Annotated in this window: 74 protein-coding genes, 3 tRNA genes, 2 rRNA genes and 4 pseudogenes (1 of these 83 cut by a window edge); 28 read left to right on the top strand and 55 right to left on the bottom strand. The window is 42.2% G+C overall.

Annotated features, from left to right (window positions below):
- The 4 genes from ACR5KR_RS26965 to ACR5KR_RS26950 all read right to left on the bottom strand — a co-directional run.
- A 23S ribosomal RNA gene (locus ACR5KR_RS26965) occupies positions 1-228 on the bottom strand (it extends 2669 nt beyond the left edge of the window).
- A gap of 255 nt (positions 229-483) precedes the next feature.
- Positions 484-556 (bottom strand) — tRNA-Ala (locus ACR5KR_RS26960).
- Between the two features lie 83 nt (positions 557-639).
- A tRNA-Ile gene (locus ACR5KR_RS26955) sits at positions 640-713 on the bottom strand.
- Between the two features lie 130 nt (positions 714-843).
- Positions 844-2334 (bottom strand): 16S ribosomal RNA (locus ACR5KR_RS26950).
- Together the 16S and 23S rRNA genes with 2 tRNA genes alongside form the textbook arrangement of a ribosomal RNA operon.
- A gap of 314 nt (positions 2335-2648) precedes the next feature.
- Here ACR5KR_RS26950 and glyQ point away from each other — a divergent pair.
- The 4 genes from glyQ (at position 2649) to ACR5KR_RS26930 (ending at position 8288) form a co-directional block, all read left to right on the top strand.
- Positions 2649-3548, top strand: coding sequence for a glycine--tRNA ligase subunit alpha (gene glyQ, locus ACR5KR_RS26945; RefSeq protein ID WP_445629723.1), 900 nt, complete (start codon positions 2649-2651; stop codon positions 3546-3548).
- Between the two features lie 504 nt (positions 3549-4052).
- On the top strand, positions 4053-6407 hold the full coding sequence (locus ACR5KR_RS26940) for a ComEC/Rec2 family competence protein (RefSeq protein ID WP_445629724.1): 2355 nt from the start codon (positions 4053-4055) through the stop codon (positions 6405-6407).
- A 45-nt stretch (positions 6408-6452) separates the two neighbouring features.
- On the top strand, positions 6453-6923 hold the full coding sequence (locus tag ACR5KR_RS26935; protein ID WP_445629725.1) for an NADAR family protein: 471 nt from the start codon (positions 6453-6455) through the stop codon (positions 6921-6923).
- 339 nt (positions 6924-7262) lie between these two features.
- The gene (locus tag ACR5KR_RS26930; protein ID WP_445629726.1) at positions 7263-8288 is read left to right on the top strand and encodes a tetratricopeptide repeat protein; all 1026 of its coding nucleotides are present in this window, start codon (positions 7263-7265) and stop codon (positions 8286-8288) included.
- Between the two features lie 27 nt (positions 8289-8315).
- Here the strand turns inward: ACR5KR_RS26930 and ACR5KR_RS26925 are convergent.
- A pseudogene (locus ACR5KR_RS26925) lies at positions 8316-9016 on the bottom strand (phosphoribosyltransferase).
- A gap of 191 nt (positions 9017-9207) precedes the next feature.
- On the opposite strand from ACR5KR_RS26925, the gene ACR5KR_RS26920 reads away from it, so the two are divergent.
- Entirely contained in the window at positions 9208-9888 is a 681-nt protein-coding gene (locus ACR5KR_RS26920) for a uracil-DNA glycosylase (protein WP_445629728.1), read from the top strand.
- A gap of 268 nt (positions 9889-10156) precedes the next feature.
- Here the strand turns inward: ACR5KR_RS26920 and ACR5KR_RS26915 are convergent, their stop codons facing one another.
- The 5 genes from ACR5KR_RS26915 to rpsT form a co-directional block, all read right to left on the bottom strand.
- The gene (locus ACR5KR_RS26915; RefSeq protein WP_445629729.1) at positions 10157-14203 is read right to left on the bottom strand and encodes a DNA-directed RNA polymerase subunit beta''; all 4047 of its coding nucleotides are present in this window, start codon (positions 14201-14203) and stop codon (positions 10157-10159) included.
- 110 nt (positions 14204-14313) lie between these two features.
- Entirely contained in the window at positions 14314-16191 is a 1878-nt protein-coding gene (locus tag ACR5KR_RS26910) for a DNA-directed RNA polymerase subunit gamma (RefSeq protein ID WP_322693495.1), read from the bottom strand.
- A gap of 90 nt (positions 16192-16281) precedes the next feature.
- Positions 16282-19581 (bottom strand): DNA-directed RNA polymerase subunit beta, encoded by a 3300-nt coding sequence (gene rpoB, locus ACR5KR_RS26905; RefSeq protein ID WP_445629730.1) that lies wholly within the window; start codon positions 19579-19581, stop codon positions 16282-16284.
- 903 nt (positions 19582-20484) lie between these two features.
- Positions 20485-21270 (bottom strand): TatD family hydrolase, encoded by a 786-nt coding sequence (locus ACR5KR_RS26900; protein ID WP_448268610.1) that lies wholly within the window; start codon positions 21268-21270, stop codon positions 20485-20487.
- 196 nt (positions 21271-21466) lie between these two features.
- On the bottom strand, positions 21467-21763 hold the full coding sequence (gene rpsT / locus ACR5KR_RS26895) for a 30S ribosomal protein S20 (RefSeq protein WP_445629732.1): 297 nt from the start codon (positions 21761-21763) through the stop codon (positions 21467-21469).
- 733 nt (positions 21764-22496) lie between these two features.
- Here rpsT and hisD point away from each other — a divergent pair.
- Both hisD and ACR5KR_RS26885 read left to right on the top strand, forming a co-directional pair.
- A complete protein-coding gene (gene hisD / locus ACR5KR_RS26890) occupies positions 22497-23795 on the top strand; it encodes a histidinol dehydrogenase (protein WP_445629733.1) in 1299 nt (432 codons plus the stop codon).
- A gap of 362 nt (positions 23796-24157) precedes the next feature.
- Positions 24158-24583 (top strand): universal stress protein, encoded by a 426-nt coding sequence (locus tag ACR5KR_RS26885; RefSeq protein ID WP_445629734.1) that lies wholly within the window; start codon positions 24158-24160, stop codon positions 24581-24583.
- Positions 24584-24950: 367 nt separating this feature from the next.
- Here the strand turns inward: ACR5KR_RS26885 and ACR5KR_RS26880 are convergent, their stop codons facing one another.
- Positions 24951-25346, bottom strand: a complete 396-nt coding sequence (locus ACR5KR_RS26880) for a hypothetical protein (RefSeq protein ID WP_445632012.1) — start codon at positions 25344-25346, stop codon at positions 24951-24953.
- Positions 25347-25726: 380 nt separating this feature from the next.
- Here ACR5KR_RS26880 and hslO point away from each other — a divergent pair, with 380 nt between their 5' ends.
- The gene (gene hslO / locus ACR5KR_RS26875; protein ID WP_445629735.1) at positions 25727-26626 is read left to right on the top strand and encodes an Hsp33 family molecular chaperone HslO; all 900 of its coding nucleotides are present in this window, start codon (positions 25727-25729) and stop codon (positions 26624-26626) included.
- 160 nt (positions 26627-26786) lie between these two features.
- On the top strand, positions 26787-28847 hold the full coding sequence (locus ACR5KR_RS26870) for a chromosome segregation ATPase (protein WP_445629736.1): 2061 nt from the start codon (positions 26787-26789) through the stop codon (positions 28845-28847).
- Between the two features lie 412 nt (positions 28848-29259).
- Here ACR5KR_RS26870 and ACR5KR_RS26865 read toward each other — a convergent pair whose 3' ends face one another.
- The 13 genes from ACR5KR_RS26865 to psbO all read right to left on the bottom strand — a co-directional run bounded on the left by ACR5KR_RS26865 (position 29260) and on the right by psbO (position 44831).
- Positions 29260-30138, bottom strand: a complete 879-nt coding sequence (locus ACR5KR_RS26865; protein ID WP_445629737.1) for an NAD(P)-dependent oxidoreductase — start codon at positions 30136-30138, stop codon at positions 29260-29262.
- Positions 30139-30562: 424 nt separating this feature from the next.
- Entirely contained in the window at positions 30563-31741 is a 1179-nt protein-coding gene (locus ACR5KR_RS26860) for a class I SAM-dependent methyltransferase (protein WP_448268609.1), read from the bottom strand.
- A 317-nt stretch (positions 31742-32058) separates the two neighbouring features.
- A complete protein-coding gene (locus ACR5KR_RS26855) occupies positions 32059-32448 on the bottom strand; it encodes a VOC family protein (RefSeq protein WP_445629739.1) in 390 nt (129 codons plus the stop codon).
- Between the two features lie 82 nt (positions 32449-32530).
- The gene (locus ACR5KR_RS26850; RefSeq protein ID WP_448268608.1) at positions 32531-33067 is read right to left on the bottom strand and encodes a GAF domain-containing protein; all 537 of its coding nucleotides are present in this window, start codon (positions 33065-33067) and stop codon (positions 32531-32533) included.
- A gap of 430 nt (positions 33068-33497) precedes the next feature.
- A complete protein-coding gene (locus ACR5KR_RS26845) occupies positions 33498-33656 on the bottom strand; it encodes a hypothetical protein (RefSeq protein ID WP_445629741.1) in 159 nt (52 codons plus the stop codon).
- Positions 33657-34536: 880 nt separating this feature from the next.
- Positions 34537-36444: a 1-deoxy-D-xylulose-5-phosphate synthase gene (dxs, locus tag ACR5KR_RS26840; protein ID WP_445629742.1), complete on the bottom strand. Its 1908-nt coding sequence runs from the start codon at positions 36442-36444 to the stop codon at positions 34537-34539.
- Between the two features lie 764 nt (positions 36445-37208).
- Positions 37209-37652 (bottom strand): hypothetical protein, encoded by a 444-nt coding sequence (locus tag ACR5KR_RS26835; RefSeq protein WP_448268607.1) that lies wholly within the window; start codon positions 37650-37652, stop codon positions 37209-37211.
- Between the two features lie 478 nt (positions 37653-38130).
- The gene (locus tag ACR5KR_RS26830; protein ID WP_448268606.1) at positions 38131-39381 is read right to left on the bottom strand and encodes a competence/damage-inducible protein A; all 1251 of its coding nucleotides are present in this window, start codon (positions 39379-39381) and stop codon (positions 38131-38133) included.
- A gap of 110 nt (positions 39382-39491) precedes the next feature.
- Positions 39492-40775 (bottom strand): serine hydroxymethyltransferase, encoded by a 1284-nt coding sequence (gene glyA / locus ACR5KR_RS26825; protein ID WP_448268605.1) that lies wholly within the window; start codon positions 40773-40775, stop codon positions 39492-39494.
- Positions 40776-41171: 396 nt separating this feature from the next.
- Positions 41172-41423, bottom strand: coding sequence for a hypothetical protein (locus ACR5KR_RS26820; RefSeq protein WP_445629746.1), 252 nt, complete (start codon positions 41421-41423; stop codon positions 41172-41174).
- 2 nt (positions 41424-41425) lie between these two features.
- Positions 41426-42289 (bottom strand): hypothetical protein, encoded by an 864-nt coding sequence (locus tag ACR5KR_RS26815; protein ID WP_445629747.1) that lies wholly within the window; start codon positions 42287-42289, stop codon positions 41426-41428.
- 162 nt (positions 42290-42451) lie between these two features.
- Positions 42452-43228, bottom strand: coding sequence for an RNA polymerase sigma factor SigF (locus tag ACR5KR_RS26810; protein ID WP_322713663.1), 777 nt, complete (start codon positions 43226-43228; stop codon positions 42452-42454).
- 766 nt (positions 43229-43994) lie between these two features.
- Positions 43995-44831 (bottom strand): photosystem II manganese-stabilizing polypeptide, encoded by an 837-nt coding sequence (psbO, locus tag ACR5KR_RS26805; RefSeq protein ID WP_448268604.1) that lies wholly within the window; start codon positions 44829-44831, stop codon positions 43995-43997.
- A 787-nt stretch (positions 44832-45618) separates the two neighbouring features.
- On the opposite strand from psbO, the gene ACR5KR_RS26800 reads away from it, so the two are divergent.
- On the top strand, positions 45619-45966 hold the full coding sequence (locus ACR5KR_RS26800; RefSeq protein WP_448268603.1) for a hypothetical protein: 348 nt from the start codon (positions 45619-45621) through the stop codon (positions 45964-45966).
- Between the two features lie 110 nt (positions 45967-46076).
- Here ACR5KR_RS26800 and ACR5KR_RS26795 read toward each other — a convergent pair whose 3' ends face one another.
- The gene (locus ACR5KR_RS26795) at positions 46077-51125 is read right to left on the bottom strand and encodes a WD40 domain-containing protein (protein ID WP_448268602.1); all 5049 of its coding nucleotides are present in this window, start codon (positions 51123-51125) and stop codon (positions 46077-46079) included.
- A gap of 103 nt (positions 51126-51228) precedes the next feature.
- Positions 51229-52560: a P-loop NTPase fold protein gene (locus tag ACR5KR_RS26790; protein WP_445629751.1), complete on the bottom strand. Its 1332-nt coding sequence runs from the start codon at positions 52558-52560 to the stop codon at positions 51229-51231.
- Positions 52561-53457: 897 nt separating this feature from the next.
- Between ACR5KR_RS26790 and ACR5KR_RS26785 the strand changes: the two genes are divergently transcribed.
- From ACR5KR_RS26785 to ftsZ, 3 genes are all read left to right on the top strand, one after another.
- On the top strand, positions 53458-54291 hold the full coding sequence (locus tag ACR5KR_RS26785) for a cell division protein FtsQ/DivIB (RefSeq protein WP_445629752.1): 834 nt from the start codon (positions 53458-53460) through the stop codon (positions 54289-54291).
- A gap of 782 nt (positions 54292-55073) precedes the next feature.
- Positions 55074-55307 (top strand): hypothetical protein, encoded by a 234-nt coding sequence (locus ACR5KR_RS26780; RefSeq protein ID WP_448268601.1) that lies wholly within the window; start codon positions 55074-55076, stop codon positions 55305-55307.
- A 60-nt stretch (positions 55308-55367) separates the two neighbouring features.
- On the top strand, positions 55368-56684 hold the full coding sequence (gene ftsZ, locus ACR5KR_RS26775) for a cell division protein FtsZ (protein ID WP_448268600.1): 1317 nt from the start codon (positions 55368-55370) through the stop codon (positions 56682-56684).
- 512 nt (positions 56685-57196) lie between these two features.
- On the opposite strand, the gene gshB is transcribed toward ftsZ, so the two are convergent.
- From gshB to ACR5KR_RS26760, 3 genes and pseudogenes are all read right to left on the bottom strand, one after another.
- Positions 57197-58165, bottom strand: coding sequence for a glutathione synthase (gene gshB, locus ACR5KR_RS26770; RefSeq protein ID WP_448268599.1), 969 nt, complete (start codon positions 58163-58165; stop codon positions 57197-57199).
- 231 nt (positions 58166-58396) lie between these two features.
- Positions 58397-58669, bottom strand: coding sequence for a glutaredoxin 3 (gene grxC, locus ACR5KR_RS26765; RefSeq protein WP_190893995.1), 273 nt, complete (start codon positions 58667-58669; stop codon positions 58397-58399).
- Positions 58670-59189: 520 nt separating this feature from the next.
- A pseudogene (locus ACR5KR_RS26760) lies at positions 59190-59279 on the bottom strand (PEP-CTERM sorting domain-containing protein); the annotation flags it as partial.
- 137 nt (positions 59280-59416) lie between these two features.
- On the opposite strand from ACR5KR_RS26760, the gene ACR5KR_RS26755 reads away from it, so the two are divergent.
- A complete protein-coding gene (locus ACR5KR_RS26755; RefSeq protein ID WP_448270440.1) occupies positions 59417-59806 on the top strand; it encodes a hypothetical protein in 390 nt (129 codons plus the stop codon).
- A 61-nt stretch (positions 59807-59867) separates the two neighbouring features.
- Here the strand turns inward: ACR5KR_RS26755 and ACR5KR_RS26750 are convergent.
- Positions 59868-60377: pseudogene (locus tag ACR5KR_RS26750) on the bottom strand (XDD4 family exosortase-dependent surface protein); the annotation flags it as partial.
- Between ACR5KR_RS26750 and ACR5KR_RS26745 the strand changes: the two are divergent.
- Positions 60343-60732: a hypothetical protein gene (locus ACR5KR_RS26745; protein ID WP_448270438.1), complete on the top strand. Its 390-nt coding sequence runs from the start codon at positions 60343-60345 to the stop codon at positions 60730-60732. The pseudogene ACR5KR_RS26750 and the gene ACR5KR_RS26745 overlap by 35 nt on opposite strands.
- A gap of 477 nt (positions 60733-61209) precedes the next feature.
- On the opposite strand, the gene ACR5KR_RS26740 is transcribed toward ACR5KR_RS26745, so the two are convergent.
- Together ACR5KR_RS26740 and hflX are read right to left on the bottom strand one after the other, a co-directional pair.
- Positions 61210-62091, bottom strand: coding sequence for a 2OG-Fe(II) oxygenase (locus ACR5KR_RS26740; RefSeq protein ID WP_445629758.1), 882 nt, complete (start codon positions 62089-62091; stop codon positions 61210-61212).
- Between the two features lie 435 nt (positions 62092-62526).
- Positions 62527-64272: a GTPase HflX gene (gene hflX, locus ACR5KR_RS26735; protein WP_448270347.1), complete on the bottom strand. Its 1746-nt coding sequence runs from the start codon at positions 64270-64272 to the stop codon at positions 62527-62529.
- An 89-nt stretch (positions 64273-64361) separates the two neighbouring features.
- Here hflX and ACR5KR_RS26730 point away from each other — a divergent pair, with 89 nt between their 5' ends.
- Complete coding sequence (locus tag ACR5KR_RS26730; protein WP_448268598.1) at positions 64362-64514, top strand: hypothetical protein; 153 nt, start codon at positions 64362-64364, stop codon at positions 64512-64514.
- Positions 64515-65084: 570 nt separating this feature from the next.
- On the opposite strand, the gene cofG is transcribed toward ACR5KR_RS26730, so the two are convergent.
- From cofG to ACR5KR_RS26660, 14 genes and pseudogenes are all read right to left on the bottom strand, one after another.
- Positions 65085-66056, bottom strand: coding sequence for a 7,8-didemethyl-8-hydroxy-5-deazariboflavin synthase subunit CofG (gene cofG / locus ACR5KR_RS26725; RefSeq protein ID WP_448268597.1), 972 nt, complete (start codon positions 66054-66056; stop codon positions 65085-65087).
- 113 nt (positions 66057-66169) lie between these two features.
- Entirely contained in the window at positions 66170-66931 is a 762-nt protein-coding gene (gene crtW / locus ACR5KR_RS26720; protein WP_448268596.1) for a beta-carotene ketolase CrtW, read from the bottom strand.
- A 326-nt stretch (positions 66932-67257) separates the two neighbouring features.
- A pseudogene (locus ACR5KR_RS26715) lies at positions 67258-67449 on the bottom strand (chlorophyll a/b-binding protein).
- Positions 67450-67505: 56 nt separating this feature from the next.
- Positions 67506-68417, bottom strand: coding sequence for an IS982 family transposase (locus ACR5KR_RS26710; protein ID WP_448265662.1), 912 nt, complete (start codon positions 68415-68417; stop codon positions 67506-67508).
- A gap of 597 nt (positions 68418-69014) precedes the next feature.
- Complete coding sequence (locus ACR5KR_RS26705; RefSeq protein ID WP_448268595.1) at positions 69015-69464, bottom strand: SRPBCC family protein; 450 nt, start codon at positions 69462-69464, stop codon at positions 69015-69017.
- A 19-nt stretch (positions 69465-69483) separates the two neighbouring features.
- Complete coding sequence (locus tag ACR5KR_RS26700; RefSeq protein WP_012411100.1) at positions 69484-69672, bottom strand: CPXCG motif-containing cysteine-rich protein; 189 nt, start codon at positions 69670-69672, stop codon at positions 69484-69486.
- Positions 69673-69683: 11 nt separating this feature from the next.
- On the bottom strand, positions 69684-71330 hold the full coding sequence (locus ACR5KR_RS26695) for a B12-binding domain-containing radical SAM protein (RefSeq protein ID WP_448268594.1): 1647 nt from the start codon (positions 71328-71330) through the stop codon (positions 69684-69686).
- 21 nt (positions 71331-71351) lie between these two features.
- Entirely contained in the window at positions 71352-71606 is a 255-nt protein-coding gene (locus tag ACR5KR_RS26690) for a SemiSWEET transporter (protein ID WP_448268593.1), read from the bottom strand.
- Positions 71607-71675: 69 nt separating this feature from the next.
- The gene (locus ACR5KR_RS26685; protein WP_448268592.1) at positions 71676-73562 is read right to left on the bottom strand and encodes a hypothetical protein; all 1887 of its coding nucleotides are present in this window, start codon (positions 73560-73562) and stop codon (positions 71676-71678) included.
- Positions 73563-73690: 128 nt separating this feature from the next.
- Positions 73691-74779, bottom strand: a complete 1089-nt coding sequence (gene aroC / locus ACR5KR_RS26680; protein ID WP_448268591.1) for a chorismate synthase — start codon at positions 74777-74779, stop codon at positions 73691-73693.
- Between the two features lie 174 nt (positions 74780-74953).
- The gene (gene psbA / locus ACR5KR_RS26675; RefSeq protein WP_448268590.1) at positions 74954-76036 is read right to left on the bottom strand and encodes a photosystem II q(b) protein; all 1083 of its coding nucleotides are present in this window, start codon (positions 76034-76036) and stop codon (positions 74954-74956) included.
- A gap of 254 nt (positions 76037-76290) precedes the next feature.
- Complete coding sequence (locus ACR5KR_RS26670) at positions 76291-76965, bottom strand: DUF2834 domain-containing protein (RefSeq protein ID WP_448268589.1); 675 nt, start codon at positions 76963-76965, stop codon at positions 76291-76293.
- A gap of 119 nt (positions 76966-77084) precedes the next feature.
- A complete protein-coding gene (gene hrcA / locus ACR5KR_RS26665) occupies positions 77085-78215 on the bottom strand; it encodes a heat-inducible transcriptional repressor HrcA (protein WP_448268588.1) in 1131 nt (376 codons plus the stop codon).
- A gap of 470 nt (positions 78216-78685) precedes the next feature.
- Positions 78686-79018 carry a rhodanese-like domain-containing protein gene (locus ACR5KR_RS26660; RefSeq protein ID WP_322697507.1) on the bottom strand — a complete coding sequence of 111 codons (333 nt, stop codon included), beginning with the start codon at positions 79016-79018 and terminating at the stop codon, positions 78686-78688.
- A gap of 140 nt (positions 79019-79158) precedes the next feature.
- On the opposite strand from ACR5KR_RS26660, the gene ACR5KR_RS26655 reads away from it, so the two are divergent.
- The 3 genes from ACR5KR_RS26655 to cysE all read left to right on the top strand — a co-directional run bounded on the left by ACR5KR_RS26655 (position 79159) and on the right by cysE (position 82602).
- The gene (locus tag ACR5KR_RS26655) at positions 79159-80820 is read left to right on the top strand and encodes a DUF3352 domain-containing protein (RefSeq protein WP_448268587.1); all 1662 of its coding nucleotides are present in this window, start codon (positions 79159-79161) and stop codon (positions 80818-80820) included.
- A 317-nt stretch (positions 80821-81137) separates the two neighbouring features.
- The gene (locus ACR5KR_RS26650; RefSeq protein ID WP_448268586.1) at positions 81138-81629 is read left to right on the top strand and encodes a hypothetical protein; all 492 of its coding nucleotides are present in this window, start codon (positions 81138-81140) and stop codon (positions 81627-81629) included.
- 208 nt (positions 81630-81837) lie between these two features.
- Complete coding sequence (gene cysE, locus ACR5KR_RS26645; protein ID WP_322697504.1) at positions 81838-82602, top strand: serine O-acetyltransferase; 765 nt, start codon at positions 81838-81840, stop codon at positions 82600-82602.
- 114 nt (positions 82603-82716) lie between these two features.
- Here cysE and ACR5KR_RS26640 read toward each other — a convergent pair whose 3' ends face one another.
- Positions 82717-83301, bottom strand: coding sequence for an Npun_F5749 family FMN-dependent PPOX-type flavoprotein (locus ACR5KR_RS26640; RefSeq protein ID WP_445629777.1), 585 nt, complete (start codon positions 83299-83301; stop codon positions 82717-82719).
- A gap of 162 nt (positions 83302-83463) precedes the next feature.
- Here ACR5KR_RS26640 and ACR5KR_RS26635 point away from each other — a divergent pair, with 162 nt between their 5' ends.
- Positions 83464-84816, top strand: coding sequence for an ATP-binding protein (locus tag ACR5KR_RS26635; protein WP_448268585.1), 1353 nt, complete (start codon positions 83464-83466; stop codon positions 84814-84816).
- Positions 84773-86935 carry a tetratricopeptide repeat protein gene (locus ACR5KR_RS26630; protein WP_448268584.1) on the top strand — a complete coding sequence of 721 codons (2163 nt, stop codon included), beginning with the start codon at positions 84773-84775 and terminating at the stop codon, positions 86933-86935. Before ACR5KR_RS26635 ends, ACR5KR_RS26630 begins: the two co-directional genes overlap by 44 nt.
- Before the next feature lie 428 nt (positions 86936-87363).
- Here ACR5KR_RS26630 and ACR5KR_RS26625 read toward each other — a convergent pair whose 3' ends face one another.
- Entirely contained in the window at positions 87364-88128 is a 765-nt protein-coding gene (locus ACR5KR_RS26625; RefSeq protein ID WP_448268582.1) for a Uma2 family endonuclease, read from the bottom strand.
- 204 nt (positions 88129-88332) lie between these two features.
- On the opposite strand from ACR5KR_RS26625, the gene ACR5KR_RS26620 reads away from it, so the two are divergent.
- Both ACR5KR_RS26620 and ACR5KR_RS26615 read left to right on the top strand, forming a co-directional pair.
- Positions 88333-88512 carry a hypothetical protein gene (locus tag ACR5KR_RS26620; RefSeq protein ID WP_448268580.1) on the top strand — a complete coding sequence of 60 codons (180 nt, stop codon included), beginning with the start codon at positions 88333-88335 and terminating at the stop codon, positions 88510-88512.
- 20 nt (positions 88513-88532) lie between these two features.
- Complete coding sequence (locus tag ACR5KR_RS26615; RefSeq protein WP_448268579.1) at positions 88533-89876, top strand: TMEM143 family protein; 1344 nt, start codon at positions 88533-88535, stop codon at positions 89874-89876.
- Between the two features lie 85 nt (positions 89877-89961).
- On the opposite strand, the gene ACR5KR_RS26610 is transcribed toward ACR5KR_RS26615, so the two are convergent.
- The 5 genes from ACR5KR_RS26610 to ACR5KR_RS26590 form a co-directional block, all read right to left on the bottom strand.
- Positions 89962-90270 (bottom strand): KGK domain-containing protein, encoded by a 309-nt coding sequence (locus ACR5KR_RS26610; RefSeq protein WP_322697496.1) that lies wholly within the window; start codon positions 90268-90270, stop codon positions 89962-89964.
- A 272-nt stretch (positions 90271-90542) separates the two neighbouring features.
- Positions 90543-91604 (bottom strand): c-type cytochrome biogenesis protein CcsB, encoded by a 1062-nt coding sequence (gene ccsB / locus ACR5KR_RS26605; RefSeq protein WP_448268578.1) that lies wholly within the window; start codon positions 91602-91604, stop codon positions 90543-90545.
- Between the two features lie 257 nt (positions 91605-91861).
- Positions 91862-93631: a DUF3352 domain-containing protein gene (locus ACR5KR_RS26600; protein WP_445629784.1), complete on the bottom strand. Its 1770-nt coding sequence runs from the start codon at positions 93629-93631 to the stop codon at positions 91862-91864.
- Positions 93632-94110: 479 nt separating this feature from the next.
- The gene (locus tag ACR5KR_RS26595; protein ID WP_448268577.1) at positions 94111-94740 is read right to left on the bottom strand and encodes a chorismate lyase; all 630 of its coding nucleotides are present in this window, start codon (positions 94738-94740) and stop codon (positions 94111-94113) included.
- 182 nt (positions 94741-94922) lie between these two features.
- Positions 94923-95003, bottom strand: a tRNA-Leu gene (locus ACR5KR_RS26590).
- A 474-nt stretch (positions 95004-95477) separates the two neighbouring features.
- On the opposite strand from ACR5KR_RS26590, the gene accC reads away from it, so the two are divergent.
- The gene (accC, locus tag ACR5KR_RS26585) at positions 95478-96821 is read left to right on the top strand and encodes an acetyl-CoA carboxylase biotin carboxylase subunit (RefSeq protein WP_445629786.1); all 1344 of its coding nucleotides are present in this window, start codon (positions 95478-95480) and stop codon (positions 96819-96821) included.
- 78 nt (positions 96822-96899) lie between these two features.
- Here accC and ACR5KR_RS26580 read toward each other — a convergent pair whose 3' ends face one another.
- A complete protein-coding gene (locus ACR5KR_RS26580; protein ID WP_094350101.1) occupies positions 96900-97193 on the bottom strand; it encodes a YggT family protein in 294 nt (97 codons plus the stop codon).
- A 289-nt stretch (positions 97194-97482) separates the two neighbouring features.
- Here ACR5KR_RS26580 and psbX point away from each other — a divergent pair, with 289 nt between their 5' ends.
- From psbX to ACR5KR_RS26560, 4 genes are all read left to right on the top strand, one after another.
- Positions 97483-97602 carry a photosystem II reaction center X protein gene (gene psbX / locus ACR5KR_RS26575; RefSeq protein ID WP_013189728.1) on the top strand — a complete coding sequence of 40 codons (120 nt, stop codon included), beginning with the start codon at positions 97483-97485 and terminating at the stop codon, positions 97600-97602.
- Between the two features lie 248 nt (positions 97603-97850).
- Positions 97851-98768, top strand: coding sequence for a Ycf66 family protein (locus ACR5KR_RS26570; RefSeq protein WP_445629787.1), 918 nt, complete (start codon positions 97851-97853; stop codon positions 98766-98768).
- Between the two features lie 47 nt (positions 98769-98815).
- The gene (locus ACR5KR_RS26565) at positions 98816-99376 is read left to right on the top strand and encodes a TolB family protein (RefSeq protein WP_445629788.1); all 561 of its coding nucleotides are present in this window, start codon (positions 98816-98818) and stop codon (positions 99374-99376) included.
- Between the two features lie 75 nt (positions 99377-99451).
- The gene (locus tag ACR5KR_RS26560; protein ID WP_445629789.1) at positions 99452-99976 is read left to right on the top strand and encodes a TolB family protein; all 525 of its coding nucleotides are present in this window, start codon (positions 99452-99454) and stop codon (positions 99974-99976) included.
- A gap of 79 nt (positions 99977-100055) precedes the next feature.
- On the opposite strand, the gene ACR5KR_RS26555 is transcribed toward ACR5KR_RS26560, so the two are convergent.
- Positions 100056-101060 (bottom strand): succinate dehydrogenase/fumarate reductase iron-sulfur subunit, encoded by a 1005-nt coding sequence (locus ACR5KR_RS26555; protein WP_448270345.1) that lies wholly within the window; start codon positions 101058-101060, stop codon positions 100056-100058.
- Positions 101061-102224: the final 1164 nt, after the last annotated feature.

Below are 102224 nucleotides of genomic sequence, written 5' to 3'. Positions count from 1 at the left end.
AGGGAATCTCTGTTTTGATTTCTCTTCCTCCAGCTAGTAAGATGTTTCAATTCGCTGGGTTGGCTCTTGACTGCCTATATATTCAGCAGCTAGTATCTAGGGTTGCCCCATTCGGAAATCTCCGGCTCAATGTTTGCTTCCAACTCCCCGGAGCATATCGTCGGTAACCACGTCCTTCGTCGCCTCTGTGTGCCTAGGTATCCACCGTTAGCCCTTATTCGCTTGACCACTCAAATTTTTTGGTCTTTTAACTATTGCATTCACAATCACTTATAGTTAGTTCTGCTTACTTCGTCACTTCACACTGATTTTACTCAGCACTCTAAGCCGAAGCACTCAGCACTCGATAATGTCTGTGTCTGCCTGCTAATTTGCGTTCCTATGCAGTTTTCATGGTTCTGGCTGAGAATTTACTCAGCAGTCTGACAAATGTCATGTTGCTGATTTCTCACTCACTTTTGTGTTCTGGCAATCGCCATCAGGTGGAGGTTAGCGGACTCGAACCGCTGACATCCTGCTTGCAAAGCAGGCGCTCTACCAACTGAGCTAAACCCCCAGATACAATTAAAAATTGATAATTAAAAATTAAAAGTGAAATAAATTTTTAATTTTGCATTTTACATTTTTAATTGATTCAGGTGGGCCATCCTGGACTCGAACCAGGGACCTCACCCTTATCAGGGGTGCGCTCTAACCACCTGAGCTAATAGCCCATATCGAACCTTCATCATAGTTTGAAAGCTTTCTACATTTGCAAATGTCTGCGACTGACCTAAGGAATGACCAACTTAGTATCTATATAGCTGTTTGCTTTTCGATCTCTAAGGGGTGTAGGTCTCCTTTAAAGGAGGTGATCCAGCCACACCTTCCGGTACGGCTACCTTGTTACGACTTCACCCCAGTCACCAGTTCTGCCTTAGGCATCCTCCTCCACGAATGGTTGGAGTAATGACTTCGGGCACTACCAGCTTCCATGGTGTGACGGGCGGTGTGTACAAGGCCCGGGAACGAATTCACTGCAGTATGCTGACCTGCAATTACTAGCGATTCCTCCTTCACGCAGGCGAGTTGCAGCCTGCGATCTGAACTGAGCTTTGGTTTGCGGGATTTGCTTGCGATCGCTCGCTTGCTGCCCTCTGTCCAAAGCATTGTAGTACGTGTGTAGCCCAAGGCGTAAGGGGCATGCTGACTTGACGTCATCCCCACCTTCCTCCGGTTTGTCACCGGCAGTCTCTCTAGAGTGCCCAACTTAATGCTGGCAACTAAAAACGAGGGTTGCGCTCGTTGCGGGACTTAACCCAACATCTCACGACACGAGCTGACGACAGCCATGCACCACCTGTGTTCGCGCTCCCGAAGGCACTCTCAACTTTCATCAAGATTCGCGACATGTCAAGCCTTGGTAAGGTTCTTCGCGTTGCATCGAATTAAACCACATACTCCACCGCTTGTGCGGGCCCCCGTCAATTCCTTTGAGTTTCACCGTTGCCGGCGTACTCCCCAGGCGGGATACTTAACGCGTTAGCTACGGCACGGCTCGGGTCGATACAAGCCACGCCTAGTATCCATCGTTTACGGCTAGGACTACTGGGGTATCTAATCCCATTCGCTCCCCTAGCTTTCGTCCCTCAGTGTCAGTTACGGCCTAGCAGAGCGCCTTCGCCACTGGTGTTCTTCCTGATCTCTACGCATTTCACCGCTACACCAGGAATTCCCTCTGCCCCGAACGTACTCTAGCTATGTAGTTTCCACTGCTTCTATCTAGTTGAGCTAGACTCTTTAACAGCAGACTTTCATTGCCACCTGCGGACGCTTTACGCCCAATCATTCCGGATAACGCTTGCATCCTCCGTATTACCGCGGCTGCTGGCACGGAGTTAGCCGATGCTTATTCCTCAGGTACCGTCATTGTGTTCTTCCCTAAGAAAAGAGGTTTACGACCCAAGAGCCTTCCTCCCTCACGCGGTATTGCTCCGTCAGGCTTTCGCCCATTGCGGAAAATTCCCCACTGCTGCCTCCCGTAGGAGTCTGGGCCGTGTCTCAGTCCCAGTGTGGCTGATCGTCCTCTCAGACCAGCTACTGATCGTCGCCTTGGGAGTCCATTACACTTCCAACTAGCTAATCAGACGCGAGCTCATCTCTAGGCAGCAAGCCTTTCACCCCACAGGGCACATCCGGTATTAGCCACCGTTTCCAGTGGTTGTCCCAGACCTAAAGCCAGATTCTCACGCGTTACTCACCCGTCCGCCACTGTGTCCGAAGACACCGTTCGACTTGCATGTGTTAAGCATACCGCCAGCGTTCATCCTGAGCCAGGATCAAACTCTCCGTTTTGAATTGGAAAGCTCTTTAGCTCAATAGCTGCTCTTTTTTAACTTCAGCTTAGTTATTTTTATTTGCTTTACGCAATACACTTGCTGTATAATCGCTTTCAAACTATAATATTTTCAAGGTTCGGTGTCCTTTAAGCGTTGCTCTTTCTCGCTCCGCTTCAAGCACTTATTCAATATAGCGAACCCAATTCCTCGTGTCAACTACTTTTTCCCAAATTGATTTTAGATAATTTTTGATTCTCCTGAAACTGCCCACAGTGCCGGGTTGTAGGCAACAATGGTTTATGCACTGTGTTGACTAAGGATAGAACAAGAGTGAATTTTCAATCGGTAATAAGTTTATTGCATCATTTCTGGGGCACGCGCGGTTGTCTTATTGCCCAGCCCTACGATATTGAAAAAGGGGCTGGAACTAAGAATCCCCAGACTTTTTTAAGAGCATTGGGACCGGAACCTTGGGCTGTTGCTTATGTTGAGCCTTGTCGTCGCCCTACAGATGGACGGTACGGTGAAAACCCTAACCGTTTTCAACACTATTATCAGTACCAAGTTCTAATTAAGCCTTCGCCAGATAATATTCAGGAGATTTATCTTGATTCTTTAAGGGCTTTAGGTATCTGTCCTGAAGACCACGATATTCGGTTTGTAGAAGATAACTGGGAAGATGCAACTGTGGGAGCTTGGGGCACTGGGTGGGAAGTATGGTTAGATGGTATGGAAGTTACTCAATTTACTTACTTTCAACAGTGTGGAGGAATTGATTGCCGTCCGGTGTCGATTGAGATAACTTATGGGTTAGAGCGATTAACAATGTATCTCCAGCAAGTAGAAGCATTTACCAAGATACAATGGACAGACAACATTACTTATGGAGATGTTTTCCTGCAAAGTGAGATTGAGCAGTGTACATACAACTTTGAAGCATCAAATCCTGAGTTGCTATTGACATTATTTAATTTGTATGAGCAAGAAGCCACACAATTGACGGAGCGAGCATTGGTATTGCCTAGCTTAGATTATGTAATGAAGTGTTCGCACACATTCAATCTGCTGGATGCTAGAGGTGTGATTTCGGTGACGGAGAGAACTCGCTATATTGCTAGGATTCGGCATTTGGCTAGGAAGGTAGCTCATTTATATGTTGAGCAAAGGGAGAAGTTAGGTTTTCCTTTGCTCAAAGATACTGTAGGTTCAACAGGAAGTTTAATATCCTAAAAGGTGCGGCTACACACGAACTAAGTACTAGTTTTGTGTAAAATGATAGCGTTTTTAAAGCCAGTAACGGAAAATAAAGGCAAAGTACGCAGAGTTATGGCAAATTTAATTCACTACAATTTTGTGTTTTGTTTATATTTGTGCCGCTGAGGTTTAAGCTAGGTATATTTTTTTGATGTGGCTTTTGCTAAAGGACACAAAGACGGTTAAATATTGAATCTAAAACATTAAAGCTACAAGGATAAGGCCCGCCTGTGCGGGCTTTGTTTGTATAAACTTGATGGACTATACTCACTACAAGTATAAAAACTTTTCGCTGTTGCTGATTTAAAGAAATAAAAAGCTCACGTAGAGGTGCTGCAAGCACTGATAATAAGAGTTTGGAATATTTGATTTTTGAATTTCATAACCAAATTCAGCAACGCCGATTTTTCTTGATTGCTGCCCTATCTATATTTAAACTATCTGCAAATTCGGATTGCCAGGTGCTTTTACAAAAATCTTATGATTCAAACCAGTGGTGTAATTATTTGTCTTAGCTACATTTTTGGCTTGCTGCTTACAGCAGTTCCTTGGGGTGGTATAGGGATTTTGGTTCTGGGGATAGTGGGAGCAATTATTTTTAGAAGACGCACCAGATTACAGCAATTTACTCAGAAACCAGAAAATGCTGGAAGCAAAAATAAGACAGTGCCTAATACTTGGCAAACGATTCCCCATCCTCGAATATGGTTAGCTGCTGGCTTGGTGGGATTATTGGCAACTCTATATTTTCAATGGCGAATACCACAACCGGGTGCAAAAGATATTAGTCAGTTTGTCCCGCCTGGAAATAACAGCAATCAAGAACAACTTGTGATTGTACGCGGCGAAGTGGCGAGTAATCCTCGCTTAACTCGCAGTCAACGAGGACAATTTTGGCTGGAAACGACTCAGTTAGATGAAGTTAAAAATGATAAAGGTGCAGCAGGTGTCCCACAAGGCGTTACAGGCAAATTGTATGTGACAGTTCCTATACTTCAGGCTACTGGGTTATACCCTAGTCAACAAATTGCTGTGACTGGGATTTTGTACAAACCAAAGGCGGCTTCCAATCCTGGTGGTTTCGATTTTCAGAAGTTTCTCAAGCAGGAAGGAACGTTTGCTGGTTTGATTGGGCGACAAATAAATGTTTTGGAGCCGGAACGTAAATGGGGATGGTGGCAAATTCGAGAGCGAATTGTGCGATCGCAAGTTCGTTGGTTGGGTATTCCTGAAGGGCCTCTTGTCAGCGCAATGGTTTTAGGTAGCAAAGCTGTTGATTTACCCTACGATATCCGCGACTTATTTGTACAAGCTGGATTAGCTCATGCTTTAGCAGCTTCTGGGTTCCAAACTTCTTTGATCTTGAGTGTGATCTTACAGTTAACGAAGCGGGCAAAAAAAGCAACACAATTTACCCTTGGGTTTTTGGCTTTAATTATTTTTCTGAGTTTAACAGGTTTTCAACCTGCGGTTCTCAGAGCCGTAATTATGGGTTTTGCGGCATTAGTTGGTCTGCTATTAAAAAGGAAGGTAAAACAGTTCGGGTCATTGCTATTAGCAGCAACTCTGTTATTAGTGTTTAATCCTCTATGGATTTGGGATTTAGGTTTTCAATTGAGTTTTTTAGCAACGTTGGGCTTAATCGTAACAGTACCGGCATTAATCAATCGCCTAGCATGGCTACCACCTGCGATCGCTGCTTTGATTGCTGTTCCCCTCGCTGCCACTATTTGGACTTTACCTGTGCAACTTTTTGTTTTTGGAGTTGTACCATCTTATAGTCTGTTGCTGAATGCGATCAGTACTCCATTAATTTCGATCATTAGTATAGGTGGAATCATCAGTGCGTTAGTAGGTTTAATTTGGATTGACGCAGGAAGCTTCCTGGCAGGGATATTACATTACCCTACTGATTGGTTAATTAAACTAGTAGATTTTTTTAACAATTTGCCTGGAAATTCTGTGGCGGTGGGCAGTATATCTACTTGGCAGCTTTTGGCGATTTATATACTAATTATATTGGTCTGGCTAGTGCGGTGGTGGCAAAAGCGGTGGTGGTTTGCTAATATGATTGCGATTGGTTTGGTATTCATTCCACTTTGGCATTCTAAAAATACATTGTTTAGGATAACAGTCTTAGAATCGGGGACAGAACCAATTATAGTCGTTCAAGACCGAGGTACTGTAACTGTCATTAACAGTGGCGATGAAGGTACAGGACGTTTTACAATTTTACCGTTTTTACAACAGCAGGGTGTAAATCAAATAAATTGGGCGATCGCAACTGATTTTCAAGGTAACGAAAGTAATGCTTGGTTTGAATTAATGCAACGTTTACCAATTAATAATTTTTATGAATATTCACCTCAAACAGATAATTCTATTACAACTGAGGCGATTCAACAGGAACTACAAAAACATCAAGGAATTTATCAACCTTTGGGAGTTGGTCAATCTGTGAAAGCTGGTTCGATAGTAGCACAATTAATCAACGACCAATTACCAATTTTACAATTGCAAATTTTAGATCAAAATTGGCTATTAGTAGGTAATGTTAAATCTAAAGAGGTACAGCAACTAGTTAAAAATGGAAGTTTGCCTCGCCCGCAAGTGCTTTGGTGTGCCCCTGAGTCATTAAAAGATTTAGTGATTGCTTTGCAACCACAAGTAGCGATCGCTTCTTCTGCCAACTTTGATACAAAAGCTTTATCTGAACTGAATCAAACCAAAACTAAACTGTTCTTTACAGGACGAGATGGGGCTATTCAGTGGACTCCTAATGGTCAGTTTGAGGCATTTATTGAATCAACAGAAAATAAATCATCTGTTTTATAAAAAACTTACAAATTCAGTAAATTAAAAAAAATTGGATCAAAATTTATGACAATTTATTTTTATAGTACTCGTGAAAAGTATGGCTGTTTCTCTAACTTTTCGTCTCACGGCTTTGAATTAGATGGATTGTATTGGTCAACTAGCGAACACTACTTTCAGGCGCAAAAGTTTGTGGGTACACCTCATGTAGAACAAATCCGCCTAGTTAAAACACCTAAAGATGCAGCAAGAATGGGGCGTGAGAGAACGCGCCCCTTACGCCAAGATTGGGAACAGGTTAAAGATGACATCATGCGGCAAGCTGTGCTGCGTAAATTTCAAACTCATACAGATATTAGAGATATTTTACTTTCTACAAACGATGTAGAAATTGTTGAAAACTCGCCTATCGATTTCTACTGGGGTTGCGGAGCCGATGGAAGTGGTAAAAATATGCTAGGAAAAATTTTAATGGAGGTGCGGGATATTCTACACCATACATACAGTAAAGATATTGAGAATAAAACTCTTAAATAAACTTGTCAAAAATAGTTTTTTCATCAAACTACTCCAGACGTAGAGAACACGAATAGATAACAAATAGAGACGATCGCAAACGCTCTAAGATTGCTATAGAGTTATTACTCTTCATGAGCAGAAACCTGAAAGCCTCAATTAACGATCGCTATACATAACTCTTACCTGTCCTAAACTTATGCTGTGGTAAAGCGAACTGATGAAAGATGCGCCCTGGTTTTGGGAATACTAAATTTAGCACCAGACTTCATAGGAAGAAGTTGATGTCTAAAAGCGAATGGAATAACCAGATCGAAAAATACAGTTCCCTTGCAATTACCCATAACATACCTAAAACCAGTGAAGCGTAATACAATTACTCATGAATTTGACTCTGGTTCACAAGCAGAAATAATACCTCTACAAGAAAGTGATGACCATTTGTCAGAAGCGTCCAAGCTACTAAGGCAAGGAATTCAACAGCAGCAAGGTGGCGAATTAATAACGGCTATGAAGTCTTTACAACAATCCTTGGGGCTGTTTCAGGCTGTTGGCGATTTAGAAAAACAGGCACAGGTACTTTCTTTTTTAGGATTGGTAACTTACAGTGCTGGAGACTACAAAGGTGCTATCTCTTACTCCCAACAGTGTCTGTCTTTGCTTAATAACACCTCAGATTTAGCATTGCAGATGCAAGCACTTTCCCATTTAGGCAATGCATACCGTCATTTGAACGATCATAAAAAGGCTATTGAGTTTCTAGAAAAATGTTTGAAAATAACGCAACAGTTGCAAGACAAACGCAGTCAAGTCGCGGCACTCAATAATTTGGGATTGGTGTATAAAGCTTTAAGTAATTTTACACAGGCTATTGAGTATCAACAGCAAAGTCTAGAGATTGTGCGGGAACTCAAAGATCATTGGGGCGAAGAACAGGTACTTAAGAATTTGGGTAATGCTTGGTATGCATTGAACAATTACCCAAAAGCGATCGCCTATTATGAGCAATGTGTAGTACTATCACGCTCCTTAAAAAATGTTCGCAGTGCTTCTCAGGTGCTAAAGAATCTGGGCAATGCTTGTTATGCTTTAGGTGATTATACCAAAGCGATTAAGTATTATGAAGATCGGTTGCAATTAGCCAAAGAAATTCAAGACAAGCGTAGTGAGGAACAGTCTTTAAGTAGTTTAGGAGTTGCTTGTGAAGCTTTGGGTGACTATAACAAAGCAATTACGTATTATGAAGAACGTTTGCTGTTAGCTAGAAATATCAAAGATCGTCGCAGTGAAGAACAAGCTCTTGCCAGTCTGAAAGTTGCTTGTTACGCTTTGGGTGATTATGCCAAAGCTATGCAATATCAGCAGGGAACATCTTCAAATAGTTAAAAAGTAAGACTGGAAAGCAATTCAAAATTACTCGCACAGATCAATTCCCCCAATTGTTTTTTGTTGTTGGAGATATACGAGAACTTCTAATGTATCTACTTGGGGAAATTCTGCATAAAAATTACTCACACTCCAGAAAGGTTCGGGTGTTTCCAAAATTATTGTGCGATATCGCCCCACTGTTCTAACCAAGGTAGCAATTTTTGTGGCGCTACTGGAGTACATAGCCAAACTGCTGCTGGAGAAAGCGCTCTCATCGCAGTTGCTGCTACCGCTATTGTCATACCTGTAGCAATACCATCATCAATTAAGATCAACGTTGCATTTTCTGCATTTACTTGCGGACAAGCAGGAATTAATTGAGCCTCAAGAGATTTAGCAAGGTTTATCGCTTTATTTAAAGCTATTTCTCGCCATCGCACATCATGTTTAGAGCGGAATAGCTTTTGATCGGCCCAAAGAACATTTCCAGAAGTAGTGACTGCACCAATTGCTAACTCTGGGTTTTCTGGATGGCTAATCTTTTTTGCCACAACAATTGTCAACGGACAATCTAAAAGACGTGCTATTGGTGCTGCTACTGGTACACCTCCTCTTGGCAAAGCATAAACAATTGGTACAGGCTTTACCCCAGAATCAATAGTTTGCTGAGTCAAAACATCATGAATTACTCGCGCTAATAACTCACCTGCATGGATACGATCGGCGAAAAGTGGGGTATGTGACATGGTTTCCCCCAGCATCTGAAGACGGCACTGCTTTTATCATGACTGAATTTTGTCTCAAATTAACTGATACAATAAGATTTGTATAATTAATTAAGTATTCAGCAAAAGTTTATTGTTCTGATAAATATGCAACCAAAAGGCTATTTAACTCAGATATAACAGCTGGCGCTGATGCCAAAATCCTGATTTTCATGAGCAGCGAAACCCAACTCAGCCTCTTCGACGACTCAACTTTTAATCAACGAGAACTGATTCCTACGGACGCGAAAATTCCGATCGCTCCCGGAACTTATTCTGATATGACGGAGTTGACACAGCATTGCGATCGCTGCCACCGTTGTGCTTTGGGAGACACTCGCACTCATGCTGTTGTCGGACGTGGCAATCTCAAAGCACCAATTATGGTTGTGGGAGAAGCGCCAGGTCAAAATGAAGATGAAACGGGTTTACCATTTGTAGGCAGATCGGGACAATTGCTGGAGAAAATTTTGGCATCGGTGAATCTGACTACTGAGCATGATGTATATATTGCCAATATTAACAAATGTCGCCCACCAGATAATAGAGTTCCCACTCCTGTAGAAGTGGCGGCTTGTCTACCCTACCTACTAGAACAAATTCGCTTAGTTGACCCCAAAATAATTCTGTTAACGGGTGCAACTGCTGTCAAAGGAATCACTGGTGATAAGCGGGGGATTACGAAAATTCGCGGCCAGTGGTTGGAGTGGGAAGGGCGTTTATGTATGCCAATTTTTCATCCTTCTTACTTGCTGCGTAATCCTTCTAAAGAAAGAGGTGCGCCAAAATGGTTGATGTGGCAGGATATTCAAGCAGTACGTGCCAAGTTAGATGAAATTCAAAATAACAGCTAATGCTTAATCCCCTCTTTTTCTAGGAGCAACGAGAAATTAAGATTTTGGCTCCCCTCTCCGTGTCCAAGAGGGGTTGGGGGAGAGGTGAAAAAAGGGCTTGTCGAACTCACGTTATTTTAATTGAATATGACGACTTGCTCGTTAGGGGTAAAACTGGAACTAGCGCGCCCCTTGGCAAGGGGTGCGCTAGCATAGGTGAGGTATGGTTATTGGTAATTGGGCAGACTCGATATTACCTTTTACCTTTTAGACGCGAAATTTCAAGTCTCTATTCATCGTCGAAATCATCTTCGTCGTCTTCCTCTTCTTCCTCGTAATCGTCGTCGTCTACTACTTCGTCAGCAATTAATTCATCTTCTTCATCTAGAATTGACCTTTCTGCACGTCTGCTGCCAAAGCCAGATTCTCCAAGAGTAGGAGAATCTAAATTATAGGTGCGAGCTGTGCGATCGTCTAAGACCATATCTAGGGGATCGTCAACTTCATCTAACACACTACTGGTAATTTCAGCAGCATAGTCATCGATCGCTCCTGGTTCTTCATAGGTATTGTATCCAGTACCAGCCGGAATCAATCGCCCGATAATCACGTTTTCCTTTAATCCGCGCAGCCAGTCAGATTTACCTTCGATAGCTGCTTCGGTGAGTACCCGTGTTGTCTCTTGGAAGGACGCGGCGGAAATAAAGCTGTCGGTGTTCAACGATGCTTTGGTGATCCCCAATAATACTGGAGTGTACTGTGCTCTAGCACCGCCTGTAATTGCCATAGCTTCGTTCACCTGCTCGACTTGGCGCAGTTCCACCAATTCGCCGGGAAGCATTGTGGTGTCACCACCATCATCAATCCTGACTTTGTTGGTCATCTGGCGAACAATTACTTCAATATGCTTATCGGAAATATCAATCCCTTGAGATTGGTACACCATTTGCACTTCATTCACTAAGAAGGTTTGTACCTTCTGTAAAGCAAGGCTAGCACAAGCATAGATTCCATCTTCAGAACCCAAGCTAAAGAAGATTTCCAAAATTTCATGGGGATTGGATGGCCCATCGGTCAACGGTTGTCCTGCTAATACTGTCGAGCCATCTGGCACAATCAAATTTTGTCCGGGTCCCAGAGGATAATCTGTCACCACGCCATTTGATTCTACAACCTTGATGGCGATCGCTTCATCACCATCACCGTAAACCACCTTAACTTCTCCGCCCCGCCGACATAAGATGCACGCTTCTTTGGGTTTACGAGCTTCAAGTAGTTCCTCAATCCGAGGCAAACCTTGAATGATATCTCCGGTTTTGGCGCGTTCAAACACCAGCAATACTAAGTTATCACCCCGTTGTACCAAATCGCCGTCTTCTATCTGCAACACAGCGCCAGGGCTGACTCGATAAGGGCGACCGATACGGGTAGTAATAACGTAGTTTTTAGTACTTAAAGCTGATTCCCCACCAGATGCAGCAGCGACACTTTTAACGTCGACGACTTGCCCTGATTCTGGGGCAAAAACTCCAGGAGCAACTTCTGTACCTTCTACTAGCAAATCACCCACTTTTACCTTTGGCTGAGTACTAGTATTAATGGGAAGTCTGTCAGCGTCGCGCAACACCAAACAGCGACGCACGTTTTCGGTTCCTTTTTGAACACCTCGTACTTCCCCGCCTTCTTTACACAAAATTTGGGTACGTGCGACTACAGAACCTGGGGCGATGGTTAACCCATCGTGTACCTCAAGTGTGGTCTGGGTACTACCTTGGGTGGCATCGGCAGTAATGTCTCGACGAATTACCAAGGATTCCAAAATCACTAGTTGTAAACGTTGAACTTCTGGATCTTCAGTATCCTCTACTAATTCAATATCTGCTGCTAGGGGTGAAGCATTATGGTCTTGTTCCCCTTCTTGCTCAATTTCTAAAACTAGCTGGGTTCGCAGCAGTTCTACACCTTCAACAGATTTGACACGTTCTGAATCTTTGTAAGGTAGTCGCTGCACCGCTCTTAATTGAATCGATCGCCCGGTTTGTTGACTTACCGATGTCGTTGATGGCACATCTGGATTATCAGGGACGGCAAACTCGACTACTGGACGACTCAACAGGGCGGGTCCTTCTGGTGTCTCTACATACTGGATGTAACGCAATTCCGTAGCGACATTGCCTTGGAATTCCTCACCTGGTTGGATGAAGGTGTTATCTCGCCCGATAACTGATTCGGGATCGTCCACCATCAGTAGTTCCCCTGGTTTCACCACCACTTCTCGCAGGATGTCGTTTTTCTGGGTCACTTCTATCACACCACTGTTTTGGCAGAAGATATCCTTCACCACTTCGGTGCCAGCTTCGACAAACTGACCATCTTCCACCAACAGTAAAGAGATGTCTTTATTAACTTCGTGGCTTTCTTCGGGAATCCACAACAGTGTACCGCCCTGCACGACTTCATAACCCAGCTTGGCTTTGCCTTTTTTCTGGACTTCGACACCTGCAAATTTCAGGAATCCACCAGTGGTTGTGCGATAGCGATCGTCGATTAACTCAGCTACCACTTGACCATTTTGCACTTTTGTGCCTGGCGTAGCACGGAGGTTAAATACTTGGTTGTTGCCAGTAGAAACTAAGTAGTTATTGCGACCTTGGGAACTTTGGACTGTCACCGTTGCTTGGTCTAAGACCACAGAAGCGGTGATAATTTCAATTTCCCTAGTACTCTTACCTGGGGTAGCTTCTGGCAAGCGCACGACACCGCCATGCAAACTGGTTAACTTGGTTTCTGCTAAAACTCCATTAGAAGCGATCGCATCACCATTTTTCACTACCAATTCTGCACCAGGCGGCAAGTTGTAAACTTCCCCAGACAAAATCCAAATCAAGCCACCGCGTGCGGCTGTGGTTGTAGTATTACCTTGACGGTCAGTTTTTTGTTCTGGAACAACTTCAGCAAATTGCACTTCCCCCGCTAAGTCAGAGGCTACATCTTTAACTGCTTTTTCTGTATTAGTCCGAGTTGTGCGTCCACCAAGGGCAACCTCTGCCAACAACTGACCTTGTTTTACCTTATTTCCATCAAATACATACAGTGTTGAACCTTGGGTAAGGTGAACCTCTTGGTTCTCTGGGGTAACATCACCTACTTTTGTTGGCTCCAAAAGCATGATGCCATTAGCTTCAATATAAAGGGCATCTTCCCCGTGGCGGGTACGATATGTTCTGGTCTTCAGTTTGCGGGGAAGCTTAACAGTCCCATCGATTTTAGAACGAACTTGTTGCGCTACTTCTCCAGTAAACACCCCACCAGTGTGAAATGTCCGCATGGTTAACTGAGTACCAGGTTCGCCAATACTTTGGGCGGCAATAATTCCCACAGCTTCGCCCAAATCTACCATCTTGGCGTGTGCCAAACTCCAGCCGTAGCAGTGTTGACAGACGGAACGTGCGGCTTCACAAGTTAGGGGCGATCGCACCACAACTTCTCTCACCCCAGATTTTTCAATTTTCTTGGCCAAATCCTCAGAAATTGGGGTATTACGTGCTGCAATCACTTCTTTTGTTACCGGATGCACCACATCTTCACCAATTACCCGTCCCATCAAGCGGGTTGCTAGAGGAATCAAAGTTTTGGCCCCTTCTGTCATTGGTTGAATCGCAAGACCTCTAGTGGTGCCGCAGTCAAATTCCCGAATAATTACATCCTGGGATACGTCCACCAATCGGCGCGTTAAATAACCAGAGTCAGCCGTCCGCAAGGCTGTATCCACCAGTCCTTTTCTGGCACCGTAAGACGAAATAATGTATTCCGTCACAGTGAGTCCTTCACGGAAGTTGGTTTTAATCGGCAAATCGATAATTTCCCCTTGGGGATCTGCCATCAATCCCCGCATTCCCACCAACTGCCGCACTTGAGAGATGTTACCCCGTGCCCCGGAGAATGCCATCATGTATACGGAGTTTAAGGGATTAGTCTTCTTGAAGTGAACTACTACTTCATCTTTCAAAGCTTCACTAGTACCATTCCAAGTATCGATTACCTTTTGGAAACGTTCTACTTCCGTGATTTCTCCCCGTTGGTAACGGGTTTCAGTGGCGCGAATTTCTTCTTCGGCTGCTTCTAACAGTAATCGCTTAGTTGGTGGCACCATCAAGTCATCTACACTGATGGAAACCCCTGCTTTGGTAGCGTAGCGAAATCCTAAATCTTTTAGTTTGTCCGCCATTACTGCGGTTCGCGCCGTACCATAATATGTAAAGGCCCAAGAAATTAAATTTCTCAGTTGACCTTTATCAACCACCCGATTGCGAAAAATCATTTTTTCGTTAGTCATTAGTCATTAGTCCTGAGTCATTAGTCATTAGTCATTGGGCATTGGGCATTGGGCATTGGGCATTGGGCATTGGTAATTTTCCCTATGCGCTATGCCCCATGCCCTATTCCCTAACTTGCTAGTGCTTCCTGAATAGCATTATTGTAAATAACGCGACCGGGAGTGGTATATATATACTGAGAAATTACATTGCCTTTAGCGTCTTGTCTGACTCGACGGAACTTATAGAGTAATGTGCGGGTACCATCTTCGTTTTCCGTCACTTTCACGGGTTCTGTATCCGGTTGGTCTGATTCTATTTCACCGTCAAACCGCACATATATATAGGCGTGCAAGTCAACTTGCTCCTGCTGGAAAGCCATAATTACATCCTCTAGTGAAGAAAAGTACTTTCCTGCGCCTTTTGTTGCACCGGGATTTTCTGCTGTTAAGTAATACGCCCCTAACACCATGTCTTGGCTAGGCGTGATGATCGGTTTACCTGTGGCTGGTGACAAAATATTATTAGAAGCCAACATCAACAACCGCGCTTCAGCCTGACTTTCTAACGATAGTGGGACGTGTACCGCCATTTGGTCGCCGTCAAAGTCGGCGTTAAAGGCTGGACATACGAGAGGATGCAGTTGAATCGCTCTACCTTCTACTAAAATTGGTTCAAAAGACTGAATACCCAAGCGGTGCAACGTTGGTGCCCGATTTAGCATTACAGGGTGTCCTTCAATCACCTCTTCCAACACATCCCAAACACTAGGATCGTTGCGGGATATCAGCTTTTTCGCAGCTTTGATGTTATTTACCATCCCGCTACGAATCAGGCGGTTAATCACAAATGGTTGAAATAGCTCAATTGCCATTTCTCTAGGCAAACCGCACTGGTGAATTTTCAGCTTTGGTCCGACCACAATAACCGAACGTCCAGAGTAGTCAACTCGTTTACCTAACAAGTTTTGTCGGAAACGTCCTTGCTTACCCTCAATAATGTCAGACAAAGATTTTAGAGGTCGGTTATTTGCCCCTACCACAGTGCGTCCCCGACGACCATTGTCAATCAAAGCATCCACCGCTTCTTGCAGCATCCGCTTTTCGTTCCGCACAATAATCTCAGGTGCTAAAATTTCTTGCAAGCGTGCCAAACGATTATTACGGTTAATTACCCGCCGATATAAATCATTTAAATCACTGGTGGCAAACCGTCCGCCATCTAGTTGCACCATTGGGCGCAAGTCGGGGGGAATCACGGGAATAACTGCCATTACCATCCACTCTGGTTTTGAACCAGTAGCGATGAAGTTGTCAATTACCCGGAGTCGCTTAATTAACTTGGCTCTTTTTTGTCCTTTGGCGTTGCCAATTTCTTCGCGTAGGCTTTCAGCTTCTTGTTCCAAATTGATATCGGCAAGCAAACGCAACAGCGCTTCAGCACCAATACCTACCTCTACGCCCTGCAGTACAGAATCTTCGCTATAAATTTGGTCTTCTATTTCCAACCACTGGTCTTCACTCAGTAGCTGTTTGTAAGTTAAAGTTTCGGCATTACCTGGACTCAGGACAACATAAGAGTTGAAATAAACAATCTGCTCGACATCCCGTAAGGGCATATCTAACAGGATGGAAATATAGCTAGGAATGCCTTTGAGATACCACACGTGAGCTACTGGGGCCGCGAGTTTAATATAGCCCATACGGTGGCGACGCACCCGTGACTCGGTGACTTCTACCCCACAGCGCTCACAGACAATACCTCTATGACGGACTCTTTTATACTTGCCACAATGGCATTCCCAATCTTTTGCAGGACCAAATATCCGTTCACAAAATAAGCCATCCATCTCTGGCTTGAGAGTTCGGTAGTTAATCGTCTCTGGTTTGGTAACTTCACCGACTACCTGACCATTAGGCAATGTTCTCTCGCCCCACTGACGAATGCGTTCAGGGGAAGCCAAGCCGATTTTTACGTAGTCAAACTGATTAGTTTGGGCAGGTCTCATATTTAGTCATTAGTCATTAGTCATTGGTCATTGGTCATTAGTCCTTAGTCTTTTGCTAATGACAAAGAACTAAGGACTAATGACTATTGATTATTCGTCGTCTTCCAGCGATTCGCGAGAAAGAGATTCATAAGTTGGTCGAGGAGGTGTGCGACGGGCTGATTGGTCTGCCATCAAATCGACTTCCACATCTAGGGAACTGCCGTCTGCTTGGGTTTCTACCTTGTGTACGGCAATATCTAACCCCAATGATTGCAACTCTCGCATTAGCACCTTAAAGGATTCTGGAGTTCCAGGTCGAGGAATTGCCTTACCTTTAACGATCGCATTTAACGCTTCATTCCGTCCTTGCATATCGTCAGATTTTACTGTGAGCAATTCCTGTAAAGTGTAAGCTGCCCCAAAGGCTTCCAATGCCCACACTTCCATTTCTCCAAACCTCTGACCACCTTGTTGTGCTTTACCACCCAAGGGTTGCTGAGTCACCAGTGAGTATGGACCTGTGGAACGGGCGTGGATCTTATCATCCACTAAATGCACCAGTTTCAGCATATAAGCCACACCGATGGTAATTGCTCGGTCAAAAGGTTCGCCTGTACGACCGTCATACACCATGATTTTGCCTGGATTATCTGGGTTATATACCCAGTCTTTGCCTGTTTCGTCTCGTGCTTCTTGTAATTTGCCATGCACGATTCGGCGAGATGACTCTTCACCGTACATTTCGTCAAAGGGAGTAATCTTAAATCGCACTCCCAAGGTTTGACCAGCCCAACCCAAGAGGCATTCAAACACTTGTCCGACGTTCATCCGACTCGGTACGCCCAAGGGGTTAAGTACAATGTCCACAGGTGTTCCATCGGGCAAATAAGGCATATCTTCCGCCGGTAATATCCGAGAAATAATCCCTTTATTACCGTGGCGTCCTGCCATTTTGTCGCCAACTTGGATTTTGCGTTTTTGAGCAACATACACCCGAACTACCATATTGGCTCCTGGTGGCAGTTCATCACCTTGTTCGCGAGTAAACAACCGCACATCAACTACGCGGCCTTTTTCACCGTTTGGTACTCGCAGAGAATTGTCTCGCACATCCCGCGCTTTCTCACCAAAGATGGCACGTAAGAGTTTTTCTTCTGGCGGTTGGTCAGATTCACCTTTTGGTGTTACCTTACCCACCAAGATATCACCAGCTTCTACCCACGCCCCAATGCGAATGATTCCCTGTTCATCTAACTGACGCAAGGCATCTTCCCCGACGTTGGGAATTTCTCTAGTGATTTCTTCTGGCCCTAGTTTGGTTTGTCTAGCTTCAATTTCATATTTTTCAATGTGAATTGAGGTGTAGACATCATCCTGCACTAATCTTTCTGAAATTAAAATTGCATCTTCGTAGTTGTACCCTTCCCAAGGCATATAGGCAACGACGATATTTTGTCCTAGCGCCAATTCACCACCTTCAGTGGAGGAGCCATCAGCCAATACCTGACCAGCAACAACCTTTTCACCAATGCGGACCAGAGGTTTTTGATTTAAACAGGTGTCTTGGTTGGAACGTTGGTACTTGGAAAGGATGTATTTAATTTCGGGGGTGTTAGGTTTAGGACGGACGCGAATTTCTGTAGCATCTACGTAAGTGACATCGCCATCGGTGCGCGATACAATCACCATCCCAGAGTCTCTTGCTCCTTGGGCTTCCAAACCAGTACCCACCAAAGGACGCTCTGGTTTGAGTAGGGGGACTGCTTGCCGTTGCATGTTCGATCCCATCAGCGCTCGGTTAGCGTCATCATGCTCCAAGAAAGGAATCATGCTGGTTGCTACCGACACAATCTGTACGGGAGAGACTGCTACGTAATCCACCTGTTCTGGTGTTGTGGTGGAAAATTCTTGGCGATACCGGACTGGCACTTGTGGACCAATAATGTGCCCAGTTTCGTCTACAGGAATGTCTCCAGGAGCAACCCGTAGGTCGTCTTCTTCATCGGCTGTCATGTAGACTGGAGGTAGATCGAATCTAACTCGCCCATTTTCTACTGGTCTAAATGGTGTTTCGAGGAAGCCGTACAGGTTAACCCGCGCATGGGTTGCCAAGGAGCCAATCAATCCGGCGTTTGGACCTTCTGGTGTCTCAATGGGGCAAATGCGTCCGTAGTGACTAGGGTGAATATCCCGCACTGCAAATCCAGCGCGTTCGCGGGTTAAACCACCAGGACCAAGGGCACTTAAACGGCGTTTGTGGGTCAGCTCCGCCAGAGGATTGGTTTGATCCATGAACTGACTTAACTGACTCGAACCAAAGAATTCTTTAATTGCTGCTACCAATGGTTTGGGGTTCACCAAGGAAGCGGGAGTTAGCACTTCAGCATCGGATACAGTCATCCGCTCCCGAATGATTCTCTCTAGGCGATTTAAGCCAACTCTTACTTGGTTTTGCAGCAATTCACCGACGCTTCTCACCCGCCGATTCCCTAAGTGATCGATGTCGTCAATGTTACCAATATCATATTCCAAGTTGATCAGGTAATCTACAGCCGCCAAAATATCGCCAGGAGTCAGCACACGCATGGTATCTGGGACAGAAAGGCGCAATTTTTTGTTCAGCTTATATCGTCCAACGCGACCAAGGTCATAACGTTTCGGGTCAAAGAAACGGGAGTCTAAAAGTTGTTGTCCACCTAAGACTGTGGGTGGTTCGCCAGGACGGAGTTTGCGATATAACTCCATTAGGGCTTCTTCTTCAGAAAATTGCCCTTCTTTTTCAATGGTCTTTTGGAAATATTCGGGGTGACGTAAGGCATCAAAGATTTCGTTGTCTGATAAACCTAAAGCTTTTAGGAGTACCTGCGCGCTCAATTTGCGGGTTTTATCAATGCGTACCCATACCAAATCGTTACGGTCTGTTTCAAATTTCAGCCATGCTCCTCGGTTGGGAATTAAGCTAGCTGAATAAGTGCGTCGACCGTTTTTGTCTATTTCTGATTTGTAATAGACACCTGGCGATCGCACTATTTGGTTGACAATTACCCGCTCGGCTCCGTTAATAATAAACGTGCCGCGATCGGTCATTAAAGGCAAATCACCAATGAATACCTCTTGCTCTTTGATTTCCCCGGTTTCTTTATTAATTAGACGTGTGGGAACATACATTTGGACAGCATAAGTGCTATCCCGCCGTTTGGCTTCTTCGACGCTGTACTTTGGCTCCTTGAGTTTGTAGTTATGACCCAAAAAGTGCAGTTCTAATTTACCCGTATAATCTGTAATAGGACTAAAGGAGTTCAGTTCTTCTATCAGCCCTTCTTCTAAAAACCAGCGAAAGCTTGACCGCTGGATTTCAATCAAGTCGGGCAACAGAAAGGCGGGTTCCATATATGTTTCTTTAGTCATGCCTCTTCCTTTGTCAACCTGGTACAATTTTCCCTTGGACACTGCTTTTAGACGCTTCCCACTGCTAGCTAGTGTCCTTAGCTGTTTGGGAACTCTTTCTTAGACACTTGTAATTTATGGGTGTAGACTCCAGCGATTATATCTAGCTGCAATGAGCAATTTTGACAACAAGGAAGCAATCACCCCTAATAGGGACTAAGTAATGGGTACTTGATGCTATGGGATCGGGGGAAAACTTGCTGAAAGTTTTTTCTCCTTGCATTTCATGCCCAATAACGCTAGTTGCTTCTCTTGTCGCAGACGCTATGCGTAGCTTACTTCCTCGAAGCGGTACAAGTCGGCAAAGCTGCTCAACGGACTGGCCCCCCAATGCCCATTTCAAAAAGAATATCCAGTTAAAATATTCCTGAATTTGATTTACTTTTTTCACTTCCCCTCCAAAAAGCGCGTTAATTCGCTGACGCAGCTCTACACAGTGTGTTTTAAATCCACCCCGCTGTTGATACTCTTAGTGATATCTTACATATCCTAAGATTGAGGCAACGATCCGCACCTTGTCGATTTGGAATCAGAATCACTTTATTTTGCTGGATTATACTCACAAGGCAATTTTTGTTTAACGATTTTGAATAGGTTCAATAGACACTAAACCGATGTTGTGCAAAAGTCTAGCTCAATTTAGGTTGGTACGGTTAGTCATGCGTGGAGAGCATCCGCTTGTAGAGATTTTGAGGATGGGCAAGCCATAACAGTATGGAAAATTAAGATGAGAAGTTTTGTGCTTCTTCCTTTATTATTATGGCGCAAGCAAAATGTTTTTGAGGGAATAATATTAGCATATTTTTGTCCCCCTATAGTTTTATTTTTTTTAACACAACTTAACAAAAGATACTAGGACACACTTTATATTGACAGACCAAATAATTTACAAGCATTTTGGGTGGTTTGATGGGCGATCGCCTCTACGGTTTCCTGACGCAGTTTAGCTACTTGCTCGGCTACATAAAGTACGTAGGCAGGCTCGTTGCGCCTCTCGCCCCGTTTCGGAACTGGAGCGAGAAATGGGCAGTCTGTTTCAATCAGGAGGCGATCGCTACTTACCATTGCAGCAGAGGATTGGATTGCTTTGGCATTTTTAAACGTTACCGTACCGCTAAAGCTGATATAAAAGCCTAAATCGAGAAACCATTGAGTTTCTTCAGGTGTTCCTCCCCAGCAATGCATTACACCCCGCACTCTTTCTCCTTTGAGTTGCCGCCATTTTTGTAACACTTCTTTGGTTGCCACGGCAGCATCACGGCAGTGGATAATCACTGGTAAGTTTAGTTCAGATGCGATCGCCAACTGGGACTCAAACACCAGATACTGTTGCTCATAGTTATCAGCTTTGTAAAAATCCAGCCCCATTTCTCCAATTGCTACCACATTTGAGTCAGAACTCGCTAAAGTTTTGATTTTCTCAGTTGTCTCGCTATTCCATTTATCAGCATCTAAAGGATGTAATCCCACAGCAAAACTAATTTCGGGAAACTCTTGGGCTATGGATTGAATACTGGAAAACTCCTCCGGGTGAACACAGGAATGCACTAAACGCACCACACCTGCTTCTTGCCACCGCGATCGCACTATTGCTAAATCTGACTGAAAACTATCAAAGTTAAGATGTACGTGCGTGTCTATCAGTTGCATCTTTTGTCTTACCCTGTGGGAAGCCCTTCGGGTTCAGCAGTCGCTCATGGGGGAAACCCCCATCGCCCTTGGCGTCTCCCCTTGGGAGAAGACCGCGCTACTTCACCGCTGGCGCGTCGTCTATGTTGTTTGTCCTTCGTCATTTGTCGTTTGTTTTGTTATCAATGACTAATGACTAAGGACAAATTACCAATGACTACTCAGCTGTTTGTGTGATGGGTTTTAGTTTGTGAGCCAATCTTGATTTTTTCCTTGCCCCATTGTTTGGGTGAAGAACACCTCGTTTGATCGCCTTATCAATTTTCCCATAAGCCTCGGATAACCTAGCCTGCGCTTCTTGTTTTAATTCTGGGGTAGGATTAGCTGTATAAGCAGCTACAGCATTGAGGTATTTCTTCATCAGCGTCTTCACTGCTGATTTGTAAGATTTATTACGCAGTCGGTTGCGTTCTGCGATTTGGGCACGCTTGAGAGCAGACTTTGTATTCGCCACAGTCAATTCCAAAAATATGATTATTAATTATGTACACACACTACTAGACTTACTAATATAGCATCCAAATTGCCAATGTTATAATTTCCTAAAAAAATTATGGAATTAGGTATTGAGCATGAATGAAGATCGTCAATATTATTAGTTCTATAGTCTCTACTCGCCAATTCAGTATTTCCTCAATTGAGGAAATGCGTTAAACTAAAATACATCTAAATAAATTTCACCCTAACTCATCACAACCTGACTAAGCAATGTGATTGCCAATAAATATAATTTGTCTGTAAACCAAATGTATTATTTAGAAGCAGGAACTGTAAAGAGCTAAATCTCAGGGTTTGTCAAGTATAGAATCGATATATCGTGCCTGTACACACATTAAACTAGTAAAAGTTAGGGAAATAAGTAAAAATTATACTCAAACCAGAACCCCTATAAATTCAAGGGGATTGGATGTAACATACCATATACATCCCCCAAGGATTGAGGGAAAGGGTGTAAGGGGAGTGGGAAATGGCACACCTGCTTCCTACCGCTAGCCAGTCAAGGCTTGTCGGATTGAGCAATTAAGTCGCCTTCTCAAGCAAACTATACGCTGGTAGCCTTGAGAGTATCAAAAAAATCCAGGTTAAGCTAGAGAAGAGAATTAGAGTCAGCTTGCACACCCCAGTGGGTCAAGAGCAATACTAAATCTCAGGTGGCAATATTATAATTTTGGCATTGTCCTTACTCCATGCTGCGAATTATTACTCAGCAGGCAGACGTTAGAGCAGAACTACAACGGATCTGCGATCGCACCCATGACGAACAGGTACTTCACAAAGAAGCAACGGTGCGGGAAATTTTGCAAGCAGTGAAGCGCCAAGGCGATAAAGCTGTATTGCATTACACGGACGAATTTGACAAACAAACCCTCAAAGCAGAAGAACTCCGAGTTACAGGTTCGGAATTGGATGCAGCCTATCAACAGGTATCAAAAGAGTTGTTGAGTGCAGTTCGGCTAGCTTGCCGCCAAATTGAAGCGTTTCATCGTCAGCGAGTACCAAAAAGCTGGGTACACTTTGGTGACGATGAAGTAGTACTGGGCAAACGCTACACCCCTGTAGACCGAGCTGGGTTGTATGTGCCTGGTGGCCGTGCCGCCTATCCCAGTACAGTGCTAATGAATGCAATTCCGGCTCATGTTGCTGCTGTACCGCACGTGGTGATGGTAACACCACCAGGCCCAGGGGGTGCTATTAACCCAGCAGTCTTGGTAGCTGCCCAAGAAGCAGGGGTGCAAGAAATTTATCGTATTGGGGGCGCACAAGCGATCGCCGCTTTAGCTTATGGTACAGAAACAATTCCGAAAGTGAATGTGATTACTGGACCTGGTAACATTTATGTCACCCTAGCGAAAAAACTAGTCTATGGCACCGTCGGTATTGATTCTTTGGCGGGTCCTAGTGAAGTGCTGGTAATTGCTGATGAAACCGCAAATCCAGTACATGTAGCTGCTGACTTGCTAGCCCAAGCCGAACACGATCCAATGGCAGCAGCAATTTTGCTGACGACAGATGCGGCTTTGGCGAAAAATGTGCAATTAGCTTTGGAAAGACAGTTAGTCGATCATCCACGGCGAATAGACACAGAAAAAGCGATCGCTCACTACGGCTTGATTATCGTTGTGGAATCGCTCCAAGCCGCAGCAGAACTCTCAAATGAATTTGCCCCCGAACACCTGGAATTAGAAGTCAAAGACCCTTGGGCACTTTTACCACAGATTCGCCACGCTGGGGCGATCTTTTTGGGTTACTCAACGCCAGAAGCTGTAGGAGACTATTTGGCAGGTCCTAATCATACCTTGCCAACTTCTGGTGCTGCCCGCTTTGCTTCGGCATTGGGTGTTGAAACTTTCCTTAAACACTCTAGTATTATTCAATACTCTCAAACCGCACTGCAAAATGTGGCTGGTGCCATAGATGTGCTAGCAACAGCAGAAGGTTTACCTTCCCATGCTGATTCAGTACGACGCCGAATTCAGCAAGAATAGTGATTTGGAATGCTTAATTTTTTTTAATAACTGGAAGTTTGGATAACGATACCGACGGTAAGCTACGCTAAAGCACACCATTTGCTATCCTACCTTCAGCTATCTTTTAAGCACGAGTCGGGCATTGCTGACAGTAGTTTCTGGGAGAGGGTTTTCCTCTCTCAAAAACTCGTGAAAAGCTTCTCCAGAAAAGTTGCTACAACCTGTTCGCATGAAAGTGGCGTAAAACTAGCTGACCTATGGCGTAGCCTCAAATATCTAAACTTAAGTTGTCAGATAAAAAATTAGTTTAGTGTCACTGCCGACTAATTTTGCTAGATACTTATGTATGTAAGGGGTCTACTCTTTAGGAGACGAGAGCAGTGCTAAATAGTGTTTTGGTAGCTCTGGATGGTTCGGATATTTCAGAACGAGTAATTCAAGCTTTAGATAGTTTGGTGTTTTCAAAAGACGCCAAGGTTATTCTCTGTCATGTGTTTCTCACACCAGAGTCAGAAATGGAACTACCTGCCGATCGCCCTCAGCCAGAATCCCCAACGTTTTCTTATTTTCATATTGAAAAGCAACTGCAATTATATCAGGAAAAGTTATCAGCCAGAAGTGAGTTAGAGTTAGTAACTGGCGATCCCGCTGAAGAAATTATTCGTCTTGCCAATATTTATAAAACTGACTTGATCGTAATTGGCAGTCGGGGCTTGATGGGGATGAAACGAATTGTTCAGGGTTCAGTTAGCAGTCAAGTTGTAGAAGAGGCTAATTGTTCAGTGTTTGTCGTCAAACCGAGGTAACAATTTAAAAGGGAAAGCGATTGCGATAACTACCCAAAAACTAGCCTTTGAAGAATACCTGATATCTGATAATCGCACTGATAGTCGGTATAAATTGGTCAAGGAAAAACTAATTACCATGAGTTTAGAAAGTGGACAACATGGTGCACAAGGAGTTTAAGAATTTTAATCTATGCAATTCTGTGTTCTCTGGGTCTAGAGTCCTTAAATAAATTAGTTTTAAACAACAGAGCCACAGAAGAGGACACTTGCATGAGCGGGTTTCCCTACTTGAGCAACGTGTCCGTGGCACAGAAAGAAAAAAGAGATTTTTGGAGTCACCTTGAAAAGGCTAGCCATAGAGACAAAGAAAATCCCTTTTCTACGTTCAGTCAGTTAAATGTTCTTGAGTTGCTAAAAACTGACGCAAGCTCAACAAGCTGAGTGTTTGACCCAAATTCAAGGGCAAAATTGAAACTCCTTCCAAGCGGGACTGTACCCAACCTTCTCCCCAGTACCATTCGTGGAACCCGTCAATGCCTCCGCTGAGTAGTAAGCGAAGGCAGTTGGATTTGACAACCTTTACTTGATGATGAATCGCGATTGGCCCAGTCCAGGTTGTAAACTGGAATCCGGGAAGCAGTTCTTCTGGCATTCCTGGCGCAAAACGTTGCCCTAAAAGCCATTTTTTTAGTTGCACGGGATGCAGCAGACTGTCACGAATTGCATCTGTTGATGCTTCGATTTCAATCCGTAGTTGGCTTTGTTGAAAATTACCCAGCATTTTTCTCGGATTACCTAAAGATAAGACATCGCTATTTCTAATATTGCAAATAGTTTTTGTCATTAGTCATCAGTCCTACCCTGCGGGAAGCCCTTCGGGTGACGCTCCTGCGTCGCTAGCGCTGCGCTAACAGCAGTCGCTCATGGGGGAAACCACGCCAGATGCTCCACTTGGGGAAACCCCTGCGTACCCGTCACTGGCTCCCCAAGACCGCGCTACTTCACCGCTGGCGCGTCTATGTCCTTTGCAAATAACTAATAACTAATGACCAATGACCAATGACAGCCGTTTATTTACGTAACACCCGACTACGTTACTTTTCTTGCAGCAGAGAACTTAGAATAGAAAAAGTGAACTTGTTAAGAAATGTAAGGTTATTCATGGCGGATCAGTTAATTCGTGCAACAGCAGCCGAAGGTGGAATTCGTGCCGTAGGTGCGATCGCCACACGTTTAACAGAAGAAGCACGGCAGCGCCACAAGCTTTCTTATGTGGCAACGGCAGCACTGGGTCGGACTATGACGGCGGGCTTGTTAATGGCCTCTAGTATGAAGCGGACTGGATCGAGGGTGAATGTCCGCGTTAAGGGCGATGGCCCTTTGGGTGGCATATTAGTAGACGCAGGCTTAGATGGTACAGTACGCGGATATGTCGGCAATCCATCTGTAGAATTGCCTCCTAATGCCAAAGGTAAATTAGATGTTGGTGGTGCTGTGGGTAGCGGCTACCTCTACGTTGTGCGAGATATCGGTCGTGGTTATCCTTACTCTAGTACGGTAGAACTAGTTTCTGGCGAAATTGGCGATGATGTAGCTCATTATCTGGTGAATTCCGAACAAACACCTTCGGCTTTAGTTTTAGGTGTGTTTGTGGGAGCCGCCGGAGTAACTGCTGCTGGAGGATTACTGATACAAGTATTGCCCAAAGCCGCTAGAGACGAAGCCTTAGTAGAAAGGTTGGAATCACGGGTTGCTGGTCTAGCAGGATTTACGCCATTGTTGCAAGCTGGCAAGACGTTACCTGAAATCTTTGATGACTTATTGGGAGACATGGGGTTGGAAATCTTTTCCGAACGCCAAATGTTGCGCTTCCACTGTGGTTGCTCTTTCGATCGCGTTTTGGGGGCACTAAAGATTTTGGGAGAAGCTGAACTGCAAGATATGATTATCAAGGATGATGGTGCCGAAGCAACTTGCGACTTTTGCGGCAACGTCTACCAGGCAAGTAGCGATCAGTTAGCTCAACTAATTTCCGATTTGCAAGCCGAATCTGCTGTTTGAAGATAAAGTATAAAATAGCACTGATTTTAGAGATTGATAATGGTACTCTGTGGAGAGAGATAATCAAAAAAGTAGCTTTTTAATGACGAGAAAGTTACTATGTCAACAATGGAATTATCAATCTAAAACAGAGCGCTATTCAATTATTTTGGTGTGAGAGATGACAGAGCGGGATATTCCAGACAGTTGGTCAAGAGCCAGTGGAAGAGAGCCAGATCAAAGCAAAAGATTATCCCGAACAGAACAATTCGGTGAAACTCAGCCATTTGATGTCCCAGCTACTGGTTCTACCTCCAAGTCAGTGAAGCGGCGAAAAAAAAACCATACGAATAGTAATTCAGAAGAAACTGCCCAACTCAGTAGTACTTCTGGGAAATGGCCACGCTGGCTGAAAAGCTGGACATTGTGGCTAGTACTACTAATGTTGATTCCCAGCAGTGTCGGATTCTTGGCAATGGCAATGCTGCTAAAGTTACCAGCTGCCCCTAATTGTCCCTCGATTTTCTGGCCGCTAGCTAGTGCTTCTGTGCGGCTACATTGCGCTCAGTTAGCGGCTTCTAAGCAAACAGTGAACGACCTATTGCAAGCGATCGCTCTAGTGAAGCAACTACCACAAAATCACCCGTTGCATGGAGAAATCGATCGTTTCATCGAAGAATGGTCGCGGGATATTTTGAAGCTAGCCGATCAAAGTTTCCAAACTGGGAATTTAGAGGAAGCGATCGCGACTGCTCGTAAAATACCCGAAGATGTAGCAGCTTATAAACTAGTCGATGAACAAGTTGACAAATGGCAGTCAATTTGGTCAAAGGCTGAAGCCACATACAATGGTGCGATCGCCGAAGTAAAGGAACGGCGCTGGCAATCAGCATTCATGTTATCCGCTAAAATGCTGCGTGTAGACAATCAGTACTGGGCGGGTACTAAATACGACCAATTGAATCGTCTGATTGCTACAGCGCGGGAAGATGGCGATAAGTTAGGAAAAGCCGAAAGTTTAGCAAACAGCAAAGTAGTTGATAACATCCTAGAAGCGATCAAGTTAGCCGAGTCTATTGGTCAGGAAAGTTACCTTTACCAAAAAGCTCAGGAAGCGGTTCCGACATTTGGACGCAAAATGCTGGAATTGGCACAGGCGAAACTAGATAAAAAAGATGCGGATGAAGCGCTAAATATTGCTAGGCAAATACCGGAAAGTACGAAACTACAAGGCGAAACTGATGATTTTATTGCTATAGCTGACGCAAAAAGAAGTGCTTGGCTCGGTAATGTTTCTGGTTTAGAGGCAGCGATCGCTCAAGCACAACAAATCGATCCTTCCAGACCAGTGTATAACGAAGCACAGCAACTAATTGCTCGTTGGCAGTTGGAAATTGAAGATGTTGCCCATTTGGAAAAAGCAAGAATATTGGCTAGCCAGGGAACAGTCCCGAATTTAAACGCAGCAATCGCCCAAGTACAGCTTATTCCTGCTAGTAACCCTAGAGGCGCAGAAGCTAGACAAGAGATAGGTCGCTGGAATGCTCAAGTGGAGACAATTGAAGACCAACCTTACTTAGATCGCGCCGATCAGATCGCAATATTCGAGGATATTAACTCCTTGCAAGCTGCGATCGCCCAGGCCAGCGAAATTCGTAGAGGTCGTGCACTATATCCAGAAGCACGGAAAAAAATTCGTACTTGGGTAGGAAAAATTCAGCGAATTCAAGACCAACCTTACTTGGATCAAGCACAAGAACTGGCCCAGAGTGGAAATCTTACCGCCGCCATTAGCGCAGCTCAACAAATCGCCTCATCGGGAAGGGCGCTTTCACAAGAAGCACAAGCTGCGATCGATGACTGGGAAGGGCAAATTCGCACTAGAGAAAACTGGAAAAAAGCCCAGGAAGTGGGGGCCGCTGGTACTCCAGAAGCCTTGGTTGAGGCAATACGACTGGCGGATCGAATTTCAAACAATAGCATCTTACGTATGGATGCAAACCAGGCTATTGACCAATGGAGTCAGCAATTATTAGAAATAGCACGCACTCAAGGTCAGTCTGATATTGCTAGAGGCATTGACATTGCCAAATCAATTCCACGCGGTAGTGCTGCTTACAGTGCAGCGCAAGAGCAAATTAAGACTTGGCAGGATTTTCTCAATCCTCAACCTGAACCTCAGCCTTCGTCTGCGCCTGAATCTCTACCATTTCCTCGATCAACTACTATTAATGGTCAGTGATCGTCTATTAACTCAAGTTGCGGGTTATCCAATTCTAGGTTTTTTGCATCCGTCGATTCATGGGATGCCTACGCGCACCACAAGTTGGGGTTGCACTACGCACAACCCTAACTTCGACAAAATCAAAAAGACAATTACTGAATCAGTTTAGAGTATCAGAATTTGCTCATTCAAGAAATGCTTATCGAATAGTCAATGCAAAAATGAATGCTTCAAGCTTCAGTAAAAACCTTTTATACGTGGCTGTTAACGCTTAGTTTACCCTGCCTTCAGGCGTGAGATAATATCATGTCCGGGTAATCACTTATGATTACCGTATCTGTGGAAAAATCCCAAAAGTCTCTTTCCCCCAGCAAGAACTGCCCTCTAAATAATAAGTCTTCAACCGGACATGATATGAAGCTTAAATTCTTTATTCCCCGATCGCTTCTCCCCATTCCTTAATGACTGAAAATAGTGATGAGTAATCATCATCAGCAAATGACATTTTTACGGCCGTTTGCAAGATTTGCCGCACTCCTTTAATACTGCTGAGATCCAAACTCCGAGATTTCGCTTCCGAGATAAATAACTCCGTATCTTTAAGCAAGTGTTTTGTGGGGAAATTGGGATCGGCATAATTGCCATCTAACATCCGTTGTAGCTTTTTGTCAAAGGTAGGCGCATAGAGGGGACTGTCGCGCAAGATTTGCATAAACACATCTACATCGACACCTTGACGCTGGACAAAAGCTAGACTCAAACCAAAGCTAGTTGTTAGAGAAGCTATTAGTTGATTTAGTGCCAATTTAAGCGCCGCCGCAGATCCTACTGGCCCGATAAGTAAAGGTTCTGTCCCAAAATTTTGGAGTAACTTTAAGTGGCGTTCGTATTGTTCTGGCTCGGCCCCTACCATAACACTCAACTTGCCAGCTTTTGCTTCTGGGATACTCCCTAATACGGGCGCTTCTAAGTACTCACCACCACCCCCAACAACTGCATCTCTAATTTCCTGGCTTTCTGTGGGCGTAATTGTTCCCATTTGGATAATCGTGCGCCCTTCCAGAGTTTGCCAAGCAGTATCTGAAAGCAACACATTGTAAATAGCTGGGGCATTAGTCAGCATAAGAATTACGCACTCAGCAGCACGAATGGCGTGGCGGGGATGTGTAGCAATTTCAGCCCCAGCTGCTTGTAGTGATGCTAATTTTTCTGGGGTACGATTGTAGGCAACTAGCTGTATATCTGCGGCTAATAACCTTTGAGCCATTGGTAGTCCCATCAGTCCAGTTCCCAGAAATGCCACCTTCATTTTTTACGTTCCTTTAGTACAGCGTCACCATAAGCGTTGCGTAAAGCTTTTGGCATAGCAACTCTTAGAGAGGCTACGCCAACGCTCAGAGCGAGTCATTGAGCGTTATAGCCCATCATGAACATCGCATTGTTTGATTCAAATTTAGTTAGGAAATAGTTATTTGAAATTTGAAATATAATCCTAAATCCCAGTTTTCTTACTTCCTAACTCTGGCAATCAACCACCGGCAGCAAAAGTTAACATAATTATCACTGACAGTAATATACCAGGGGTAAGTAGTGTTACTAGCATTAACAGGTCATGAGTGGACATAATTATTACTTTGGTAGTGTGTTTAACTTTACTGTAATCACTGTTATGCTAGTCCAAATAAGACTGATACTGCATTCTTAAATAGAGTTTTAACTTTTCAACTTTACGCTTACTCTGGCAGGATCAATCCTTTTAATGGTTGAGAGATTTCTGTTTTGTCCAGACCTTTGCTCTGAATTAAGACTCCAAAGCCGCCGAGTCCTGTGGGGTCTAGAAGTTGGTGTAGTGCGTCCCGATGCTGTAGTAACTGCGAGAGAGGTTGCTTTTGCTGGGAAAGGGCTGCAATACGATCGCCTAATCCCAATGCCATCAAAAATAATCCCTGCTGAATAAAACCAACATTCTTTAAATTACATTTCTCACCCCAGCGTTCCAAAGCTGTAAAGTCAACATGGGCAGTTATATCTTGTCGCCCAATATTAATATAAGGGTTGTCATGGAAGCGGTGGTGATAATAGCACTGTAACGTTCCTTGCGATCGCCTGGGATTGTAGTAACGGCTGGCGGGGTAGCCATAATCAATTGTTAACACATAGCCGCGCTGCAAGCGGTCTGCTACTATACTCAACCAGTCTAGAGCAGCTAAATTAATTTCACTACGGTAGCCATCTGGATATGCACTTTGGGTAAAGTTCATTTCCACCAAGTCTAAATATTCAGCTAGTTGGGGCGTTGAAGGTTCCCCTGTGACTTCCACAAATGATGAACAGGTTTCTTTCTGATTACTATCTGTAGTTACATAAATTTCTCGGAGTTCTCCCGTTTCTAGGATGAATTGATGCACGGGAAACGCATCTACTAACTCGTTAGAGAAAAAGCAACCTGCGATCGCATTTGGTGGTATCTCCTCTAAATTACACCAACGCACCGGGAAATCTTGCAAGCGTTGCTGCTGTTCTTGTCTTAAAGTTGGAGACTTTTCAACAATTATGTACTCTAGGGCGGTAAAAAAATCTGGGTAGTGTAGCTGATGATATTTAAGGATATGCAAAGCTAGCAGTCCTTGACCTGCTCCCATTTCTACCAGAGAAAAGGGTACAGGTTTTCCTAAAATCTCCCACATTTGCAAAAATTGTTCTGCGAGTAACTCGCCAAAGTCAGAACAGAGATTGGGAGAGGTAAAAAAATCACTATCTTTAAAGCCTATTTTGACTGCATCGCTGGAATAGTAGCCGTATTCAGGGTGGTATAATGCCATATCCATGAATTGGGCAAAAGTAATTCGTTTTTGAGGATTGGTGGTAATGTGATTGGCGATCGCAGCACACAATGCTGGATTTGCATCCATAAAATTTGAGATTGGGGAGTATAGAAATAAATGAATTATGAATGATGCAAAACAAAATTCATAATTCATTATTTCTCTAATGGTCTACAAATCCCATGATATCGACCACTGTGGGATAAGTGCTGGCATTTATTGACAGACAAAACTGGGGAGTTTGCAGTTCGATGCGATCGCCATCAAATTGTTCTGTCCCTAATGACCTAAAATCTTTATTTTCTACTTAAGATTTATTTTATAAATAGTCTTTTAGGTGTTGATTTTTTCTCTTGCGATCGCAATCTACAGCCCAATTAATCGCGTCCAAGGCAATTTGCTATTTAGCCATTCACCAACGACACCAGCACACCGTTGGGATCGCGGACACGAGCAATAGTGTGTCCCCCAGGCTGGGTTTTCGGGGCATCTAGTGTTTTTGCACCAGCCCCGATCGCTCTCATGTAAGCGCTGCCAACATCAGGAGTGATAAATGATATCTGAATTAATGGCGGTGGTTGTGTGGGATCGTTGGCATGAAAGCCACCAGGAAATAATTTCTGTGCTTCGTTACTAGAAGAGAAAGCTAGTGTGGTGTTTCCGGTTTCGATTTCCGCCCAGATAGATTGCCCTTTTTCCAGGAGAGTGCGACGAACTAAACCAAAAGCTTTTTCGTAAAACTCAACTGTTTTAACTACATCGTCTACCCAGATTACCGTGTAACCAAATTTCACAGTTTTTTCTCCTTTTCTAGAAAGATCGGTGCTGGCGAGGATTTCTGCTACTTAACTGTATGCGATTTGAATACACAGTAACTTAGCTTTCCAGAATGTTACGATCTGTTGCTAGGGTTTGTGCCCCTGTTTGGATCGTTTCTATATCTGATGGCGACCAATAATGAGGCCCTTGACACTGATGTGCTACTAGTAATCCCCATAATCCTTTAGGGATGACAATTGGTACAACCAAGTTGGCGCGAACCTGCATACTGCGGAGAAAATCTCGGTGACAAGCCTCGATTGGCTCTAATTCAATATCAGCGATCGCCCTTACGCGTCCTGCTAAGTATAAAGCAGCATACTCATTGTTAAAACAATCATCTGGCCCAGTGGAACCAAGTATTGAGAATTCTTGAGAACTCAAAGATTCAAAAGTCACCTGCCCTTCCCACTGACTGTAAAAATAATACAACACCACCCGATCGACCTGAAGCGATTCTCTGAGTTGATTGGTTGTTTGCTGGACTAACTCATCGCGCTGTATTGATTTAACAAGGCGGTCGAGCAATTTCTGTAAACCCTGTTCAGAGCGATCGCAGCTGTGGTTAAATTCGGAGTGAGGATGAATTTTCACGGTTCTAATATGACGACTAAGTAAATGCTGCCGTATTTATATAGTAATTTATTACACTTTCTTTAAATACATTTTTGTATTGAGAGCAGCAATTCAATTTTAACGAAACATAATACTAGTAAACCTCTTCGTCAATTTAAAATAAATTACTAAGAAGTAGCGTTTTTTCATCTACACTAAGGATGATTCTAAATTTAAAATTTAAAGTTCAGAATATTAAAATTTTACAGATAATATGTATCTTGAGTTTTTCTAGCATAAATTATTGATTGCGATTTAATCTGCGAGTTTTCACCAAATCACAAGTCAGTTTGTATTCACAGTTACAAAAAATTATCAGTCAATATAGTCCAGATAAGAACAAAACACTTGTAAAGACGGCGATTTATCGCGTCTCAAAAACCCAAGCGTATTGCCAGCTATGTTTGCTTTAATGAGTTAATGCAACTCTTTGTGATTCTCCAAACATTGGGGCGAAGTTACGGTAAGCTTCTAATGCTGCTTCTTTAACAGTTGTATTCACAATCGGAAATGTTGTGAGGATGTAGCTAAATTCATCTTCGGTTAAGCCGTAAAGGTATGCTACCATTCCATCGAGTTCGGCGCGGAGTTTAGCGCGTTCTGTTTCGTCAGTAACGCCTTGTTGATGGAAACCTAAACCGACTTCTTGCGCGAGTTCGTCAAATTCTAGTGTGGTGTTTAACCATGCTTTTGATACTTTATAAATCCTTTACCTTTGTTTACGGTTCAGAAATATTACTGAAATCGATTTCTTTGAGTCTTGGCTTTCTTTGTTTGTATAGCCGTGATTTTTTAATCATCAGGTATATTTGCTGATTACTTTATCAAAATGCCTAATTGCTTTATAAAAATGCCCGTTTACTTTCTCAAAATACTGAAATGCTTAATCAAAATAAGCTTTGACTTACTCAAAAGGTCATTTGACTTACTCATTTTGGTGTTTTCCGCAAGCAAAAGCAGCTTTGACTTACTCAAAAGGAGCTTTTGCTTACTCATTTTGGTGTTTTCCGCAAGCAAAAGCAGCTTTGACTTACTCATTTTGGTGTTTTCCGCAAGCAAAAGGAACTTTTACTTACTCAAACCCCAGTTTACTTTCTAATTTCGGTGTTTTCGACAATATAACAAAGACGCGATAAATCGCCGTCTCTACAAAGGGGTAATTATTGTAGAGACGGCGATTTATCGCGTCTATTGCCTTAATTCAAAATTACGAATTAGAAAATAATCCCAAAGAACAAATAATCTGAGGTTCTTGCTTTTCTAGTTATTCTGTAGGTAGATCTAGTAAGGTGAGACTAAATCTTGCCTAGCCCAACTCCGATCGATAATTGCTGCTAATTCTTGAGGAATCTCTACACAACCGTAATCTTGCTAGCGATCGCTAATCTTCTCATAAAAATAACCCCTTTTATAGGGGTTATTTTTAGATAATACTGTTGATAAGTAAACTAAACCACAGCAGATAGTTGTCGTTTAAAGAAAGCTTGTAATACTCTCTCTGCTATTTGATGACTAGTTAAACCTAGTTCTGTCTTAGATTCATTGGGTTCAGCATGATCTACCAACACATCTGGTACACCAAATCGCTTGACAGGAACGAGAATATCTGCATCTAGTAAAGCCTCGGCGATCGCAGAACCAAAGCCACCCATGACACAGCCTTCTTCTAAGGTGACGACACGACCGATTTTCTTCGCTAAAGGCAAAATCAACTCGGTATCCAAAGGCTTAACGAAACGGGCATTAATTACAGTTGCTTCAATGCCATGCTCGCTGAGAATTTCAGCAGCTTGCATTCCTGGATAGACCATTGTGCCATAAGCAACAATTAACACATCATCGCCTGTACGCAGAATCTCGCCTTTGCCGATTTCCAAAGGTTCCCAACCTTCCTCCATCAAGGGAACGCCGTAGCCATTGCCACGAGGGTAGCGCATTGCGATCGGGCCACTGGTATGCTCAACACCAGTTACTACCATGCTTTGCAGTTCTGCCTCGTCTTTGGGGGCCATGATTACCATGTTGGGAATGCAACGCAGATAGGCAATGTCATACATACCTTGGTGGGTGGGGCCATCAGATCCGACGATTCCCGCCCGATCCAAGCAGAAGAATACTGGCAGGTTTTGGATGCAGACATCATGAATTATCTGATCGTAGGCGCGTTGCAAGAAAGTAGAATAAATAGCTGCAACGGGGCGCATTCCTTCGCTTGCAAGTCCTGCTGCTAAGGTAATTGCGTGTTGTTCCGCAATGCCGACATCTATATATTGATTCGGCAGTTTTGCTTGAAGTTTATCTAAACCTGTCCCTGTTGCCATAGCCGCAGTAATGCCGACGATTTTCGGGTTTTGTTCGGCAAGTTTTACCAGAGTGTGAGAAAAGACTTTGGCATAAGCTGGGGGTTTGGGTTTATTAGAAGGAATAGCTTTGCCAGTTGCGACGTTGAAGGGGCTTTGAGCGTGGTAGCCAACTTGATCTAGTTCGGCAATTTCATAACCTTTGCCTTTTACTGTTGCTACATGTACCAAAACTGGGCCTGGTATCTGATGTGCTTGTTGGAAAGTAGCAATCAATTCTTCAAGATTATGCCCATCCACTGGCCCAATGTAGGTAAAGCCGAGTTCTTCAAAAACTGCACCTACCTTCGGAACAGCCAAGCGCTTCATACCTTCTTTGATGCGTCCGAGTTCGGGTGAGAGGGATTCACCAACGAAGGGAATTTGCTTAAACTGTTCTTCAAGATTATCTTTAATAAATTGCACCGGTTGGCTAAGGCGCATTTTGTTGAGATAGCGAGGAATCGCGCCGACGTTGCGAGATATGGACATGTCGTTGTCATTGAGAACAACCAACAGGTTCGTTTTTGGCATGTGTCCGGCATGGTTAATCGCTTCTAAAGCCATGCCTCCAGTCAGTGCGCCATCGCCAATCACAGCAACGGCTTTAAATTTTTCTCCTTTCAAGTCTCGCGCTAAAGCCATGCCCAAAGCTGCTGAAATACTTGTAGAAGCGTGTCCAGCCCCAAAGTGGTCAAACTTGTTTTCACCCCGTTTCAGATAGCCCGCAACTCCGTCCTTTTGTCTGAGGGTGTGGAAGCGATCGTAACGTCCTGTAAGCAGTTTGTGGGGATAAGCCTGGTGTCCTACATCCCAAATAACTTTATCCCGATCTAAGTCCAGTGTTTGGTAAAGTCCTAGTGTTAATTCGACAACACCCAACCCTGGCCCCAAGTGTCCACCATTAACTGCTACTGTTTGAAGATGCTTATCTCGAATCTGACGGGCAATCTGTTGCAGTTGGCGAACAGATAAACCGTGCAACTGATTAGGATGGGTGATTTCGCTCAGATGCATATTATAAGGTTTTCCTCTCTAACTTCGAGTCTCGGTATTTTGATTTTCCCACGGTCGGGTTGTCCACAGAATCAAACTCTTACATTGTTACTAAGTTGTAGTGGAAAGTATAACTTCTTAATTGACGATGGTGAAAAATTTGTTAACCATTAACAATTCGTCAAATAAGATTGCAATCAGTTAAAGTTATAACACATTTTCCCGTGGGTAATGCTACCTAAAAAATGCCTCTAATGCGTATATAAAAACAAGTTTTTTAAGAGTAATTTGCGGAAGTTCCCTAAGCAGATTACTCAATTTTGCCATCTTTAAGTTAGTACAAACAAAAGTCAAATATTTTATTTACAGCTATATATCTAGCATAATTACTAGTAAATATTTAACTATGGTTTCTACTCTGGTTCGCTGACAGCAGCTAATTTTATCAACGAGCGCTAGTTCTTATAACTATGACAAATATGTATCTAAAGCTACTTGATTACTTGATTACTTTATTGAACTTCATTTATTAATATATATCTCGTTAAGAGTCTCCAACTGGAAACGAAGCATTAATTACAATTCCTTATAGGGATGCACAGCTATCTGTGTTACCCTACCATAATGTTTAACTACCTGTAAATTGCTGTAATGTAATAATATTGATGTAACCTTAGATTTTCCGAAATTACTCGCAAACAACAATATTTCCGACCTCTTTAAGAAGTCGGAAATTTGAAGCTTTCGATTTTTACAAATCCAATAGGATTGCTATATCTATATCTCTATTTACCAAAAGCATCTTTAATGTTTTCAACAGTACGTTCAACAACATTCTTTGTGTTGTCTACTGCTTCTTTAGTCCGAGATGCATCTTCATTTGCTCTCTTCTGAATTGTAGCGGCATCCTTCTTGGCTTTACGTCCAATAGGGCTATCATTGTCTGTTGCTTGGTCAACTTTACTGGCATTGCTCTTGGCAGCGTCCTTAACTTTATCTGCCGTATCATCAATGAAATTTTTGGTTCGTCCAGCATCTCTACCAGCTTTGTCTTGGGCGCGATCTGCATCATCATATGCAATCAAGGTTCCAGCAGGATCGGCCATTGCTGAGGTGTTGGAGAAAAATGCACCTTGCCAAACAAAGGCAATTGCTAACATACAAAGCAATGTTGTAGCCATCCAGCGTTTTACCGTGGAAAGTTGTTTTGCAACATAATTCAATTTCATACAATACAATCTCATGTGATTTAGTATACTATTTCTACTTCATTTCGCTTATTAGGCATATCAATCCCTAGATATAAATTTTGGCATCAATAGTTATGAAATGAATTCACTATTTTGATAGATTGAATTTTGAGTAAAGATTATTTCTTAGGAATTAAACAGTTTACAGTTTTTGAACATCCGCGATCGCCCTTGAGTTAATTAACTTGCGATCGCTTCCAGGGAACGGTTACGCGAGCGCAACTGAATTTTTACGATTGGGGCGTTTGCATTCTGATTTTTTCTTTATTCCAATCCAACATCTGAGAAGCTGCTGGTAATACAACTCAATAGCAGACTTAATCACTTTGTTACAGCCTGATTAATCTGCTGTTAAATAAAGGCTAGTTTATCGGCATATTCGTCATTTAATCGTGCATTAATTCGCATCGTTAGGTTCGTTTGTCATACAATCTGTATGACAAACATAATATACCTGCTACCTCGTCAACAACTTCCGGCGCAGATTATCCAACGCTGCATTTGCACTGACATGACGAATTAAAGCTCGACCTCGCACAGTACCAAACTGATACTCAAAACTTGTCACTTCATCCTTTGGCCCGGCTAAACCAATGTAAACTAAACCCACTGGCTTTGTATCTGTCCCTCCGGTTGGGCCTGCAATTCCAGTAATACTCAGTCCCCAAGTTGTTGCAAGGCGGGTTTTGACTCCAACAGCCATTTGCTCTGCAACAGTAGCACTTACCGCCCCAAATTTCTCTAAATCTTCCTGGTTAACCCCCAACAGCCTAACCTTTACGGAATTGTCATAAGAAATTACTCCACCCCAAAAGTAATCAGAACTCCCAGAAATCTCAGTCAACATTTGCCCTAAACCGCCACCAGTACAAGATTCTGCCACTGAAAGCGTTTCTTTTGATGCCCGCAACAACTGACCAACTACGGAAGCGAGAGTATCATTATTAACGCCATAAAAATCCAGTCCAGCAATTTCTTTAAGTTGTTTTTCAATGGGCGCAATTAGGGCTTCTGAGGCTGCTTCTGAATTTGCTTTTGCAGAAACTCGCAATCTAACTTCCCCTTTACCTGCATAAGGGGCAACTGTGGGATTTGGCAACTTTAAATACGAAGCAACCTTTTCCGCTAAAGCAGATTCACCAATACCCCAAAACTTTAAACTCCGACTGTAAATAATTTCTTTACCCCAACCTTGACTTTTGAGAAATGGTACAGCTGTTTCTTCCCACATCACGTGCATTTCACTGGGAACACCGGGAAAGGTAAAAATCGTGATTTCAGGACGAGGTTGCCAAATGATGCCGGGTGCTGTTCCAGTGGGGTTAGGGAGAATTTCTGCACCTTGGGGAATCAAAGCCTGCTTGCGGTTACTTGGTGACATAACCCGACCACGTTGGGCAAATTTCTGCGTTATGTCTTCGATGATGTCAGAACGTTCTACCAAAGGGACTTTAAAAAAATCGGCGATGGTTTCGCAGGTGAGATCGTCTGGTGTGGGGCCGAGTCCACCAGTGAAAATGAGAATTTGCGCTCTGGAAATAGCAATTTCTATAACTTGCTTCAACCGTTCTGGATTATCCCCAACCACTGTTTGATAGTAGTGGGGAATACCTAGTTGCGCTAATTGTTGCGCCAAAAATTGAGCATTGCCGTTGAGGATATCTCCTAGCAATAATTCAGTACCAACACAAATAATTTCTGCACTCATTGGAAGGAATAGTTAGGAATTAGGAGTTAGGAGTTAGGAGTTAGGAGTTAGAGTTAGGAGTTCAAAACTTAAAACTCATCACTCTTAACTCTTAACTCCTAACTATCATCTCAGGCTAATGCTGGTACAGGAATTTCCAGATGAGGATATAAGGGGAAGCGATCGCACAATGCCGCTACCCGTTGACGACAATCTTGGGTTACTACGTCGGAATCTGGAGAAAGTAAGCGATCGCTAATAATATTGGCAATCTCGGTAAATTCTGCTACTCCTAAGCCGCGCGTGGTCATTGCTGGCGAACCTAACCTCAGACCGCTGGTAACAAATGGCGACTGCGGATCGAAGGGAATAGTATTCTTATTAGCAGTAATATTCACGGTACTGACTAGCTGATCTGCCTGTTTACCAGTTAGACTTACAGAGCGTAAATCTACTAAGATTAAATGATTATCAGTGCCATTAGAGACTAACTTTAAACCACGGTTTTGCAGTTGTTCTGCCAAAGCACGAGCGTTTTCAATTACTTGGGCAGAATAAGTTTTAAACTCAGGCTTGAGGACTTCTCCAAAAGCTACTGCCTTGGCAGCAATAACGTGTTCCAATGGCCCGCCTTGGCTGCCAGGAAAAACAGACTTATCTAGCTTTTTACCTAGTTCTGCGTCGCCAGTCAAGATTAAACCACCTCTAGGGCCGCGTAGAGTCTTATGGGTAGTTGTTGTGACTACGTGACAGTGAGGAATCGGGTCGGGATGAAGACCAGTGGCAACTAAACCAGCAATGTGAGCAATATCGGCAAGTAAGTAAGCGCCGATTTCATCAGCAATACTACGGAATTTTTCAAAGTCAATTACACGTGGATAAGCCGAATAACCACAAATCAAGAGCTTAGGACGCTCCCTCAGCGCCAGCTCGCGAATTTGATCGTAGTCAAGTTGTTCTGTTTGTTGACTGACACCATAGTGGCTAACTTGGAACCATTTACCTGAAAAATTTACAGGGGAACCGTGGGTAAGATGTCCCCCATGAGACAAATCCATCCCCATAATTTTGTCCCCTGGTTCTAGGAGTGACAGGAACACTGCAAAATTGGCTTGTGCGCCAGAATGGGGTTGCACATTCGCATGAGCAGCTCCAAATATCTGTTTAGCACGGTCGATCGCTAGTTGCTCGATTTTGTCGATAAACTCACAACCGCCATAGTAGCGTTTACCAGGTAATCCCTCAGCATATTTATTTGTCAGTACCGAACCTTGAGCTGCCAATACAGCAGCAGAGGTAAAGTTTTCACTAGCAATCAACTCCAAATGGTCTTGTTGGCGCTGTAGTTCGTCATTGATTAACCCAGCGATTGCCGGATCGCTGGAAGAAAGAAAGTCTGAATTAGTCCTAGTCACTTGAATTATCCTTATGGAAATTTGTACAACGGCTGATTTTGCTTGGATGCAGCACCTAAATATACAGTCAAAAACCATTGGTCTTGACTGCTGTACAGAGGCAATTACTCGTCTGCGTACTCTGGAGGTTTATTTGTGCCAACTTATTTATTATTAGACCCAAGCTCGATTAATGCATTAATTATCATAACGTTGCTTTTTGAAATCCTCACCTTGCTGGGTGTTGTGAGGTCGTTAGACAGTATTCTTTATGAACCTATGTTAAATAATGCTTACTGCGTAGGCGTAGCCCGTCGGAGACATCGCTGCTTTGTAGAATGATTCATGAACAACAAGAACCCCGACTTATTAAAGAAGTCGGGGTTCTGCGGGTTGCAATTCTCACAAATCAATAAATCAAATAGGATTCATATAGCGATTTTGATAGTAAGCCAAAATCTGGTTAACTCGTTGCCGATTTTCTAAGCTAGAGTTTGCTGTCCACGAGAGGCTCAAGCCAGCAATTTGACTTTGATTGTAATCAAACTGTTGGGATGACTGGGGAATTAAATCCACTTTCACCCCTTCGACTTGACGTAAATGAGCTGCTATTTCTCTATAAACAGCTAAAGGCAAACCAGCGAATTCAACTTTTTCCTTAGTCTCCATCTTTATGAAGCTCCCACATTAGACGTATTTTGGGGGGGTGTTGTCACTGAAATTGCATTGCCGGTAGCAGATGCAGCTGACGACGTTGATTTGACAGTCCCTTCCCCTACCATTTTGGCAACTTCAATACCATATTGTTCCAAAATTACGATGGGGTTGTAGCCCTGATTCATTTCAATACGTTTAATCAGTACGCCATTTGCTAATCGCTGTCCCGCTTGTACATACCGACTTGTCGGCTCATCCGGTACTTTGATAATTGCTTGTGGTTCTTTACTAATTAGAACTACACCAGTCACAACTACTGCCCTTGCTAACTCAGGCTGTGCTGGTGGTGGCAATACAGAGACTAAAGTGGGGTTGGGAACAACTTGAGGCAAAACTTTAGGTAACACTTTAGGCAACACTGAAGTCAAAGTAGGATTGACTTTTTTTGGTACAGAAGAAACGTTGTTTTTCTTTGGATTTAAAGCGATTCTGCGTGTTGGAAGTTTTCGTACTGCTAGTGATGCAGTAGGTAGCTTAGGCACCACGGGAACTGGTCTTCCAGATGTTTGAGCCATTCCGGGAATAGTCTGCCCGAAAAGTTGTGCAAAAGGATCGCTTCGAGTTTTTGATACCACAAGTTCCCGTGTCCGCTCTGTGGCATTCGTGGATTGAATCAAGCTAACAGATGCAAGATTAACTTGTGAGACTTGTTTGGCCGGTATCACTGGATTCTGAAAGGATTGAGCCGCTGGTGGCGACTTTTTTGCTATTTTGGGAACTGGCACAGGATTGATGGCTTGTGGTGTATCTTCAGAAGCACATCCAGCGAGCGCCAAAGTTAGAATAGCTGCAATTGTAATTTTTGAAGTTATGCCCATGAGCCTTTCTCAAAAGCCATTGGAAAATTGAAAAGTGGAAATCAACATGCCTAAAATTTAGATCAAAGGCAAAGTATGTTCCCTTTATAACCTAATTTTTTACATTTCAAGGGTTATTTTTAGCACTGCATCCCCAGTATAACTGCGGTTGGTTTTTTGCAGTCAATCTTCTGCCACACCCATAAGCTCTTTCATCAAATCCAGTCCTTTCTTGACTCGACGGGAAACCGTTACTACACTGATGCCCAGATGTTCTGCAACTTGTTTTTGGGTCAAATCTTGCAAAAACACACATTCCAACACATCGCGGGTGCGTTTTTCTAGCTGAACCAAAGCTTGTTGTAAGCGAAGTTGGTCTTCTTGTGCCAGTTGAAAGCTGCGATAGTGAGGATCTGGAACCAATTCTCCCAAGCAGGTAGAACCTTCTTCTCCATCTTGGATTGGCACATCAAGACTCAAGGGAGCGCGATTAACCCATGCTAATTTAATTTCTTGCCATTCGTTTGGAGAAATTTCCAGTGCTGCCGCTAATTCCGAGTCGGTTGGTTGACGATTGTGTTTTTCACGCCAAGAACGTGATACTCCTATTGCTTGCTGTTGGAGCGCTAACCATTTCCGAGGAATTCGCACGGTGACACCTTTATCTCGGAGATAGTGTTGAATTTCACCCCGAATATAGGGAAGAGCGTAGGAACTGAAGGCATGTCCCTTAGAAATTTCAAATCTTTCAATAGCTCTGATTAAACCCAAACATCCAACCTGGAGCAAATCATCGTAGGTTTCATGACATTGATTTGTCCAATAGTGAGCTTCTTTTCTCACAAGTCCAAAATTGAGTTTTACCAGTTGATTGCGAATGTTTTCTGACGGAGATTGTTGATATTCTCGCAACAACTGCCAAATTTCGTGCTTTAGTTCATTGGTGACTGTGGTAGGCATAGCACCGGGTTTATTGAGCAAATAAAGAATCAATTATTATTCGCTTTTTAAATTCAGCTGCGATCGCACGATATCAAATGAAATATTGCGCAATATTTCATACAAATACTATGGTAGATAATAAAGACTTTCTATTAAAATTCCATAGGTTACTTGACAATCGAGCAAAATTTAGATGGGCGAAATTATTATTTAGTTGGTTATTTATCTTTGGTATGACTTGTAGCTTTTTTAGAACCACATAGAAATAAAATATAAAATTAATCACTAAATATCAAACCGAGATTGTACTTAACTTCAGTTAATTAATGATGAAATTAATTTAGAGAAACTAAACAACAGTAATCGAGCTTTGTTTCACAAGTAAAAGTTCGATTTACAGTAAAATTACGTGCTCATTCCACTGAAATTTATTCAATCGTTAAAAATTACTAATAATTTAAAAAAATCTTATGTATATTTACGCAAGGCAATAAAAAAAGGGCGTCTCACCCTTTTTTGTACTTAAGTCTATAGTGTTTTAATGAAAGGGAAAAGGTGAAAGGGATGAATCAAGTCACCCATAAGACTGAGGGATAAGAATTTTCACAATTGCCAAGGTTATTTTGCCCCCAATTTTACTCAGATTTAACTTTTCCCCATTTTTGTAAAAAATCTATTCACCCTCTTTTTGAAAGAGGGTGGATAGTTTAACTTTTGCGATCAAGTCTGGTACTTACAGAATTGTCGTTTTGAGTGCCAGTCAGTTGCCTTAACTTTTGAAGATTTAGCCACGAGTCGATTCAACCCGTCCATAAAATAGACCACGAATCTTGACTTCTTTAGGTTCGCCAGCACCTAAATCTGTATCAGATGGCTGTTCGCTCTCAAAAGTGCCAGCAATTTCACCGCTAGAACTGTCTATTTTGGCGATTTGCAGAGAAATCTTGCCATTAAGATTTTCAGCGCGCTTGACGTTAGTGCGGGTCAGTTCTTCATCATCTGCTTGAGCGGGGAGAGCTACAGCATTATCGTAGCCACTGACGACACCACGACCTTTAGGATCTAGGAAGGCAGCACCACGATAGGAGGGAACTTTAAAGCTGCCTTCAAAGTCCGTGGAGGTGTTAATACTGGTCAAGCTGGGTTGGCTTTGAGCAACCAAATTTTTGATGGTGAAGAGGAAAGGTACTCGCTCACCACCAGGAAGTTGCACAGTGATGGCTTGGAAGTCAAGACCATCAGTTTCCTTAAAAGTCAGGCTATTATCTGCGTTAACTTTTAGATTACCTTGCACCTGGTCAATGGTGGAAGTGTATCTGGTCAACAATTTGCCAGCAACAAATTCTGCTTCTTGGCGTTTATTAGCAGGTTCTTCTTTGATGAAGAAGCTAGTTGGTTCCAAGCAAAGTTCTTTGATGGTATAAGACTGGCTAGAATCAATGGGAATGGAACCACGGCTTGTTTCTGCTAGTTGGGGGCATTTGTTCGCCAAGCCAGTGCCACGAATTTGATCGTAAGTGAGTACATCTCTACCACTACTGGTAGTAGGAGCATCACTACAAGCAGTTATTAGCCCCAGGCACAAAGCCAAGAATGCAACAATTAAAGCGCGATACCTCATGGTCAACCTCAATCTCAAAAATTAATATCTAAGTTGTAAAACTGCATCGAAGCTTTGATCTCTGATGAGAAGCTGCTACTCTGCGAAAAGCTACCTTTGTTCGGACACGGCTTTGCTCTGATTAAGAGAGTTGAAGCAAGTGTTCGGGTGTCTAGTTGTCAGACGCTGCTCAAACTTTTCTCTGCTAAACGTAGTTAAACGTGTCGCTCTCTTGAGCTTGGAGTGTAAACCCCAGACTAAGTAGAACACTGCATCCATTTTGGATGTGTGTCACTAGGGGAGCAAAAAACCAGCAGTTTTACTGTTGGTGGCATTTGTTTGAAGTTGGGCGAGTGTATGAGTAAGCCTCACACAGAGAAGCATAAATGCTTGTGCCTTGAAAAGTGCAAACAGGGGTGTCTGCTTCGCACTTTGCTCTTGCTTATCGCAAAAGCATCGTCGCCCAAGTCTTTTTGTATCATGTATGTGACGCCACTACATACAGCCCATTGTTGGATGGGTAAATCAGCCAGATCATACGATTTTTTTTAACTCAAAATCAAAGTTCTCAAAATCCAAGAAAGTCTCGTCCCGATCGCATCTAGCTTCTGTAAAGCCTATGCTAAAGGTTACTACGCTCTTTTTGGAGCGATCGCAATTGCTTTTGATAAAGATACAAATCTAGTTATATTCACCCCTAACTAGGGCAAATGAGGAGATGCGGTAACAGGGGGACAACTGACAAACTAGGGAAAATTAAAAATCTCCAGTAAATTTGAGTTGACCTTATTTATACGGAAAAGGTGGCATGAACGATCGCAAAAATATTAAATCAGAGAAGTTGTCTGGTGAACTGCAAGCAATCGCAACTGTAGTGTATGATGCCGCTACAACCTGTGAAGGCGATACTGTAGCTCTTTTAGCTTTGCTGCGGCAATTAGAGCAGTTACACCGAGAAATCCGGGATGGAGTTTTTCAAGAAAGTTTGCCTGTTAACCGTCGCCAACTTTACTCACTGCTGAAAGATATTGAGTCTGAGGGGGGCTGGCCTTATATTGAGCGCATGAGGCTACAAGCCTTTTTAGCGAATTTGCCACAAGAGGCTCCCGAAGAAAATAGCCATGAAGTTTTGGAGAGCGATCGCTCTATTGGCTGATTAGCTCGAAATTTATTTCTAGTTTTGAATTAATAACTTTGCTCGCCTCATCAACCGCTAAACTAAGAGCGGTTGCTCATTGAGGCTTTAACCTAATTCGTAATTTGTAATTAAAAAGGGTTTGTACGGATTATCCCATCACAAAGAAGGCGATCGCGCTCTTCAAGATTGTGGTTGTGCTTAAGGTAATCACCCACCCAATTGCAACCACGAACAAGCAGATCGTCAAGATTTAAATTCCACAGAATTATTGTGTTGTCAGTACTTGCTGATGCTAGTGTTTGACCATCTGGGCTAAAACTGACACTTAATACCCCAGCGCGATGTCCATTAAGACTTTTAATTAACTTGCCCTCAGGACTCCAGAGTTTCACTGTACTGTCCCAATTGGCGGCGGCGAGTAATTCACCATTGGGGCTGAAAGTCACGGCATTGACGCTATCGCTGTACCCTTTTAATAAGGTTTTTAATAACGTCCCATCCCGTTGCCACAGTTTTACGGTGTTATCCCAGCTGGCAGAAGCCAGTAACTCGTCAGTGGGACTAAAGCTGACACCTGTCACCCAGCTGTCATGGGGTGAGAAAGTTTTTAACAATGTACCATCCCGTTGCCAAAGTTTAACAGTTTGGTCATCACTGGCAGAGGCTAAAACTTGACTATTATGGCTGAAGTTTACACTATTTACAGCATCCTGATGCCCCACTAAGGTTTTGAGCAACTTGCCCTCACGGTTCCAAAGTTTCACTGTTTTATCTTTGCTAGCTGAAGCCAAAAACTGACCATCAGGACTGAAATTCACGCTCATCACACTATTACTATGCCCGTGGAGAGTCATGATTAAAGTACCGTCTAACCGCCAAAGTTTCACTGTTTTGTCAAAACTTCCTGAAGCCAGCATTTCACCTTTGGGGTCAAAACTGACACTAGTAACTTCATTTGTGTGCCCCACCAAAGTTTTGTAAAGTCGAGTTTTGACCTCGCCACTGCTGGTGTATCGTTGCCAAAGTTTGACAGTGCGATCGCGACTACCAGAAGCTAGCATCCGGCCATCGGGACTCCAAGCAACGCTCAAAACTCGCTTCCGATGCCCTTGAAGAATAGACGGTCTGGGAGCATCTAAACTCCATAGTTTTATACTTTTGTCGAAACTTCCTGAAGCTAGCAATTTGTTTTTTGGACTGAAAGCTAAGCTGACAACATCATCGCTGTGTCCTTTGAAGGTTTTGAGTAAAGTACCAGTAATACTCCAAAGGTTTATGGTTTTATCTTCACCAGCGGAAGCTAACTTTTTACTATCGGAACTAAAGCTCAAACTCCACACTGTACTGCGATGCTGCCGTAAAGTTTTGTAAGGACGAAAGTCAAAACTGTCTTTAGTGCTGTTACTTTCCCTGAGCCAAAGTTTCACTGTTTTATCTCGACCTGTTGAGGCCAAGAATTTACCGTCTGGGCTGAAAACAGCTATCATTACAGCTTGTTGATGTCCCTGCAAAGTTGTAATAAGGCTACCGTCCCGTCGCCAGATTTTTACTGTTTTGTCGTCGCTGGCCGAGGCGATGAATTGACCATCGGGACTGAAGTTTACCCAGTTAACCCACCCTCGATGTCCTCTCAGTATTTTTACTAGGCTACCGTCTTTGTGCCAAAGTTTTACAGTTGTATCCTTACCGCCAGTAGCTAACAACTCACCATCAGGACTGAAATTAACGCTGTCAACCGAATCTCCGTATCCTTTCAGGGTTTTATATGGTTTAGGGTCAAATTCATCTGTAACCGGGTTTTTGTGCCAGATTTGCACTGTTTTGTCAATGCTGGCGGACGCTAGGGTTTGACCATCAGGGCTAAAACTTACACAGGTAACAGCACCAGTGTGACCTTTGAGGGTTTGGAGTAAGGTACCGTCAGGACGCCAAAGTTTCACTGTTTTATCTTTACTGCCTGATGCTAGCAACTGACCATCTGGGCTAAAAGTTACTCCCCAGACAACATCAGTGTGCCCTTCCAGGCGGTTAACCTCAGTTACCCCGTAAACTGCTTGTTGCAGTGCTGTTACTACCCGCATTCGGGTATCTGGCTGAACTCCATCAGCTTGTTTAAGTCCTTTCCAAGCCCGTAGACTTTCTAGGAGGGCATCAAATTCTTTATTAGATGCAAACAGAGCTTCGCTAGCAGCAGCGATCGCACTAATTTGTAAGTTGGTTTCACTACGTTCAGCTCGTAGAGTTTGGCGGACTGCTGCTCTTTTTTGTAAGTCGGCTTGCCACCATAATGCTGCTATTGTTCCCCCCATAATTGCTAGGATTGCACCTGCTATCCGTGCTTCCCGCAGTCGTCGTTGCAATACCAAATTTAGTTGCTTTTGACTGAGTTGTTGGGCTGCTTCGGCTCTAGTTTTTTCAAGTTTAATTTTTTCTAATTCGGCGAGCATACCATAGTTGTTCTTTTGGCGAATTGGTTCAACTAAATAATCGTGAACCAACTGGTAGCGATCGCCTAACTCTTCTCTGACTCGCAATACCAAGCCTGAACCCACCAATATTTCTAAAATCAGTTCTCCAACTTTGTCAAAGCTTGATATCGTATCTATATTATAATTATTAACTAATGCAGCTGCTAAATCAGCTTTAGTTTTTAAAGGTCGCGTCCCCTTTTCATCTGTTAATTCAAATAATAATTTCCAACTTAAATCTTCGTTCTCTTGACCGCAATCTTTGATAACTTCCCCTAACCAGCGTTCCACTAATTTTGCCGAGCCACCACAAAGCTTATATTCTGCAAGTGTCGTAATGTTTTCTATTTGTAGTTGAGCACCGACTATTTGTAATTCAATTGGATGTACTTCGTCTAGTTCTCCTGTCAAATCCTGGACTAATCGGTTAATCAATTCCTCACTTAGTTCATAATGTGAACGTTGAGTAAGACTGTGAATTATGGCTTTGGCATCTCGGCTAGAGAATTTTCCTAAATAGTAGCGAATATCCTTATCAAGAATATTTTTATTAATTACTCCTAAATCATATAAGCCAGTACTATTTTTCTGACTCAAACGTTCAAACTCTAACAAATGATGTAAGTAATCTTCTCGTAATGAAAGAATAATTTTTACATAAGAAATATTTAAACATTCACTAAAAAATTTATAGAATTCTATTCTTTGTGTAGGAGGATTACTAACAAAGAAAAATTCTTCAAACTGGTCTAATATGATAACTATTGTATAATTGCGTTCAGATGCTAGCCGAATTCTTTCTAGTATTATGGTGGGTGTAGAGTCAATATTAACCGATATTCCTGTGTATGCTAATGCTTGATTGATACTGCTACTCAAGATTGTTATCCAATCAGTATAAACAGACAAAACAATCGGTATAGGAATGCGTTCACCGATAACTTTTCCCTTGAGTGCTGGGACTAAACCAGCTTTGAGAATTGAACTTTTCCCTACACCAGATGGCCCATAAATAACTGTGAGTTTGTAGTCTGCGCGGGCAATTCTTTCAATGAAGCGATTGACATCTTGTTGCCGTCCAGAAGCAGATATTTCTTGAGCAATTTCTTCAGGAATAAACGGTATTTTGTGAGATTCTAGTACTGGATTAATTCTAGGGCGTTGTGGCTGTAATTGACTTGCTCCGATAAAGGCACGAAAGCCATACTGATGTTCTATTTTAATTTTTTCTTGCTTCAGCTTAAAGGCTTCTGTATAGTTATGACACTCAAAAAAGTAAAGCGATCGCAGTTCCTCTAAAATTTCTAAGTACAGTAATGGCTGATGTTGTAGCTCACAAACTACCCTCGCCCATTCTAAGTTATTGATAGCTTCCTCGCACTCACCCAAATGCCGTTGTGTGCGTGCTAGCAACAGAAGATACCAACTTTCTTGTCGTCGTCTTCGCAAAGCGTCTCGCAAAGAAACTTGTGTTACTTCTTCAGAGATAGAAAGCGCTGTATTGGCTAATTCATGAGCCAGTACCCAATTCGATTCTGAAGCCGCCACATTTGCCAAAAAACCATAATTTTGAGCAACTTGTGCGGGAGTTCCATAAATTTTATGTAGGTGTAATGACTTTTGAGCTAATTCTTTTAAGTCATTCCAGGCTTGTAAACGTTGTAGCATTTCACAAGCAGGCAAAATGAATTTAGCAACTAAGTCTTCTCTTTGTACCTCCTCCAATAGCTCCAAGCATTGTTTAAACCACGACAGGGCATGTTCGCAATAGCTACTAGTATTCTGGTATAAGTCTGCCATTCGGTGATAACAAAGCCCCAAGTGGAATAGTACTATTGCTTGCTTAAGTAAAGATGAGGAGGGCATAGGTTGAGGACATGAGAGGGGCAAAGAAGAATTACTCTCCCACTCTGCTATTCTCCTCGCTTCCTGCTGCCACAATGCTAGGCTTCTTTGATAATTGGCTAAAGCACCATTAATTTGATCGTTAGCGTATTTATCTCGCCCCAACACAAATTCTAAACTAGCTTCTAATCCTGGTGTTAATTTAACGCCATACAGGCGTAGTAAATCATTACGCGCTGATTCTATTTCGTGGCGGTGTTGGGATTTTGGATCTAAATCTAGGAAGGCGTTAGATAAAAACGTTTCAGCACCTGCTTCTAAAACTTTGGCAAATAGAGATTCTTCCTCTTGAGAGATCAAAGTAATTAAATCTGCTTTGGCCATTTCAAATTTAATAGTGGTTGCAGCCCAGCTTTTGAAATCAGGCGCTAATCTTGAAAGCAATGATGCTACTTCATCCTGTAGCCACAAGACCACTGGAAATGGAAAAGTAGCAGCATAGATATCTCGTGCTTGGTTGATACCTGTAAGTAAGTTTTCGAGGTCGGTAATTGACTCAATACCGAAAATCATGACAGCAGACGGTAAAGAGTCTGTAAGGACGGCAGGATTATCTAAAGATAGTTCTGAGATGATTGTGCTGTGTAAAGAAGTAGTTGATGGATTGAGAACGATTTCTCTGATATTAATTTCTTTGGTGTTCGAGCGAATATTCTCTAACATTTGCTCGCGTAATCGCTCATAGTTGCATCGAACTAAAATCAGAGCAAATTGACCTTCGGAAAGTGCGATCGCTCTAATCAATCTTTGTAAAGTATGCTGATTTTCTTTGGTGTAGACACGTAGCTGTTTGTCATTACTCATTGGATATGGGGCTGGGCATTGGATATGGGGTATTAGGCATTGGATATGCAGCATTAATCATTAGTTCACTAACAAATGACCAATAACAAATGACAATTGACTGTTACTTGTTTTGTTGCCAAGCCAAAACTTTTTCTGTTTCTGCCAAGGCTGGACTGATGCCAAACCAGCGCCCCACAGGATCGCGATATTCAAACAGATACATGCTTCTTAGTAAGCTCTGATAGTCAGACTCACCTTTAACTCTCTGCTGCTGTACTACTTCAAACAATAATTCCCACTGGGACTCATCAATAGCTAATAGCAGATCGTCGCGGTAATCCTTAATCACAGCTTCTAAGCAGTCCCTAGAAAAAGGCGGATCTTGTCGTTGCAGGCAGCTATAAAGTAAGCCTAATAAGTTACGAATGTGACCACCACTAACGCGACATAGACGATCCAAGGTTTCGGAGCGATCGAATAATTCTGTAATTAATAAAAGTCTGTTATTCAAAGGAACTTCTGGAAAAGCTCTAGCTAGAACTAACTGGCGCACTAGCGACATTCCTGGTTCGTAGTCACTGCCATCTCTTTGGCGCACCAATACCATCGGTAGTACTTTTGGTGCAATCCCTCCCCCCAGACGATTTTTCAGTGTCTCATACTCATTGGAAAAAATTAACGTTAGGGGAATTGTGTAAACTAGGTGGCATTTAAGTCGGCGTAACTGTTCGCCTCGGTCAATGAAGAGATATTCTGGTTGCGATCGCCCGGATGCTAAGGGACGCATATCCACTCGATCCAAATTATCTACAATCACTACCAGTCCTTTTTGACCCCTTAGCTTTAGCTGTTCAACAGCCTTTTCTAAAATCTCTTCGTTAATCGCCTGCAAAATACTATTGGTACGTGGTTCCAGATATTGCCTCAGTTGATTCCGCATCTGGGTGCTATCTTTGGTTTTGGCAGTAATTTTGGCAATACCCAAGGACAACTCTGCTTGTCCAGAAAGTTCTATGGGGCTTTGCAAAAAATCGCCTACTTCTTTAAACAAATTGCTAAAGTAACCAGGTTTGAGTTTGATGCTAATCCCTTCTAAACTGGCACTGACTTGACGGGCTACACTCAGCAAAATATCGCTGATATCAATATCTGCCATGTCTAAGTCTTGACTGGACTCAAAATAAACCACATGAAATCCTGCCAACTCTAGTTCTGTCTTAAGGCGCTGCAATTCCGTTGACTTACCGCAGCCGATATGACCCGTAAATAACTGACAGGTTGGCTCGTCAGGAGAAATACGAACGATCGTTCGTTGCAATTCTTCGACAATCTTGCAACCACGTACATCAGCAAAATCTATGTAATACTGCCGATCTAGTTCGTTACTTATATTTAGCGTGTAGCTAGGGTTACATGCTTTATAAAAACGTGACAAATTTAATGTCGTTTTCATGTATGTAGAGGTTTATGTAGATGCAGCTTAGTTTGGATTTTTTATACAATAAATCCCTATCTAGGATGTAAATAGAGGATTGATTCGCAAGGAAGTAGTAGTGTCTCGCAAAAGACAGCGCTTGTTGCCAGATTACTGTCAGTAGTATGGCAGAGATTTAATTGATCCTAATAGCAAATGGCACTAAGATAATGCAAACCCATTATCTACAAAGCTTTGGGGTGTGGGGTGTAGGGTGTGGGGTATAGTGACGTTCGCGCCAGCGTTGCTTGCAAAGAAATTTGTTTATGTTCGCACTTATTTTTACTTTTCTTGATTTTTTCTGAACTTCCCCTATACCCTTACCTGGCAAGGATTTCATCTTTTATTGGTGCCGCTCGACCTGTCGGGTCTTAAGCATATCTGTCCTTTTTACACCTGCTATTGAGGTTTTGACAATCTCTCCCTTCTGTTCGACCTGCCACAAAATTATATGGCTGAGGAATTAAGTAAAAAAAGCTACAAATTTTCATGGTTCTCAGTTTGGATAGCTGATGAGTGTGACTGGTATGAATTATAGCAAGGTATACAGAGATCCAGGAATACCTATTTATCATTTCACATTCTATTTGTCAAGAAAGCAAAATCCCACACATGTCAATTAATATTTTGTAATCTTTAAGGAAAAATCTTCAAAAATAACTTGTCAAAAAGACTACAGTCAGTTAAAAATGGACACCGGAAACTTTAATAGGACTAATTACTAGCGCCATAATCATTGTGTAGTTACTGTAAAGTGTTATTAAAAATAAAAAAAGTCTTGAGGAGAGCGGCTCAAAAATGCCAACAGTGTTTACTGAAATTAATAATGATACGAGCTTGTCAAAGAATTTAGATTGCAACCAAAAAGGGGTGTGAATGGCTGGCATAATATCAGTTTCCCGCACGCATCTAGCCCAGCGTCGTCAGAAATTGCGTCGGCAGCGGCAGATGAGAATTATTCAAGCTATTTGGCGAACCTTTGCCATTACTGGTTTGGCGGCTGGATTGTTGTGGATGGCAGTCCAACCGATGTGGATGCTAAAGGCTCCCAAACAAATAGCGATCAAATCAGGTAATAAATTGCTGTCGGATCAAACAGCTCAGTCATTGTTGGTGCTATCTTATCCTCAGTCTTTGTGGCGGATTGAACCGTCAGCGATCGCTAACTCTTTGAAAAAACAGCCAACTATTGCCCAAGCGATCGTCAGACGCCGGCTATTTCCTCCTGGATTAATCATTGAAATCCAAGAACGAGTACCTGTAGCAGTAACTCAAACACGTGGCAACAAAAAAGTAACAATCGGCTTACTAGATGCAAGTGGGGCCTGGATGCCTTTAGAAAAATATACATCACTGAATCCTACTAGAAAATTACCCAATCTCAGAGTAATTGGCTTGCCAAATCAATACTGTCTTTACTGGACTCAACTCCATGAAGCTGTGAGCCAAAGTCCCGTGAAAGTGATGGAAATTGATTGCCAAAATCCAACAAATTTAATTTTGAAAACAGAATTAGGAAATGTGCATCTTGGTGTTCCAGGTCCCCAATTGTCTGAACAAATTAAGGTACTCGCCCAAATGCGTCATTTAGCAACAAAATTTAATTCTGGTCAAATAGAGTATATCGATCTGAAAAATCCTGAACTTCCATTAGTACAAATGAACCAAAAAGATCAAAAATTAACTCCCAAAATTCCTAAAAACATCTAGCGTGTTTATTATTTTGATAGTTCCTAGTAAATTAAGAAGCTTTATGCTGATAAATATATTTATTATTTTCAGTTTTCCAGCAAATCGCCCGAAAATCGGCATTAACTTCTAATTAAAATGAGAAAATCAATCATAAAATCTCTATTGCGAGTAACAGAACCTCAATTGTTACCCTAACATCTAATAGTAGGGTGCAAAATGTCAGACAGTCTAATGATGGTCTATAGCGTACAAAACGCCTTCTGCCCATACATTCCTTGACTAAACCCAGTGCAAAAAAGAGAACATTGCTTGAGCTTTTCATTCAGATTCAGACTCGTGAGCAGAGGTCACTGAAGGAACGGTTTATGCCGCCATCCAAGTGCAGAAGCAAAAAGGCTCTGGCTTTGGTCTGTTGAGGACACTTCCAAAGACAGTTTACCGAAGTTTCAATCTGTAACGAAAAATGCCAGCTAAAACTGCGTAAGCATTGCTTCTGGGCAATAAGTTTGGACTGTTCTGTGCTGTAATTCCTATTAGGTGACGAAATCTCTTAGGAAATCTTGATTTGTTGGCCGCACTAGTGAGAGTTCTTGTAGGATAGACTATTGCTTCAACAAAGTGTCCATTGAGACCACCCAAACAACAAATTAATCAGGTATAGTCTGACAAGTAAATTCTTGCTTAGTTTAACTTAAGCATAAGTAAGTAGAAGGTAAATTTTGTGTCTAAAGCTGCAATTATGCCCAATGGTAAAACTTATTAACAATATTATTATTGGGGCAGAGAAGATACGCTGTAGTATGTCTTTACAAGTTATGCCCGCCGCTGAGAATAATCAAGAGATTAATGTCTGGTTGAAGTTATACAGGTCAGTTTTAGATGAATATAGGTATACTTCTCTAGAATTGGCTGTGCGATCGGCTGTGTTAAAAGCTCATCCCATAGCAAATTTTCGCACTGCCAATTCTGTTAGGCTTGGCAGTAGTGAAAACAATAAAGAACAACGCCATATTATTGTGGCATTGTCAAACTAAAGTTGACTCTTAGGTGAATAACACCTGAAAAAGTCGTTTATCTACCCTTTTACAAATCCAATGACACTTGATAATAACCAAGGACTTAACTATAAAAATTCCCAATCTACGGGACAGCCGGGGTTCTCTTTGGCAGTGAACTCGACCAATCCCTTTAATAACTCTGGGCTGAATTTCGGGCAAAATCACGATAATAAAAAAATTTCTCCGGAAAATAGCCGAATTGGTGAGATTGTTCCTGGTCGGGTCGCCAACATTAAAGTGATTGGTGTCGGTGGTGGTGGTGGCAATGCTGTTAACCGCATGATCGAGTCTGATGTCTCTGGCGTAGAGTTTTGGTCAATTAATACTGATGCCCAAGCTCTTACCTTAGCTGGCGCTCCAAGTCGATTGCAAATTGGGCAGAAGCTAACGAGGGGTTTAGGAGCAGGTGGTAATCCTGCGATCGGTCAAAAGGCAGCTGAGGAATCACGGGACGAAATTGCTACGGCTTTAGAGGGTGCAGATTTAGTATTTATCACTGCTGGTATGGGGGGTGGTACTGGGACGGGTGCAGCACCAATCGTGGCAGAAGTGGCCAAAGAAATGGGTGCCCTCACTGTTGGTGTAGTCACACGTCCATTTGTTTTTGAGGGACGCCGCCGCACCAGTCAAGCAGAACAAGGTATTGAAGGACTAAAAAGTAGAGTAGATACACTGATCATTATCCCTAACAACAAACTGCTGGAAGTGATCCCCGAACAAACGCCTGTGCAAGAGGCTTTTCGTTATGCAGATGATGTACTGCGACAAGGGGTGCAAGGTATTTCTGATATCATCACGATCCCCGGTTTGGTAAACGTTGACTTTGCTGATGTCCGAGCAGTTATGGCAGATGCGGGATCGGCATTGATGGGAATTGGCGTTAGTTCTGGAAAATCTAGAGCCAGAGAAGCTGCGATCGCAGCTATTTCATCACCATTACTAGAGTGTTCTATTGAAGGTGCTAGAGGAGTTGTATTTAATATTACAGGTGGTACTGACCTGACTTTGCATGAAGTTAATGCAGCGGCAGAAGCAATTTATGAGGTAGTCGATCCCAACGCCAATATTATTTTTGGGGCTGTAATTGATGACAGGCTCCAAGGTGAGGTAAGAATTACTGTAATTGCCACTGGATTTACAGGTGAAGTGCAAGCTGCGGTACAACAAAGCGTAGCTAATGTTCGAGTAACACCCAATACTTCAAAGCGTCCAACAACACAGCAACCTACAGTTAATCCCCCAACCTCAGCTCCAAGTTCAACTCCAACCTCAACTCCAATTCCAGAACCAAAGGAAAAACCTGGATTAGATATCCCTGATTTTCTGAGAAACCGACGTACACCAAGGAATTAAAAGATTTGGAATTTGAGATTTTAGATTAACTTAGCAGTCTTCGGTCAGGCTGAACGCTGTATAAAATCTGCTACTTCCACCAGGGTTTTACCAAGGGCAGGGATAAGCAATCTTTTGCCATACCCAATTTTGCCAATTGGTAAAAAAACTTGTCAAGGCTACTTTATAGAATGAATTTGGGCAGGAGTTTACTGGCTTGTATGTCCAGCTATGCTTTCAGAACAAAACAATAAAAATACCTGCCCAACTATGGATGCATCACCGATAGCGCAGTGTTAGCAAATCTTCTCCCAAGGAAAAACGCCAAGGGCGAACGAGGTCACGAGCGTCACAGGCGATCGTAGACATCAATGCATCTACCCCTTGCAATCCACTAAACTCATATTCCGTACAAGTAAATATATTTACTTAAAACAAGTAGCTTAGGCAACTAGCCCACGCAAGCGCCCAAAGCAAGTCTGTTTGCTGGGGAATTCAGACATCAAACAAAAAAAAATAAATGTAAATTATTTTTAGATTTTTAATCTCTGTTCAATCCATTGAATAACCTGATGACCAAGGTGAGTACCATCTAGACGGTCAATCTCACGAATGCCGGTAGGACTAGTGACGTTAACTTCAGTTAGGTAGCCACCGATAATGTCAATACCCACAAAAATTAAGCCGTCTTGGCGTAAGCGTTCAGCTAGTTGGGTACAAATTTCATACTCTCTTGGCGTAATTTGGGTTTGAGCGACTGTACCACCAGTTGCCATATTATTGCGAAAATCAGTTCCACTAGAGAGGCGATTGAGCGCACCAATTGGTTCACCATTGAGCAAGATAATTCGCTTATCTCCTTCTTTTGCTTCTGGTAAATAGGTTTGTACCATTACTGGCACTTTACCTTGGAGGGTACTGAGTTCAACAATAGAGTTAAAATTGCGATCGCCTGATTGCAAAAACAAAATTCCTTCGCCAGCTTTGTTACCCAACGGTTTGAGAACTGCTGCCCCCTTTGCTTCCATGAATTGCCGAATAAATTGCTTATCAGCACTGACAATCGTTTCAGGAATCGCCTTGGTAAACTGGAGGGCGTACATTTTTTCATTTGCCCCTCGGATGCCACTGGGACTGTTAATCACCAGGGTTTTATTTTGGTCAATGTAATCCAGAATGTAGGTGGCATAGAGGTAAGAATCATTGACAGGTGGATCTGTCCGCATAAATACGGCGTCCATTGTCTCTAAAGAAGTTAAGAAGGAATCGCTTAACTTATACCAAAGATTCGCCGCTACCCAGCGTCCCTCTACCAACTGTACTGGTACAACTTCAACTCGCTGTAGAACAGCCAAAGCTTTGCCCTCCGCCACACTCAGCAGATTTGCTTGAGTCACCCAAACTTCGTGTCCCAGGATTTGCGCTGCTTCAATTAGGGCAACACTGGTATCATGACACGGGTCAAGTAGATGGATGGGATCAATGATAAAAGCCAGTTTCACCCTTTATACCTCAATCACCAAGAAATTAAATGGTTACTCAATTATTATCTCTTGATGCTCTCACCAATTGACGTACATATGTACTGCTGAGTAGAATCTGGAGGGTAAAGTCTTGTGGGCAGATTGGTTTTGTGAGCAAACCCGTAGACAAGGCAGCGTGTTATTTTTCTAGAATTGTAGTGACTACCGTGTAATTGCAGTGGTTTGTCGCTATCGCAATACCTTCTGAACCTATACGCTATTGCTAGAAGTTAGTAGCTCATCCAGCTTGCCTTGACTGTCTAAAGCGTGGATATCATCACAACCACCAATATGATCGTCATTGATGAAAATCTGCGGTAAAGAACGGCGTCCATTTGCTCTTTGAGCCATTTTATTTCTGGCTGCTTCATCCCCATCAATGCTGTATTCGATAAATTCAACACCCTTGTTTTTCAGCAAACTTTTAGCACGAATGCAAAACGGGCAAGTCCTCCAAGTGTAAATTTCTACTTTTGCAGCCATGATGTCCTCAACTTGATTTAATACTTTTTAATTTTAGAGCTTTGCCACTGACTGTGGCTGCTTTATTCTTTCATAACCTAATCTACAGAAGGCGCTGATGTAATTAGGCAAAAAGAAAAGTAGTAATGTTAAGTAATGTAAAAATATTGATATTAGGTTGTAGTGTACCCCTTTGGGAAAGCAAGCTATGCATAGCGTCTACAAACCTTTAATTATTTACGCAGCTTTATTTAGACTCCAAGGTTAAGCTAGCCAAATATTATGTAGATTATTTTTATTTTGCATCTGACCTAACAATCTAATAATATTTCAGTTGAAATGCTAGCAATAGCAGTAATTATATTTAGATTGTTTCTGTCGCTCAAATTTTTTCGCTACTAAGTGCTAGTTAAAAAGCAGGAATTATTGAGGTGAGTTCTAGTTTAGCGTTTCTTACCTCTAACAAAAATGGGTTTAGAAGAGCATAAGCATTTCTAAACCCATATTTAAGCTTTCTTTTACTAAAACTCAGCAGTGTGGTTTAATTTTGGGAAATATTTTTTTTGTTTTTCTTCTTGAGTCTGAAAACACCCAAGGCAAATAATCCTAATGCTGCGGTTGTGCTGGGTTCAGGTACTTTTTTCGGTTGAGGTGCAGGGGGTTGATAGTAAGGCGGTACTGATGGTACAGGTTCAGGAGCAGGAGCAGGTGCTGGCGCGGGTGCTGGTGTAGGCGCGGGTGCTGGTGCTGGCGCTGGTGCTGGAGTAGGTGCTGGTGCTGGTGCTGGAGCAGGTGCTGGAGCTGGCGCTGGAGCAGGTGCTGGCGCGGGTGCTGGCGCTGGCCCGGGTGCTGGAGCAGGTGCTGGAGCTGGCGCTGGAGCAGGTGCTGGCGCGGGTGCTGGCGCTGGCGCGGGTGCTGGCGCTGGAGCAGGTGCTGGAGCAGGTGCTGGCGCGGGTGCTGGCGCTGGAGCAGGTGCTGGCGCTGGAGCAGGTGCTGGAGCAGGTGCTGGCGCTGGAGCAGGTGCTGGAGCAGGTGCTGGCGCTGGAGCAGGTGCTGGCGCTGGAGCAGGTGCTGGAGCAGGTGCTGGCGCTGGAGCAGGTGCTGGCGCTGGCGCGGGTGCTGGAGCAGGTGCTGGCGCTGTGGCAGGTTTTATACTAGTTTCGCTTAGTGATGTACCGTACTGAAAACGGATGTTACCAATCTTAGTGATGTCAAAGTCCGAAGTTAGCCCTGATAGTAGGAAAGTAGCTGAACTTTGAACAAAAGTCCCCGAACTCACGGCTGGATTTGCATCATTAGCGTAACCACTGATGATGCCGTAATTGAATTGCTGTCCACCGCCACCTTGGAAAATGCCTAAGCCAGCTGTACCCAGACCGTAGTGTTGGTCAATGCCAGGAAGCCCTCCAGTATTACTAGTGTTTGGCAATTTCCATTCATTTAGAGCGAGAAGATCAACATTTTTTGTAGTGGTAGAGCCTGCGCTTGAGGTTACTGTCGGGGCTAGAGCCGAAACCAGCGATAAATTGTTTAGGGGAGAACCAGCATAGTCCCAGAAGACTGAGGTCAGAACATCAGAAGGATTTGAAATTCCTACAGAAGAATTGTTAGTCAGGGTCAGTGACAATAAACCATTGTCTAGATAATTAAAGAGGACTGACGCTGCCAGAGGATCATTAGATTTGTCGTAGGTATTGGTTCCTTTAGCTGAAAAACTTATAGAACCCAAACTCTTGGGTGCAGGCGCTGGCGCAGGTGCTGGTGCAGGTGCTGGCGCTGGTGCTGGTGCAGGTGCAGGTACTGGCGCTGGTGCTGGAACTGGTGCAGGTGCTGGTGCAGGTACTGGCGCTGGTGCAGGTGCTGGCGCTGGAACTGGTGCAGGTGCTGGCGCTGGTGCAGGTGCTGGTGCTGGTGCAGGTACTGGCGCTGGTGCAGGTGCTGGCGCTGGTGCAGGTGCTGGTGTATTTTTGTTGCCGTTGCCGTTACCATTACCGTTACCATTACCGTTACCGTTGCCGGCCTGTGCTTGGGGTAGTTGTGACCCTAAAGCTAAGGTGAATGATAATAGACCACAACTTATATAACCAATTACTTTTTTTGAATAAGCTTGAGACATGTAAATCAAACCTCTTTGTCTTAAACAAGATATGAAAAAGCTTCCTAATAATGATGTTTATACGAGCATCATGGACATCATTTTCTAATCTAAATTGACACACAAAAAAGAGATTTAGTACTGTGTTTTTTAAGCTTTATCAAAAATTTAATACACGAACAATAAATGGTTTATATTTAATTAAATATACTGATTAAGTATTTATACTACAAAAAAATCTATTAAAATTACGTAATAATTCTAGTTCTAATTGGGAAATTAAATCTTTATTTAAAAATAATAAATAAATTACTTAATCAATATTGATAAACTCTTTATAAGTCAATGAAAGATATTACTTAGAAAGTCGATTAGCTATGAGTTTGTAAGAAATTAGGGAAGGCGATCGCCTTCCCTAAAGTTAAATATTCATTGTGGTAGTGTACAGTGATTATACTGAATTTGCTTATCTACGCACCCAGCCATTGATAGTAAATCGACTATCTCCAAAAGCTTGAGAGGGACAACTCACAGGCAATACTTCGTGCATATAACGGCTGAGGAAGAATACAATGCTGTTATTGCGAGGTTCAACTGTTTTGAATATCTCAGCATTTACATATACGTTATTATCAATTTTGCTGTCGTAGATCAGTAACTCTCCACCAGAAAATGATTTTGGTTCTTGATAAAAGTAATAAACATATGTTAATTCTCTAGTAGCAGTATCTGGACTGCCATTATCATTATGAAGTTTATAATAGTTACCATCATTATGTGCAGTTAGTTGGCTTTCAATTTGTGATATAGAAAATAATGGTAAGTTTAACTTGCTCATAATATCAGGAATCATTGCTTGAATTCTCTTTAATATTAGTTCAGAAAATTCAGGAAATGAATAGACAACCATTGATTGGCGATAGTTAACATCGTTGGTAGAAGTATTGCTTGGCAAAAAATCAGACTCTTTTTTAAGGACGTATTTGAGTAAATTTTTGTGCTCTTCTGGTTTAAGAAAATTATCTATTTGTATATAATCAGAAGCCAAAATATAATCATTTTGCAATTCTACTTTCTCTGATTGCTGTACAAAGATTGGGGGTTCTGTAACCACACCTATAAGATGTTCGCTAGGAAAACATAAAACCGAGCGACCTTCATTGATGGGAATTTGGAATAAATTCTGTAACTCAGATTCTTGTTTGTAGGCGCGAGCCACAACTGTTGTTAAAAGGCTATGCAGTACAGTTGCATCTGATTTTAAATAAACGGTGTATTGATGTCCTCCAGTTAAAAGAAGCTGTACTTTCACATCTTTTGACTCAAATTGCTGTGAAGCTAATTGCATATACCTTTCTTTCTATAATGTTGATAAATGAGATAACTCTAAAAGTCATATTGAAAGATTAATACAGTACTTACAGCAGATTTAAAGTTGTGAGGTACACAAGCTAAATCTGTTACCCAGATATAAAGTGTGTTTTACTCCTAAATTCTAAATTCTGCTGTATAAAATTAATTAAGAACAAGTTCAATACTTAAATCTTTATATGTAATTGAATTTATTTAGTGATAAATCGATTACTGTATTAGCTACGAACCAGAAAAATACCATTAATTAATTGTTTTAGCACGTCTTTTATAATATTGTCATTCAGCAAATTCCACATAAACCGATAAAGCTTTAGTAAAGTAGAAGTATCTATTATTTTTAATAGAAAATGCCATAGTTCCTATTAACTACGGCATTTTCAACTAGAAAATTAAAAATTTATTTCAGTATTTACTGGGAATCAACAGCATATTCAATCAGCTTGGCAAGGCGCTGACGTAGGGTTTCTAATCCCAAGCGCTGACTCGCGGAAATAAATACTGCCAAGGGGAATTCTTCTCTAGCTAGAGCTAGTGTCTCACTATTGGCTTGATCGATTTTGTTAAAAATCACTAGGGCCGGGCCAGGAGTTATTGGCATTTGTGCCAAAATTTCTCTGACTGAGCGAATATGACGCAACCAAGCAGGGTGAGATAAGTCCACCAAATGTAGTAGGGCATCGGCTTCAGTGACTTCCTCTAAGGTGGCACGGAAGGCATCCATTAACGATGCAGGCAGTTCATGTATAAACCCTACTGTATCTGTAATCAGAATTTCCTGATGTTCATTGGTTTCGCCATAAGGAATCGCCAAACGGCGGGTAGTCGGATCGAGAGTGGCAAATAACTGGTCGGCTGTATAAACTTCTGCATTAGTGAGAGCATTCAGCAAAGTGGACTTGCCAGCGTTGGTATATCCAACTAAAGCAACTGAAGGAACTTCTCGATGCTGTCTTCGTTGCCGTAACCGCGAACGATGGGCTTGCAACTGAGTTACTTCTTTTTGCAGTCGGGAAATGCGCTGCCCAATAGCACGGCGTTCAGTTTCCAGTTTGGTTTCACCAGGGCCACGAGTCCCAATACCACCACCCAATCGGGACATCGTGCGACCTCTACCAGCCAATCGCGGTTGCATATATTCTAACTGTGCTAGTTCTACTTGCAACTTCCCAGCACGAGATTGAGCGCGTTGGGCAAAGATATCCAAAATTACTTCGGTGCGATCAACCACCCGAATACCAATTTGCATTTCTAAGTTGCGGACTTGGGAAGGTGAAAGGTCGCGGTCGAAGACAACGAGGTTGACTCCGAGTGTTTGGGCAGTTAGGGCAATTTCTTGCACCTTACCTTCGCCAACTACTGTCTGAGGATGAACGCGCGATCGCTTTTGTTGTATTGTCTGTAATACATCTCCCCCAGCGGTATCAACTAACCGTGCCAATTCTACTAGGGTGTCTTGAAATTGTAGCGGAGTCATCTCACTAGTCATCAGCCCCACAATCAGCACGCGATCGTGGTCAGCATCTACTTCCTGGGCGACATATTCGCGCTGGAATTCTGCTTCCAGATTTTCCACTAAGTCTACTAAATCCTGCTCTGCTAGCTCGTCCAAGTCTAGAGGTGGCGATATATTCCAACTTGGAGATTGGATTTGGCTTTCCTCTACCTTGGGAGCAGCAGGACTAGTAATCAGGGTGCGAGACTCTTGGGGTGTCAGATGAGCTAGATAAGCTTCTTTGACATACCCAGTTGCCCCGCCGCCCCGCCGTGTAAATCCGGTTCCGGTAATATTTAGGACAACTAGGGCATCTAAACGTTGTAGTGCCATAGCCGTGAGTGCCGCTTCATTGGGCGGTTCTGGCTTGAGATGGGTGGCAATACAACGAATACCACTGAGTCGTTCTGCACCGTAACGCGGCAATTCCATCGGTGGTATTTGCGTTTGACGCGGTGTGCCTACGCCGACGCGAATCACTTGTCCGCGACGGTTGATGTAGGCGCACACAGGCTGATTTACTTCTGTGCTAATTGCTGCCAGACGCTGGGAAAACTCAGGCGTGGTGATGCGATCGCCTGGTATGCGCTGGTGATACAGCCGCTGTAGTTGCTTCAGCTGGCTGGACTTCAGACCTTGGAGATTTCCAAAAATAGTTTCTATAGGCGTTTATGACCAGTGAAATGGCCCCCCGAATTCTTATAAGTCTATTTTACAACAGGGTTTAGGCTCCTATCTCTCTCTTTTGAGGGATGCGTTGTGAATTAGTTCGCGGTGAGTATTTATTTGACACTATTTTGGTGGTACTGGCTTCAGTTGCTATTGCAAGTGAGATTGTGAAAGCGATCGCCTATGAGAAAATTATATTAATTGTGCGATCGCTATATCACGCACTTATTTTTTAATCCTGCAAGTCTATATCGTCTTCTAATTCTTCAGCAGCCTCTGAGTAATTGAACATGAAGACAAATTTGTTTTTCGGTAGAATCAACGTTGGAAGATAAAGCGGTTGATTATCCCAGTAATCTTCTTTTCTACCTTGTTATAAAATGACAATAAGTGTAGGTACATTAGGATATTATTGTTTGGCCTTATTTACCCATTCAGGACTAGTAAAACCAGAAGTTCCTGTCCATGTTCGTGACCCATCTTTTGCCGATCTATTTTTTAATCTAAATCCCTTTCCTTTCGTTTCTTTTCCTTGACGAACATTGAGTCGTCCCTGCTGAATATTTGCAAAAGAATAGCCGATTTACTTTTCTCAGTTTCAACTAGATAAATGGATCAATGTATCGAAGATGCGTGAGTTATTGTAAGACGTTCTCCACGATCAATTAGCCGCAAAAATGCAGCACCATGAAGGAATTCCTGATCATTGATCATTGTCAAATCTAGGCAAAATCAAGGAAAATGTATACGTTCTGGTTAATCAGTACTAAGGTAATCGATCTTTGTTAGCGATCGCACTAAATCTGTTAAACCAATAACATAGCATTCCGCGATCGCTTCACTGCTGTTTGTAATTCTTCCGATAGCCAGCTATCAAATTGGGGATAAACTGGCGATCGCGCCACTAATTCCCACCCAGCAGGCTGTAAAATATTTCTCAATGCCTGTTCTTGAATATGGGGATAATCAGGATTCACTTCATCTTTTGGCCCAATTCCACCCAAATCTCTCGCACCAGCTTCGATACAAGCGAGTAACCAACAATCATCCTTAACTAAATTCGGTGGAATTTGAATAGTAATATCTGGCGGTAAAATTTCACGGGCTTTAGCAATTACTTCTGGTAATTGATGAGGGTTAAAAGGTGGTGCATCAAAAGTTTGCTGATTTCCTGGACTATGAGGTTGCAAGATGACTTCTTGAATATGATGGTAATGTTGGTGCAAGTTAGATATAGCTTCTAATGTTTCCCACCAATCATTAACGGTTTCCCCAATTCCCAATAGCAACCCAGTTGTAAAGGGAATCTGCAACTCTCCCGCCCATTGCAATTGTTGTAAACGGACTTCTGGTAATTTACTCGGTGCGTGCCGATGTACACTAATTAACAATGTTGGCGTTAATTGTTCCAACATCAGCCCCATCGAAACATTTACACTTTTGAGTTTTTGCATTTCCTCAAAACTTAATGGGCCTACATTTGTGTGTGGTAAAAACCCCATTGAAAGCGCTAATTCACACAAATCATAAATTCGCCTAAACCATGCCTGACGCTTTCGCGAATGGGGATGTACTTCACCACTAAGGATGAGGATTTCACAGACTTTTTTGGTTTGAAGTGGTTTTAAAATCCTGTCTGCATCTGAAATACTCATCCACGGACTTTTACCCGGCTCACTGCGAAAGTTGCAGTAACTACACCGATTAAAGCACTCGTAAGTGGGAACGATTGTATAAGCAGGGCTATAGGTGACAAGACGAGAATTATTAATTGGCATAAGCAGTATAAAGTTGCTCTTAGCAAACAGCCCCAGACCTATTTTAAGGGGTGGAGTTGCTGACTACAAACCTCCAATTATTCACGTCCACTTCCTGATTAGATAAACAAAAACTATTTTGCTTTATAAATTTCTGGTAACTGCCACCAAGAAACATGGGGATATTCGTGATGTTCTTCGTGGTAGCCAAAATGATAACACGTGATGAATGACCACCAAATTGGACGGCTAATCGTTTGGGCACAATGAGGCTGAATATAGCCTCCGATTGGTTCACTATGTGGGAGGAAAGTACCAAAATAAAATAATTGAAATGAACTTAAAAGTGAAGGAAGTACCCAAAAGGTTATGAGATTAGCATGAGGTATATGAAGGATACGATTAGCAAATTGATAGATAAGAGTCAGAGCAATAATTTGTCCCCAACTCCAGTAACCTTTCATGAAATGAAAATACCAAGCAAAGAATTTTTTGTGTATACCATTATGAAAATCTGGGTCTATGTTAGTTGTTGGATTTTGGTGGTGTAACCAATGCTTTTTTAATAATTTTTTATAAGGTAAAAGACCATAAAGAGATAGGGTTAATGTCCCAATAATATGATTAATCTTACTGTTTTGAGGAAACACTACCCCATGCATAGCATCATGAGATGTAATAAATAATCCCGTATATAAAAATGTTTGCCAAAGTACAACAGGTAGTAGCATCCAAGATTGTAACTTGGAGATATCAAGGGAAAGTAACAAACTTAGGCTAATAACCCATGCGCTAACAATGACAATAGCTATGAAAAGTCCCTTAAACTGAGATTTACTTTTTACTACTGGGGTCAATTTTGTTTGATGACTGGGTGGCTGTTCTAATTGAATCACGCTTTTACTCCGCCTAGTATTTAGTTAAAAATTACTCAAATATAGTCACAACAATAAGTTCTAACCACTATCCAGAAAACTCAATTAGTGGTCAGTGTTTTGCATTGGAGAGTATCAACACTCTAATAATGTATACAAATATTAAGATACTTTAACTAGTATTACATAATCAACTGCTATTCTAAAAACTGTTTTTAGTTTAAAGGTTGGGTGATATAAGTAATGACACTGACAGTACTAGTGTTTAAATATAAACAGTGTCTTTTCCTTGGTACTTTGGATATAATCTCAGCCTGCAACAAAGATGGTCAATAATTTAGCGGGGTTTAGGAGATGAGGTGAAGTACGTCTCGCACTACGCTATAACCATTGAGATCCCAAAGTAGGTAAGCTAGAAAACCGAGCATAGCTAAACGACCATTCCAAAGTTCAGACTGAGGAGTTCACCCAAGTTCAGCAGTACTGCGGTCTTTGCCATTATATGCAGTTTCAGTTTTATCACTAGGATAAAGCGTCATTGTTAAGTTACCTTAAGAAGCAAGTTACATTGTTTATATTAACGTGAGTTCGACGGTTAGAAAACGGCAGGAGGTAGTGCAGGTAAATCTTTTGGGTAAATATCAATCGATGGTTTTTTGGGTAAATAGGTGTAAGCAGTTAAACCAGCCATCAGATTGACCAAAAAGTTAAACACACTACGATGCCGAGAGTGTTCTATTTGACACATATTTTTGAGATGGTCATTGACTGACTCAATTACAGCCCGTTTGCGTAAAAGAATTTTATCAATCAGTTTTACCAAACGATTTTTCATTTTCTTCTTAGATTTAGTAACTAACTCTAAACCTCGTTCGTATAACTCTTCAAATAATTTTTGCGAGATATATCCTCTATCTCCAAAAAGTTTACCAATTAAGTCACGAGTCATATCTGGAACTGGTTTACGGTCATCAACATTTGCCGGAGTTAGTTTGAATGCCAGTAATTCTCCTTTATCGTTAATAATTAAATGAAGTTTAAAGCCAAAGTGCCAGCCCACAGCATTTTTACCCCATTTCACTAACCCTTTAAAAACTTTATGGGCGTGTGCCCGGCAATTGTGACAAACATCAATTGGGGTGGAATCGATAAAACTAATCCCTGTAATTTCTCCTGTCCGTGTATGCAAAAAACAACACAGCAACATTAAACTCCAGGGCAGAAGTTCCACAAATCTTGTGTAACTGACCAAATTTGGAAACGCTCCACGCCAGCTTTGTAGCACATGCAACGTGTAGAACTCCTTGAAAGTTTTATAACCACTACCATGAAATGCGATCGCGATTGTCATCACCTCTGATAAATGCATTCGGGAAGTGCTACGACGCTCTCCCTTTGTGGATGGTAACTGTGGTACTTGTTCCCACAAATTCTCCCACTGGTTACAAAAATCATCTACGTCACAGAATATTTGTACGATATCGAGGCGAGATACAATGGTAGACATAGCCGAGACCCTTATTTTTCTGAGATATTTTTAGTCTCGGCGTTTTTTTGTGCCTTTTTTGCTCATTCTCAATTAATCTTAGCGATCGCCACCACCAGGTGCTTCGCGCCATCGCAACACCTACCCAGTTTCTCATGTTTCATATCTAGCAAGCTTTTTGCCGTTTTCTATCCGTCGAACTCACGTTATATTAATTAACTTACTTATTTGGCGATATCTGTCTCTAGTTTAAAAGTAGATACAACTCTAAAGAATGAGATTTTAAGGAGTCCAGGAAATACTTATCTAACAAAAGTTTGATAATAGCTATTTATTAGCCTATAGAGTAAGGTATTTTTCCCAAATAGCTACTAGTGAAAACTTGTAATCTCACTAAAAAAGTATGTTGAATGTAAGAAAGATAACGAAAATTATAAGGGTTATAGAGCGTTATTACCCAGACTAATAAACAGTAAATAGGTTTTTTTAACTTAAAGTATAACTACTACGGTACTGATTGCAGATGCTTTTGAAGCTATTAGAAAGCAACGGCTCTTTTATTGGCACAGCAACGGCTGAAGAATCAGAATAATTAATTTTTGCTATTAGCACACTCTGCTATTGTGACTCACATTCTCGTTTGGTTACATAATGGCGATAGCGAAACATTGCTTCTAGTTGCGCTTGCACTAGCCAACCACTGATAAATTCAACTGTTCCTCCACCAGGCATAGAGAAGGAAATAGCGTCAGTTAATTTGGTTTTGCCAGCTTCCGGTTCAAATTCATGTCGATGTACCCAATATTCAAAGGGGCCAGATATCTGTTCGTCGGTAAACAAGCGATTTTTTTCACATTCAGTATGACGCGCTAACCAAGTTAATGGTAATGGGCCGAGAAACAGGCGAAATTCTGTAATAGCGCCTACATTCAGTCCACCCTCACGACGAACCACTTGTACTGGTTGCCAAGGTGGATTCAATAGTTGCAAAATATCTCGCCTTTCGTGAAATTTCCAAACTACTTCTGGTGACGCATTAATTATTGAGGAATGTTTAAAGTGCAGCATGGAAAGAAAAACCTAAAATTCAACTTTCGGATTCGGTATCAATTTCGATATCTAGGGTATCTTCATCAACCCGCACATACAAAATATTTGGGTTACAACAAACTTGACAATCTTCAACGTAAGATTGCTGTCCTCCAGCACTCAAATCAATAAAAGTTAAGTTCGGTTCGCCGCAATAGGCGCAGTAATACTCAGCTGTGTTTTGCATCAAGTTTTCAGCTATGAATTCAATGGCTGTAATTCCTTTGGAGATGGGTTGATATAACTCTTAGCATCAGCCAAATGCTTTAGTAGTGTAGACTGTGGCAGAGGCCCTTGCAAGTGGCTCCACGGTAATACTTGCTCTGTTGACCATTCGGCGTGGACGTAGAAATCTAAATCGGGGATTTGCCCTTTGAGTTGCTTGAAAGCACGTTTGTAGCTACCCAAGGAATCGCCAAAGTCACGAGTAAGTTCGAGAAGTTGGGAGAGTCTGCGATCGCCTCTCGATAATAAAGCCTGTATAATCGACCAATTATAGCTTTCTGGACGAAACTCTATCCCCTGTGGTTTAAGCTGTTTTTGCAAAAACTGCAACCGCTTTTCTGCTTGACGATTTACTCCAAACCATTGAAATGGCGTGTGTGCTTTGGGTACAAAGGTGCTGCATCCAAATGTTAATCGCAATCCCGGTGCAGCTTTTTTGATATTACGCATCATCGCCACAGTTTGTTCTAAATCTTCTGCTTCTTCACCGGGAATTCCTGCCATTCCGTAGAGTTTCAAGCTTTTTAATCCGCCAGCTTTGGCATTTATGGCTGCTTGAATAATTTCATCGTTATGCAGCTTTTTGTTGACAATTTGCCGGATTTTCTCAGAACCACTCTCTACTGCAATGGTAAGCGATCGCGTGTCTCGTTTCGCCAAAGTTTCTGCTAACTGGACTGTTACAGTATTGGTTCGCACTGAGGCAATACTGAGGCGGACATCATCATACTTTGGCTGACTGATATAATCTAGCAAAGCTTCAAACTCTGGATGTTGAGTAACAGAAGCTCCTAATAATCCTAACCGATTTGTGACTTCTAAACCTTTGGCGATCGCTGGAATTAATGAATCTTCTAGACTGGCTGTTCTAAAAGGTAACGTGAGATAACTCGCCAAACAAAAGCGGCACATTTCTGGACAACTTCTCACCACTTCCACCATGTAGATATTTTCCCATGCCGCTTTTTCGGTGACTACAGTAGAAGCCGATAGTGTATTTCCCCGATAAGTTTGCTTCTGTACCACGGCGGGAATTTCGGGAGAAATTGGTTTAATTGATTTTACTTCACCATTTCTTGTGTGATATTCCACCTCATACAAACTAGGGACATAAATTCCTGGTATTTGTGCAAGTCTTTTTAGTTGAGTTTGTCGTGAGGCATTTCTTACCTCTTTGTAAGCCTCAATAAAATTCCCTAACAGGGTTTCGCCATCCCCCAGCAAAATTACATCAAAAAAATCTGCAAAAGGTTCGGGGTTAGCCGTAAGAACAGGGCCACCACCAAAAATTATCGGATGGGAATCATCACGAGAGGTTCCTCGAATCGGAATTTCTAAAGATTCCAGCAAATTTAAAATATTCACATAGTCCAGTTCCCACGAAATAGAAAATCCCAAAATTTCCGGCCTTCTAGGGAGTTGTTCGTGAGTATCGGTAAACAGGCGACTCACCTGCACATCATCACGCATTACCAAGGTTGCCCAAACTACCTGATAGCCAAGGCTAGTGATACCTACGCTGTACTCGTTAGGAAAGGCGAAGATTATAGGGATAGCGTTGGTATCTGGGGTGGTAGGTGTAAATAAAAGGCGTTCAGAGTCAAATACAGATGATGTCACAGGGGTTTGTTAGAAGCGAGTTTATCTATATTTAATTTTAAGCCATAGAATAATTAAGTTAAAAACCAATGTTACGGCGTTAGCAAGAATAATTGGCAAGGATTGTAAATAAATTCCATAGATTAGCCACAGAAAAACACCACCTATGAATGCAATTAGCGTAACCAAAGAAACATCTTTTGCTGATTTTGTTTGCCAAGTTTTAAACATCTGTGGCAAAAACGAGATTGTGGTTATCGTGGCAGCCGCTAATCCTAAAATTGTTATAAAATCCATGCGATGCAACCAGATCAATTTATTTGTAGTTTAAAGCTAGAGTAACATTTGCATTACATTAAATTTTACTTAGTTCATATTTTGCTTTTCTAATGTAATTTTATTATTTGAATTTTTGATATAAAACTTCGCCCAAGCATACCGTTGTGGATCTTTGTTTAGTAGGTAGTTTATCACTTGGCGACGCTTTCTTTCATCCTTAGCACTTTTCACTACTCGCTTAATTTCAGAATCCATATCTCTAGGATTAGCACCACGTTTTATTGCTTCTTGAAACCAATATTCACCATCTGAATATTGATGTTGTTCAAAACAAATGGCTCCCATCAAAGTGTAAGGGTGATGGCTTTTTGGTTGATACTCAATAGCTTGACGGGCACAATTTTCTGCTTCATCTAATTTTCCAACATCTCGAAATGCTCCACCTCTGGTAGTTAGCAAAGCTGATTTGAGTTTATTTTCTTTAATTTTGTCGAATTGTAAATTATTCGTCAGTTGCAATGCCTGTTCTGGTTCATCTGCTTTGCGCCAATGACTGCTGGCATTTGCTAAGTTCCATTTGTTCTCAGTGCGCTGAAACTCCTGCTCATAAAAATTTGCTTCAATTGTGTGATAAGCAATCAAAATCTTACCAGATAATAATTTAGTCCCTTGATACTGAGGCTCTTCTTGCCACTTATAATAACTATATGTTGGTTGAAGCACTTTGATTTTAGTCTCTTGAAGCCAAGCAACATCTGTTGCTTCAAGTCGCTCTTTTAACTCAAGCTTTTGCAAAATCTTGTATAAAATACTGGTGTATAATTTATCTTGATACTCTAAAACATCATATTTTAATTTCAAAGCTACAAAGTGCTTTTGTTGGGCAAGAATAATGATATCTTCACGTCTATTATTTTGTAGCCAGTTAATTTCTGATTCATTAAGTAGTTCTCCTGAATCTATTTTAGATTTTAGGGCAGAGACGTATTTTTCATTTGCAATTTCTATAATCTCAGTCAACTTGCGTTTTTTGAGAAAGTTAATATCCTGTTCACTTAACTGATTGGACAACTCAAGCCTTTTGAGAATTTTATACAGGTGACTTTTAGGCGATGAATCCTCATAACGAGTTACTTTATATTTATATCTCAAAGCAGTAAATTCTCGTGTTTGTTCCAATTCTTGAGCAATGATAATTGTTTCGTTAAGTCTTTGTTGTTCTAGCCAGTTAATTTCTGACTCACTCAAGTTATCTTTTGCGTCGATGTTTTTCAGTATTAAATATAGTGGACTCGACAATGATAAATCCAAGTGTTTATTAGCGTGATATTTAGCTCGTAATTGAGCAAAATGAGCTTCTTTTTCTGATTCTTGTTGCTTAAAAATTTCTGCTGTTTCCAAAAGTTGGTTATTGAGCAGCCAATTATATTCAGAATTACTTAAACACTCTGTCAAATCTAACTTTTTCAGTATTTGATACAGTTTACTCTCAGGATATACGTCTTGATATTGAGTAGCTTTGTATTTAGATTTAAGTTGAGTAAATCGATTTACCTCTTGAGCAATTTTATTCGTCTCATGTAAACCATTGGCTGTAAGCCATTTAACATCTAAATCAGTGACTAAATTTCCTGACTCAAGTTTCAAAAGTATGAAATACAGATGACTAGATTGCCAAGAAACATTATGCTTTGTAGCTTTATATTTAGATTGTAATTTCAAAAATTCAAATTCTAGATTTCCAAATTCTTGGAACCTATATTGCTGCTCTTGCTTGATAACTTTTAAAGTCTCAACAAACTCATACTCTTTCAACCAATTAAATTCTAAGTGAGTGAGTTCAATTCCTAAGTCAACTTTTCGCAATATGAAATACAACAGACTAGCAGGCGATGAATCTTGATATTGAGTTGCTTGGTACTTTGATTTTAAAGCAGCAAAGTGTTTTAAGCGATTTTGAGACTCTTTACCCATATTGATAGTAGATGCGATCGCACGTAGTTAAATGTGTCATCCGCTACTATAGCAACACCAGTAAAAAAGGGCGAGTCAGACACTCACCCTCGAAGCATAAATATTTTCTGAAAGTCCAAGTACAATCCCTACAACACCTTACACTGTCCATGATGCCGTAACAAATGGTCACACAATACTAGCGCCACCATCGCCTCAACCATTGGAACTGCACGCGGTAACACACAAGGATCGTGTCGTCCTTTCGCAGCCAATAATGTTTCTTCACCTTCACGAGTTACTGTCTTTTGCTCTTTTCTAATTGTCGCCGTCGGCTTAAATGCAACTCGTAAAATGATATTTTCCCCGTTGGAAATTCCCCCCTGAATACCACCAGAACGGTTAGTTACAGTGCGAATTTCACCATTTTCATCAATATAATATTCGTCGTTATGCTCAATTCCAGTTAACAGCGTTCCGCCAAAACCGGAACCAATTTCAAAGCCTTTGCTAGCAGGGAGAGACATAACACCTTTAGCGATATCAGCTTCCAATTTATCAAATACTGGCTCGCCCAAACCTTTCGGCACGTTACGCGCTACACATTCTACGACACCGCCAATAGAATCACCAAGTCTACCAACTTGTTCAATTAATTCAATCATGCGATCGCTACATTCAGCATCGGGACAGCGCACGATGTTGCTTTCCACCTGTTCTAAGGTAACGGTATTTGGATCGACTACACCTTCCAAGTCTTTGATGCGCTTGACATAACCGATAACTTCGACATTGGCAACTTGACGGAGAATTTTTTTAGCGATCGCACCAGCTGCTACTCTGCCAATTGTCTCACGCGCTGACGATCTACCCCCACCTTGCCAATTGCGAATGCCATATTTTGCATCATAAGTTGCATCCGCATGAGAAGGACGATACTTCTCGGCCATCTCGTCGTAGTCTTGCGAACGAGCATCTTTGTTCCGTACCAAAATTGATATAGGCGTTCCCAAGGTTTTGCCTTCAAATACACCTGATAAAATCTCGCAGGTATCGGCTTCTTTGCGAGGAGTCGTAATTTTACTTTGTCCCGGACGCCTTCTATCTAATTCCACTTGAATTTCTTCTGCCGAAATTTCTAGTTGTGGAGGACAACCATCAATCACAACCCCCACACCGCCACCGTGAGATTCACCAAAAGTAGTTATACGAAATAGATGACCAAAAGTGTTGCCCATGATCTTAAAGAAAAAGGATGAGGCTTATGTATTTTACCTAGAGTTTGTGCGAAAGTTAATTGTTATGCTTTGGCACTTGGAATGTTTGACGTATAGCCTATTTTTTATCTATACAAATGAGAAAGCGCCCTCCGTTACCAGAGGGCGCTTTCTTAATTCAGCTAAACTTCAGAATTAACCGTTGATAGCAGGAGCAGTAAGAGCTACAGGAGCAGAATCGCCAGCAGCCAAATCGAGAGGGAAGTTGTGAGCGTTACGCTCGTGCATTACTTCCATACCCAGGTTAGCGCGGTTGATTACATCTGCCCAAGTTGAAATCACACGACCTTCAGAATCAATGATTGACTGGTTGAAGTTGAAACCGTTCAAGTTGAACGCCATTGTGCTTACACCCAAGGCGGTGAACCAGATTCCGATTACAGGCCATGCTGCTAAGAAGAAGTGCAGGGAACGGCTGTTGTTGAAGGAAGCGTATTGGAAGATTAACCGACCGAAGTAGCCGTGAGCCGCAACGATGTTGTAGGTTTCTTCTTCTTGACCGAACTTGTAACCGTAGTTTTGAGATTCGGTTTCGGTTGTTTCACGAACCAAGGAAGAAGTTACAAGAGAACCGTGCATCGCAGAGAACAAGCTGCCGCCGAATACACCTGCTACACCTAACTGGTGGAAGGGGTGCATCAAGATGTTGTGTTCTGCTTGGAAGACGATCATGAAGTTGAAGGTTCCACTTATACCCAAGGGCATACCGTCGCTAAATGATCCTTGTCCGATCGGGTATACCAAGAATACTGCACTTGCTGCTGCAACAGGTGCTGAGTAGGCGATCGCAATCCAAGGACGCATTCCTAAGCGGTAGGATAGTTCCCATTCACGACCCATGTAGCAGAATACGCCAATCAGGAAGTGGAAGATTACCAATTGGTAAGGACCACCGTTGTACAACCACTCATCTAAGGAAGCTGCTTCCCAGATTGGGTAGAAGTGCAAGCCGATAGCGTTGGAGGAAGGTACTACTGCACCGGAGATGATGTTGTTTCCGTAGATCAAGGAACCTGCTACTGGTTCACGGATACCATCGATGTCTACTGGTGGTGCGGCGATGAAGGCGATTACGAAGCAAGCGGTGGCGGCTAGTAAGGTGGGTATCATCAATACGCCGAACCAACCGATGTAGATCCGATTGTTGGTGCTGGTGATCCATTCGCAGAATCGATCCCATACATTGGCGCTTGAGCGCTGTTGTAAGGTTGTTGTCATTGTTTTATAAATGCGATTATTTGCAGATGAATTTAGGTAGGTTTGACTACCTGTTACACATCTTAAAGAATTTATTGCGTTTTGTAAAGTACTTTCAGAAAAAATTTTCTCTTGGGATTTACGCACCCACAGAAAATCCCCAAACCTTTGAAAAGGCGGGGACTTTAGGTGATATCACTTTGGATTTTAGACTTTCCTGCGGAACGCTACGGTTAATCGAACGATTTTAGATTGTGAAAAATGCACTTTATTCTTCAATTCGTTGCTGGCTGCTTGGATATGGACTCTATACCCACTTCTTGTAAAGGTGGACGCACAGATAAATAAACCAATGGCCCAAATAGCGGTATCAAGGCTATTAACCAGAACAACTGCGGATTCTTCCAACCGCGACGCGCCATATCATCCCCCAGCAATGTGGGAAATAATAGGCAAAGTAAGCAAAAATCTAAACTCATCACATGAATGAAGCGGTTAGTTTGCCACTCTTGCACAAAATTGCTCCAATCTCCACCTCTTATACCGTAGGTAACTAGAATAATCGTGGCTATTGTCAATACAAAACCAGTCACACGAGAATCTAGTAATTTGAGCAAGATATTCTTTTTACCGACAAACTGATTATTTGGTTCTCTAAAGGCTAAGTACGGCAACAAAGCGAAAGCACCAACTCCGAAAGAGACAGTAGCAAACAGCCAAGCAGGTATTTTTTGCCCTCTACCATCAATAAAGACTACTGCACTGTAAATAAGAGGCCAGATGCCCATGAGGTTGAATAGTGCTATGACTAAGGGGTTAATGCCTTGCCACTGTCCAATAGAAAGGTTTTTGATTAACTCGAATGTACCAGGTTGCTCAGGAGGCGCGAGGAAAAAAGCATAGACAACAAATCCCAGCCACAGTAGACTAGAGGCAATTTTTCTAAGCATGAAAGATTTAAGTAGTATTAATTATTGATTTTGCCGTTACAAATCCAGCTATCTGCTTGCTATGGTATTGTTTGCTCGCCTAGAGGCGTAGCGGTTTGTTCCTAAAGATTAATCACTAATTAAGGATTGAAATAACTGAAAGCTTCTGAGAGATAATCAGCAGCAGATGCTACTACTGCGATCGCACTTTCATAATCTAAGCGCGTTGGCCCCAAAACTCCCACACTTCCTACAGGTATCGAACCTCGGCGATAGTTAGAAGAAATCAAGGTGCAGGTGCGTATCGGTTCTAATGGATTTTCTGCGCCAATGCGAACCGTTACTTTTGGTTTTCCACCATCCTCCGGTTCTGGTTCTTCAAATATTAATCGCCACAGTTGGTCTTGTTCTTCCTCCAACAGGTGGATAATTGTTTGTACCTGCTGTAACTGGGAAAATTCTGGTTGGCGCAAAACTTCTGACACACCCCGAACCATAATTTGGGTTGCAGTCGGTGCAAGAGTGCGACGAGTCAATTCGGCAACTGAGTTTTTCAAAAATTCCCCGTAGCGTTGGAACTCTTGATCTAGTTCGCTCCAGTTGAGGTTGGCTAATTCCAACAGACTTCGCCCCCGCAAGTGGGTATTCAAAAAGTTAGAAACAATCTGCAACTCGCGATCGATTACCTCTGAATCTCGTTGTGTTTCTTCTGGTGTTGGCGACAAATCCATCAATTTAGAATGTGTCTCATAACCATCAGTCACTACAATCAGCATGATCCGCCCAGCTTCAATTTGCACTAATTGCAGATGTCGCAATAGCGCTGTAGTCGTTTGCGGCATAGTGATCAAGCTAATACAACCACTCAAGGTTGCTAAAATCTGCGCGGCTCCTTGTAGTAAGGTTTCTAAACTGCGATCTTCCCACTGGAGATGCTTTTGCAGTGCTATCTCTACTTCTCGCCCTAAAGTTTCTGTTCGTATAGTTTCTGTCTGCGACACGCTGCGCGAACGCAGAGAAGGTGTAATTAGCTGGTCAACATAAATACGATAACCTGAATCTGAAGGTACACGTCCAGCAGAAGCGTGTGGTTGGTAGAGCAATCCAGACTTTTCTAAAACACCCATGACATTGCGAATTGTCGCCGAGCTTACGCCAAGGTCATACTCCTCGACCAAAGCCTTTGAACCAACAGGCTCTGCCGTAGCAATGTAGTGACGTACCGTTGCCCAAAGTATATGCTGTTGTCGATTTGTTAACTGAACTTCCATTATCCTATGTTTTGCTGAAGGCAAATTTTAATCAAACTCTGAAGAAATTTGTGAATTTAATCGAAAACAGAGAATATTAATAATTTATTAAGATAGCAAATTATATAATTATATTATGATAATTATTTTTAAAGTTTATATACATACAGCATTTTTTAAGAGTAGGGTTGAAATAGTAGCTCAACCTTTTTTCAAAAGCTGCTAGTTATAATGTACCCTTACGATGCTTCTTTCTAACCGTACTTTTGCACAAATTTGCGCTTGCAATAGTATTATTAGATACATATCTGTTGACAATGGCTAGTGCTAAAGTGGGATTTGGGCACAGTCAAAAAGTTTTGTGCAAATGTACTTTATGCCCAAATTGCAGGCTTTTCGGTGAGCCTATAAAGTGATGTACTTATGCCTCTAGCATAGCAAAAGTCAGATGGAAGAGTCAGTTCCATCTGAGTGACGTATCCCAGCAAAAGCTAATACTGGGGAATTGAAGGGTCTACTAATTGGGAATAGGCATCAATACCACCCGAAATATTTTGCACATTTGTAAAACCTTGAGCAATCAACCACTGGCACATTTGGGCAGAGCGGATGCCGTGGTGGCATAACACCAAGGTTTCGGCTTCGGGATTGAAGAGGGTAGGTACTCGATCTCCCCATTCGGCAAATTGACTTAAAGGTAGGTTAACAAAGCCCTCAATGCTAGCGATCGCCAATTCTTCTGGTTCACGCACATCTACTAGCTGAATACTTACATCACTAGAAGAAAGACGTTGCGCCAGTTCTTCTACACTAATTTGGTTCATGGGTTGACTAAAAGAATTCCCTATTTATGGTGACAGAAAATCTCTGCCTTGGCATGAGTATCCATTCTCAAGAAGGTTGATTAATTCTGTTAGGCTTTCTGCTTAAATGGCTGTAAACCGTCTTTTTTAATAGGTTTAATGTGAATAGGCAACGTTCATTTATCGGTTTTATCGTCGCTTTTGCGATCGCCCTGCTAGTAATTGCGATCGCAGGCTTTTACTGGTTTTTCGCTAAAAGTCCGGCTAACCTCATTGCTTCTAGCTCTGGCCCTGGTGCAGCCATATTCGTGTCGAAACTTTCTCCTGCAATGATTTCATTATTGACCAATCCTGACCGTTTGCAGGCGTTGGAGCGCGAAGAAGAACTATCTAAACTCAAAACCAGTTTATTCGCCAAGAGTGGCATAGATTACAAACAAGACATTCAACCCTGGTTAGGGGACGAAATTACATTAGCGATCGCCACCTTAGATATCGATCGCGACCCAGAAAACGGACAGCAGCCAGGATATCTGTTAGCACTAGCAACCAAGCAACCAGAGAAAAGCCGCGAGTTTGTCGAATTGTTGTTTTCTAAACGAGCTTTAGCTGGTGCAAACTTAGCTGTTGAACAATATAAAGGTGTAAAGCTGATTTCTGACAATTCTCAACCAGAACAAGATTTGCTTGCTGGTGCTGTTGTCGGTGAAAGCTTCGTCTTATTTGCCAACGACCCAAAAGTACTACGAGATGCGATCAATAACGTCCAAGCGCCGGATCTCAATTTAACTAGCTTACCCGAATACCAAAAAGCTACCAAAGAACAGCTCAAAGGGAAATTGGCTGTAGCTTTCTTGAATCTTCCCATCGTCGCAAAATGGCAAGGGTTAGAGTTACCAGAACAACTTTATAACAGTCAAATTATATCCTTAGTGTTAAATCCCCAAGGATTGCTGGCAGAAACCAGCATTTTGACTTCATCGGAAATTGTCCCTCCATCTGCACCGTTATCTAAACCTGTGGGAGCATTGCAGTATGTTCCAGCATCCGCAGGTTTAGCAATTTCCGGCTCGAATTTGAGTAACTTGGCTGACAGTGATTTAGCCAAACTCTGGAAACAAGCAACAGCAACTATATATGGTTCTGAGGAAGATGTGGTTTCTCGATTAGCAAAACCTTTGGTAGATGTTCAAAAACGCTGGGGTATAAACTTCCCAGAGGATATTTTCAGTTGGGTACAAGGAGAATATGCCCTAGCATTGTTACCTGATAAAGAGCAAATAACCCCCCATTGGATTTTTGTAGTAGAAAAATCCGAAAGTGTGGAAAAAGGTGTTGCTCGATTAGATGCGATCGCCTCATCCAACGGACTCAGCATTAATCCCTTAACTATAGATAAGCAAAAAATCTCAGCTTGGACAGAGTTAACCACAGCTACAAAAAAAAGCGATGTCAAAGAAGGAGCATCTTTGAGCATTGAAACAAAAGTGCGGGGATTGCATACAAGTTTAGGAAATTACGAAATTTTCGCGTCTGACTTGGAGACGATCGATGAAATTCTCACAACCAAGGATAATTCGATAATTGACAATCCTAATTTCAAAGATAGTATCGCTGCAATTCCCCTACCAAACCAAGGTTATGTATATCTCGACTGGACAAAGAGCCAGAATTTGTTAGAGCGTCAAGTACCGATTCTCAAACTAGTGGAAGTCTTAGGTAAACCATTTTTTAACAACCTGCGATCGCTCACAGTCAGTAGTTATGGAACTGACACGCGATCGCTCAAAGGTGGCGTTTTCTTCAAACTCCATAATTCGTGAGATTTTCATAAAAGCTCAAAGTAGATAAGGGAAAAGAATTTTTTCCCTTATCTACTTTCTTGCCTCATCATATTTACGTAGATATTCTGTAGCATTTGGTAATTAATGTTTTGATTGCAAAAATTCCCCCCTATCAACGAGTGCGATTTAATGTTGCTGTCTATATCCAGAAATAACCAAGCAATTAACAGTCCACTTTCAAAAACATCAACTGTGGCACATTTGATTGTGGCACAACCAACTGAAATTTCACTGGAATTTTTTCACTAGAATATGTATATATCATCACTAATTTAAAAGCCTGTTGGAGGGCTACTATGAAATACTGTCGCCCCCGACTTCAGTTTTGCGGTGGTTGGCTGTTGGCTATACTTACCGCCATCACAACTACCCCTGCAATCGCACAGACAGCAAACTTTGCCACTTTGAATTTATCAACAAACTTTGATTCATCACAAGGAACAGTGCAGGGATTTACAGGTGGTTCTTACTCATTGTCTGCCATAAGTAACCGCGATCGCGATCAAAAAGCCTGTATTGGCTTTGCCGATCCCAAACCAGATCACATTATGGTTTTGGAAAAAGACTTTCCTCAGCTAACAATCCAAGTTGATAGCAACAACAACGACACCACTTTAATCATCCAAGGCCCAGATAAAACAACAATTCGTTGCGGCGATGATACTGGCAAAAGTAAAGATGCTAGCGTTAGCGATCGCGACTGGAAAAAGGGCACCTATCGGATTTGGGTAGGTACATTTAATCCTGGAGTCAAGCGTGATTATACTTTGAAAGTGGAGCAGCAGTGAATTGGGGAGTAGGGGAGGCAGGGGAGCAGGGGAGCAAGGGAGACAAGGAGACAAGGAGACAAGAGGTGAGAACTTGCAACAAGTTTTTCCCCTTATCCCCAATTCTCCTTGTCCCCTTGTCCTCTTCCCCATGCCCAATTTTTAGGTGTAACACCTGAGAGGATAATATGGGAGAGTAGCTTGTTGTGCTTTCCGAGGGTGCTATCTCGTGCTATCTATACTGCGTGCTGACTTTCGTATCATATTTGAACGTGACCCAGCTGCCCGTAACTGGTTGGAAGTTTTATTTTGTTACCCTGGTTTGCAAGCCCTGTTATTCCATAGGCTGGCTCACTGGTTGTATAGTGTTGGTCTTCCCTTTATTCCGCGCCTGATTTCTCACTTGGCTCGGTTTTTTACTGGAATTGAAATCCACCCTGGTGCAACAATTGGGCAAAGTGTGTTCATTGACCACGGCATGGGTGTCGTAATTGGTGAAACTGCGATCGTCGGAGACTATGCTCTAATTTATCAAGGTGTCACCCTTGGGGGTACTGGTAAAGAATGTGGCAAGCGCCATCCTACTGTGGGCGAAAACGTCGTAGTTGGAGCTGGAGCGAAGGTACTGGGCAATATCCAAATTGGCAATAATGTCCGTATTGGTGCCGGTTCTGTTGTTCTCAGAGATGTGCCTTCAGACTGTACTGTGGTAGGTGTGCCTGGGCGCATTATGTATCGTTCTGGAGTTCGGGTTTCACCTCTTGAACACAATAACTTACCAGATTCAGAAGCTCAAGTAATTCGTGCTTTAGTAGACCGGATTGAAGCGTTGGAAGAACAAATACAAACCCTTCAGCGCAACAATTCTTCAGACAAAACTCCTGTTTTATTGGGTGGTTTAGCAACGAAAGAGGATGAACCAACCCACGATACTCGCTGGTGCAACCTCAAGGATAAGACCATCCAGGAATTTCTAGATGGTGCTGGCATTTAAAAAGTGAGAAGTTAAAAGTGAGGAGTGAGGAATAAAAATCATAAATGCAGGTTTGCAATTTCCAACTCCTAACATTTTGTAGAGACGCAATTAATCGCCTCTCTACTCCAATATTTAAGGATTAATCGCTTGGCTAGACCACTCTTGCTGGTCATCACGGTGGTAAAGCCATCGATTTTGTGGTTCGCCGCGTAATTCTAAATGGTCTACTTGCACCGGATCTAGTAGCAGTAGACAAAAATTAGCCATTGGCTCAACCGGATCGGGTGCTGGTGGCTCAAAGGCTCCTGCTTCTTGGTTTCTGGGTTTACCAGGATGCGGCCAAGCAAACTGTAAACGCGCCGCATCACTCAATTCTTGCCACATAGCGATCCGCGCTGACTGTAGATGTCGATCGGGATCGTCACCGCTTACTAGGGTTAAACAGCCAGTGATGCGGAATTGTTCTCGTGTATTGGGGAAGTACCAGCAAATTTCTGCCCAAGGTTGCTGCTGTATCCGATCGGTTTTGGCGCTACGGTTATCGGTGATAAATTTTAGCTGGTTTGTATCTTCTAGAAAGCCGCGAAATACTAAGGTGCGATTAGTGGGGCGACCATTAGCTTGTAGCGTTGCTAGTTGCAGGTAACGGGCATAAACAAGGCTGCGGTTGCGATGGAGTGCATGAGCGATCGCACCTCGCCAAGGAGCAAGAGACATTATACAATTCTGTTGGTAATCTAACGCCAGGTATTGCTGAACATCCTACCACTTCAATACTCCTGGTTGAGCGCCAGTGATTCCTAAAAGTTCTCTAACGCCAAGAAGCTTTAAGATTTTGCTGCTGTAATATATCTAAATTATTAATATCAATAATACCTAATGAATTCCTTACCCGCTAATCGTGCTAATACTCTTAAAGCTGCTTTTCGTGTTTGTGATGTAGCTCCTTTAGTAACGAATAGAGATATTGAACGTTATTATGTTAATTTATCAAAAGTTCGCAAGACAGAAGCAATTAATACTATTAAAACTCGCTTAAGTTTTCTTGAACCCGCAGATTTTTGCAGCCTTCTATTTACTGGACATCGAGGATGCGGTAAAAGTACAGAATTAAGGAAGATTCAACGAGAATGGGAATCTCAATATAAAGTTATTTATATAGAAGCCGACGCTGAACTAGATATATTAGACGCAGAATACACAGATTTATATTTAGTAATTATTAAAAAAGTTGCTGATGTACTATACGCATCGGAATTAAATTTTGATGCACAACTTTTAAATAATTTTGAGTCTTGGTTTAAAGAAATTACTCAAGAAACTGAACAAACAGTTGAAAGGTCAGTAAGTGTCGGTGTTCAAGCAGAAGCAGGAATAAAGATTCCCTTTATTTCAAAGCTTTTGAGTAAAATACAAGCTCAAATTAAAGGTGCTGACAAACAAAGAAAGACGGTTCGGCAGAATTTACAAAAAGATATTGGTCGTTTACAAGCAGATATAAATTTGTTGCTAGGGGATGCTTTTGTCAAGCTTAAATCCAAATATCCTGAATACGAAAAGGGATTGTTAATTATTTTTGATAACTTAGACAGAGTGCCCCCAAATGTAGCTAAACATTTATTTTGTGATTATGCATTTCAATTACAAAGTCTACATTGTACGATTATCTATACAGCGCCAATTTCTATTGTCTATTCGGAAAATAATTTGAGTAATTCCTTTGACACACCTAATATTGTGCCGATGGTCAACATATATGAGTTTGAACAAGACAAAAACGAGCTAGATTATAATGATGATGGTATAACAGCAATTACGAGTTTAATTGAACAAAGAGTTGAAGTAGACGCAGTATTTGAATCGCGTCAATTATTGGTAGATTTAGCCAAAGCAAGCGGCGGTCACATCCGCCAATTGATGCAAATAGCATCAAAAGCATTTATTACAGCAGCAACTCGTGAGCATGAAAAAGTTACTGCTGATGATATCACTTATGCGATTAAGCAAGAGCAGTTTAATTTTGAGCGGAGTATATCAACAGAATACTATTCTGCTTTGGCTGCGGTATATATCAACAAAGATGTTTCTAAAGATGAAATCGGCAGGTTAATGCTGTTCAATCTTTGGGTTTTTGAGTACAACGGCAAAAATCGCTGGAATTATGTTAATCCAGTTGTGAGGCAAATCCATGCTTTCCAAGAAGCAGTCAAATCAGTCACAAGTAACCCCTGAGTTAAATTTAGAAAAAGAAACTTTTGTGCAAATAAATCAGCAGTCATTAGCGGAACTGTTAACCTTTATTGACTTTGCTGACACTCAGTTAACGATTGGGTTCGTTGCTGTTAACTTTGCAGAAGATAGAAATACTTTAATTGAAATCCTCAACAATCATCCTCAATGTCATGAGATTCAGTTTGAACTTCTCAATTTTGCCGATCCTAATTTGCGTTTTTTAAGGGATGAGATTATTCGTGATTTAAAAGAAATTCATTTAGAACCAGATAAAAAATTAGTTTTAATTGTTATCGGCTTAGAAAAGTCTATTGGTTTATCTGGAGAATATCCGCCTGTACTGCAAGACTTGAACTTTGTGCGAGACGCTTTTACTAATAGTGTTCCTCACCCTATACTGATATTTCTGCCAGATCATGCCCTAACACGTTTGGCAAAATATGCCCCAGATTTTTGGGCATGGAGAAAAGGAGTATTTTATTTTAAAACAGTCGAGTCTACTCAAGAGTTGGCTATTGAAAAAACTATTCAGTCTGAGAGAATATTAGGAAGTTTAGATTTACCAGAAAGGCAAGAGCGGATTGATTTACTTGAACGCTTGCTAATGGAAGAATCAACAGATGTACGTACCCACATTAATATTTTGAAGGAGTTAGGGGTTGCTTATAGGAGTATTGGTGAGGCGAAAAAAGCAGAAGATTTTTTGCTAAAAGCTTTAAAGTTAACTGAAGAAGATGAAAATTTAGCAGGAATCAAAGCCAGCGTTCTCCATGAACTGGGAATACTTTATGCCGACAAAGGGGATGTGGATGAAGCGATCGCACTTTACAATCAGTCTTTGGAAATAAAAGAACGCAGTGGTAATGTCCAAGGCAAAGCGGTGACATTGCACTGTCTTGCAGTTCTCTACGCCGACAAAGGGGAAGTGAATGAAGCGATCGCACTGTACAATCAGTCTTTGGAAATAAATGAACGCATTGATGATGTCCAAGGCAAAGCGGCGACGTTGCAATGTCTGGGAAATATCTACGCCGACAAAGGGGAAGTGGATGAAGCGATCGCACTTTACAATCAGTCTTTGGAAATAAATGAACGTATTGGTAATGTCCAAGGCAAAGCGACAACCTTGCACGAACTGGGACATATCTACGCCAACAAAGGGAAAGTTGATGAAGCGATTGCACTCTACAATCAATCTTTGGAAATAAATGAACGTATTGGTAATGTCCAAGGCAAAGCAGCAACGTTGTACAGTCTGGGACATATCTATGCCAAAAAAGGAGAAGTGGATGAAGCGATCGCACTGTACAATCAGTCTTTGGAAATAAATGAACGTATTGGTAATGTCCAAGGCAAAGCAGCGGCATTACACTCTCTGGGAATGATCTACGCCAACAAAGGGGATGTGGATGAAGCGATCGCACTTTACAATCAGTCTTTAAAAATAACTCAATGCATTGGTAATGTCCAAGGCAAAGCAGCGACGTTGCACCAACTAGCAGGTATCTACGCCAAAAAAGGAGAAGTGGATGAAGCGATCGCACTCTACAATCAGTGCTTGGAAGTTTTTGAACGTATTGGTAATGTCCAAGGCAAAGCAGCGACGTTGCACCAACTAGCAGGTATCTACGCCAAAAAAGGAGAAGTGGATGAAGCGATCGCACTCTACAATCAGTGCTTGGAAGTTTTTGAACGTATTGGTGATGCCTATTGGAAAGCACTAACGTTGCATAATATAGCAAGTATTTACGCCGACAAAGGGGAAGTGGATGAAGCGATCGCACTCTATAATCAGTCTTTGGAAATAACAGAACGCATTGGTGATGTCCAAACCAAAGCGGTAACATTGCACGAACTGGGAAATATCTACGCCAACAAAGGGGATGTGGATGAAGCGATCGCACTTTTCAATCAGTGTTTGGAAATATTGGAACGCATTGGTGATGTCCAAGGTAAAGCAATGACTCTGTGGTGGTTAGGGTATTTGGCAGAACAACAGGGTGAATATACTAAAGCGATATTCTATTTGCAACCAGCTTTAGAGATTTTGCAGCGATTGAAGTCACCGGATGCTGAAAGTGTGAGTGCAAGTCTTGATAGGGTAATGCGTAATTCGTAATTACAGCACCTAAAGTTTTTTGTCTCACGCAGAGAGAAGTTTGAGCAGCAGCTTCCGCCGATCAAAACTTCTCCTATCGGAGACGCTACGCGAACGGTGGGCGCAAAAGCGCAGAGAAGAAAGCGAGAGTGTTTTTTAAATATATGAAAATTGCTGTAATGAGTCTTTGATACTCGTGAACGAGTCTTTGATACTCGGCGACGAGTCTTTTTTACTCGCGGACGAGTCTTTGATATTCGGCGACGAGTCTTTTTTACTCGCGGACTAGTCTTTGATACTCGACGACGAGTCTTTTTTACTCGCGGACGAGTCTTTGATACTCGGCGACGAGTCTTTTTTACTCGCGGACGAGTCTTTGATACTCGGCGACGAGTCTTTTTTACTCGCGGACGAGTCTTTGATACTCGTGAATGAGTTTCTACAGCAAATTAGGATAGAGAATCAGGATCTATGCCAAGCGATCGCAACTGTTCTGCGAATAATTCAGCACGTCGTTGTGCTTGTTGAGCTTTTTGTTCTGCTTGTTGAGCTTTTTGTTCTGCTTGTTGAGCTTTTTGTTCTGCTTGCTGGGTTTTCTGTTGAGCGAGTTTTGCGTTTTCTTCGGGTGTTAAAAGCTTTTCCCCTTGTTGGTTATACCAATACAACCACTGGCGAGGAATGCCTAGATAAGTTCCCCGTTCCATGCCAATTCCTAAACCAATCTCTGGCAACCAAACGGGATTACCATCTTCTAATGCAGTGTAACCACCATTAATTAATTTGTATATTTCCAACCGTGGCTTTCGACGACGATTTGGATTGTAGATTACATAATATAAAATCCCTAATTTCGCATACTCTGCTTTTTTAGTAGAGTACTCACCACGATATTTTTGAGATACTACTTCTAGCGCTAATATTGGTACTTTCCTCTCTTCCCAAAGCACATAACTTAGACGGAGGTTTTCATCATTAAATCGCTCTACGCCCAAACTCAAAAACCCATCTGGGACTATTGCTGGTAAATCTGGGTCATAATAAATACCCATATCTACACCAAAAAACCAATCCATGCGTTCTGGCCAAGCCATTGCCAGAAGCGCTTTTAGTAAACCGGGAATCAAATCTTGCAATTCATTATCCACGGGAGTCTCGTCAGAGTCAGGTAGCTCCTCAGATGAGGGCAAACAAGCTAATGGATCGTAATTTAGCATGATCGATTTCCCATTCCTCAGTTATGAGTACATCTTTATTTTATTAATGAATCTTGATGGTAATTTAAATGAGAGAATCAGGATCTATGCCGAGCGATGTCTACGATGGTCACTGAGCCAAGTCGTACCACTTCGTGGAAGCAAGCTACGCGCAGCGTCTCGTAGAGAAGTGCGGGCCACGCCTACGCACTTTTCAATCAGTCTTTGAAAATAACAGAACGCATTGGAGATGTGGAAGGCAAAGCAAATATCCCTACTCACTTTTTCCCTCGACTCAAGAAAAAACTGCTAGATTTACCACGCAAGATACTAGAATTTAGTTGCCAATTAAGAGATAATGTCTTATGGCCGACGTTTTCGTGGGATGTGGCAAACCCTAGTTAGATTCTGATTCATCTTTGAATATGACTGTTTCCGAAAATCGAGAAGCGTTTATTCCCTACACTCGCAGTGATATTATCAAACTTTGCCTGCAAGACGGTCAGCTAGATGAAGCTGATGTCAAAAAATTTCAAGATTTCTGCCAAATCCTCATTGCTTACTATCACTTTCGCTTCCACAAAACCTTAGAAGTTATCAAAGATAACTACGTACCCTTTAACCCTAATGCAGAGATTCAACCAGTAACTCCACCAACATTCGAGCAATATGATGACATGGAGTTGAAAGTAGTTGAAGCCTTTGGGCATATTGTTGAAAGAGCTAATTATATTCTTTTACCTGAATCGATTCTCAAACGAGCGCTGGCAACAAAATCTCTTATTGAATTGAAAACTAAAGTAAATTTTGAGGATTTTGATCGCTTGATTTGTTATTACCGGGGTGATAGTTCTAAAAAAATTTCGGTAAAAAAATTCTTCTTTTGGCAAGAAGAAAAGACGATTGATATTTTTGAACGGATTGTTTTATTAGTCAAGTTCAAAGAAGCAGCTTACTTTCGGGCCAAGAAAGACAAGATCCAAGAATTAAAATTCATTCCCGGTAAGATGTATGTTTACTTCTACAAAAATATTCCCAAACTAGATGTTGACTTAATCTTTCCCAATGTCAAAACAAGTATGACCTGGAAAGATCGGTTACTATTTGGAATCCCGGCGATTGGCGCGGCAATTCCTTTGATATTAAGAACATTACCGAATTTATTATTAATAGTTGCTGCAATTTTACTAGTACTAAATGTTACTTTTTGGGTTGAATCATTAAATGTAGAGTTGGATAAAGTCAGAAATTTTATGCCCGTCTTAGTGGCAGCTTTATCATTAGCGATCGCTTTGGGTGGATTTGCCTTTACACAATACACTAATTACAAAAATAAAAAAATTAAATTTCAAAAAATTGTAACTGATACACTATTTTTCAAGAATTTAGGGAACAATCATAGTGTTTTTCAAATGTTTCTGGAATTAGCAGAAGAAGAAGAATGTAAAGAAATTATTCTGGCATACTATCATTTACTGACTAGCCCCACACCATTAACTCCTCAACAATTAGATTCTCGCATCGAAACTTGGATGGACAATAAATTAGGCACAAAGATTAACTTTGATATTCAAGGGCCTCTAAGCAATCTAGAAGATATTCGCGGTCAAGTAATTCAAAATAGCAAAACAACAGACAAAGTACCAGAAATCCCTTTACTAGCCTACGATCGCCAAGGAGCATGTCACGTTTTACCTTTGGATGAAGCTAAAGCAGTGATTGATTATGTTTGGGATAATGCCTTTCGATATAACGGAATAATCTTGTAGTTTAGTCTCTCGGTTATTTGTAAACATCAAGAGGCTCATATCCCCCAATTCTTGAAGAAGTTGGGGATATTTTGCTTATTGAGTATTAATTTTCCACTTGTTTGAGTTTTTGAAAAATTTCATCAAGTGGTGATTCAGATTCATCAGGACAAAATTCTAAAGCAAGTCTCACTTTTCCTTTTTTCCATCCCAAATTACTAAATTGTAAAACTTCACAATTTAATCCCTGAGTATACAAATTTACTTCATCTGTTTCTTCTGCTCCAATATATTCCTTAATTGCTGTAATCAAATCGCGGACTTTAAAAGTTTTAGCAATATTTAACTTATTAAAAGTGTCCGGTTTTATAGACACAACTTCATCATGGTTTAGTATCTCGAATCCATCTTCCATAAAAATCTCCTGTTAATCAATTTATATTTTCCAGAGATATAACAGTTCATCCGAAATAAAATGATAATTTAGTCATTGGTCATTAGTCATTAGTCCTTGGTTATTATCGTAATAATTTGTGTATTGCACAAAGGGGCAAAGAAAAACTCTTCACCCCTCTGTGTTTCAACTTAAATACTTAACTCACCATAGTTTTACGCAAGACTTTACTGAGTCCTGAGTTATTAGTAAAAGTAAAATACTCAACACTCAGTACTGTCTTAGTGAGGTTCTTAGAAAAACCAACCGTAAGAATGCAAACCTTTACCCAAAAGATTCACACCGAGATAGCAAATCCAAACTACAAGCAAACCAGCAGAGGCTAAAATTGCCGGACGGCGCCCTTGCCAACCGCGAGTAATTCTGGCGTGAAGGTAAGCAGCGAAGACTAACCAGGTGATTAATGCCCAAGTTTCTTTAGGGTCCCAACTCCAGTAGGAACCCCAGGCTTCGTTAGCCCAAACGCCACCGGCAATGATGCCAATTGTCAGCAGGGGAAATCCTAGTCCGATGATGCGATAGCTGATGTTGTCGAGAGTTTCGGCAAGGCTAAGGCGCTGGGGTGAAAGAGGTTCAGCAGATGCAACGGCTGGCGATTCAGGGGTAGTTACTAAATTCAAAACAGCGGTGTTTCCGTTACCGTTGCCATTGCTACTAGTTTCAAAACGAGCAAAGCCGTTATTTTCGACAGCAGGGGTTGGTGGTTGAGAAATTAGTTCAGTGGCTTTGTGCAAGCGGTAGCCGTTGCTGCGATAGCCACCAGTACCAACAGAACTGCCTTGTAGTTGGATATTTTGACCGCGAGTGACAATTAAAAAAGCGATCGCTAATAACGAACCCACCATCAAAGCAGAATAACTCAGCATCATAACGCTGACATGCATCATCAGCCAATTTGACTTCAAAGCAGGTACTAAGGGTTCTGACGCTTGCATCTGAGATGGTAGTGTCATAGTAGCAAAAGCAGTAATAGCCATTGCCACCGGAGATGTCGCAACTCCTACTAAGCGACTACGGCTACTATTTTCGGCAATCAGATGAACAGCGGTAATTCCCCAAGCTAAGAAAAACAGAGATTCATAGAGATTACTTAAGGGAAAGTAACCAGCTTCGATCCATCGTGCCCCTAGTAGAGTAGCTATACACAAATTTGCGATCGCCATCCCAGCTGTCCCCAAAGCGGCTAGATAAGGCAGATTTGGAAAAGCCGCTCCTCCCCAATACACCAGCATTGTCAGGAATAATATGGCAAAGGACGCATTGTCCAGCCAGTTCTGGAGTACAACCAAATTCATAAAGTCTTCTCTCCGTGGATGATTTAAAATATCGATTCTGACTGTTTTGATCCTATATGTTTAGAGGGGAATCGGGAATGGGGGATTGGGAATGGGGAATGGGGATTGGGCATTGGGCATTGAACATGAAGAAGAGACAAGGGAGATAAGGAAGAGGGGGGAGACAAGAGAGAGACTTGTTCAATAATTCCCCCTTGTCTCCCTTGTCTCCCTTGTCTCCCTGCTCCCCTGCACCCCTGCTCCCCTCCTCCCACTGCCTATCTAACAGAGTTACTCTTACTCTTTTCTGGACTAGGCAATGTAGTTGCGTTAGTAACTTTTTTAAGTTCGATAAAAATATCGTAACGGTTACTACGATTGTCGCTGACAGCAGATGTCATCCCAATTGTGCGCGTTGCATCTAGCAAAGTTTCTTGATTGGGAATTAGAGTTGGTAAAGGGAAATTTTTCACAGTTCGTTCCACATCCAGAAAAAATTGACCGTTTGTCGGATTGGGTTCTGTAGGAACTGTTTGTTGGAAGGGAAGAGTGCCAGCTAGTGTGTAGTTAGGTTTGGGAACAATTTTATCGGTGATGGGAGCGCCCACTACCAAGAAAGCGACATCTCCATCTAACCAACCGTGGGTAGCAGTTAACGTACCATAAGGTGATACCCAGTTAACAACGGGTTGACCTGCGACTTTCCCCGGTTGCACTTGGAACTGGTATTGATTTTTCATCACTTCATCCAGCTTACTGATGGATGCTTCAGCTAATTTGCGTTGGCTTTGCCCGCCGTAGTCATCGTTTGTCTGTACCATGAACAGCAAACCCGCACGAAAATCATTTGGTGAACCTTCTTTTGGAGTAGCAGGAATTACTGATAAAGAAAACTCCCCTTTCATCCAACTAAGCAAATCCTTCTCCAAATCAAGATCGGTAAGAGATTTTATCCCACCTCTAATCTGTTCTGGTGCGATCGGTGATAAAGGATTTCCCTGAGATGTTAAAACATAGTCTCTCCACAACCTCTGTAAATTACCACCAGTAAGCATCATTAAGGTTTCGGCTGGTATGCGGCTTTGCATTTTCCCAGCTTTGTTTTCCACTGTCAGCACGCGTTGACTATTAGGGTTTAACCAAGAAACGCCCTTGAAGCGGATTCCTTCTGACTCTAAAGTTATTGTCCCTGCTAAACCTTGGTTATTTTGCAGTTGAGCCAAAACTTGAGCAGGCAAAGGGCGGTTTGGAGAAGCCGCGGCTATTTTCGCTGCTGTTGGCACATTTACATAAAACTGTCCAAAGGGTTGGTAATTGGCAATTTTTGGGAAATTCTCAGCAAAGCCGCCTGTTGTCGCTAGGGATGTTTTATTTTTGTAAGCATCGATCGCTCGCTCTGTGGCTTTGGGACTATCAGTTATGACTAAAAAATGCCCATCTAGTAATGCAGCCGAGAAGTTTTGCCCTGCTTGTCCCTCACTTTGTTTAATGGCGATCCCTTGATAAGTGCGATCGCTCCATTTGCCTTGTTTAAGAATTTTGGGTTGTGCCAAAATACTTTTGGCGATTTCTGAATTTTTTACTGGCAATACCATTACCATCGACTGCTGATCGCTAGCAGCATCTTCATTGGTGGTAACTGGTTTGGGTGCAGGTTTATTCCCTATTGTTGGGGCAAGAATTGCGATCGTCACGTCATCGCCTACCCAAGGAGCGATATCTTTCTGGAAGTCGTAACCATTATTCGTCAGAAAGCGATCGCGTAACTGGACTAAATTTTTGTCCAGTTCTGTTTGGGTTTCTCTTGTCCCAAACTGCCGCAATTTCTGCCACTGCTGGGGATCTGTTGTTAAGGAAACCGCAAACAGGGCATCACCAGGAATAATATTTGCACCTACTAGCAAATCGCTAGAAGATATTTGTCTCTGGGCTAACAACCAGTAGGCCACACTCCCCGCACCAATCAATAACCCAGCAGCCGAGAGCGTCAGCACCAAAGACGGTTTCTTATTTTTCTTCATCTGAACAGACACAAGAGGCGGTGCCATTGAAACCTGTACCTCATATTTCCAAACTCATTACTTGCTAAATTGGTTAAGTCAACCAAAAAGTTTCTTGCGATCTAAGGTAGTTAATTTCATAAATTTTTCCACCATAGACATTGATGATATTTCGGTAATTAACCGTTCTTTACTGTTTCAAAGCGGTGTTTTAATGGTTAGTTACCTTTTTTAACACGCTTTCTTGAATTTCGCTGGACATTTCTAAAAACTGCTGTCTTTTTTAGAAAGTCTCCGAAAGTTAACATAGTTCATTTCAAGCACTTTGAGGATATAACTAACTTGAAAAAGCTGCAAGTCATCTGTAACCCAGACTACCTTCTATTTATAGAGCTTCTATCTGTGGTACTGACTTGATTTAAGTAAGATCAACTTAGCGTCCGGGATTTTACATAGATTACCCATCTTCAAAGTCATTAATGTAAAATTCCTATACTCTGGGGCGCACTGTAAAAGATACAAAAATACTATGCCTCAGCATTAGCAGCACTCAACTGCATAGGCCCCAAATATTTGGTTAAATAAGGTGAAAAAACTTCATAAATTAATGTCAGTGGCTGCCCATGATGCCAAAACAAGTAGTGACGACCCCAAAAAGGCCCAGTGACACCAAAACCGGACTCTAGTGCCAATGAGTCACCGTAGTAAATTCCTCGAACATCCCGATACAATTCTGTGCGAAGACGAGCTAAACTTGCCCAAATTGGTAATGAACGGTTTTGTAAATACTCATCGACATGACTGGCTTCCCACCACGAAGTAGCATAAGCTAATCGTTGACCAGAAGCGGTACGCAGCCATACTTGTCGCCGTAATCGCGGTTCTGGAACAGCTTGGATTAACTCAGGAGCAGCATCCAAGTCGATACCAATCAATGACATATCAATGATATCTACTTCTACAGGCTCACCTGTGAGCAATTCTAAGTGACGTGTTGGAGAGCCGTCACCCAAGAGCATTAGCTGCCATGCAGGTGCTAGCTGAGTGTGGGGTAAATTTTGTTGAATTATTTCCTCCCCTCCTTGCCAAATCGGAGTGAGGCGATGCCAAGGTGGTGGCGATGTTAGGTTGTTTGTCGGCGTAAAAGAAATAGTCAATGCTTTTTACAAAACTTCACCTATTTCTATAAAAGCATAAAGGACTAGTACTTTGACAAGGCAACTTTACTTAATATCTAGTAAGCACTGAAGTGCTTCAAAAGCAAACTTAATATTTAAGGGTCAACAGTCTAAGGTTTTTTAACCTATAACTATTGACCCTATACTTAAACAAGCAAAAATGCGGATGGGGAGACTCGAACTCCCAAGGCAAAGCCACACGCACCTCAAGCGTGCGCGTATACCAATTCCGCCACATCCGCATGGTTTCTCTAAAGATAGACTATAGCATAAGAAAATAATTATAGTAAGGTGATATCTAAATTCAGTTGCTTCAAAAATATAAATTTTCTCAAGGCGGTATCAGACTGACAGAAATTTAGCAGCTGTACAAGTGATATTGAAAAGGGTAGAGCTACTGTGTTCGGCGGGGTGCGATCGCGTATCTGTCTGCTGTAGGTGGTGTCGACGACAGGCTATGACGCTCGATAGCGACGTAGGAGCGTCTGACTCGCTATCGGCTTCGCAAAAGCCCAGCTTGGTAGTCTAGCCAAGACTTACAGCAGCAATGTTGTTAGTGTAGTAAGACTCGTAGACGCAGCAAGCCTGCAATATGCGAGTTTGCTTAGGATCAGGGTGGCGAATCTCCTGCAATAATTTGAAATAATGCGGAAGCGTTGTTTCAAGTTGGATCAGAGAAAATGTCAATCTACTGGTAATGATATCGAAACTAAAAAATGAAGTTTGACAAAATATTAATTGCCAATCGGGGAGAAATCGCCCTTCGCATTCTCCGCGCCTGTGAAGAAATGGGAATTGCCACAGTTGCGGTTCACTCCACCGTTGACCGTAATGCTCTCCACGTCCAACTTGCTGATGAAGCTGTTTGCATTGGCGAACCTGCTAGCGGTAAAAGTTATTTGAATATTCCCAATATTATTGCTGCTGCACTGACGCGCAATGCTACTGCCATTCATCCAGGTTATGGTTTTTTGGCAGAAAATGCCCGGTTTGCGGAAATCTGTGCCGACCATCATATTGCTTTTATCGGCCCAACTCCAGAAGCTATGAGACAGATGGGCGATAAATCCACTGCCAAAGAAACCATGCAAAAAGCTGGAGTCCCGACGGTACCAGGTAGTGAGGGATTGGTAGAATCCGAGCAAGAAGGATTAGGATTCGCCAAGGATATCGGCTATCCAGTGATGATCAAAGCTACAGCAGGTGGCGGTGGACGGGGTATGCGCCTAGTTCGTTCTGAAGACGAATTTGTGAAACTTTTTCTCGCAGCCCAAGGCGAAGCAGGAGCAGCTTTTGGGAATTCTGGCGTTTACATAGAAAAATTTATTGAACGTCCCCGCCACATCGAATTTCAAATTTTGGCGGATAACTACGGTAATGTCATCCACTTAGGCGAACGGGATTGCTCAATTCAGCGCCGGAATCAAAAGCTGTTAGAAGAAGCTCCAAGTCCAGCTCTCGACCAAGACCTACGTGAAAAAATGGGACAAGCTGCTGTCAAAGCTGCCCAATTCATTAACTACAGTGGGGCGGGTACTATTGAGTTTCTCTTGGATAGATCCGGTAAATTCTACTTTATGGAAATGAATACCCGGATTCAAGTAGAACATCCTGTAACAGAAATGATTACTGGGATAGACTTAGTTGCCGAACAAATCCGCATTGCTCAAGGTGAAAGACTCAAGCTTACCCAAGACCAAGTAGTATTACGAGGTCATGCGATCGAATGCCGAATCAACGCCGAAGATCCCGACCATGATTTTCGCCCTTCTCCCGGACGGATCAGTAGCTATCTGCCCCCCGGAGGGCCTGGTGTACGGATTGATTCCCACGTTTACACAGATTACCAAATTCCACCTTACTACGATTCCTTAATCGGCAAGTTAATCGTTTGGGCACCAGACCGATCCACTGCTATTAACCGGATGAAACGCGCGCTGCGGGAATGTGCCATTACTGGATTACCTACCACCATTGGGTTTCATCAAAAAATTATGGAAACTCCACAGTTTTTACAGGGTAATGTCTATACAAATTTTGTGCAGGAAATGAACGGGTAGGAGAGTAGGAAAGGAAAAAGGTTATAGGTTACAGGGGACAGGGTTATAACCTGTAACCTGTCCCCTGTAACCTGTACCCTAATTAACACGAGATAGCATAGTCAACAATCCTTGTTGACCTAACAGGATTTCTCGCAGCAGGCTGAAGATACCAACCCAAATAATAGGTGTAATATCTACCCCACCTATAGGTTGCACCAGCTTTCGCAAAGGTATTAAAAATGGCTCAGTTGGCCAAGCTATTAAATTAAAGGGCAAACGATTCAAATCCACTTGCGGATACCAAGTGAGAATGATACGAAATATAAATAAGAATGTCATAACCCCTAACACAGGGCCAAGAATCCAAGCAGTCAGGTTAACACCAGTCATCGGTTTTAGGTACTATCTATCTGTAAAAAAAGAAAAAACTTAGGCACAGGCAAGTTGCGCTTTGCGTAGACATAGCTACAAAATTTTAAGCTTTGTAAAGCACTCCGATCATCATTTTAACTAAATGCTGTCACTTCTTTCTGAAATAGAAAAGCGAACTCGCCCATGTAGTTAACTCAATAACTGGTGAAAGAAGTTACCAAGTTTGGCAGTTCAGAGTTAGAGGCTTCTCAAGAAAGTAATACACTATTAAAATTAGGATGAAGTGTGTAAAAAAAGGTTGAGAAGTATGACGCCTTCTTTAGCAAATTTTCTTTGGAGTCTGGTATGGGGTACAGCAATTGTTGTAATACCCGCTACTGTTGGTCTAATTTTCATTAGCCAAAAAGATAAAATACAGCGTTCATAATGCTTATGAGAGTTAAATTAGCTCTCGTAATCGATTGTCTGTCAACTATCTACTTAAATTGCACTAAAAGCAGCATAAACTGCGACTGGTGGCAGTTGTAGCTGACAGACATAGACGTTTTTACTTTTCGGTGAATAGCTTCAGAGCTTCTTTGCCAGAGGCTTTGAAGCTTCAATATATCGTGCCTAATTACAGTAGTGATTTTAATTGTGACTCGCTAACATAGATTTGATATTGGGAAAACAGCAATGATAAATTTTGGGCTGAACTCAGCCAGTTTTCTGGCTCAGGTAAATTTTGGGGCAAACTCAGCCAGTATTCTAGGAATTTTCCTGGCTGTGGCTGGGGCAGCACTGTATTTTCTCCGCACTGTGCGTCCGGAATTGTCACGGGATCAAGATATCTTTTTTGCGGCAGTCGGCTTACTTTGCGGCTTTATTCTCGTCTTTCAAGGATGGCGGCTAGACCCGATTTTACAATTTGGTCAACTGCTTTTAGTTGGCACAACTGTGTTTTTTGCAGTTGAAAGTATTCGTCTGCGAAGTATAGCTACTCAGCAAGCAAAGCGCAACACTCCGATTGTGGACGAAGACCGACCAGTTAGCGATCGCTATTCGTACAATAATCGCAGAAACTATCAGGCTGAGATGGAGGCAGACTTAGATCCACTGCCTTATGAAGACGAGGAAGAACGCCCAGTGCGTCCCCGGATTCGCGGTAGCAGGGATGAGATTTCAACTCGTGATGACTACTATCAGGAACAACCTCCCCGTCGTACAGAACGCCGCAACAGCAGCACTAGTGAAAGACAGACTCCATCTGATAGAACCCGCCGGCGGACTTCTGGGCGTCCTGTAAATCGCCCTTCTGAAAGCTTTGAAGAAGAGAACTGGGGTTCTTCTTCTAGGCAAGTTGATGATTGGGAAAATTCAGGTGGGGAAGTTAGAAAACCTTCTCGCCGTAGTAATAACGGGTCACAGCGTCCCGAAAGTCGTGAAGATGATGTTTCTCCCAGACCGAGAAGGCGTCGTCCCCCCACTGACTCAACTTCTCGAAGACCGCGCGAAGATGATGATGCGATCCCAACCGATTATGTACCATACAACCCAATTGAAAAACCAAATGAGGGGCCAGATAATTTGACCGATTTTGATGACGATGTTTAAAACAGTTGGCGTGCAAATAGGTTTAAAGGCGACGGAAAACAGTTGAGGTGGAAAAATTTACGCCTGCATTTTGGCTCCAAAGACCAATTCATTGGAGCCTGGTTTTTGGTTTAACAAGTTTGCTTGTATCTTGTGGTTCTAACGATATTCCTATAGGGCCTACTTCTCTTAACAGTCGCTACACCGAGGAGCAACCTGCTTTGAGTGGAAATGGGCGCTTTTTAGCGTTTGTATCTAATCGGAATGGTAATCAGCAGCTACTAATGTACGATTTGGAGAGGCAACTGTTTATTAGTACACCGGGGATAAACCGACAGGAGACAATTGCCGAAAGTCCTAGTTTGAGCTACACCGGACGTTATATTTCTTATCTTACTAGTGACCAGGGAAGACCAGTGGTAGCGCTTTACGATCGCGCCACGCAACAGTCACAAATTGTCACGCCAATTTATCGCGGCTGGATCAGAAAACCAAATATTAGTCCAGATGGACGTTATGTTGTCTTTGAAACCGCCACTCGTGGTCAGTGGGATATTGAAGTTCTAGACCGAGGGCCAAATATTGAGTTAGATATTCCCAACGGTGCAACTGTGGGTTCACCTCCGTAGGGGAGAAAGTTAGGAGTTAGGAGTTAGGAGTTGTGAGATTATTGACTAATTACTAATGACTAATGACTAAATTATATGAAACGTGTTTTTTTTATACCTATATTTTTCTGTTTAAGTTTATTGACTGGGTGTTTTGGCTACCCTCGGATTTTGAGTTATCCCTTTGATCCAGGGGGTCGGAGTCTTAATAGTTTAGCATCGGAATTAAACCCCCAAATTTCTGGGAGATACATTGTTTTTATTACTGACCGACGCGGTAGCCAAGATGTTTATATGTTTGATACGGTAACTCGTGATTTGGTTGATTTGCCAGGTTTAAATTCCTTTGATGCGATCGCAAATCATCCTAGCGTTTCACAAGATGGTCGTTATATTGTGTTTGCTGCTAGCCGTCAGGGGCGATCGGCTATTTTTCTCTACGACCGAGAAACACGCCAATCACGGAATTTGACCAATAACCTGCAAGCGGAAGTCCGCAACCCTACAATTAGCGCTGATGGTAGCAGGATTGCTTTTGAATCCAGTAACAACGGGCAGTGGGATATTTTAGTATATGACCGTTATGGACAGCCGTTAAATATACCTCAAGAGCCACGTTGAACAACAGTTAGAAGTTAAGAGTTAAGAGTGAAGAATTTTAACTCCTAACTCTTAACTCCTCACTACTCCCTCCTCACTTTTAACTTTTGTTTTCTACTTGTTGCACAGATTCAATAAGCGATCGCACTTGTTCCGTACCCTCAGAAGCTTCAAATGATAAAGGAAACTTACCCCGGAGGATCATCCGCAAACCGAGGGGTGCAAGACTGAGTAATCCTTTTAAATCCCGAAAATAATTACCAACTACTTGTAAACCAAATTGACGTTCATCAATCCAACCACCTTCTTTAACTAAATCTATCAATACTTTCCGGTGACGAATTGAACGACTATCACTATTTTTTTTCTGGGTGAGAATTTCTTGTTTAACTTTGGTGATTTGTTCTAATGGTGCAACTTCCATTGGACAAACAGAATCACAGTACAAACAACGAGTGCAACCCCATACGCCTTTAGTACCTTCGTTATAGCTTGCTAAACGATTTTCGGTATCGCTATCGCGGGAGTCTGCTACCATTCGGTAAGCTTTGGCAAGGGCATGGGGACCTACAAAGTCTGGATTAACTTCACGAGCGTTGCATTCAGAGTAACAAGCACCGCACATAATACAGTTACCAGTTCGATCGAGGCGCGATCGCTCTTGTGGTGTTTGCAAAAACTCTCTTTCTGGTACTTGTCGTGCTGCCGTACTCACATAAGGGGCAACTGCCTCTAGATTATTCCAAAAGCTGCTCATATCTACAACCAAATCTTTAATCACGGGCATATTGCCAAGAGGTGCGATCGTGATTTCATCAATAGCATTTACTTTACTTTGAGATGATGGTATTTGTTGTAATCTGGCAAGTTCGCTCCCAACATTTTCTTTACAAGCTAAAGCCGAACGCCCATTAATTCGCATAGCACAGCTACCACAAATAGTATTGCGGCAATTTTTGCGAAATGCCAAAGTTCCATCTTGCTCCCACTTAATCTGATTGAGGCAATCCAAGATTGTATTACCTGGTTCGGCCTCTACAATGTAGGTTTGCACAACAGGGGAGGAATTTTGTTGCTGTCGAATGACCTTAAAAATAACTTCCATAACTACTAACCAAAATTTTAAAATTACTTCACCAGCCTCAACAATCATGAGTCAAAGCAGCTAGTTGCGAAAAGTGAGTTATACTTTTTGCCCCTAATTCAAACCCTGGTGTTAATAGGCTGACGATTAAAGGGCGACTGATTCTAGTTTAAGGATAACCATTAAAATTTTACTTGTAGTAGCGCTGTAAGCAAGATTTTTGTCAAATTCTCAGTTAAAACGCCAAAAATGCGATCGCAGCTTTGCATTGAATTTACCTGTTTGGCAATCTAAAGGAAAGAGAGTTTGCTTCAAAAGTAACTTCAGTTGATCTTTGATCTAGCGATCCTATCCAAATGAAATCCATGGGAAGTTAGCAATATGTCTTGATGTCAACTTGAGTCAAGCAGTCCTGACAGTAAAATTCCACCTTCGCTACCACTTGACAGAATTTTTTGATTATATAGAAGTTTGAAAGCCCATGTTTAATATATAGTAGTGGCAATCAAGCACTAGGCAGATGTTAAGAGATTTGTTCATCCCATAGACAGACGTGCAAAATCCTCTGGCCGCTTTTGACCTGAAGATAATAAACCGAGGAAAAATCCTCACCACTTTCAAAAAAGTTAGAGTACCGCGAAACCCACAGGTGTCAGACTTTTCGCTTTTTGGCTTGCTCTCAATCAACAAAATATGGGATTGAACTCATTGGTCAAAACTGCTCGTCTCAATATATAAATTTTTATCAAAGCCAGATAGCAATGCTCGCGCTTGTAATCATAAAGGGTTAAGAAAATCGTCACTGCTTTTTTCAACTTTCAAGTCCAGGAATTTAAATAAAAATTTACCAGCAACTTTAATTCAAAATTAAACAACTATTTTGCTATTATTAGTCCATGCTAGTATTTAATATAAAATTACGAAGTAGCAAAACCAGAATCAATAGCCGTATCAGCGCGGTTACTACTGCTTTGTTGATTCGTAATGTAGAGACAAGAAAATTCGCGTCTCTACTGGTAGAACAAAAGGGTGTATACCCGTAGGACTCTATTGAAATACTATGCTGTCCTAAGCTTGAAAGGACGAGTGGAGAAAACTCTACTTGCTCATTGGCAAGAAAGGCAAGCACTGAAAGTGAAAAACCTGCAATTTTTTGGGTCTACGACTTATTTGCAGTAGAACCTA

The organism is Nostoc sp. DSM 114159 (assembly GCF_053470285.1).
Note: the sequence above shows the minus strand (reverse complement) of the source record. Positions and strands in the feature narration are given on the sequence as shown.

Excerpts from the sequence above, each read along its gene's own strand:
- ACR5KR_RS26940 (WP_445629724.1), top strand. The coding sequence starts at position 4,053 with ATGATTCAAACCAGTGGTGTAATTATTTGTCTTAGCTACATTTTTGGC.
- ACR5KR_RS26935 (WP_445629725.1), top strand. The coding sequence starts at position 6,453 with ATGACAATTTATTTTTATAGTACTCGTGAAAAGTATGGCTGTTTCTCT.
- ACR5KR_RS26920 (WP_445629728.1), top strand. The coding sequence starts at position 9,208 with ATGAGCAGCGAAACCCAACTCAGCCTCTTCGACGACTCAACTTTTAAT.
- ACR5KR_RS26915 (WP_445629729.1), bottom strand. The coding sequence starts at position 14,203 with ATGACTAACGAAAAAATGATTTTTCGCAATCGGGTGGTTGATAAAGGT.
- ACR5KR_RS26910 (WP_322693495.1), bottom strand. The coding sequence starts at position 16,191 with ATGAGACCTGCCCAAACTAATCAGTTTGACTACGTAAAAATCGGCTTG.
- rpoB (WP_445629730.1), bottom strand. The coding sequence starts at position 19,581 with ATGACTAAAGAAACATATATGGAACCCGCCTTTCTGTTGCCCGACTTG.
- ACR5KR_RS26900 (WP_448268610.1), bottom strand. The coding sequence starts at position 21,270 with ATGCAACTGATAGACACGCACGTACATCTTAACTTTGATAGTTTTCAG.
- hisD (WP_445629733.1), top strand. The coding sequence starts at position 22,497 with ATGCTGCGAATTATTACTCAGCAGGCAGACGTTAGAGCAGAACTACAA.
- ACR5KR_RS26880 (WP_445632012.1), bottom strand. The coding sequence starts at position 25,346 with ATGCTGGGTAATTTTCAACAAAGCCAACTACGGATTGAAATCGAAGCA.
- hslO (WP_445629735.1), top strand. The coding sequence starts at position 25,727 with ATGGCGGATCAGTTAATTCGTGCAACAGCAGCCGAAGGTGGAATTCGT.
- ACR5KR_RS26870 (WP_445629736.1), top strand. The coding sequence starts at position 26,787 with ATGACAGAGCGGGATATTCCAGACAGTTGGTCAAGAGCCAGTGGAAGA.
- ACR5KR_RS26865 (WP_445629737.1), bottom strand. The coding sequence starts at position 30,138 with ATGAAGGTGGCATTTCTGGGAACTGGACTGATGGGACTACCAATGGCT.
- ACR5KR_RS26860 (WP_448268609.1), bottom strand. The coding sequence starts at position 31,741 with ATGGATGCAAATCCAGCATTGTGTGCTGCGATCGCCAATCACATTACC.
- ACR5KR_RS26845 (WP_445629741.1), bottom strand. The coding sequence starts at position 33,656 with ATGGTAGCATACCTTTACGGCTTAACCGAAGATGAATTTAGCTACATC.
- dxs (WP_445629742.1), bottom strand. The coding sequence starts at position 36,444 with ATGCATCTGAGCGAAATCACCCATCCTAATCAGTTGCACGGTTTATCT.
- ACR5KR_RS26835 (WP_448268607.1), bottom strand. The coding sequence starts at position 37,652 with ATGAAATTGAATTATGTTGCAAAACAACTTTCCACGGTAAAACGCTGG.
- ACR5KR_RS26830 (WP_448268606.1), bottom strand. The coding sequence starts at position 39,381 with ATGAGTGCAGAAATTATTTGTGTTGGTACTGAATTATTGCTAGGAGAT.
- ACR5KR_RS26820 (WP_445629746.1), bottom strand. The coding sequence starts at position 41,423 with ATGGAGACTAAGGAAAAAGTTGAATTCGCTGGTTTGCCTTTAGCTGTT.
- ACR5KR_RS26815 (WP_445629747.1), bottom strand. The coding sequence starts at position 42,289 with ATGGGCATAACTTCAAAAATTACAATTGCAGCTATTCTAACTTTGGCG.
- ACR5KR_RS26810 (WP_322713663.1), bottom strand. The coding sequence starts at position 43,228 with ATGCCTACCACAGTCACCAATGAACTAAAGCACGAAATTTGGCAGTTG.
- psbO (WP_448268604.1), bottom strand. The coding sequence starts at position 44,831 with ATGAGGTATCGCGCTTTAATTGTTGCATTCTTGGCTTTGTGCCTGGGG.
- ACR5KR_RS26800 (WP_448268603.1), top strand. The coding sequence starts at position 45,619 with ATGAACGATCGCAAAAATATTAAATCAGAGAAGTTGTCTGGTGAACTG.
- ACR5KR_RS26795 (WP_448268602.1), bottom strand. The coding sequence starts at position 51,125 with ATGAGTAATGACAAACAGCTACGTGTCTACACCAAAGAAAATCAGCAT.
- ACR5KR_RS26790 (WP_445629751.1), bottom strand. The coding sequence starts at position 52,560 with ATGAAAACGACATTAAATTTGTCACGTTTTTATAAAGCATGTAACCCT.
- ACR5KR_RS26785 (WP_445629752.1), top strand. The coding sequence starts at position 53,458 with ATGGCTGGCATAATATCAGTTTCCCGCACGCATCTAGCCCAGCGTCGT.
- ACR5KR_RS26780 (WP_448268601.1), top strand. The coding sequence starts at position 55,074 with ATGTCTTTACAAGTTATGCCCGCCGCTGAGAATAATCAAGAGATTAAT.
- ftsZ (WP_448268600.1), top strand. The coding sequence starts at position 55,368 with ATGACACTTGATAATAACCAAGGACTTAACTATAAAAATTCCCAATCT.
- grxC (WP_190893995.1), bottom strand. The coding sequence starts at position 58,669 with ATGGCTGCAAAAGTAGAAATTTACACTTGGAGGACTTGCCCGTTTTGC.
- ACR5KR_RS26740 (WP_445629758.1), bottom strand. The coding sequence starts at position 62,091 with ATGCAATTAGCTTCACAGCAATTTGAGTCAAAAGATGTGAAAGTACAG.
- ACR5KR_RS26730 (WP_448268598.1), top strand. The coding sequence starts at position 64,362 with ATGCGTTGTGAATTAGTTCGCGGTGAGTATTTATTTGACACTATTTTG.
- cofG (WP_448268597.1), bottom strand. The coding sequence starts at position 66,056 with ATGCCAATTAATAATTCTCGTCTTGTCACCTATAGCCCTGCTTATACA.
- ACR5KR_RS26710 (WP_448265662.1), bottom strand. The coding sequence starts at position 68,417 with ATGTCTACCATTGTATCTCGCCTCGATATCGTACAAATATTCTGTGAC.
- ACR5KR_RS26705 (WP_448268595.1), bottom strand. The coding sequence starts at position 69,464 with ATGCTGCACTTTAAACATTCCTCAATAATTAATGCGTCACCAGAAGTA.
- ACR5KR_RS26700 (WP_012411100.1), bottom strand. The coding sequence starts at position 69,672 with ATGCAAAACACAGCTGAGTATTACTGCGCCTATTGCGGCGAACCGAAC.
- ACR5KR_RS26690 (WP_448268593.1), bottom strand. The coding sequence starts at position 71,606 with ATGGATTTTATAACAATTTTAGGATTAGCGGCTGCCACGATAACCACA.
- ACR5KR_RS26685 (WP_448268592.1), bottom strand. The coding sequence starts at position 73,562 with ATGGGTAAAGAGTCTCAAAATCGCTTAAAACACTTTGCTGCTTTAAAA.
- aroC (WP_448268591.1), bottom strand. The coding sequence starts at position 74,779 with ATGGGCAACACTTTTGGTCATCTATTTCGTATAACTACTTTTGGTGAA.
- psbA (WP_448268590.1), bottom strand. The coding sequence starts at position 76,036 with ATGACAACAACCTTACAACAGCGCTCAAGCGCCAATGTATGGGATCGA.
- ACR5KR_RS26670 (WP_448268589.1), bottom strand. The coding sequence starts at position 76,965 with ATGCTTAGAAAAATTGCCTCTAGTCTACTGTGGCTGGGATTTGTTGTC.
- hrcA (WP_448268588.1), bottom strand. The coding sequence starts at position 78,215 with ATGGAAGTTCAGTTAACAAATCGACAACAGCATATACTTTGGGCAACG.
- ACR5KR_RS26660 (WP_322697507.1), bottom strand. The coding sequence starts at position 79,018 with ATGAACCAAATTAGTGTAGAAGAACTGGCGCAACGTCTTTCTTCTAGT.
- ACR5KR_RS26650 (WP_448268586.1), top strand. The coding sequence starts at position 81,138 with ATGAAATACTGTCGCCCCCGACTTCAGTTTTGCGGTGGTTGGCTGTTG.
- ACR5KR_RS26640 (WP_445629777.1), bottom strand. The coding sequence starts at position 83,301 with ATGTCTCTTGCTCCTTGGCGAGGTGCGATCGCTCATGCACTCCATCGC.
- ACR5KR_RS26635 (WP_448268585.1), top strand. The coding sequence starts at position 83,464 with ATGAATTCCTTACCCGCTAATCGTGCTAATACTCTTAAAGCTGCTTTT.
- ACR5KR_RS26630 (WP_448268584.1), top strand. The coding sequence starts at position 84,773 with ATGCTTTCCAAGAAGCAGTCAAATCAGTCACAAGTAACCCCTGAGTTA.
- ACR5KR_RS26625 (WP_448268582.1), bottom strand. The coding sequence starts at position 88,128 with ATGCTAAATTACGATCCATTAGCTTGTTTGCCCTCATCTGAGGAGCTA.
- ACR5KR_RS26615 (WP_448268579.1), top strand. The coding sequence starts at position 88,533 with ATGACTGTTTCCGAAAATCGAGAAGCGTTTATTCCCTACACTCGCAGT.
- ACR5KR_RS26610 (WP_322697496.1), bottom strand. The coding sequence starts at position 90,270 with ATGGAAGATGGATTCGAGATACTAAACCATGATGAAGTTGTGTCTATA.
- ccsB (WP_448268578.1), bottom strand. The coding sequence starts at position 91,604 with ATGAATTTGGTTGTACTCCAGAACTGGCTGGACAATGCGTCCTTTGCC.
- ACR5KR_RS26600 (WP_445629784.1), bottom strand. The coding sequence starts at position 93,631 with ATGGCACCGCCTCTTGTGTCTGTTCAGATGAAGAAAAATAAGAAACCG.
- accC (WP_445629786.1), top strand. The coding sequence starts at position 95,478 with ATGAAGTTTGACAAAATATTAATTGCCAATCGGGGAGAAATCGCCCTT.
- ACR5KR_RS26580 (WP_094350101.1), bottom strand. The coding sequence starts at position 97,193 with ATGACTGGTGTTAACCTGACTGCTTGGATTCTTGGCCCTGTGTTAGGG.
- psbX (WP_013189728.1), top strand. The coding sequence starts at position 97,483 with ATGACGCCTTCTTTAGCAAATTTTCTTTGGAGTCTGGTATGGGGTACA.
- ACR5KR_RS26570 (WP_445629787.1), top strand. The coding sequence starts at position 97,851 with ATGATAAATTTTGGGCTGAACTCAGCCAGTTTTCTGGCTCAGGTAAAT.
- ACR5KR_RS26560 (WP_445629789.1), top strand. The coding sequence starts at position 99,452 with ATGAAACGTGTTTTTTTTATACCTATATTTTTCTGTTTAAGTTTATTG.
- ACR5KR_RS26555 (WP_448270345.1), bottom strand. The coding sequence starts at position 101,060 with ATGGAAGTTATTTTTAAGGTCATTCGACAGCAACAAAATTCCTCCCCT.